Origin of the sequence: Dolichospermum heterosporum TAC447 (assembly GCF_024584745.1) — a bacterium.
Lineage (GTDB): Bacteria > Cyanobacteriota > Cyanobacteriia > Cyanobacteriales > Nostocaceae > Dolichospermum > Dolichospermum heterosporum.
The window spans coordinates 3549112-3664454 of record NZ_CP099464.1 but is presented as its reverse complement, the minus strand read 5'-3'; the positions used below and the strand labels follow the sequence as shown (position 1 = coordinate 3664454).

The following is a 115343-nucleotide window of genomic DNA, read 5'->3' as shown; positions in this document are numbered from 1 at the left end:
ATAGGCAAGAAATAAAATTGAGAATAAAAAATAACATATTATCGAGAAAATACATTGGCAAAAAAGAAAAACACCAAAAATGGCATCAAAACCCATTGTCAATAAGGAGCAACAAGAATGAACACCACCCAGAGGGAGAAAAAGATAAATAAATGAAGATATTCAAGATACAGATTATAAGTTAGACTAATAAATTGAAGTAAAAAACGAAATTATAGACATAGTAAAATAGAGCAATAAATCAAACAGATTAGCTCCTAAATCTGATATTAATTAAATTAATGGAGAGAAGAATTAAGTGGCTAATTGATAGTAATGAAAACAATCATCTGGTAAAAGATTCAGAATAAAATCCCTATCTTGAGTCCAATTAGAGACGTGTTGTTCGTTGTTATATTCAACTAAATGAATACACTGAAAGCATTGAAAAATCCAGCGTAAAGTAGGACGGTCAGTTGCTTTACCTAATTGATTTTTAATTGTTGATTTAGAATCTTTCAGAGCATTTCTAATTTGACGTTGAGCCAAAGTATAAACCAGTAGACATAAACCCATAATCATTCCCAGAGACTCTATTCTCTCAGGACTTTTGAGAAAAATACTGTCTGCAAAAAATAATGGGTCTTTAAGAAAACCGAACCCCCGCTCACAAGACTGTTGAGCTTTATATTCACTCAGCATGGAATCATTGCTAAGTTCATTTGAATCTAAAACATTCGTAGCAATAATAAAACGTCCTGCACTCAGCAATTCTGTATTAATTTTACTTTCATTTTCGGAAACTGTAGCTGATATTTGGTAAGATATTTCTTCTGAAGAATCTTTTGTCTTAAATTTGATTTGAGTAACCAAAATTTCGTTAATTTGATGATATTTGAATTGTTTTGATAATTTTGATAATGCCTTGATAGCATCAGCCTCACAAGCAAATCTCTCTTGTGATAACTTTTTCAAATCTTTCACAGCTTTTGATTCTGCTTTGGTAATTTTTTGTCTGAGCTTACGCAGGTCTGATTCTCTTCTTTCTTGACTTTGCACTACTAACCATCTTTGTTCTATCCCTGCATAATTTTCGGTTTTTGATGCTAATTTATATCCTGGTATTGTACTATCAATAAATTCTGATTCTGGTAATGTTGATATTAATGATTTTGCTGCTTTTATGCTTAATGGTACTCGACATAACCAACGTAATTCTGACATCATTTTCAGGTTTGATTCTGTATATAAAGCAGCGTCAGCAACGATGAGACTATTAACTTCTAATTGTTTTTGATATTCTACTGCTATTTGACCAAAGCATGATGAATCTGTTTGGTTTCCTGATGCTAGTTTTAAAAATATTGGTATGTCTCCATCTCCTGAACATATCATTTCTATGATGAATTGTTTTAAATCTGGTCTATGGTCACGGGAATAACCGTAGGTGATGGTTATCTCTTTTGGTGATTTTACTGCTAATTCTTCTAATTCTTGGTTATTTCCTACTTTTTGATTCTCAAATATTACTTCTGGTAAACTTGTATTATATTGCCCATGCACGTGTATTGATGATGAGTCTAAATGCGAGGTTGACAGTGATACTCCAAATTTTTGTGCTGCTTTTAAGGCTATGATAAAAAATAGTGTATCCAATCCTTTGATAAATAGTTTATCCATAACTCTCCCCAGTTTATCGTCGTTGAGATATTCTGGTTTTACTCCTGCTCCTATTAGATGTTCACAGGCGATTGTTTCAAAATATTGGGGAAACATATATGGTTCTTCGGTTATTTTTATGGAAACCCTGGTTCAAAATCATTGAAAGCCCTATTGTGTAGGCATTTCATTGAAAATATGGAAATAATTGTTTATAACCCTTGTCCCGTAAGGGTTTTGTTATCATCAATCCTCAATCACCATAAAAGAGACGCAAGAGCCACATATATAAGGGTTTCGATACAAATCCTAACCCGTTTATTATCATGGCTTTTACTACTTGACCTGCACTTACTTTCTCGTCTTTTTCAACTCCTATTAATTCATTTATTATTTCTACTATTCCGATTGAATCTATCATCCCTGCTACTATCCCTAGATGATCTATGTTTTGAATTTCTATTTCTTGGGGTTTTAATTTCACAACAGATTCCTCTACTTGTTCTATTGTGATTCTCTCATTTCTTGCTTTTGTGAACAATTAATTTTTTAATCATATCGAATTTTCTCTTTCTTTCAGTCCCGTTACGAAGTTCCACTTTCTCACTCCATGCCCAGCTTAATGCTACTTACTATCATTAAGCCTCTTACCCTTCGAATGATTTTTAGTTATTATGTACTACTCGCTAGGCTTTTTTGATATGTGACAGTTCAGGGTGCGGAATGTGGGCTATAAGCTAGATAGTGAAGACTATGATTTGATTTGGAATTGCGCCCAAAATATGCCCTATCCAGAATTTTATCAAGCTTGGCATCATTCTTGATTTATCAGAAATATTTTCCATTTTTCTGTTTGCTGGGTTATATTTTCACACCCATAATTTTTGCTATCTTGTCTACTTCTACTAAGTCTTGACGTTCTAATTCATAAGCAATAAACGGGGCTATTTTTTTTAAATGTTTAAAGGGATAGTCCTGTGTATAATATTCCTTTAACAGCTTAAATCTCCTTTGAGGACGATTTTCTTCATTGAGTTTAAGCCGTGCAATTGTAGAAATTACCCTTCCTTTTAGTGGCTCTAAAAGATTATTATTAGGTTTAATCAACATAGAAGGAAAATTAATAATAAAACTATCTGCTGGTAATGCAAAAGGATCTATAACATCGAGATATGTATGTTTTTTAGAGTTCATTTTTGAGCAAGCAAGGCGGAAATTATCCCATTCATAAGCAGATTTATGCTCTTTAGATTTGGGAATAAAATGATCAACTGTTGGGCTACCTGTGTCAAACGAAATCCATTGTGCTGAATATGCACAAATATGATTATAAGCATCATATAAATCACTTAATGATTCTCGCCAATAGGTAGCTTTGTTATTTTCGTAATCTTTATTGCTAGGATTAGGAAATCTGCTTAAAAAAGCTAAACCTGGTTGTCTAACTTTTTTGTCGAAATCATCAGGTTCAGGCTGGGGTTTAATAGGAATCACAAGTTTACTCCATGCTGTTCTGCAAAATAAACCCACCTCGGCCAAAATTCATCATCTTCTGATAAATACCTTGCCAAATCATTTGATACTTTTGCCACATCTTCCGAATTTGGATTATCTGATAATTGTAAAACTTTCGCTGCTTCTATAGCCTTTTCTGCTTCCAAAGAACGAGCATGACGCAATTTGAAAACATCAGACATTAACCAAGAGTCTACCACACCTTGACGGATAAAAGGAAGTTCTTCAATTTGGACTTCATTACCTGATAAATCGCTTTTCACCAGTTCTAAACTAAATAGCTTATCAACTCTTTCATCAAATCTAGGTTCTACAGATGCCATAACTAAAGGAGAATGAGTAGCAACCATAATTTGCACTTGTAAATCAGATGCTAAATCATCTCTCACATCTAACAAAGCAGGTAAGATAGCCCTTTGCCATTGGGGGTGAAGATGTGCTTCTAATTCATCCACTAAAATAACCATTCTCTTCTGTGGTTCTCTGCGGATAAGTTTTGATTGTATTTTATGTTCTTCATAAGCCCAAACTATCAAATAAGCCATTGTAATTATCCGCTGTACCCCTGCGGAAGCATGAATAATGGGAACAGTTCCATAAGGATGTTCTATAGTGGGAATTTCTCTAGCATCATAAGGAAGTCTGACAGGTTCTCCCGGTTTCAAAATTCCTAAATCACCTTCAGATGGTGGTGATAAACGTTCTAATACTTTTACTAAGGTGTTAAATGGATATTTATCTGGTCTACTTTGCCATTGAATCCAATCTTGTAATAATCCATTAATAAAAGTATTGCCATTTTCATCTTTTTGACCATTCCATAACTCATCTTTTGTAAACACAAAAGGAAGTGGTTTTTTCTCAATATTTCTAATCCGTGAAGAAGATGACAAATATTGTTTTGCTGTGTCCCATACGGCAAAAGAACCATCTACTCTGGCATAAATTAAAAGACCTGGAATAGTTGAGCGATTTTTAATTTCATTCCATCTTTGAAGCTGCCAATCATAAGAAATACTCTCTGTATCAGATTCAGAATCTCCAGAAATTTGAAATGTAATTACAGGTTCATCATCACTTGCAGTTTGCGTTGGATATGCTGGTAAATTTGCCCACTGTCCAGTTAAAGCCCACCAAGCACATTCTAGTAAAAAAGTTTTACCTAATCCATTATCACCTGTGATTAAACTCAGTCGTTCTGCCGGTTCAAAACAAAGTTTTTTTGCAGCGCCTACACCTTGTATTTCTAAATAAGTTAAAGCACCTTCTTCTGGTAAAATATCTGGAGGTTTACCAATAACAGTTTTTAATTCTTCCCAAGACACTACTTTGTCTTGAAAAAGTTGGTTTATATTGATATTTTTAGGTATAGAAATATCAAATAATTGATTAATTTCTTGTTCATTTAATAAAAATTCATTTTTGAAATTTTGAATAATATCTTTTGGTGTTGTTTCAGATGACCATTCTTTTTCACAATATATCCAGACAGCTAAATGAAAAGCAGGAATTACTTGATTGTTATATAAACAAGATTTCAAAATTTCAATATAGTTATCTTTCCACCCCAAGTCATCATTGCTTTGATAATTTAAGGCTTGTTGAAGGATTCCATATATTCGATGATTTAATTCTTCTTCAAATTTATTTAATGATTCTCTAAATGGTTCTTTATAAAAATCTTGTATAATAGAACCTATATATATATTAACTGTTATCCATCTTTTTTCATTTTTTGGTAAACGGAAACATCTATAAGAATATGCTGATTCCTTACAGGGTTTATAATAATTTTCTAAAAAATCTTTAATTTCTGAATGTAGAGATATTTCAATAGTATTACCTACTGGTAATTGTAATTGTTTAAATTTTAAAAAAGTAATTCCCCAAAAAGAATCTACCTTTTCCAAATATTTAAGAGAATCTCTAATCTGGTCAATACTAATAAACATGAGTTTATCCGGTTCACTTTTTTAAATTAATCCGAAGAAATTATAGGTTAAATTCTTTCACAAAATAGCAAAATACAAAAACCTGGATAATTTTTAAAACTAGCTTACCTAGTTTATGACAAAAAATATCCAACAAACACAATCTACCAGAACTAACGCAAAAACTCTCTAAAACTCTTCTTCCTTCGCTACCTTCGCTCCTTCGTGGTTCGTTCATCTAATATCTTATCATCACGAAGACAACAAAAGCATATATCTACGCCAAGTTGGTCATTCATTACTTCATTATCTTCAACCAACTTAGTTTTGCCCAAACTACTCAAACCAATCTTCACCTCCTGGTAATTGTGATAAATAATTATCAATCATCTTTGTTAACTCTTTAGGTTGATATTCATAAGTTAACAACAAAAGATTTTCAGCAAAATCAATTAATTCTTTTTCTTGTAATCTTTGAGAAACCTGACTCGGTTTTAACGTACCGCCAAAAATCTCCGCACTAGCTGGACGAATTGCCATTTCTACGGCTTCTGCTAAATATTCACCCCATTCATCAGATTTAATATAATAGGATTTTTGATTATCTTTAATATTCAACTTGGCAATTTGAATCACAGAATCAGAAATTGAAGCAATCCAAGAATTAGTTAAACGCTGTTCAATTTGATTTTTAATCAGATGAATAACCAACCTCACTAAAAAAGCTTCTATTTTTCGCAAAGTTCCCTGTTTGCTTATCTCCTCCAAATCATCAAGAATTTCCAAGGCATCATCATAACGCCCTTCTAATATAGTTTGTCTTAACTCCATTAATTCTTGCGTCATAGTTATTTCCTATAATTAGTAATTGGTGATAAAACTCTCATCCTCTGTTCATACTCAAATCCTGATATGACTATACCACGCTACCCTCTCAGACAATTTCCCTCCATCTTGTGTCTATAATTATAACTACTATCCCTCTACCAATTCCCCAACGTGCGTTAAAATTCTAATATATTCATCACAACTCAGACACGCAACAGCCATCTACCATGCTTCAGTACCCAGACCTAGAAAAATCTTTAAAACATCATTTTGGTTATGATCAATTTCGCCCTGGACAACGGCAAATTATCGAAGATGCACTAGAGAATCGTGATTTAATGGTAATCATGCCCACAGGTGGGGGTAAATCTCTGTGCTTTCAATTACCGGCACTTTTAAAACCCGGTTTAACAGTGGTAGTCTCACCCTTGATAGCTTTAATGCAAGATCAAGTAGAAGCACTGCGAACTAATAACATTTCTGCCACATTTCTCAATAGTAGTCTCAACGCCTATAAAGTTCGCTCCCGTGAAGAAGCGATCATGAATGGTAAAATAAAATTGCTTTATGTCGCCCCAGAACGCCTTATTAGTGACCGATTTCTCCCCCTTTTAGACGTAGTTAAGGAAAAAGTGGGGATTTCCACCTTTGCCATTGATGAAGCCCATTGTGTCTCAGAATGGGGACATGATTTCCGCCCAGAATATCGGCAATTAAGATTACTCCGCAAACGTTATCCTGATGTGCCTACAGTTGCCCTCACCGCTACCGCTACAGATAGAGTCAGGGCTGATATTATTGAACAATTAGGATTAAAACAACCAAGTATTCATATTGCTAGTTTTAACCGCCAAAATCTTTATTATGAAGTCCGGGCTAAGAGTAACCGCGCTTACGCCGAATTATTAGAAATAGTTAGAGAAAATGAAGGTTCAGGAATTATTTATTGTTTAACTCGCAAAAAAGTTGATGAAATAACTTTAAAACTCCAAAATGATAAGATTTCTGTTTTGCCTTATCATGCTGGTTTAAGTGATGATGAAAGATCAAAAAATCAAACTCGGTTTATTCGGGATGATGTGCGAGTAATGGTAGCCACCGTTGCCTTTGGTATGGGCATTAATAAACCTGATGTGCGGTTTGTGGTGCATTCCGATTTACCCCGAAATCTAGAGAGTTACTATCAAGAATCAGGGCGAGCCGGTAGAGATGATGAACCTTCTAAATGTACATTATTTTTCAATTATGGTGATATTAAAACTATAGAATGGAGTATTAATCAAAAAACCGATCCTCAAGAACAATTAATAGCTAAACAGCAACTAAGACAGGTAATTGATTATGCGGAAGGGACAGATTGTAGACGCACAATTCAATTAAGTTATTTTGGGGAAAGATTTCCCGGCAATTGCGGAAATTGTGATAATTGTCTTTATCCCAAACCTGTTCAAGATTGGACAATTGAAGCCATGAAATTTTTATCTTGTGTGGCTAGGTGTAAAGAAAGATTTGGAATGCTGCATATTATTGATGTTTTGCGAGGTGGAAAAAATCAGAGAATTATTGTTAATAAACATGATCAACTTTCTACCTATGGAATTGGCAAAGATAAAACAGTAGATGAATGGCGAATGTTATGTAGATCCTTATTACATCAAGGATTAATAGAACAAACGGCTGATGGTTATTCAGTTTTAAAACTAAATGCTTTAAGCTGGGAAGTCATGCGAAAACAACGCACAGTTTCCATTGCTGTTCCTACAGTCAAAAAGATGACTTGGGAAGAGGGAAGTGGCAAATCCGCAGATGTGGAAGTTCTCATGCAAAAATTGCGATCGCTTCGTAAACAACTCGCAGACGAACAAGCCGTGCCACCCTACGTTATCTTCCATGATTCTACCTTAAAATTAATGGCACAAAGCCAACCCAAAACCTTAGATGAATTTGGCAATCTCTCCGGCGTTGGTAGCCATAAATTATCTCAGTATGGCGAAAGGTTCTTAGCAGAAATTCAGACTTATTGCCAACAACAAGGTTTGCCAGAAAAAACTATTAATCGAGTTAGTTCCTCACCTTATTCTCACTCACCATCTGGCACAGAATTAACTACATTAGAGTTATATAACCAAGGATTGAGTATTGAAGAAATCGCCCAAAAACGCAATATTCGCCCCACGACAATTATCCGTCATCTCTCAGATTTAATTGAGAAAAAACAATCTTTAGACTTAAGTAAATTAGTCCCCCTAGAACGCCAAAAGAAAATATGGAATGTCTTAGAAGTTGTTGGTGATATTTCACTCACGCCTATTCGGGAAAATTTAGGTGAAAGCTACAGTTTTGATGAAATTCGTTTAGTTAGAGCAAAATGGCGACGGGAAAAACAGAAATCTCCTAAAGATGATATTGACTTTTAGTTTTTAGCCGATAAAGCCAAAGATAGCAGCTTAGGTAAAACCAAACAAATAGCCGCATTTAATAGTGTTAAAAATATACCATCTATTAAATTCATAAATAACTCCTTTTTATAACTACTGATGATCGAAACATCTTTATTTTGCAACTTTGAATTTTTAAATAGAAATCCAGTAGGGGCGCAGGGCCTGCGCCCAAGTGCAGGAAATACAGGGAATACGCCCAAATGCAGGGAATACAGGGAATACGCGCTAACACTCTCCTTAATTAGGAGAACATTGATTACAAAAACGCGGGCTAAATTTACAAAATTGACTACCAGTTAATGCGTAGGCTGTACAGTAGGGAAAACTAGTTATTCCCATTTTGGCGGGTTGGCAATCAGATACAATAGAAAATGGTTGAGATTCTTGAGGTTTACGAGCCAAAATTATAGACAGCAGCTTGGGTAAAGCTAAACAAGCCCCCGCATTGATGACAGTGAGAAATAATACATCCATCAAATCTATAGGGAATTACTCCCCGACGAAATTACATAGGAACAGTTTGGTTAGTCTTAAAATATATGGAAATGTAGTAAGACCTAACCATAGTATTTAGCTTATATAAAATCAGTTTAGCATAGATTTTTATAATGGAAAGGTAATAATTCAGTAATTGTTATCAATTAATGTGTAAACTAAATATTAAATAGCGTTATTAAGAGAACCCCACAAAAAAGATAATCCAATCTTGTGGGACGGGCATCTTGCACATCCTTGTATTATTAGCAGGTAAGATGCCCGCACCACAAGAAATTTTGGGATATTATTTGAATTGGAAGTCTCTAATTGAATTTAACAGTAGCATTTATGACAAAAAAACAATCTGCAACTTCTTTCTTCAATAACATTTCTGCACAAGAAAGTCTAGCATTACAGAGTTCCGTAGATTACACAAATGTTGAGTTATTACCAGAAATTTGGACTCTAGCGGCAAAGAAATTTGATAATATTATTGCTCTACATAATCCTCACTCTAAACCAGAAGTAAAAATTACCTATGGTCAGTTGTCAGAGCAAATTCAACTATTTGCGGCTGGTTTGCAAGCGCTAGGTATCAATACCCACCATAGCGAAACTCTTCCCTATGGTGAACGGATTTCCCTGATTGCTGATAATAGTCCTCGCTGGTTTATTGCCGATCAAGGTATTATGACTGCTGGAGCGGTAAATGCAGTCCGTAGCGCCCAAGCAGACCCAGAAGAACTACTTTATATTATTTCCCACAGTGGTAGTACAGCCTTGGTAGTTGAGGATATCAAAACTCTCAATAAATTAGGGTCAGGACTCGATGAATTACCGATTAAACTCGTAGTTCTGCTTTCTGATGAAACACCACCCACAGAATTTAATTTCCCAGTGGTGAACTTTACCCGGTTATTAGAAATTGGTAGCAATAACACCATAGTAGCAACTAAGCACACTGGTGAAACATTAGCGACCCTAATTTATACCTCTGGAACTACGGGAAAACCCAAGGGTGTGATGCTATCTCACAAAAATTTACTGCACCAAGTTAAAAGTTTAAGGGCAGTAGTACAACCGGAAAAAGGAGATATTGTCCTGAGTATTTTGCCCACATGGCATAGTTATGAACGCAGTGGTGAGTATTTTCTACTTTCTCAAGGCTGTACCCAAATTTACACTAATTTGCGGTCTGTCAAAAATGATTTGAAGAAATTCAAACCCAATTATATGATTGCTGTTCCTCGTTTATGGGAATCAATTTATGAAGGAGTGCAAAAACAATTCCGCGAACAACCAGCTAAAAAACAAAGTTTGGTCAAATTTTTACTGGATATGAGCCAGAAATATGTTGAAGCGCGGCGTATTTCCCAGGGATTGAGCTTAAATCACATTCACACCTCACTTGTTGAACGTTCCCAAGCTAAAATAGCAGAATTAGTCTTGTTGCCACTCCATATACTAGGCGAAAAATTAGTTTATGCCAAAGTGCGAGAAGCCACAGGTGGAAAAATTAAGCACGTTATTAGTGGTGGTGGGGCGCTACCTGCATATATAGATAACTTTTTTGAAATTGTTGGTGTGGAAATTTTACAAGGTTATGGTTTGACAGAAACCTCACCAGTAACTAATGCTCGTCGTCCTTGGCGAAATTTACGGGGTTCTTCGGGGCAACCAATTCCGGGTACGGAAGTAAAAATTGTCAATCCTGAGACTCGGCAACCTCTACCAGTCGGAGAACGGGGTTTAGTGCTGCTCAAAGGTCCACAAATCATGCAGGGATATTATCAAAATCCCGAAGCTACAAACAAAGCTATAGATGCAGAAGGTTGGTTTGACAGTGGTGATTTAGGGTGGGTGACACCTGAAAATGACCTAGTATTAACAGGTAGAGCAAAAGACACCATTGTTTTAACCAACGGGGAAAATATTGAACCACAGCCTATAGAAGATGCTTGTTTGCGATCGCCCTATATTGACCAAATTATGTTAGTAGGACAAGATCAACGTAGCATTGGCGCTCTGATTGTTCCTAACCTAGAAGCATTAGCCGCATGGAACCAATCTGAAAATCATACCGCAAAGATTGACTTAGAGAGTAGAATAGTCCAGGATTTGTTTCGTCAAGAATTAAATCGGGAAGTCCAAAACCGTCCCAGCTATCGAGCCGATGATCGTATTGGACCATTCAAACTCATTGAGGAACAATTCTCAATTGAAAATGGACTCATGACACAAACTCTGAAAATCCGTCGTCACGTTGTCATGGAACGATATTGCGATATTATTGACAAGATGTTTGCTAAATAATTTCCTAATTTCCCCCTAAATCTTGGGCGGGGAACCCCCTACTGACTCCTCTCCACACTACAAACTATTTAAGAGTGAACGTACAAATTTTATGGATGTCTCCAACCCTCAATTGCTTTTAAAACGCCCAATTAATGTCAAAGCCATAGTTACTAGTCTCTGGAAAGAGGAAGTACAACAGCAACTCCAAGCTCAGATTAATCAAGTTGACCAACAACTACAACAACTAGACGTTGAAGGACAAAGAGCAATTAGTGCCATTCAAAAGCAAAGTGTTCAACCACCAGGACCCCAAACACTCCAACAAATTGACAATATTCAACTGCAAGTCAATCAAAAGAAAAGTGAACTCCTAGAGCAGAAAAACCAAATGCTGCAAAACCTCCAGCAAGTACAATTGTTGGAATTAGATCAAGAAGTCAACCAATTTCAAATGGAAAGCTTTTTCCGCATCGAACCAGGTGATAACTTGATTAGTAAAATGCAGGTAGAAGTTGTCCTGCGTGATGGCATTGTTGAAGAAATTCGCGGAGATATCTAAACAACTTAATCCTCGACTTCTTGGAGAAGTCGGGGATATTTCTTGAAGCAGGGGAAGCGATCGCTTGTTTGATAAATAAATGACTATATTGAATCTCTAAAAGATAAATATTACTAATAATAGCTAAAAACCGAAATTTTTGACACACTACCCAATTTATAATCAATTAGATAGTTTGGCTTTGTTCCTGCTAATTAATCTTATAGGGCTTACGCATTGACAAAGGTTTCTAAATATGTAATGTAGATTTTATCTCTTGTAGGGTGCGTCAGACCCAATAATTTGGTAAAAAACAGATTTCCTCTATCTGACGCACCCTACTCAATAAGTGCGTCAGACCCGATAATTTGGTAAAAAACAGATTTCCTCTATCTGACGCACCCTACTCAATAAGTTATTCCCAAAGCCGAAAACGACGCAATTTCGTTCATTAATATGATCGTAAGTTTGTACAGTGCATAAGTCCTATCTTACTATCAAGTTTTCGACTTTATTCGATTATTGTCGGTATTGTCGAGTCGGGTTTCTGTCACACTTATTTCTGCGAAAATAACCTCTTTTGTTTTATGGTACTTGGGATTTGATTCCGTGAATCAGGGGACTATAGTTTATGTTAATGGTGGCGCGATTGATATATATGATCCATGTACTGGGATATCACTCCTGCTCATGCTATTAAGAGTTTCCATCACGCTAGTCATTCTTTTTCCCTTTTTACTGAAAAATATTTATTTGCCTTTTATCCTTTCATTCCTTATTAGCCCACATTCCGCACCCTGAACTGTCACATATCAAAAAAGCCTAGCGAGTAGTACATAATAACTAAAAATCATTCGAAGGGTAAGAGGCTTAATGATAGTAAGTAGCATTAAGCTGGGCATGGAGTGAGAAAGTGGAACTTCGTAACGGGACTGAAAGAAAGAGAAAATTCGATATGATTAAAAAATTAATTGTTCACAAAAGCAAGAAATGAGAGAATCACAATAGAACAAGTAGAGGAATCTGTTGTGAAATTAAAACCCCAAGAAATAGAAATTCAAAACATAGATCATCTAGGGATAGTAGCAGGGATGATAGATTCAATCGGAATAGTAGAAATAATAAATGAATTAATAGGAGTTGAAAAAGACGAGAAAGTAAGTGCAGGTCAAGTAGTAAAAGCCATGATAATAAACGGGTTAGGATTTGTATCGAAACCCTTATATATGTTTCCCCAATATTTTGAAACAATCGCCTGTGAACATCTAATAGGAGCAGGAGTAAAACCAGAATATCTCAACGACGATAAACTGGGGAGAGTTATGGATAAACTATTTATCAAAGGATTGGATACACTATTTTTTATCATAGCCTTAAAAGCAGCACAAAAATTTGGAGTATCACTGTCAACGTCGCATTTAGACTCATCATCAATACACGTGCATGGGCAATATAATACAAGTTTACCAGAAGTAATATTTGAGAATCAAAAAGTAGGAAATAACCAAGAATTAGAAGAATTAGCAGTAAAATCACCAAAAGAGATAACCATCACCTACGGTTATTCCCGTGACCATAGACCAGATTTAAAACAATTCATCATAGAAATGAAATGTTCAGGAGATGGAGACATACCAATATTTTTAAAACTAGCATCAGGAAACCAAACAGATTCATCATGCTTTGGTCAAATAGCAGTAGAATATCAAAAACAATTAGAAGTTAATAGTCTCATCGTTGCTGACGCTGCTTTATATACAGAATCAAACCTGAAAATGATGTCAGAATTACGTTGGTTATGTCGAGTACCATTAAGCATAAAAGCAGCAAAATCATTAATATCAACATTACCAGAATCAGAATTTATTGATAGTACAATACCAGGATATAAATTAGCATCAAAAACCGAAAATTATGCAGGGATAGAACAAAGATGGTTAGTAGTGCAAAGTCAAGAAAGAAGAGAATCAGACCTGCGTAAGCTCAGACAAAAAATTACCAAAGCAGAATCAAAAGCTGTGAAAGATTTGAAAAAGTTATCACAAGAGAGATTTGCTTGTGAGGCTGATGCTATCAAGGCATTATCAAAATTATCAAAACAATTCAAATATCATCAAATTAACGAAATTTTGGTTACTCAAATCAAATTTAAGACAAAAGATTCTTCAGAAGAAATATCTTACCAAATATCAGCTACAGTTTCCGAAAATGAAAGTAAAATTAATACAGAATTGCTGAGTGCAGGACGTTTTATTATTGCTACGAATGTTTTAGATTCAAATGAACTTAGCAATGATTCCATGCTGAGTGAATATAAAGCTCAACAGTCTTGTGAGCGGGGGTTCGGTTTTCTTAAAGACCCATTATTTTTTGCAGACAGTATTTTTCTCAAAAGTCCTGAGAGAATAGAGTCTCTGGGAATGATTATGGGTTTATGTCTACTGGTTTATACTTTGGCTCAACGTCAAATTAGAAATGCTCTGAAAGATTCTAAATCAACAATTAAAAATCAATTAGGTAAAGCAACTGACCGTCCTACTTTACGCTGGATTTTTCAATGCTTTCAGTGTATTCATTTAGTTGAATATAACAACGAACAACACGTCTCTAATTGGACTCAAGATAGGGATTTTATTCTGAATCTTTTACCAGATGATTGTTTTCATTACTATCAATTAGCCACTTAATTCTTCTCTCCATTAATTTAATTAATATCAGATTTAGGAGCTAATCTGTTTGATTTATTGCTCTATTTTACTATGTCTATAATTTCGTTTTTTACTTCAATTTATTAGTCTAACTTATAATCTGTATCTTGAATATCTTCATTTATTTATCTTTTTCTCCCTCTGGGTGGTGTTCATTCTTGTTGCTCCTTATTGACAATGGGTTTTGATGCCATTTTTGGTGTTTTTCTTTTTTGCCAATGTATTTTCTCGATAATATGTTATTTTTTATTCTCAATTTTATTTCTTGCCTATGTAATTCCACTCCTGTGACAGTTGGGGTGCGGAATGTGGGTTACACAGTTTGGTTTTATTGTGTTCACCTACTTAGACAAAAAGATTTACTCCCATACAAACGCCAAAATAGAGTATTAGGGGGTTGACAAATGATTTTGGATTTGTTATCATGAAAACGATAAGGAAGAACTGTCTTCTTACAAAAATTCATTCAATTCCCCAAAACCGCTGACAATAAAGTAGGCGGTTGTGTTTTGGGCAAAAAAACAGATAGTTCTCATTAATCTGATTTTTCCAAAAAATCACCCACTTGATCACAAAACTGTTAAAATTCGTAGATTGAAGTCCATATATTATTGATTCTGAAACCACCATATCATGAGCATTAACGAAGTATTTATGCCGGCGCTGAGTTCCACCATGACCGAAGGCAAAATTGTCTCCTGGGTCAAGTCGCCGGGAGATAAAGTAGAGAAAGGCGAAACGGTGGTGGTTGTCGAATCAGATAAAGCTGATATGGATGTAGAAACCTTCTATGAAGGATATCTCGCCCATATTATTGTTCCTGCCGGTGAAACCGCACCAGTCGGCGCAGCGATCGCTTACATTGCCGAAACAGAAGCAGAAATAGCCACAGCCAAGTCCCTAGCCAATGCAGATGGCGCTGCTGCCTCCTCGACACCTGCTCCCACACCAGTTGCAGTTGCCGCAGTTGCCTCCCCTGTCACCGCATCTCAAAATGGTTCTAACCATCAACCGGGCAGAGTCGTAGTTTCACCCCGCGCCCGTAAACTAGCCAAAGAACTCAAAGTAGATTTAAATACCCTCACAGGTAGCGGTCCCTACGGTCGCATTGTCGCTGAGGATGTAGAAGTTGCAGTTGGTAAAGTTCAGCCAATTACTACCCCTGTTGTCACTACCGCCCCACTACCAGTACCAGTAGCCGCCCCAGCACCTGTGTCTGTAGCCGCCCCAGTAGCAGCACCAATAGTAGCACCAATAGTAGCACCAGTAGTTAGTAGTGCTGTTCCCGGTCAAATAGTACCATTCACTACCTTACAAAATGCCGTAGTTCGGGGTATGGTAGCCAGTCTATCCGTACCTGTATTCCGTGTTAGTTACACAATTAGCACCGATGGACTTGATAAACTTTACAAACAAATTAAGTCTAAAGGCGTAACAATGACCGCGCTACTAGCCAAAGCTGTAGCCGTGACATTGCAAAAGCACCCCATCCTCAATGCCAGCTACTCAGACCAAGGAATTGTCAATCATCCTAATATTAACGTTTCCGTCGCCGTAGCCATGGATGATGGTGGTTTAATAACACCCGTTTTGCAAAATGCAGATACAGTTGACATCTACTCTTTATCTCGCAACTGGAAATCCTTAGTAGAACGCGCTAGAGCCAAACAGCTACAACCAGCAGAATACAACAGCGGTACTTTCACCCTCTCCAACTTGGGAATGTTTGGTGTAGATACCTTTGATGCCATTTTACCGCCTGGACAAGGTTCTATCTTAGCCATTGGTGCATCACGTCCTCAGGTAGTAGCCACAGCCGACGGCTTATTTGGTGTCCGTCAACAAATGCAAGTAACTGTTACCTGTGATCATCGCATCATTTATGGTGCTGATGCCGCCGGATTCTTGCAAGACTTAGCAAAATTGATTGAAACCAATCCTCAGTCTTTGACAATGTAAGCACTAATACTCAGATCCCCGACTTCTTAAAGAAGTCGGGGATCTCAAAAGGGGATCTATAAAAAATATAAACATATACAAATTCCAGATTCTAAGAACTAACATGAAAACAAACAATTAATTAAAAACTGGTGTGTTATGACCATTAAAAAAGAATTCAACAGCTTTGAAGAAATGCTATCTGGTTCAGATGTACCCGTATTGGTAGACTTTTATGCTGACTGGTGTGGTCCTTGTCAAATGATGGTGCCAATTTTAGAACAAGTCAACAGTCAATTGAAAAACCGTTTGCGGATTGTCAAGATTGATACAGAAAAGTATACAGAATTAGCCAGCCGATACGGGATTGCGGCTTTACCAACCTTGGTACTATTTAAGCAAGGACAGCCTGTAGATAGAATTGAAGGTGTTGTGCAAGCACCACAATTAGTACAACATCTGCAAACAAAGCTTTAACCTTTAAAATAGTTACTGTCTTCAATTAGAGATGCAAAATCCCGCGTCTCTATGACAGCAGTTTTCCGTGTATTTCTTCCTTTGCCCCTTTGTGCCTACACCAGCGGGATCTCTAAGAGAGATGGTGCAAAACAAGTAACCGCTCAATAATCCGGGGTAAATCCTTCCATGACAAGCCTCAAATGGCGTAAAATCGTTCCCGAACAGGTAGTCCGCCCCCATTTATTGAGAGGTTACCGAAACAAAATCCTGAAATTGATTCTGGAAAATCCACAAGGGGATTGCGGGAAGGCTGGGAGCCGCGTCTCTTTAGAGCGCGGGGGAAAGCCTACCCGTGCGGTTTTAACCGCTGCCAATATTCTCAACCATGATGCGGGTCATTAATATATCTTTCTATTGTGTCGGCGGCAACATTCCCCGCAGTTGAAAAGAAATAGCTACTAGTCCAAAGTGACGGTAGCTTTTTTAATTCTGGAAACTCTTTTCTTAGATAATTAGATGAGCGTCCTTTAAATGCTTTAACTACCTGAAATATTGCATCGGTTGGATGAATCTCTACAAATAAATGAATATGATCTGGCGCAACTTCTAACGCACGAATATTCCAGTCTTTTTCAATAGCTAATGCCGAAAATATCTCAAAAATCCTATCTCTGATTTTCCCAACAAGTACCTTCTTTCGGCGTTTAGGTATCCAGACTAGATGAATCACGCTCAACCCGACAGCGTGATTATAATGCCGATATTCATAAGAACTTTTTTTCATAGATTTTAGCTATTGACTTCCTTTTAATTGGAGATTAACATAGTTATATCATCAATTACATCAACAAAATAAGCCTGTGCAAATACGCTGGAGATTCAAGCTACAACCGAATATTGGGCAACAAGCCTTAATGTCTGAGTGGCTTGTTACTTTGCGGAAACACAGAAATTATTGTTTGGCAGAACGTCAGCGCGGTTTTGAGACTAATAACCAGAAATCAGATGAGTCCGTGATGTACTATTATGGTGCATTCTCAGACTTAGATAGTCGAATTGAATATGGTTCTTATTGCCCTTTAACCTGCCCTATTGTTAAACATGGCATCATGTATGCTGAGTTAACAAAAAATAGCAAAAAGCATGGTTTAATCTGGGGTAACGCGACTGATATTCAAAGTAAAAGAACAACTGAATTACGTTCTGAGTCTGAATGGTATAGCCGAATTAATTCAGATGTTTTACAAGGCAATTTAGCTAAATTAGATATTGCTTATAACGGATTTTTTCAACACAAAAGGGGTTTCCCTGCGTTTCGTAAAGCAGCTAACTTTAAAACTTTTCAATTCAAGCCAGGACAAGTAAAATTAACTGTTAATCGTGAATCTAATCAGCCAAGATGCTATTCCCATGCCTACTTTCCTGGACTGGGGACTATGCGCTATTTTGATAGTCGTACTATTCCAGTAGATGCTAACATTAGAACGGTAACAGTAATTCAAGAAGCTGATGGCTGGTACATGAGTGTATTGCTCAACTTGCCTGAATCTTTACCTGAAGTTACAGGAATTGAAACCGTTAAGTCGGCAGTAGGTATTGATGTAGGAATTAATAAATTAATTTCTTTGTCTGATGGTTCGTTTATTGAAAATCCTCATCTGGCAACTAATAAGAAAATTCGCCGTCAATTAAGAATTAGACAGCGCCGAGTTAATCGTAAAGTCAAGGGTTCTAACAATCGCAAAAAAGCTGGGAAAATAGTTGCCAAGCTACATAAAAAAATTGCAGATAAGCGAAATGATCATCAATGGAAAGCAGCTAATAAAGTTGTTAACACCGCTGAGGCAATTGTCCAAGAGCATCTAAATGTTAAGGCTATGAAATCCCGCTGCAAACCCAAAAGACAGCAAGGACGATTTATGGCTAATGGTCAATCTGCAAAACGTGGATTAAATCGCTCTATTTCTGATGCCAGTTGGGGCGAATTATTTTCTAAGATTGCTTGGCTGGCATTGAAGTCTGGTAAACCAGTATTATCCGTTAATCCTCAATTTACTTCTCAAGAATGTTCGGCTTGTCATCATATTAGTAAAGCTAATAGAGATGGCGAAAAGTTCATTTGTGAACATTGTGGTCATATTGACCATGCTGATACTCAGGCTTCTCGGACAATTTTACGAAGAGCTAATTTAAAATTTGTCAGCAAAGACATTAAAAACCTACCGGGGGACTCTCGGAAAGTTACGCTTGTCAGAGATGATTCTGCCAGTAATGGCAAACAGGATCAGGGCAAGAACCGTACATCTAAGGTAATACCTGAAAAGCGGATATTATTCGTGCAGTTGTCCTGACAATTATTCGATTAAGAATCCCCGCGTCTTTAGACCGGGGAGTGTCAAGCTATCTTGAATAAAGAATATCCAAGGAGTGCATCTTTATAATGAAAGGCAAACAAGTTTTACTTACAGGTGGCACAGGCGGACTCGGTTTAGGTGTCACACCCGCAGTTATCGCCCAAGGTGCAGATGTAACTATTCCTTATCGTAATCCTCAAGATGTAGAACGGCTCAAAGGAATTATTTCCCCGGCGGATTTTGCAAGAATTCATTTTATTCCTGCTAATTTGGAAGATGAAGCATCAGTAGAGAAACTGGTCAGCCGCATGACAAAAGTGGATGTGTTAATTCATTTGGTTGGTGGTTTTTCTATGGGAAAAACTCACAAATACAGTTTTGATGATTGGAAACAGCAAATAGATTTAAACTTAAATACAACTTTTTTGACTTGTAAATATAGCCTTGCAAGTATGCTGGAAAATGGCTATGGACGGATTGTGACTGTAGGTTCTCGCGCTGGTGCTGAACCTGCTGCACAGTTAGCAGCTTATTCTGCGGCGAAAGCTGGGGTAATAGCCTTAACAAAAGCGATCGCTCATGAAACCAAAAATACTAATATTACTGCTAATACCATTCTCCCCAGTATCATTGATACTCCCAGTAATAGAGCCGCTATGGGTACAGAAAACGCTGATAAATGGGTAAAACCCGAATCTATCGCCCAAGTTATCTGCTTTTTAGCCTCAGAAGCAGCCAAGGATGTCCGTGGTGCAGTCATTCCCGTTTATGGTAGTTTGTGAAATAAACCACGACTGAGAAAGAGAAAGGTTATGAGAGTGGTAAGCTGTTGTGCATTTAGTTTGTATAATTCTAGCGGGCAAGATGCCCGCACTACAAAGTTCAAGTAAATTATGGTTATCAAATTTAGCTGCGTAACAGCTTATCTGTTTGTTACTCAGCAGGTATCACCTATAATTATTAGACATCTCCAAAAATTAAATATGCGTGACCTCAAGTCACTGTAGAGACGTTCCATGGAACGTCTCTACAATCTTTACGGGAGATGTCTATTAGTTAAAGCGATCGCAATTGACTTTTTTCGAGAATCTGCTGTAATCTTCCATTAAGACTAATAATCGAAATTTTCAAAGCTAAAATACAGGTATTACTTAACTACAACTTAGTATGAAATTCAATGTCACGATTGATCGAGATGAAGATGGTGTCTGGATTATTGAATGTCCTAGTATTCCTGGTTGCATTAGTCAGGGAGCAACAAAAGAAGAGGCTTTAGAGAATATTCAAGATGCAATTTCTGCTTGCTTACAAGTGAGGGCAGAAATGGGGTTGCCATTGACTATTGAAACTAAACAAGTAGAAGTCTTAGTATAGTTATGGCATCAAAATTACCTGTTCTGAGTGGACAAGAAGTAGTTCGTACCTGTTGAAAAGCTGGGCTGGCGATTTGCACGCCAAAGTGCAAGTCATATCATTTTGGTCAAAGAAGGTGAAATGGTAACTTTGTCTGTTCCTGATCATCATGAGGTGGCAAAAGGGACTTTACGTGGACTGATACGAACTGCTGGGTTAACAGTAGAAGAATTTATTGCCGCTGTTTAAATATATGGTATGTATTATTGTCAGTATTGGCGATCGCTACGCTGACCTTCTGAATCGCCTAAGCTCCCATTAGAATCCTTAACACCCAGTTTAAATTTCTAGATTTGTAGAGATTAAAATCATGGCGCGATCGCATATCTCTTGACGGTTGACTAGTTTGGCTAACTCATGGGGTTCATAGCGTCCTTCTTCAACCTCTAAGGAGGCGCGATCAACTGCTTCTGTATAAGCTTCAGAAATTGCTAGGCTTAATTCATCGGTATTGAGGTATGTTCCGCCAGCTTTACGTCGCTGGTTTTTGGTTTGGATACCGCGTATAGAGTTGCGAATTGATAGCTCCCACGATTTCGTAGTGCGATTTTCTGCTTTTTGCTTGATTAGATGCATAAGCAGAATTACTGCATAGCTACGAATGTTGTTGATTTTATCGTCTCTGCTCATTTCTTCTAATTCGTCAACAATTGCCAAAGCTCCAGTCATATCACCTTTAAGTAGTAATTCCCTTAATGTCAAAAGTTCTTCCATATCTTTAGTGATGTGAGAATGGGATATATAGTAGTTATAGCATTAGTTACTATATCCATTAAGATAAGAGCCGATAGCGACGCTGACCTTCGGATAGTATAATCGTAATCTTGAGAAGATGATTGTTAAGGCGATTACTAGGTCGCGCTTCGCAAAAGTTAATAATTGAGAAGCGATCAGGGCATAACAAAACATTGGAGCGGACAATATTGTGATATTTTAGTTTTGAGTTGCAGGTGATTGTTTGCCACTCAATTCAACCGCTAACTGCATTGCTAAGTGATCTCAACTATTACCAGTCGTTATGCAACCAAGAACACCTGGAATACATAATTTGTGTCCTGAAATCTTTCATGAACAGATTGAAGATTTAAGAAAAATTGGGATAGATTTATCTTCAGGCTTAGAGCTTGCTCTGGCTCAATCAGTGATAGTAAACACTCTTGGAGGTGACTTTTGGGCTAAGGAATGCACAACATTTGGTCGTAGACAGGATTTTTTTGCCAACAAAGGTGATGTCCGAATTATTCATCTTGCTCATATGCTTTGGTCTTTAAAAGATCAAGAGGGATTTGCCGAGTTTCTGAAAAACAAAGATAGAAGTAATTTTGAGTCTACTTATTATGAAGTGACATCTGCTCACTGGTTCTTGAAAAGTTCAAAATCAATCCGACTTGTAGTTGAAAGCGGTGTCAAGGGGGCAGACTTTGATATCGAGGTAAAAGGCTTCTTTCCCTATGACTCCCTGAATGTTGAAGTCAAAGCCAAACAAATAGACTTTACAACAGAGCAGCAGATTATAAATAAATTTAAGAAAACAAGATCACAGCTTCCAAAAGATGGGAATGGTGTTATTTTTTGCAAAATTAACTTGTCGGGATTACTAACTCAAGAAGAATTCATCCGGGCAACTCAAACCTTCCTCAAGTCAACTAATAGGATTGCATTCATCGTCTACTGCTGGGACTCATGGGATCTTATACAGGAAGGTATTGCACTAGCTTATATAGCTGTTAACCGAGAGGGAGAGATGCACTCAATTTTCGGAGAAAGTTCGACACCAGTGAGACCAGCGTTTCTTGTAGAAGCTATGGAATGGCATCAGAAAGTGATTAATACCTAACAATCCCAATGCACTGGAACAAAATAAATATTAGTTTTGTGGTTGTGTGAAATAGCGATCGCGAAGCACTCCGTAGGAATCTCTTATTGCCGAACGAAGTTTTAATCCTGTTAATCCTTTAATCCTGGATATCCTGATTCAGACAAGAATATTAATTTAAAACCCCCCTAATTCCCTGTTCCAAACCCTCACATACACCCGTGAGAAAATCTAAATCCAAAGTAGCAATAGTATCACTAGGTTTGTGATAATGGGGATTTCGCATAAACGCCGTATCCGTCACCATGATTGCCGGATAACCTTGATCCCAAAAAGGTGCATGATCACTTAAGCGAGTTTGGGGAACTAATAAACCACGATTTGGTGCTGGTAGCCATTGACTAGGTATACCAACTTTGTGAATACTTTTACTTAAACTAATTAAATCACCCAAAGTCTTTAAATTGCCAATTAAAGCTATAAAATCACCACGATTTGGGTAAAATAACTCTAAAGGAAATGGGTATTTTTGAGAACCAGGAGTAGAATCTCGATATCCCAACATTTCCAACGATATCATCAAGCGAAGAGCTTGCTTTTGTTCGCGTAACAAAGCTGCATAATTAGCACTACCTAATAAACCATATTCTTCCATGTCAAAAGCCACCAACCGCAAAGGATATCTCGCGGGTTTTTGGGCGAAACTTCTGGCAAATTCTAATAAAACTGCCACCCCTGTCGCATTATCATCCGCTGCTACTGTACCAGGTACACCATCATAGTGAGCGCCAATTAAAATAGGTGGTAAATCTGCCTTTTGGTTTTTGGCTGAAGCCGGTAAATTTAAAATCAAGTTTTTGCAGCTTTTACCTCTAACTTCAAAGGTGTGGATTTCCACACTTCCCCATTGTGCCAACTGCCGGCGAATGTATCCTTGAACAAAGAAATGACCCGCAGTTGCCATATAGGGATCACGTTCTCTCGCTACTTCCTGAAGATGGTTTTCTAACCGCTGCTTTAAATTCAACTTATTAATGAGAGATTAGTGATTAGTAAATTTTTCGTCTATTTCCTGTTCCCTGTTCCCTGTTCCCTGTTCCCTCTCTTGAAATGCTATCCTAGTTTAGCAAGTAGCACTGCTGTTGCTAAAATGCCTCTAATTCCTGATTTAATAATGATGACTATTATATTATTGGATTGTTGACCTGATTTAGCGCCAAGCTGAAAGCAGTCTTATCATATCATAATAAATTTATAAAACACGCAACAGGAGACGAGTAACGCATGGGCAAGGTAGTTGGCATCGACTTGGGGACAACCAACTCAGTAGTCGCCGTCATGGAGGGTGGCAAGCCGGTGGTGATTGCCAATGCAGAAGGAATGCGAACAACCCCCTCCGTCGTTGGCTTTAGTAAGGAAGGTGAAAGGGTTGTGGGGCAAATGGCCAGACGGCAAACCGTCCTTAATCCCCAAAATACCTTTTTTGCCGTGAAACGCTTCATTGGGCGCAAGTATGGCGAATTAAACCCAGATTCTAAGCGCGTACCTTACACTATCCGTAAAGATGAAGTTGGCAATATTAAAGTTGCCTGTCCTCGGCTGAATAAGGAATTTTCTCCAGAAGAAATTTCAGCTATGGTGCTGAAAAAATTAGCTGATGATGCTAGTCGTTATTTGGGTGAACCTGTTACCGGGGCTGTCATTACTGTTCCGGCTTATTTTAATGATTCCCAACGCCAAGCTACCCGTGACGCGGGCAGAATTGCCGGTTTGGATGTGTTACGGATTCTCAATGAACCCACAGCAGCATCTTTGGCTTACGGATTAGATCGAGGTTACACAGAAACTATTCTCGTGTTTGATTTAGGTGGGGGAACTTTTGATGTGTCCTTGCTGGAAGTAGGTGACGGCGTATTTGAGGTTAAAGCTACTAGTGGAGATACTCAACTTGGTGGCAATGATTTTGACAGAAAAGTAGTTGATTGGTTGGCGGAACAGTTTTTAGAAGCAGAGGGTGTAGACTTAAGACGCGATCGCCAAGCTTTGCAAAGGTTAATGGAAGCCGCAGAAAAGGCGAAAATCGAACTTTCTGCCGTGAGTGTCACCGATATTAATTTACCCTTCATTACCGCCACAGAAGATGGTCCAAAACACCTGGAAACTCGCCTGACGCGATCGCAATTTGAAGGTTTATGTGTAGACTTATTGAGTAGAATCAGAACACCAGTCAAACGGGCGTTAAAAGATGCCGGGCTTTCTCCTGTAGATATTGAAGAAGTCGTATTAGTTGGTGGTTCTACGAGAATGCCTATGGTGAAACAGCTAGTGCAAGACTTAATTGGCATTGAACCTAATGAAAACGTCAATCCTGATGAAGTCGTCGCTGTAGGTGCAGCTATTCAGGGCAGTATTCTGGCTGGTGAACTTAAAGATGTTCTCCTCTTAGATGTCACACCCCTATCTATGGGCTTAGAAACCATCGGTGGTGTAATGAAAAAACTCATCCCCCGGAATACAACCATCCCAGTCCGTCGTTCTGATATTTTTTCTACTTCTGAAAATAACCAAAACAGTGTAGAAATTAATGTAGTGCAGGGTGAAAGGGACATGGCTACAGATAACAAGTCCTTGGGACGGTTTAAACTCTATGGTATTCCCCCAGCACCAAGAGGTATTCCTCAAGTTCAAGTATCCTTTGATATTGATGCTAATGGGATTTTGCAGGTAACAGCCCTAGATCGTACCACTGGCAGGGAACAAAGCATTACTATTCAAGGTGCTTCTACTTTGAGTGAGTCAGAAGTTAACCGGATGATTCAGGATGCTCAAAAATATGCTAATGTTGACAGAGAACGGAAAGAACGAGTTGAAAAACGTACCCGTGCCGAAGCGTTAATATTACAAGCAGAACGGCAACTGCGAGAAGTGGCTTTGGAAATGGGAATGCAATTTGCCCGTAACCGTCGTCAACGCATTGATAATATTTGCCGAAATTTACGGGAAAGTTTACAAGCTGACGAAGATCGGGGGATTGATCAGGCTTATGCTGATTTACAAGATGCTCTGTATGAACTGAATAGAGAAGTCCGTCAGTATTATGCTGAGGATGAAGATGAGGATTTATTTGGCGCTATCCGGGAAATCTTCGTGGGTGAAAAAGAAAGAGAACCGGAACGGGATGTTTACAGAGATAACTATCGCCAACGAGATTCATCTAACCGAGGTGTTAACAGAGATTATGGCAACCCAGGGCGTTCTCCCAATTATGAAAGTCGTCCCACTCGCAGCAAACGCCCCAGCTACCAGGATAACTGGGATGATGACGATGATTGGCTCTAAGATAATTTTAGATTTTGGATTTTGGATTTTGGATTAACTATCTTCAGTCTAAAATCTAACTTTCAATATTTGCAGTGTCAGTCACAAGTAGAAACACCACTGACCACTGACCACTGACCACTGACCACTGACGTTTAAATATATGCAAAATTTGCAAAATTTTCGGGATTATTACGAGATTTTAGGAGTTTCTAAAGATGCCACAAGCGAAGAAATTAAAAAGGTTTATCGGCGTTTAGCTAGACAATATCACCCTGATCTGAATCCGGGGAATAAGGAAGCTGAGGAGAAATTTAAAACCATTGGGGAGGCTTATGAAATCCTTTCCGATTCTAGCAGGCGATCGCAATATGACCAATTTAGCCGCTATTGGCAACAAAACGGCTTTGCTGGCAATAAACAAACTCCCAAGCCTAAAGGTTGGGATAGCCGCGCTAATGGTCGTTCTAGTCAGGATGTAGACCCCAGCCAATTCAACGATTTTGAAAGTTTTGTCAATCAAGTGATTGGTGTCAGCAACCGTAAAGATCCTAAGAATAGTCCGGGAAGCACCACCACTAGCGACCCCTTTCGCACTCCTAGAACTAAAGTGGCATACACTGTCAATACTCCACCCCGTAGCACTCGCAGGGATATCGAAGCCAGATTAACTTTACCATTGGAAAAAGCTTATCAAGGTGGGAATGAGAGAATAAGGTTAGAGGACGGGCGATCGCTCGAAGTGACTATGCCCCCGGCTATGGTGACAGGACAAACCATCCGCTTACGAAATCAAGGAATTAGTGGTGGTGATTTATACTTAAAAATTACCGTTGATCCTCATCCTTTGTTTAAGCTGGAAGGGGCTAACATTTTCTGTCAAGTCCCCGTAACTCCCAGTGAAGCAACATTGGGCGGACAAGTTGAAGCACCTACCCTTGATGGTCCAGTGAAAATGACCATTCCCCCTGGTGTCAGGTCTGGGCAAAGATTCCGTCTTGGTAATAAAGGCTACCCTGGTGAAAGCGGTCAACGAGGTGATCAACTGGTAGAAATTCAGATAGTAACTCCCAAAAATATTACTCCCCAAGAACGGGAACTTTATGAAAAATTGCGAGAAATAGAAACCTTTAAACCTCGTGCTGATTTAATTTAACAATAAAACAAACTACAGAAGCAACAAAAGAAATTAATTTCTCCACAGATGGCTCAGATGCAGAGTGGGTAGAGAATCTTAGATTCCTGGATCTGTTACCATGAAAATAGATCCTCCACTAACTTGCAGCTATGACCGTCACCCAAAATATTGAACCCGGTTTGGATGTAATATTTCCACCAAGTAATCTAGAAAGTGACGAACCCCCTTTGGAATCATCTTTACATCTACAACAAATGCTACTACTAATCCAATGTCTCAATTGGTGGTGGCGAGATATAAATAAAATTAATGACTATTTTGTTGCTGGGAACATGACTATTTATTACAGTCCTCGGCAAATTAAAACCAAAGATTTTCGTGGTCCAGATTTTTTTCTAGTGCTAGATACAGAAGACCGCGATCGCAATAATTGGGTAGTCTGGGAGGAAGATGGTAAATATCCTAACTTAATTATAGAATTGCTTTCTCCCTCCACTGTTTCCACTGATAAAGGGTTAAAAAAACAAATTTATCAAGATATTTTCCGCACACCTGAATATTTCTGGTTTAATCCGCAAAATTTAGAATTTGCTGGTTTTATCTTGTTTGGTGGAACATATCAACCCATAGAACCTAATCCTCAAGGTTTATTATGGAGTCAGCAGCTAAATTTATATTTGGGTGTCCATGACGGTAAATTGCGTTATTTTCTGCCAGAAGGACAGTTAATGCTAACACCAGAAGAATATGGGGTACAAGCAACCCAACGTGCAGAACAACAAGCCCAACTCACAGAAGAAGCAACCCAACGTGCAGAACAACAAGCCCAACTGACAGAAGAAGCAACCAAACTCGCAGAACAACAGTCCCAACTCGCAGAACAACAAGCTCAACGTGCAGAACAACAAACACAACTCGCAGAACAACAAACACAACTCGCACAAGAAGCAACTAAACTCGCAGAACAACAGGCTCAACGTGCAGAACAACAGGCTCAACGTGCAGAACGTTTAGCTGCCAAACTCAGAGAATTGAATATTGACCCTGACATTTTATGAAATAACACACTTTGCTTTGTGCAGGTTGGGTTGACGCAAGGAAACCCAACATTTAAAATCTTCAATTAATTTGCACAGTTAGCTATCAATTGTCAATTGATAATTTATACTTGGCTAGTTTGGGAAAAGTAGACCTTACTTTTTTGAGTCCATAAAGTCAATTAAATATCCAATAAACCATATCGTTTTTGCAAAGCCAATAACTTCATCCTCGCTTCCCCAGCATTATCAGCTAAATCTGCAAATTCCACAAACCGCCGTAATTCTTTCTTTAATAAATTTCGTTCCACTTCAATAGTTTCTCTATCCAAATCTGGCGGTAACACAATCATATCAAAAATCGTTGCCCGTTCTTTGCCGGGGTGAGGACGCAAAACCCGTCCTCGACGTTGGATAAATTGGCGGGGATTTCCTGAACTTGATAAAATCACTGCGGTTTGAATAGCGGGAATATCCACACCTTCATCTAAACAGCGAATTGCGACTAAACCCTGTAATTCTCCACTTTCAAATTGCCGGCGTAAAGTTTCTCTTTCTTCCAAAGAAGTATTTGCTGTGTAGGTACTGACTTTATAACCTAATTCTCCTCCCAAAAGTTGAGAAACTGCTTTGAGTTGACGCAGAGAATAACGTTGTCCGATTTCTTGAGAACCATCACTACAATAAAATAGTGTGTGAGTAGTTTCTCGACGAGTTGACATTAATTCTTTTAAGGCGATTAATTTATTTTCCGCTGTGCCAATTAATCGCGCCCTTTGCATTAATAATGATTTGATATCTTCGTTGTCTTCAAAATCTCCCGCTTCCCCCATATCTCGATCTCGATAAAGGAGAGAACGCCCAATTTTTTTGGTTAATTTTAAATAAGCGATACTCTCAGTTTCCGTCAATTCTACCAACACCGGATTATAGATATAATGAACTAATGCACCTTGAGAAATTGCATCCTGTAAGCTAAATTCAGGTTGAAGAATATTCCCAAAATAATCTAATAAAGATTCTGTACCATCATCATCAAAATATCTTTCTGGTGTGGCTGATAAACCTAAACGTAACCCCACTTTTCGGGGTAAACTTTCTTCTAACTTTGGTGCGCCTAAATTATGAGCTTCATCACCAATAATTAATGTTTTTGGGGGAAAATATTTAAGTTGGGTTTGAAAACCATCACTAATTAAAGTCGAGTTAGTGGTAATTACCGTGACGAAATCTTGAGAACCAGAACACAGATTATAGATTTGTGTAGAAAGCTGACTTTGCCAACTGCGTAAATTATCAAATGCTAAAATCGGCTGTAAGTTAAATTTCTCACATTCTCTGCCCCATTGGGTAACAAGATGACGATAGGGACACACCACTAACAAGACTTGTAAACCAATTTGCTGGTACAATTCGCAAGCGATCGCTAATGCAGTAATAGTCTTACCACTACCAGTAGCCATTTTTAATGTCCCCCTACCATGATTAGCAAACCAGCTAGTCACCGCCTGGCGTTGATATCCCCGCAATTGCAGAGATAAAGGCATTTTTGGACATCCCGGTAATGATTTATTAATTTGATAACTGCCTTTTTTCTCACCCGCATAAGGTAACTTGAGTTTAAAAGTAGGCAATTTCGGTACTGCATTTCCCGTTAGGTACATAAATTTGCAAATTGGTGATTATCGGTAGGGTTTAGCACTGCTCATTGGTGTCAACTTACAGCGATTTCCAATCATATAAGGTGCATCCTAGCCCCCTCATCGCAAGCGATGAGGGAGTTGGGGGTGGGGTTCTTGTTCCGGGTTTGATGACAATTTGCTGTAAGTTAGAAATGGCTTATCCGTTTGCTATGGGTTTTGAGTTAAGTTGACACCAATGAGCATTGCATTTTACCCCTACAACCTGACAAATGACATCCTCTTAGTTGTAATTACGCCAAATACCCACCAAAGAACCTTGTACCTCTACTTGCATTGCTGATACTTCTATCGGGTGATAATTACGATTTGCAGGTTTAAGGGTGACAAGATCATCATGGCGATAAAATCGTTTTAAAGTTGTTCCATGTCCTTCCACCCTCGCCGCGACGATAGTTCCATTTTTTAATTGATTTGGTTCGGCTACAGGGCGCAAAAATACGACATCACCATCTGCTATTAAATCCTCAATCATACTATCCCCCGCGACTCTTAAGGCATAGCTTTGAGGAGGTAATGATAAATTAGCCAAATCTAAATGTTCCACCGCATCAGTGAACGGTTCAATTAAACCACCAGCGGCAATAGTTCCTAAAATTGGTACACCTTGTTTAACAGGATGAACTATCCGCAAAGTTCTTGCTCTGCCTTCATTCCAGCCAATATAGCCCTTATTGCGTAAATGTTCTAACCGACTTTGAATGGGTGCGGGAGATTTCAAATTCATCCCTTCCATCATTTGGCGAATTGATGGAGAATGTTGATTCAATCTGATATATTCTACCAACCATTCGTATAGTTCTTTTTGGGGTTCTGTGAGACGTTCCATAATTTTTTGGGAAGTAAATAATAAATGTCCCTAGAACATTGGTACTACAAAATTCTTCCCTTAACAAGTTTTTATTAAAACTTTATGGTAGTTAGTAACTAATAGGGAATAGGGAACAGATAATAATTTCACTAATTACCCATTACCCATTACCCATTACCAATACTGTTATTTTGCCCCAAGAATACTTGCAAGTAAAGCTTTTTGAGCGTGGAGGCGATTTTCTGCCTGATCCCAAACCCGTGATTGTGAACCTTCAATTACCTCTTCAGTAATTTCTTCACCGCGATGGGCTGGTAAGCAGTGTAAAACAATTGCTTCTGGATCTGCAAGACTTAATAATTGTTGTGAAATTTGATAGGGTTGAAAAACAGGGAAGCGATTATTGGCTTGTGTTTCTTGCCCCATACTTGCCCAAACGTCAGTATAAAGTACGGATGCACCTTTTGCTGCTGCTTCAGGATCGTGAGTCAAGATAACTTCAGTTTTTTTATTAGCTATTTCCCTAGTTTTTTCTACAATTTCTGCATCTGGAGCATATCCTGACGGAAAAGCGATTCTGACATTCATTCCCACCAAAGCACAACCCAACATCAGGGAATTAGCGACATTATTCCCATCACCGACATAGGTTAATGTTAAACCCGCCAAACTGCCAAATTTTTCTTGAATGGTGAGTAAATCTGCCAATATCTGACAGGGGTGTTCTAAATCCGTGAGGGCATTAATTACAGGAATTTTCGCATATTTGGCAAAAGTTTCCAACTCCTGTTGAGCAAAGGTACGAATTGCTAAAACATCCAAATAACGATCTAACACCCTAGCAGTATCCTGGATAGGTTCTCCTCGACTCACCTGAGTGACATTAGGATGCAGATCAATTACCTGTCCGCCCAGTTGGTACATTGCGACTGTAAAACTGACTCTAGTGCGTGTTGAAGCTTTGGAAAATAACAAACCTAGAACCTTGTTACAATGCAACTTCAGTTTTTCTGACTTGAGTTGAGTAGCCAATTCCAGAAGTTCTTGCAGTTCCTCAGAACTCAGATCCGCTAGACTTAATAAATCTCTGCCTATCAATGCTGCCATGCTTGATTATCTATAAAGAACAAATGTTCCTGCGCTTTGGTATAGCCGTGTCACCAGGAATACTCCAATTGCACTGTACCAAATATTTTTGCATCAATCTACAGCACGTCCGCTAGTTTTACTGATTCTTGGCAACTGGAAAAATATTTTGCTTACCCTCTAGACAAATGATATGCCTATGCTATAATATGAAATCGGTGAGGCAATTAAAAACGTTCTTACCCAAACCGCCAGCATAGCACAGTGGTAGTGCATCCGACTTGTAATCGGAAGGTCGTAGGTTCAAATCCAACTGCTGGCCTTTATTAAATGGACATTCCCTTTTTCTTTTTGACGTGGAGTGTGGTTTGCGATCGCATCCCTGGATGAAGGTAAGCCTGTGATTCCTGTGTGGTTAGATGTTATTTATGAGTAACTACAAAAAAATTAACTTTTTAAATGATGAATAATAAATCATATCTTTATTCCAATTATTCCCAAATTTGAAGAAAATAAAACTGTTCAAACCCGCACAATATATCAATTTTAATAAACTACAATTGATACTGTCTCCCTTTGTTGATCAATATCATCAATAACAAAATCATATACTTGTCTATCAAATTGTTTTAATCTTTCAATCTTCTCTCCGTCAAGTTGGCAATAAAATTTATATTCATAAGTTGTCAGATATAAATTTTCGTCAAAACTAACTATAATTAAATCGTCTTTTTCAACATTTCCATTGGTTATAATAAAATCATTAATTTTGATTAATGAGCAATCGAATATATTTGTATTTTTCTCCAATTTTTGTTGTTTTGTCTGGACATTTTTGAAATGTTCTTCAATCTTGCTAATATTTTCATCTTCTACATGAGCAATATCTTTCCATTGCTCAAAACTCAAAGTAAATAACCATCTCTTAAAGTGTGTATATTCTATTTGAGGAAAAGCTAATTGATAGGTTGTACTTAAAGCAATAGCTATCTGACGATCATGAACACCTAAACTAATTGCGTATACTGCTGCGGTATTTGATACTCCATGAGTTATAAATGAGGTAAGACTTTTGAAAATATTAGGAATTTTCTTACCATTTAAATTTAAGTAAAAGTTGATATGACTAATGAGTGAGTTAAAACCCCAAGCAAAAGCATGAATAACTTTTTCTAACTTTTTAACAACAATTTCGCTGTTTCCATCAAAGTATAAATCTGCTAGTTCTTTATAATCTTTTCCATCAAGCCAACCGATTAAAGGATCAATGCCATTATCCAAATGTAAATCTTGTTTGAGTTCTGTAATTTCCTTAAATATATTATAAGTTTCTTGCCAAAATTCTCTAGGTAAGTCACTTAAGTTATTGAATTTATCAATTTCTTTAACAAGTTTGTGAGCATACTCTGTTATTAATTGATTACTATCTACGCCTAATCCAGTAATATTAAATAATTGACGTTTTTGGATATCTGGTAAACTTTCTTTAAGTGAGATAGCTCTCGCTTTTAAAGCTTCTTTAAATTCAGCTAAAATACTTTGTATCTCTAAAGATTGAACATTACATAATAATCTTTTAAAGATAACTTCAATTTTTTCTTCATCAACTTCATCAATACAGGTTTCTAGAATCCATGCTAAAATCTGGGAATCCAAATAAGATAAAATTTCTGCTTGACTTTTCCTTGCTTTTGTTTGCATTTGTTTTGTCCAGGTTTCATAGTTATCACTATTTTTTCTAAATTGACTTGTTGAAGATGTTGCCCACAAAGATAGAAAATCTTCGGTTGAATCAACTGATAGTAATCTTAATTTTACTAAATTCTTTATCCCTGACATGAGAAAACTTTCCGATTTTTCAGTAGTTTCTTCTTGCTGAACTCGTTCCAAATCCTTTTCAGCACAGAAAATAATATGTCCTTCTGTTTCAGCACCTGCTCTTCCAGCACGTCCGACTGCATTTTTATACTGAGTCATGCTAATTATTCCGTGCATTGATAATGAATGAACAATTACATTTTTAATGGGTAGATTAACGCCTTGTGATAATGTAGTTGTAGAAATAATTAGTGGGATAATATTGGCTCGTACTGCATTTTCTACTTTTCGCCGAACTGTGCTAGGAAGTTCACTATGATGATAGCAAAATCCATGATTAATGGACTTTACAAGCAAATGATTATCACCTAAGATTTCAGCTAGTTCATTTGCAATATTTTGCATTTGTAGTGAAATAACCAATTGTTCATTTTCTTGGATTTGAATAAGACATTTAGCAATAGATTCAACAAGAGGTTTTGTAGTTGTAAAAACTAAGGTAGAACCCGTTTTTGAATAATAAATAGCAAGTCTTGCTGCAACAAAATTGCTATCTATGTAAGACCCACCCTTTTGACCTTTTTTCTTACATTGAGATTGAACAAAAGGTAATTGTATGAAAAAATCATCAGTTGGATAGTCATCAGTTTGAACTAAATACTGTACTCTAGCTCTACCTGATACCCATTTAATATATCCTAATCTTTGTTTTGTAGGTCGCCAATCTATCTCTATAACATTATTTTCATCATTACAAAGCCATTTAGCAAAATCTCCAGCATTATTGATAACTGCTGAAATTCCAATTACTCTAATTTTATTTCTTTCCGCAATCGCCAGTAATCTTGAGTAGGTTAATTCCTGCCTCATACTTCTAAGATTTGCTGCTGCTGAATCATGTACTTCATCAATAATAATGAGAGCCAGTTTATTTTTAAATAAATCATTACTACGAGTTAGTAAATCTAGCTTTTCAGGGGTTAAAACAAAAACTTGATTGTCTTGAAGAACATCTTCCTCAAGTTGACTAAAATCATACCCACCATAAAGAATGGAAACGTTTATATTAACACGGGATAAGCTCACAGATAAGCTACTTTCAACCTCATAAGCTAAAGCTCTAGTAGGAACAACATAAGCACATATTTTATCTGGATTATTTTTCAGTGCTTTATAGATTGCTATTTCAACCGTTTTTGTTTTTCCTGCACTGGTAGGCATAGCAATAATAAGATATTTATCTTCTAACAATCCTTCTTGCAAAGCCTTTCGTTGTGATTTCCACATTGACATCATCGGAAATTTACCAAGTGTAGATAAAAATCGTAGGTAAAGTTTCCATTCCTCTTGAATGTCAACAAGATTACTTCTAACCAAATTTTGCGTTGAATTTTCGATTAAATTTTCCAAATATCTACGAATAGAGCTAAGAAGAACATAGGAACGATAATTACCAATAGTTGCATATTGCTTGCCAGCAGCTATTGTCAGCTTAATAATTTCACTTTTGTATAACTTGTTTCCTGTACGCAGATAATGAATAAAATATGCAAATACTTTAGCAGTTAAATAATCTCCAATACTACTAATTTTTTCAGATACCCAGTACATCCATTCTTCCTCTTCTTTTGGAAACTCTTCTACTTCTTCTAATTTATTTTGAGGGAACTGATAGAAGAATTGAGCTAACCTATCTTGTATTTTAATAATTTCACCGTTTAAAAGATAGGCAAGTAAAATTCTTGGAGTGTCGGAAGATAGGCTATCTTGAATATCTTGATGACATAAAATTTTGGATACGAGAACTTTAGCATTAGCGTTATAACCAGCTAAACTATAAAGTAAAGCACTCGTAATAATATTATCAACAGCAGGAAATTTTTGGCCATCCTCAAGTCTCACAATTGCTAATCTTTCATGAATAACAGCCGCTTCCTTGAGTACCTTCTCTGCTTCTTCAGAAGAATCATCTAAGAGATTATATCCTGTTGATGCCAGAAAATTAGCAGATTTTTCTAATTTGATAGGATTGTATTTGTAAGGAGTAGATTTTCTTTGCTGATTTTTTAAATCAATACTTAATGCTTCAGAAGCCAACTGATTATGCTCATTTTTAAAAGTGCGGTTATCCAGTAGTTTTCGTAAATCTTCTAATTCATTAATTTCAACGTCAGGAAGTGTTATTTTGGTTGGTGTTTTATTATCCTCTGGTAATACTAATTGTTTTTGATCCTCTATCCAGTTTGGGATTAAAAAGGCGTTGATAATTAGAGGTGGTTTTATCCCATCAACAACAGCATCAAAATATTCATCTTTCCATTTACTTTCTTGTGTTACGATAAAGGCTAAATATTCAGTGTGATATGAATAATTATAAGGATCATTAAATCTTTTAACTTGTTTTGCTTCATTAAGTCTATCTTTTGTTTTAAGAATATTAATAATAAAACCTAAAAGCGTTATCGAACCTTGTTGAACTTTGAGCAAACCATCACTAGCTTTTTCAACAGCTTGCTTGGGATTAGCACCATAATTTTTAACTTCTACAACTAATAATTTTTGTGGTGTTCCATCTGCATTGAACTTCATTCCAAGTACGTCATCTCCGTGCATTGCCATTGTTCTATTAGTTGCAAAACGAAGTTTGAAAACAGGAATTTTATAGTCTGTAGAACTTAGTATATAACAAGTTGCTATTGCTTCCCCAATAGTTCCATTCCAAACTCTAGTATTATTTTTAGTTGCTTTATGAAGATACTTAACAATAGACTCTAGCCCATCTTCTCTTAACTTCTCTATCTCTTCAAGAATGCTGTGTGGATGTTCACAAAAAAAAGGAATAACTAGCTTTAGATGATTTAAAAATGTTTCTAAATTTTTTGGAGAAACCTTTTGTATTTCATAGTTATGATTAGTAGATTTTAAACAAGGTTTTGACTCTATATTTTCGGCAAATGTTTTTAAAAAATCCATATTGTATTACTAAATTCATTCTCACGAGAAATCTAAAAGTATTATATATTACATTTTGCAATTTAAACTGTCAGACAACGAAAATTGTTCGTTTGGAGATTTAGAATTAGCTCTCTCAATATCCTAAATTTCCTTCTGATGTTCTACCCTAAATGAAGCTAAAGCTGTTATTTCCGTGTGGTTAGATTATTTCTATCTTTGTCATGTGCGGACACTTTTGACAAAACCTGTAATGATTAGAACACAGGCGAAAGCACCCCAAAAAAAAAGAAGCCCAGAAACGAATTTCCGGCTTCTGATTTCCTATATTTAGGGTGCAAGGGCGTTACCACGAATTAAACTACCAAGGGTTTTGGCAGTAATTTTTAACTGGGTGAAGGGGTTAGCGGGAACTACAGTTTTATAGAGATAACTATCAAAAGTTAGCTTTTGTACATCCATGTCATCACACATTTCTACAAATGCTTCACGGGTAGCATCGGAACGATAGAAGACGTTTTGAAGAATGTCTAACACTTTGTAGGTGAGTCCGTATTTCTTATCCCAACGCTTGATGTACACTTTGAGGTCGCGTTCTGTGGGAATCCGCGCCCCACCGTTAGCGGCTTCCACAATGGCTTCAGCGCACATTCTGCCAGATTTAGCAGCGAAGTAGATACCTTCCCCGGAGGACTTGGTAACATAACCAGCAGCATCTCCTACCAAGGCTATGCGACCGACAACGCGACGGGGGCGGGGATGTTCAGGGATGGGATGTGCCTCGATTTTGATGATTTCACCACCAGCGAGTTTTTCCGCAGCACGGGCGCGAATACCAGTTTGAAATTGTTTGATTCTGGCTTTGTTGATGTGCATTGTGCCAGTACCGACGGCTACGTGATCGTGTTTGGGGAATACCCAAGCGTAGAAGTCGGTGGAAACATCATCGCCAACGTACATTTCGGCGAGGTCGTTGTAATAGTCCATTTTGTCTTGGGGAAGACGAATGCGTTCTTGGAAGGCGATCGCATAATTGTAATCTCCAGCGCCCATATCCTTGGCAACGCGGGAATTTGCCCCGTCAGCACCCACGATTAAATCCACCTTTAGGGTTTTGGTAACGCCTTGCGCCCCGTCTCCTGTATGGTCAACATAGTGAATGGTATAGGGGTCGGTATTGTTCCCAGGAATATCAACTTTATGAACAGTGGCGTTAATTAAATTTGCCCCTAATTTTGCCGCCCGGTCCCGCAAGAAACCATCCAGCACTTCTCGGCGGCACATTCCTATATATTCTTCTTCATTTATCAGATTGATATCAACTTCACGATTAGAAGGAGAAATCATTTTCATCTTCCGTACCCGACGGTCAATAATTGCCGGAGGTAAGTCAAACTCACTCACCATGCACAGAGGAATAGCGCCCCCACAAGGTTTGGCGTTATCTAACTTGCGCTCAAACAAATAGGTTTCAATCCCAGCTTTAGCTAGGGTTTCGGCAGCGCATGAACCCGCAGGTCCCGAACCCACAACAGCAACCCGTAGTGTCAAAGGTTTTCTCCTAATTATGAATATTTTCCCAAAGTATCCTATCACGGACTTTTGGCTGAATTTCCTTTGTAGCTCCAGGTTTTGATATAAATACAATATTCCTTAATATTTCGACATGAAACCCGTGTTTTTTATATCTTATGAGTAAATATTAGTCAATGATAACTAGAATAACAACTAATCATTAAATATGGACATTGCTGAACTGAGGTATAAAAATCAAACATTCTATTTCTCAAACTCTTACTCTCTACGACTCTGCGCCTCTTCGTGTTAGCGAAGCGGGGCGAAGCCTGAAAAATCATACCTTCACCCACCAAAGCCCAAAATTCGGCGTTGCTGATTAAGGGTATGAATTTTAGTCTCACGGCAAATCAGTATAACAGCAAATACAGGATATCAAAGATACATTATGATTATTCTTGATTTTCATTGCTTTGGGTAAAATTTACCTGTTCATATATTTCACTTAAAGCAATCTGAAAATCTATAGTTTGTAATGTTAAAATGTCTGATTCCGATTCTAACTCTGTGAATATCCATTTACCATCATTTGTTTTCACATATTGCATGACATGATATTGATATTGATTGATTAAAATATATTCTTTAAATTCAGGTATAGAACGATAATACATGAATTTATCACTTTGGTCATAATTACTAGTTGATTTAGATGAAACTTCAGCAATTAATAAAGGATTCATCACAGTGGTAGTATTTTCAGTAGCATAAATAGGTTCTCCTTGAATTATCATCACATCAGGGTATGTATGTTGACGATAACGCGGTATCCACAAGCGGACATCACCAATATAAACGGCATAGTTTTTCTTTCTTAATCCGTATTTTAAGGAAGCTGCGAAATTAAGAGCTATTTTATTATGATTTGTTGTTCCTCCAGTCATAGCTATAATTTCTCCATCCCGATATTCGCTTTTATACTCTGCTTGTTCTTCGAGTTCTAGGTATTCTTCTGGTGTGTAGTATCTTGTTTGTGTTCGCATAATATCAACACAGAGTTAATAATTGTGATATTAATAAGATTCTATCATGATCTAATTTTGTGACGGTTCAGCAGTTCTAAACCCCTACTTGTCTTCTTGCATACTTCTGACAATTTTTGTGACAAGTTTTCTAGGAATAAACCTCACACATTTTGACATCATTTTATTCATAAACCCAGGAATAACAATTGTCTTTCCTCTCATTAACGCATCATAGCCCATCTGAGCCACAGTTTCCGCATCCATCATATTTTTCCCCTTCAGCATTTTAGAATCTGCCATGCCGGTTCTTTCATGAAAAGCAGATGCAGTTGAACCTGGACAAAGAACTGTGACGGTGACACCTGTACCTTCTAATTCATTAGCGATCGCTTCTGAAAATGATAGAATATAGGCTTTAGTGGCAAAATACACTGCCATTAACGGACCTGGTTGAAATGCAGCCGCAGAAGCAACATTTAATATCTTGCCATGACCTTGTTTAACCATTTCTTTGAGAAACAACTTAGTTAAATGGGTCAGACAAACTAAATTTACTTGCAACATTTCTAATTCAGTCTTGAGATTAGTTTCATTAAATAACCCATAAGTCCCAAACCCAGCATTATTTACCAGAATATCAACTTTAATACCAGATTCTTGTAATTCTGTGAAAATTTCTTCAGGAGATATAGATATAGATAAATCTTTAATAATAGGTTTAACAGAAATTCTAAACTCTTCTGCAAAATCCACAGCTATTTTTGTGATTTTTTCTTCTAGTCTATCTACCAAGACTAGATTATAATTATTATGAGCAAAAATACGAGCTAATTGATAACCGATACCATTAGCTGCACCCGTAATCAAAACTGTTCCCTGACACTTTATGTTCATTTTAAGAAAGTTGAGTTAGCTGAAATTGGCACTGACGAATTCTGCCAATATCCCTATATTATAACAAATTCAAATAAAGCTGCATATAATTAATATTTCCAGAATAATTGACCGCAGATGAACGCGGATAAACTCTGGATTTAATAATTATGTGCAGCTTCACCTAAAATTGATATTAAGCAAGACTTAGGAAACCAGTTTGTACTAAGTAAGATGTATAAATCATCAACAATTGAGAATCAATGGGAGGACAAAGAATGGAACTGCCTTTTAGTGCTGCTAGAGTTTCTTCGCAACTGATAATTGGTCTTCTTGCTTGTAAATATAAATCAGGAATGGTGATTTGTTCATCAGACCAACGTTCTAGTAAAAATGGACGCAAAGTATATAAAGGATTGTCTTGAGATGTGACATTATTAATTAACTCTGCTTGCCACTCTTCATAAGGAATCATCTTCAGTGAAAATCCAAAAGAACGCACCCAATCAACTAAAGATTTTAAAGAAGCAGGTTGAGGATGTTGTAAATGGAAAGCTTTACCTACAGATGTTTCTTGTCGAGAAAGATAAACAACAGATTTGCTCACATAATCAACTGGAGACATATCTAACATATAATCTACATCAGGGAAAGAACCCATTTGCAGACAACCTTTAATCATCAAATTGATGAAATCATGGGTATTGCAAATTCCGGTTTGGCTATCTCCAGAAATTAAAGGAGGTCTATGAATAGTGATAGGTAATCCTCGACTACCAGCAATTTTCACTAATTTTTCTGCCACCCATTTAGTTTGGGAATAACCGAGGAAAATACCTTCCCAATCATGAAAATCATCATCTTCTTTAACTAACTTACCAGCATAAGCACTGGATTCAAAAACAGCCACACTAGAAACATAATGCAATGGCTTAACCTTAGTTTGACAAGCCAAACGCAAAACTTCTTGTGTACCCAAAACATTCGCTGTTTTTAATGCTGAGTAAGGATAAACATAATTCAGTAAAGCTGCACTATGATAAATAGCATCAATATTAGCAGCTAGATTTTGAAATTGTTCTGCATTAATTCCTAAATGTGGCTGTGCTAAATCCCCAATAATGGGAATAATTCTGCCACTATAATGATCTTGCCAAATGCCATATTGTTGCAAATTATTTTCTAATTTGCTTTTACCTGCTTCTACATTATCAGCACGGACTAAACAATAAAGATTTGCGTCCGATACTTCTAGTAATTCCTTGATAATAAAAGCACCTAAATAACCCGTTCCCCCGGTTAAAAAGATGTTTTTAGGGTTAGTAACAGAAACAGCAGTGCCTATGGGTTGAATAGTGGGGTCTAGAACAGCTTCCGCAGCCAAATCTAGAAGAGGAGGAGCAAAACTAACAGGGGAATTTGTGCTTGAACCTGCATCTTGTAGCTGAGAACCATCACTAGATTCTTCTGACAATCGTTGGGAAAGTGCCGCAATATTAGGATAATGCCAAAGTAAAATAGGAGAAGGTTTAAAACCTAGTAATTCCTCTAATTTACTAATGATCATCATGGCTTGAGCAGAATCCAAACCATAATTTTCTAAGTTTTCATCAACATCAATTTCTGCGGTTTCAACTCCGACAACTTCCGCGAGATGGGAAACTAGAAATGATTGAATACTTTCAGAAGTACAAGACTGTTTTAAACTCATTTTTACTTCTCCAATGTAGAAGGAATTGGTTGATATTGACTGTAATAAGTAGGCATTTGTAAACCCTGCATTTTTAAACTGTGACTACGATATAAAAATGCTGTCCCCCTCATAATTTGGTCAGCAACATCAACAACATGACGCTGATTATATTCTGACAAATATGAACCACGCACCCAGTCATTGAAACCACCCATAGCTGGACCACACCATATTTGATAATCAACTTCCCGACCTTTTTCACCAGTGCTAGACCACCGAGAAGATAATCCCAAATACCAACGAAAGATTACAGCCATTTTCAATTTAGGATTATTAACAGCTTTACCCAATTTTTCAGGATTTTTTTGGGATAAATATGCCGCTGCACCTTCCCAAACTTCCGCAAGACTTTTACGGAAAATTTGTTTTTCTAGCTTCTCTTTTTCTGCTGAGGGAATCTGTTCAATAGAGTCGTAAGTGCGATACAATTCATATAGTTTTTGCGCTCGCATGGGAAACATTGTCCCCCGTTTGAGAACTTGTAATTTGACTCCCATTTCAAACATATCGGCTGCGGGAGCCATTGTCATATCTGCCATTTCTGCTTGTGCTAACAACTTTTTAGTATGTTCACAAGCGCCAGATTCCACACAAGATTGATTAATTGAACCAGTCACTATATAAGCAGCACCCATCATAAAACCAGCTAAAGCTGCTTCTGGTGTACCAATGCCTCCAGCCACGCCAATTCTAATAGGAACTGAGTAATTATATTGCCCTTGAATTTCATCTCTGAGGGCAATAATTGAAGGTAATAAACATACTAAAGGACGATTATCTGTATGACCACCAGAATCAGCCTCAACGGTAATATCATCAGCCATTGGCACTTGTCTAGCCAAATTAGCTTGCAATTCGGTAATTAGTCCTTGCTGAAGTAACTCTTTGAGAATTCGTTCCGGTGCTGGTTGTAAAAATTTAGTGGCAACTTCTCGACGGGAAACTTTAGCTATTACCTTATTTCGGATATCAATTTGATTAGCTGCATTTAATCTTAACCCAGCAACTCGATAATAAACGATATTAGGAGTTAAGTCTAAAAATGCTGATGCTTCTACAGTTCTGACACCATATTTCAGATATAAATCTACAGCGCGGCGTTCAATAGCTGGTTCGTTAGGACTGTGAATTAAATTGAAAGCATAAGGACCACTAGGTAACGCTTCTTGAATAGTATTAATCGCAGTTTCTAAGCGTTCTGGAAGTAAACCACCTGCACCAAAAGAACTTAAAATTTTCTCTTTTCCGAGTGCAATTACCATTTCTTCAGAAGCAATACCCCCAGCCATTGCTCCTGTCATATAGGCATATTTTACACCATAAGCGGCGAGAAAACTAGGGTCGCCAAGTTGTTGTAAACGTAGGGGAGGGAGTGATATTAAAAGTTCTGCTTGTCCAGATAAAGCATTATCAGCAGATGATAAATAACCATCATTAGTAGCACCGATTTTCCCAGCTATTTTAATAATATAACAAGGTTTATCTGATGTTAATAGTTTATCTTTGATAGCACTTTTTTCAAAGCTAACACAATCTAATGAACCCTTCCAAATTTGGTTTTGGTGATTACAGGTGAAAAAACCCAGTCCATTATCATGTTTACTTAGTACCGTCTCGATTGTTGTCACGGTAATTATTCCTCAATTTATAAGCAAAGGATGTGAAATGAAGAATCTAGCTCACGCAGAGGCGCAGAGGCGCAGAGAAAGAACATTACATCTCAGTGTAATTTTCAGTCCATTTCTGAACACAGTTCAGTTAAGCATTTTTTCTTCCCTCTGTGTCCTCTGTGCCTCTGTGGTTAGTTAAAAAAGAGTTTTACACTTAACACTAAGTGAATTATTTCTCTTCCTTGAGTAAGTTTTGAGCGCAAGCTAGTTGCAATTGAATAATTTCGCTCATTTGCTGACTAAAATCCTGTCTAGCTGCTAAGAAGTTTGTGTGAGTTTTAGTTAATTTGGCAGTATTGTTACTCAAGTTTTGATACTGAGCTTTTTTTAAATCATTCATGCTAATTTTTTCACCAGATTCTTGATTTATGTTTGGCTTTAAGATTTTTGTTGACTCAAAGAATTTTAGTTTCTTTGACAATTCCAAACCGTTCTCCATGATCGTTTTTATGGTATTTTTTTGTAGCTTTGGTTGGGGTTTGGGGTAAATCTCTGTGGGTGCTATTTTCTCGGATGTCTGTAGAGAATTAATGATTTTATACTCTGGCTGAGTAGAAATTGTTTGCTTTTGGTTATTAGCAAAAATTTGGCGATTTTCTGCATTTAAAATTGCAGCAGTCATGGAACTACCACCTAATGTAACTTTCCTCAGTGCAGCTTTTTTTTGTTGAGTGTTTTCTGAGAATAGGTTATATAAAGGAGCTAGATTCAACTTGACTTGATGACTTAATAGTTTTGCTAATGCTTTAATTAGGGAACTATGGTCATCTGTACCGCGTCGGTTTAGGGATACGGTAAGATGTTCTTGATTAGCTAAATTTTTATCTATCCAGCGTGAACAAATACCACCAGCGCCGGCTTCAATAAATATTTTTGCCCCGTCACCATAAACGCGATTAACCAAGCGGGGGAAGTCGAGTTGTTGACATAACCCTGTAGCAATATTGTGAGCAATTTCTTGGCTATCAAGTTCAATTGATTGATATTCAGCCGCAGAATAAAACTTAATTCCGGGTATTTTTTGCGCTGGTATAGTGTATAATTTTTCCAATTCTTGAGATTCTGATTGCATTGCTTGACAATGAATTACATGATCAAAAGGAGCAGGAAAGGAATTACAACCCAGGGTTTTAATTACTCGTTCACACGCGGCTGGTTCTCCGGCAATTAATACTTCTTCTGCTGTATTAATCTGTGTCAAATAAACGTGAGGTTCATTTTTTAAACATTCTCTAACTTGGGCTGAACTAGCCATGAGAACGTAGTTAGCCCATAACTTATTTTCTGGAACTATGTCAGTTTTTGGTAGTCCCCAATACTCACGGACAGCATTTTTAGGACCAGATAATCTATCTCCAAATAAAGCTGATGAATTAAATGTGTGACTGACTTCATAAAAATTGCTCCATACTCCTTGAGCAACCATCATGCTAGTTTCACCTAAGCTATATCCGAAAATATATTTAGGTTTAATTTGGAAATCCTCAGTAATAATTGTGGAGATTAATCTGGTAAAAAGCACTTCTGCTTCAAACATTGCCAGAGAATCATCTAACAATTTTTTTTCTAGAATTTCTAATTGTCGAGTTGACAATTTACTCAAACTTCTCGGAAATACCAATTTTTCAACATCCGCAGCCCGTTCGTCAAGACTTTTGATAATCACATCATCTAAGACTTTAGGAAATAAACGGAAAAGACTCCGACCAATACCCAGGTAAGTATTAACAGCAGCGGGATAAACAAAGGCAATTTCTCCATCTTTACCCAGGGGTTTGGGTGTGAAATAACTACCTATGGGAGTTTGCCAATCTTTACCATTTGCAAAGGCATTAGTTACACCTTTTTTCGCAGAATTAATTTCTTTAATTAATTCTTTTTTGTTGCGTCCAGTTAGGGAAAGTGTATATTTGCTGTCAGAATTTTGTTGAAATTTAACAAAGGTTTGACTCGCAATATTTTTGAGAGAATCAGCATTTTCAATTGTTGCTTGCAAATGATCCAATGCTGCTAATAAGCTAGATTGATCATCTGCGGCAATGGGTAATAAATGCAAAGGTCTGGATTCTAAATATTTGCTAGTGCGTTCTGGTTGTTGGGTTTCTTCTGATAAGATGATATGGGCAAAAGAACCGTCGCAACCAATACTATTAATCGCAGAAATTCGAGATTTGACTTCTTTTTGCAAAAACCAGGGTCTCGATTCTGTGGCAACATAGAAAGGACTACCTTCCCATACTTGCGGTGTTTTCACACCAGACCAATTAGGAGTTCCGGGAATATATCTGTGATAAATACTCAGTGCAGTTTTAATTAAACTGGCAATTCCAGAGGCAACGAAGGTATGACCAATATTAGATTTAACGCTACCTATAGCGCAGTGTAAACCATCTCCTACTGAGGGATAAGCTTGAAGGATACCGTTAATTTCGGCTTCGTCTTCTGCGGGGATACCACTAGCGCAGACTTCTAAGTAATTAACTTTTGTGGGTTCAATGCCGGCTTGTTGAAAAGCTTGTTGACATACTTGAGTAATGGTATGGCTATCTACAGCCATTGAGGAAGATTGACCAATGCTAATACCATCAATTACTGCATAGATACGTTGATTATTTGCTAACGCTGTATCATGACGTTTAAGAACAACTGCACCTGCACCTTCTCCCACATTCCAACCATTAGCTTTTTCGTCAAAACTTAAGGTATTGACTCCTGTATTAATTTTGCCAAATTGACTTCGCAATAAGACATTTTCTACACCCCCTGCTAAGTCAACAGCACCCACAACTACAGCATCTACTTCATGGGTATCTAGCAGCATTTGCGCTAATTCTAAGGCTTTGAAAGCGGCTGTTTCGACGGCGCTAATCGTAAAGGATGGACCAGAGAAATTCCATAAGGAGGAAATCCGACTAGCCATAATATTAGTAACGTGACTGAGATATTCACTAAGTTCAACTTGATTGTGAATACTATCTTGAACTATGCCTTCTAATTGATTGATCTTTTCTGGTGATAAAACAATTTCTGCACCATTTAAACCATCTTTAATTTGCCAAGGTAAATTCCATCTTTGCTGGAGTTGGTGTACAGATAATTCTGTATCTGCGGCAATAATTACCGCTACGTTGCTATTAGGTAAAATTCCCGCATCTTTGAGGGCGTGGTCAGCAACTCTTAATAATAAAAGTTGTTGAGAGTTGATTTTTTCAACTTCATTAGGAGGAATTTTGTACGCTAAAGTATCAACTTCAAAATTATCAATATACGCTCCTTGGGGGACTTTTCCAGCTTCTAACCCATACTCTCGCAGTAAAGTTTCTTGTTCATTAATACCATGCCATCTTGATTCTGGCAGAGGAATAAAATGCTGTTTTCCATCGTAAATGCTGCTCTCAAAGGCATCTAATTCTTGACATTCTCCAAAAAAGGCATCCATGCCCACAATTGCCATTTTTGCAGTCTTATGTTGCTGAATATTCATTTGCTTACTTCCCCTGTTCTAGAATAATATGAGAGTTTGTTCCACCAAAACCAAATGCACTTAAAGCTACTATTTTAGTTCCTTGACTTGGCCATTTAGTCGGAGTTCTGACAATGTTTTGTGGAGAGATAACATTATTTTCAGAACCTATGGGTTGAGTCACATGAATAGTTGGAGGAATAACGCCATGAGACATACTTAAAATTGTCTTGGTTATACCTACCATGCCGGCAGCAACTAGTAAATGACCAACATTTGTTTTTGTTGAGCCTACTAATGGTGCTGCTTTATATGGACTAAAAAAGCCTTCAATTGAGTTACATTCGGTGGTATCTCCCAATAGAGTACCGGTGGCATGGCACTCTAAATAATCAATAGTTTGGGGGTTAAGTTTAGCTTCTGAATAAGCTCTTTGATATGCCAGAGTTTGCCCTTGAGGATTAGGACTGAGGAGATGTTTTCCTTTACCATCATTAGATAGTCCATTACCACAAATTGTTGCCAGAATCTTGTCACCATCTCTAACAGCATCACTATATCTTTTGAGCATTACCATTCCTGTGCCTTCGGAGGTAATTAACCCGCGTGATAACTTATCTAGTGGACGACTAATGCCATTATCTGGATATCCTTGAATACCGGAAAATAACATTCTCACAAATAATGGATCTGCACAACTAATTGCACCAGCTAACATCAAATCAGTTTTGCCAGATTGCAAATAATGAGATGCTAATTTAATGGCATAAAATGATGATGAACAAGCAGCATCTATACAGAAATGAGTTGCAGATAAAGAAAAGGCTTGGGAAACTATAGCAGCGGGTAAACCAGAAACCATAGCATTGTATGGAGAGACTTTTTTAGAGATTGATAAACCGCCTAAACGAAAGTCTTTTTCCTGTAATAGTTCACTAATTGCAGGTTGAATATTTTGCTGATAAATAGGAGCAAATAGACTATTGGAAGCTTTGGTAGGAAATCCTAAAGTTCCTAAGACTACGCCACATTTTGCAAGTGCAGTTTGATTTCCCAGATAGCCACTTTGAACAATAGCTTGTTTAGCGGCGTATAATGACCATTTAAAGGTATTATCTAAGCTTTCCAGAAATGCCGGAGGTAAGTTATACTCATTAACATCAAATTTAAAGTCGCGGATAAATCCACCCTTTTGAAAGTAGAACTTTTCCGGTTTACCTTTATTTGGATCGTAGAATATAGCGGGATCTATTCCCAAATCCGCTACACTTATAGATGATGTGGAATCCTTTTCTGCTGTGAGATTCTGCCAAAATTCTTCAGGATTATTAGCATCGGGAAATAGGCAAGATAACCCGATAATAGCGATTTTTTCCACTTTTGAAATCCTCATTGGGGGATGAGGGAAAGAGATATTGTTTACTCTGTTCCCTATGTTATTTAGGATTTACGCGATTCCCCAATGTTTATGGATTTATGGACGCAGGAAGATAATTAAGAGAAATGAACCACAAAGGTACGAAGAACACGAAGAAGGAAGAGAAGAAGAAGGAAGAAAGAAGACAATAGAAAATTATATTTCTCTAGGACTTACTCTCTGCGACTCTGCGACTCTGCGTGAAATAAATTCATATTCACCAAAAACAAAAGTCGTATGTTTCTATTGTTTATTTAACATTTTCATTGGCCAAATTACTGCTTTTGCTTCTAGGATTCGTGAATAGATTTTGCCTTGATGATCATGAATAATGAAGTTGACTGTTGCACCTGTATCGGTTTTGGCGATGATTTCACAGGAGACGTAAAAGGGGACGTTAAATGGTACTGCTAAAAATTGTTCACAGTATGTTAATTGTCCGGGTAAACAAACTTCTTTATGGATGTAATTTAACCATAACCATAATGTTTGGGTACTCAAATCAATTATGTAAGGGTTGTGCCAATTGACGGGAAATTGTCCTTGTTCTTTGGCTGTGATTTCTTGCCAACAACATTCGGCTGTGAGTTTTTTGGGACTAATATTTAAAACTTTGGTAATTTTCTGGAATGCTGGTCCATGAAATAGGGATAAGTCACCATTTTGATAAAACTCTCTGGCTGTATTAGTGACTATATTATCTTCTCTGAGATCCATTTCTTGATAAATGGGTGCTTCTGGCATATTTTTTACCAGTCTTATCAAAGAACTAAAGTGATAATGAGTTTTACCTTCGGGGGTTTTGCTCAATATTTTGGTTTGAAATTCAACAAAATCGCCATCAACTTTAGCAACTTCTTTGAGTTCTAGAATATGTTCGTTTGCTAGGGTAGAATTAAAGGTGATTCCTTTGAGAACTTTAAAATCTTGGCAACTCAAATATCTATAACCTGGATAGATTTCTTCACAGCCATTAACCATCCATGATTTAGCACAGGTTGCTGGTAAAACGGGTGAATCTGCAATTGTATGATCGTGCAGAAAGGGGTTTTCTGCTAATATCATTTTTCTGCGAATCCGATAGCTGCGAAGTTCTGAAATTAAAGGAGCAGGTGATAGTTTCATGGGACTGCCAATCACTACTTGAGAATCATTAGTATAGGCAGGATGTAGTTCATTAACTAACATTTGTGTACCAACTTCTACGGGAATAATACTAATTCCTCGTTCTGTAAATGCCTTTTTTAATTGTGGTGTCACCATGCCACTATCCCAACCACCCCAGTTAATTGCGACTACATGACAATTGGGGTTATATTGTTTCATTAAGTGGGCTGATTTACTGAGAATTTCGTTAGCGATCGCATAATCACTTTGACCAATATTACCATAAAATCCAGTCACGGACGAAAACAATACTAAATGTTGTAATTGCTGAGGATTAACACAATTGAGGAGATTTTCTAAACCCTGAACTTTAGCAGTATAAACTTTCTCAAAATCATCTTCTGTCTTTTTTTCAATTAACTTATCGGCTAAGTTACCAGCACCGTGAATAATGCCAGTAATTTGACCAACTTTATCAGAAACTTCTTGTAACTTAGCTTGCAGATTTACAGTATCGGTGACATCAACACTGATATATTCAGCCGTTCCTCCTGTCGCTTCAATAGCTGCTAAAGTCCTCTTAATTTCCCGACTAGAATTAATTTGATTAAATATCTTTTGTACCATCATGGGTGTTGGTTTCTCACCTTGAGAAATCAAATTTTCCATAATGCGCTTTTTCAAAGCAGAATCTTCCAAACAATCACGAACATATTCGGGTTCTGTGATAATTTCCGAACGACCTAAAAGAATAAACTTACAACGTTGTTGTTGAGCTAACTTAATAGTACATTGAGCAGTGATTCCCTTCGCGCCACCACTGACAACAAAAACAGAAGATGGACTAACTTGAACAGTTGCAATCATAACTATGATTTATGAGATTTATTTGATTAATATGTCGGAACTATGGTTTGTGGGATTTGTTTGATGAAAATGTCGGAACTATGATTTGTGGGATCTGTTTGATAAAGATGATTAATTGATTGATAAATAAACAAGTAACTCAATCAAAAAAATCAAAAAAATCAAAAAAATCATAGTTTAGACATTGACTAATCAAACAAATCACAGTTTAGACATTACTCACTCTTTGCCACCAACGTTACTCGTCCTTGATCACCATAACCAACCTCGGCAATATAGCAATTAGAATCGTGCAATTCAGCCACAATATATTGGGCAGATTCATGAGGATCTAAAGTCGGATTGAGGTCAATTGCGCGGAAGAATACCTGTGGCCATTCCCAGCGCAAACTTTTTGTTAAACCAAACAAACCGGCACTAATTGCACTAAAATTACCTTGATGTCCTAAGCCAAATTCACCGTCAAGATGGGCAACTGTGCAAAAACTGGTTCTTCCTGCTAAAGATGCGGCATTATTCAAAGTTGCTTTCAGATGTTTAGCCATTAAAAACACTTGTTTAAGAATTGCCTTTTCTGCTTCTGGATAGGAAATATGTCCAGGTTTTTCCGGTGTAAATTGAGGATGTAGGTGAACAAATGCCCCAATCGCTCCGTGTTTAGTAGTCACACTTTGCAATAATAATTGCAGATGTTGTTCACTCATATTTGCCAATGTGACGCGGGTAACACCTGCTGGTAATGGCAATTGTTCGGGAACTAAGGATTGGGGGAAACTCAAAACTACTACTTTCCAACCTTGTTCTATCAGTGCGTGGACTACTTTGCTAGTAGTTAAAGAACCATCATCAGTAATTAAACCAATGTGTCCTTCGGGTAACTGCGCTTCTAAAAAATCTGGTCTGGGTAAGGTTTTAAGTTGAGCGGGACGACGGGGAAGATTAGGGTCTACGATGGGGGGTGGGGTGAGAGAATCCAGGAGAGGGCGCAGTCCCTGCGCCCCTACGCTGGTGGTTGTTACCGGGTTAACATCAATGTGCGGCTTTTTTTTTTCACCTCCCACCAGTGATTGGAGGTAGTTAACGATTTGCCCGATTGTCCGGAGGTCGCCTAATTCTTCTATATTGGGTTTGGGTAAGTCAGGATACGCTTCCTGCATTGCTCCGAGTATTTCTACCCGTTTGATGGAATCTATCCCTAAGTCGGCTTCCATGTCCATGTCCAGTTCTAGCATTTCGACTGGATAACCTGTTTTTTCACTGGTGATGTTTAACAGGGTTTGTCCTAAATCTGCGTATTCGTTGCTGGGGACTGGGGACTGGGGAATGGAAACTGGTTCTGGTATTACTTCTTCTGTAACCTGTTTTGCTTCTACTTCCTCTATTACCTCTAAACTGTCACCTGTCACCTTTAACCTGTCACCTGTTCCCTGTCCTTGCAGATATTCGACAACTTGACCAATGGTACGTTTTTCTGCCAGTTCTTCCAGGTTGGGTTTAGGCAAGTTGGGATATAATTCCTGCAATCCTCCCAGAATTTCTACTCGTTTAATGGAGTCAATTCCTAAGTCCGCTTCCATATCCATATCGAGTTCTAGCATTTCAATAGGATAACCAGTTTTCTCGCTGGTAATGCTTAAGAGGTTGTTAGCTAGATCATCCAGATTTAAGTTGCTGGTTACAGGTGTGGGTTCTGGGATAAATGCAACTGGGGACTGGGGAATAATAATTGGTTCAGGTTCAATGACCGGTGCTGCAATTACAGGTTCTGCAATTTGAACTTTTGGCTCAATTACTGGTAATGGTTGAGGGGGAATAATGGTGGCTGTGGGAGGGACAGGTGCTATTTCTTGGGTGTCAGAAATAAGTTGAGAATATTCTTCTTGAATGAGTTGGAAAAAGTGTTTGGTATATTCTATCTGTTCCCGCAGATATTGTTCATGAATACGGAGGGTTTCACCTTGTTGGGAATGAAACTGAATCATACTCCGCTCTAAGCTTTCCATGATTACTTGCTTAATTTGAGCGGCTTCGGCGGAGGATTTAGCATTAGCAAATAAGGTGTTTTGCTGCTGCATTAGTTGGAAGAAGGTTTTGGCGTATTCTATTTGATGGTTGAGATAGGTGCTGTGAACTTCTAAATTCTCGCTTTGGTTGTGCTGGAACTGGCTCAGAAGTTGTTCTAAGCTGGTGAGAATTTGTTGGCAATTTATAAGTTTATCTGGTGTTTGCATCTTCTCGCTGGATTGGGGCGCGAACAGTTCTGGACTGGATTGTTTTTGAATGGTTGCAGTGGTAGTCATCTGATGCTGTAGCTGGAACTGGGTTTCAATGAGGGGTTGTTTTTTGTGTCCGTTACCGTTACCGTTATGTTCGTTGGTTGGAGCAATTTTGGTAATTACAGGGGTTTCTATTTCGGAAATATTGGGTGTGATTTCGGAAATATTGGGCGCGGGACCCGCGCCCCTACTGATTTTGTGTCCGTCCTGTAAGGCTTCTTTGAAGGCGTTTTTGGTTTTGTCGGAAATGTAGTTGATGCCAGTTAATTTGACGCTGAGGGTCTTTTTGGTGGCAATGGGGGGAAGTATGGCAGGGAGTTTGTAGGGGTCAAGATTGCCCAAATTCATGCCAATGACGCGCAATTGGACGGCTGCTTCTCGGAGGGAGCGATCGCTGTTTTTGGAGGCACTGGGATTGAGAGATATGGTAAGATGGGGGCGATCGCCTAATGTATCTTTTACCAAGTTACTTAAAACCCGTTTAGGTCCAAATTCTACAAAGCAATAACCACCAGCCCCATAGATATTTTCAATCTCTTGTTTAAACAACACAGAACTAGCCAAATGGCTTTCTAAGTTCTTTTGAATCGCCGCTGCATTTTGCGGATAATGTTTACCAGTGACATTACTAAAAACCGGAATTTGCGGACTTTGGAAAGTTACCGACTTAGTCGCAATAGCAAAAGACTTTTGTGCGAAAGCAATCAACGGAGTATGGAAAGCCGCAGACACAGGCAATAAAACCGCACTGTATCCTAATTTTTGGCAAGCAGCTTGGATTTTCTCAATTTCCAGCTTTGGACCTGCTAAAACAATTTGGGTAGGAGAATTAAAATTAGCAATACTTACTTTCGGAAACTGCTTCAGCAGCGGTTCAATCTTGCTGATATCTTCCTTCACCGCTAACATACTACCAGCATCATGATCTGGGTCTTTGGGTGCAGCCATAGCCTGTCCTCTAGCCTTCACTAAGAACAAATAATCAGCCTCACTCAACACTCCAGCCGCCCACAAAGCCGTTAATTCCCCAAAACTATGTCCAGCGGTGAAATCTGCCTTAAAACCAGCCTGTTGCAAAATTCCATACAAACCAGCACTAAACACCCCAATTGCCGGCTGGGCATATTCCGTTCTTTGCAAAGTCGCAACTTGGGCTTTTTTCTCAACTTCATCAAAAGTAGAACGAGGGAAAACCACCTCAGAAACCGGTTGCAAATTACCCTGCTTGAACAGATGATCCATCTTCCCATACAACTGTCGCAAGCTAGGGAAATTCATCACCGCTTCTCGTCCCATTTCCAAGTATTGAGAACCTTGTCCAGAGAATAAAGCGACAACCTTTCCAGCCAAATCCATACCAGCAGAACGGTAATAAATACCTTGAGGATGTTCCCAAGAAATTGCATCAGGCTTACTTTTTAATAAACCAATACCAACTTCTAGCAACTTACAAGCCTCTTGTAAATTCTCAGATACAAACCCAATTCTGAGTGCAGTTTTGGGAATAGCTAAAGATTGACAATCTAACAATAATTGAGAATAATATCTTTCCCCATCATTAGCTTGCAAATTATTTAAAGTCGCTTCTAACTTGCTAATTAATTCCGCGTGAGTAGCACCAAACAACAGCACCTCACCCGCAGCACCATGTAAACGATAAGAAATTTGTTGTTCCGGTTCGTATTCTTCTAAAACAACATGGTAATTTGTACCACCAAAACCAAAGGCACTCACACCCGCACGTCGAGGAGTTTCACCTTCTGCCTTAATCCAAGGTCTAGTTTGAGTATTCAGATAAAAGGAAGAATTTTCAATATCTAATTTAGGATTTGGTTCAGTAATATTGATCGTTGCTGGTAATACTTTATGATGCAATGCTAGGGCAGTTTTAATTAAACTAGCAGTACCAGCAGCGGCTTTTGTATGCCCAATTTGCGACTTCACACTCCCCAAAGCAATATGTTGTTTTTGGGTGTCATATTTACCAAAGAAATCCTGTAAAGAACTAAATTCTATCGGATCTCCAGCCATTGTTCCTGTACCATGTGCCTCCATTAAACCCACAGTAGCCGGAGAAAAACCAGCATCATCATAAGCCCGTTCTAAAGCTTTAACTTGTCCTTCTTTTCTAGGGGCATAAATACTCTTGTAACGACCATCGCTAGAAGTACCAATTCCCTTAATCACTGCATAGACTTTATCCCCATCTTTTTGGGCATCTTCTAGGCGTTTGAGGAGAATCATCCCAATACCTTCACCTAACATCATGCCATCGGATTTAGCATCAAATGGTTTCACGTTATCGCTAGGAGTAACCGCCGGAGTTTTGCTGAAGGAAATGTAAGCCATGATCGTGTTATCGGTGTCTACCCCACCGGTTAACATCATATTGCTACGATGTTCAACTAATTCACTAATGGCCATTTTTAATGCCCCAAAGGAACTAGCACAGGCAGCATCAACTACACAGTTTGTACCACCAAAGTTGAGACGGTTAGCAATTCTGCCAGCAACCACATTTGCTAACATTCCAGGGAAAGCATTTTCATCCCATTTCACATAAGCAGATTTGATTTTATCAACGATTTTTTTGGTATCTTCGTCAGATAAACCACTGCTTTTCAGCACTTTCTCCCAAATCGGATATTCTAATCTGGCAGCTAATGGCATTCCCAATTGTTTGCCCATAGCCACACCCAAAATCACGCCAATATTTTCGCGGCTAAATTCACGGGAGTCGCCATAACCAGCATCTTCCATTGTTTCTTTAGCAACTACCAAACTTAATAGTTGCGAAACATCTGTAACTTCTAAAATACTGGGGGGAATCCCAAATTCCATCGGATTAAAATCAACTTCAGGAATAAAACCACCACGTTTACAATAAGTTTTATCTTCTGCTGTTCTCGGATTAGGATCATAGTAATCTTCTACACTCCAATGGCTAGAAGGAACATCCGTAATACAGTCAATTTTATTAACAATATTTTGCCAGTAATCCCTTAATGTTCTCGACTGAGGCATTAAAGAAGCCATGCCAATAATAGCTATAGGAGTTGTGTGCAGTTTTCTATTAATTTCGTTCGTTGACATGGAATTTATCGAATTTTCTAAGTTTCCTGAATTCATTTTTCCTTCCTCTATAAACTTCAGCACAGCCTGTTCAAAACTATTAATTTGGGCTTCTAATTCCGTCAAAGAACTTTTTATTGTGTCTATCTTTTGAGGGGGGCAAGACATAGGACATAGACTAATTTTGAGTACCGTGAATTGTGCAGCAGACTATTAACAGATAGTTATCCAATCTGCATTCGTTCGCGCCGCAGGTAAGTTTAAATGCTTGACTTGACAAAATTTTGAGTATTTTTTGGATATTTTTCCACAATTTTAGAACCTTGTATTCGTGAATAAATACTAAAAAATACTCAACTTGTGAAAATGAGATCCAGTCAGCAAATTGTAAAGTCTGTAGGGGCGCAGGGACTGTGCCCTCGATTATATTGCACCAAGCGTGATTACCGCTATAAAAAGTGTCAATTACATTGTGTTAATAACTGGCAAAAGGACATACTTAAACTGAAGTGGTTTTATCTCGTATTCATTCAATGTTTTACCTATTGGATAACAACGTTGTGTATGTTGATATAGAAATTGCCAATTTTGAAAGTCCAGGATAACCTATTTTAGATGATTAGACTGATCAAAGCTGCCAAAATCGTTACAAAAATAATAAACACTCTGTGGAGAATTTTGTGAATAGTGAAAAAATACTTAAACAGGTTTTCAATCATCTAGCAGTTGCTAACTTAGTGAGATCCAAAACCCCGGTTTATTAAGGGATAGGTTTTGTTTCTTTAGGCAATCCTACTGTAAAAAACTGCATGGATTTTAGTATTTTTTCCGTTAATGGAAATCAAATCAACAATTTATCTTTCATCTATAAATGTTGAATTAATAAAAAGACTAGCACAATTTATAAAAACGAAATAGTTCATTTTTGCTAATTTTTGGGAGAAAATATTTGTCAAATTACCTCATGGTCAATAAAAAATAACTAGCCAAGTATAATTCAGAACTATATTTATCCATAACATATCCTGAGTAATTACGGGTTAAACATCAATCTTGGCTTGATAATTCAAGAGTTAGAGTTAAATTGTCTTATAAGTAACTTATAAATAAATACACACAGCCAACATTTGAACATAATTGGGTCTTTTTTGAGCAAACTATCATAATCAAGTCTTTGTTTTTGATGAATTTATAAGATAACTTACCTTTTATAGATAATTGGTTATTTATAAACCAAACATTAATTTATGGGATGTTGAACATTAACCTGTAAACATATCAATTGTGATGAAATATGGACAATTAGCATCTATTTACGATAATTTGCTAAAAAAAGTACAGATTTTTAAATTAATTCATGAGTAATTAAATATAGTATCTAGTCAAAGATTTTCTTGATAAAAACGGCTAAATTTAGTTGACAATATCCAAGTTATTTGGGATAATCACAGGTAAGTTTATTGATTTACCTAAGTTATTAGCATCATCACAACTTGGGCAGTGCAGATTTTTATTTCTCCTTAAAGCTATCGTATTTTAGGCTACTTAATCAAATGGCAACTCAACATAAAATTGATAGCATAGCGTGGCATTAGCCATAGATAATTGTAAGTAAAAAACCGCTAATTTGGGTATTTATAACAGCTAAAATGCTGATAACAATTCATACATAAATAATTAGACATATCTCTGATCTAACAGCAACAGAGAATAAGTCTATAAACATGACCAGGAATTTTAGATTTTAGGTTAAAAAAATTTGGTACAAGTCCCCAATCGTCAATCCCAAATCTAAAATTTTTGAGCTTCTACACTTTAGGTTGGAGTCAATCCAAAATTGAGTGACAAGTATTTTTCCGAAATAATACCATTGGAATAAAAATATGGCAGTAAATAAAGAACGCCAACTATTCAACCTGACTCCATTAAAATGGAGAATAATTCTGGCAACTTCTCTAACTTTCTCTACAGGTTTAGTATCTTTATACATTTTCCATCAATTAAAGACCAATTCTCAAACTCAAACTCCTGCTGTTAGTTCCGTTATTAAATCTCAACCCACGCCTGTTAAAGTTGCCGTAACTGCTTTAGGAAGATTACAACCACAAGATAAAATTACTTATTTATCTGCTCCTAATTCTGTCAATGGTGTTCGCGTAGAAAAATTATTGGTAAAGGAAGGAGATAATGTTAAAAAAGGACAAGTATTAGCCTATCTAGAAAACTATGCTCGTTCTCAAGCAGCTATCCAACAAGCATTTGATAAATTATTAATTGCCAGAACCAAACTTGCACAGGTACAAGCTGGAGCAAAAACTGGAGATATCAATGCTCAAAAAACTGCAATTACTAGATTAAATTCCCAATTAAAAGGAGACGTTGCGGCTCAAACAGCGACAATCAACCGCATTCGGGCTGAAGTTGAGAATGCACAAAAAGAGAGCGACAGATATCAACAATTATCAAAAGCTGGTGCTGTTTCTGCTTCTGTTGCTGATAGTAAAAAGTTAGTTCTCAAAACCACACAACAGCAGTTAAAAGAAGCCGAAGCTACTCTCAAACGCACAAAAGACACATTACAAGATCAACTTAAAGAAGGAAAATTCAAACTTAATAGTATTAAAGAAGTCAGGACTGTAGATGTAGAGTTAGCAAAAACTGAAGTTAAAAGTGCAGAAACTGCAATTAAACAAGCAAAAGCTGACCATGATTTAACTTATATTACTTCTACTATAGACGGCACAATTTTAAGAATTCACACCAAAAATGGCGAAGTGATTGGTACTTCTGGTTTTGCAGAAATCGGTAATACGTCAAAAATGCAGGTTCTAGCAGAAGTATATCAAACCGATATTCAAAATGTTCGACTTGGACAAAAAGCTATCATTACCAGCACTACATTTCCTGGAAAATTACAAGGAACTGTTAGAGAAGTTGGTTGGCAAGTTGATAAACAAGGCATCTTTAGTATTAATCCCAATTCTGACGCAGACCGGAGAGTAATTGAAGTCAAAATATCTATTGATGATTCCACCGATAGTCAAAAAATATCTCGCTTAACTAACTTACAAGTTGATGTTGCTATCCAGATTTAGTCATTGGTCATTGGTCATTGGTTATTGGTTATTGGTTATTGGTTATTGGTCATTGGTCATTGGTTATTGGTTATTAGTTATTGGTTATTAGTTATTAGTTATTTTCTAAAACTGACAACTGACAACTGACAACTAACAACTGACAACTGACAACTGACAACTGACAACTGACAAATAACAACTGACAAATAACAACTAACAACTAACAAATAATATGAATATCAAAATTCCTTTAGGGTGGCTACAACTTGCCCAACAGAAACTTCGTTTTGTCATAGCTGTAGCCGGAATTGGCTTCATTGTCCTGTTAATGTTCATCCAGCTTGGTTTCCAAGATGCACTATATTCTAGCGCCACAGCACTACATCAACGATTGCACGGTGATTTATTTTTAGTTAGTTCTCAATATAAATCTTTGACAGCAATTCAAAGTTTTTCTCGGACTCGATTATACCAAACTTTAGGTTTTGATGGCGTGGATTCCGTTAGTTCAATTTATTTGCAATTTGCAAAATTAAAGAATCCTATCAGCGGGGAGAAATATTCAATTTATGTCATCGGTTTTGACCCTGGAAAATCCGTGCTAGATATTCCAGAAGTCCAGCAAAATTTGGATAAACTCAAAATTCCTGATGTTATGCTCTTTGATAGAGATGCCCGTCCAGAATTTGGACCAATAGCAGAATTATTTAATCAAGGAAATATTAAACAAGCAATTGAAATCTTTCCCTTTGATGCTGTCAAAGGTTATCGAGTGAGAGTAGGTGGTTTATTTAGTTTAGGACCGTCCTTTGGTGTTGATGGTAATTTAATTGTGAGTGATTCAACCTTTTTAAGAATCAACCCTAATAGCCGCCCAGTTGAAAAAATAGATATGGGAGTGATTAAACTCAAAGATGGTGCAGATATAAACCGGGTTTTAGCAAATTTAAAAGCCAATTTACCAAAGGATGTTCAAATATTTACTCGCCAAGAATTTGTCGCTTTTGAAAGACAATATTGGTCAGTTAGAACCCCCATTGGTTTTATTCTTAACCTGATGCTCATCATGGCTTCTGTTGTGGGTGTGGTAATTGTTTATCAAATTCTGTATAGCAATATTGCTACTCAATTTATTGCCTATGCAACTTTAAAAGCTATTGGTTATGCTAATGGATATTTATTGAATGTGGTTTTTCAACAAGCAATAATCTTGGCCTTATTAGGTTACATTCCTGGTTTTATTGTTTCTATTGGTTTATATGATTTTGCCATGAAGGTAACTAAATTACCCATCATGATGACAAGTAATAATGCCTTACTTGTTCTAGTATCTACAGTCTTAATTTGCATTACCTCTGGAGCGTTAGCTATTAATAAACTTCGTTCTGCTGATCCGGCTGATAGTTTCTAAGAATTTGTTGCATCTTAAATTAATCAACTTCTGCTAAATATTTAGCAAATTAACACCAACTAAAGATAGAAGTTTAATGTTATTCACAACGGTAAAATTCTTTTGCAAATACAATAGTTCGTAGTTGCATTTAATCGCAATTTTTCAACTTAGATTGTATAACTTTTTCATTACCGAACACTTATCTACATTCCCATGAACTTACAAAATAAAACTCTGCTAATTACTGGAATTGATGAATTTATTGGCTTACGTGCAGCCGAATTAGCTGTAGCGCAAGGTATAAAGGTTAAAGGTATTCAAAGTTCTCCAGTTAAAGATCAAACATTCCAAAAATTAGGCGTAGAAATTTTTGTCGGTAATATCACTGACCCAGCAATTTGCTCGAAAGCTTGTCAGGGAGTAGATATAGTTTTACATAACGCTCAATTTGCCGAAGAAGCGGGGGATATTAAGCATTTTAGAGAAATAAATGTCAGCGGTACTGTAACCATTGCTAAGGCTGCTAAACAAGCTGGTGTGAAGACATTTGTTCATCTTTCGACTGCCTTAGTATATGGATTTGATTACTCAGATAAAATCACAGAATCAGGTGTGCTGTCTGGGGAAAATAATGCTTATTGTCAAACAAAAATTGAGGCGGAAATCGAAGTTTTAAAACTCAATAATGCTCCAGAATTTGGAGTAATTGTGATTCGGGCTGGTGATGTTTATGGTCCAGGAAGTCTGCCTTGGATTGTCCGCCCGATTCAGATGATGAGACAAAAATTATTTGCCTATGCTAATGAAGGCAAGGGTGTAATGAATCATCTATATGTAGATAACTTAATTGATGCCATCTTTTTAGCTATAGAAAAATCGGCTTATGGAGAGGTTTTTAATATTACTGATGGTAAAGAAACTTCTTGGAAGGAGTATTTTATTCATTTAGCCTCATTGGAAAATTTACCAGCACCAATGTCTTTACCTAAAGAGGAAATGAAATTATTTCTAAAAGTGCGTCTTCAGGGGCAAAAACTATTTCGGAAAAAGGCGGATATTCTCCCAGAATCAGTTGATTTTATGAGTCGTCCCTATGCCTATTCTATTGCTAAAGCAGAAAGTGTTTTGAATTACCAAGCTAAGGTTGATTTAACGGAAGGAATGCGCCGCACTCATGAATGGTTGCAAAAAACTGACCTTCAAAAATTAATTAAATAATACCTAGATTTTAGGAATTTGTGCATGAATAACTCTCAACCAAAGTTAAGTATTGGATTACCTGTATATAATGGGGAGAAATTTCTTGAAAAATGCCTAGATTCGCTATTAGCACAGACATTTTCTGATTTTGAGTTAATTATCTCGGATAACGCATCTACAGATAATACTGAGGCTATTTGTAGGACTTATGCAGCCCAAGATCAACGGATTCGTTACTATCGTAATGAAACTAATATTGGTTGTGCTTGTAATTTCAATCGTGTTTTTGAATTATCTCACAGTGAGTATTTTAAATGGGCTGCTTATGATGATTTGCACGCCCCCGATTTTATTGAGAAATGTATGGATGTATTGGAAAAAGATCCAACATACATTTTATGTCACTCCCACACATATTTTATTGATGAGCAGGGAGAATTTATCCAAAATTATGACATTAAACTCAATACTAATTCTCTAAAAGCTCATCAAAGATTTCATGAATTACTAACTAAACATTTGTGTTATCAAATTTACGGAGTTATTCGCAGTAGTGCATTAAGACAAATACCTCCTATGGGTGGTTATGGGAATGCAGATGGAATTTTATTATTAAGGCTAGGGATGCTGGGAAAATTTTATGAAATTCCCGAATATCTATTCTTTGCCAGAATCCATCCTCAACAATCCCTGAGTATGTTCTTTCCTGATTATTTGTCATTTAATCAAAATAATCCCCAGTATTCATTGAATATGTTGCCTAATTTTTATGATTATGCAGTCTGGTTTGATTCAACGAATAAGGGAAAAATATTGTTACCTCATTGGCGAATTCTACAGGAATATTGGGTTTCTATTCATCATAGTCAACTTAGTTGGTATGAGCAAATTTTGTGCCATATCAGCATCGCTAAAAAGCTATCAGGTACAGAATGGTTATTGGTGAAAGATTTCTTAATGGCTGCCAAAATGTTGTTTCTGCGTAAGTTTAGTTATCAAACCTGAACTATAGCAATATTAGCAATTCATCGGAGAACACAACCCTAGTACCACAAGGCGGAAGTCAAAAGTCAAAAGTCAAAATGAAGACAGTATAGGCTTTTGGAGGATTTAGAATGGTTCATTCACTTACGCCGCAGTGTACTAGTCATTGCGAGCGAAGGGAAGCAATCACAACCCTGGCAATTGCTTCATTTCACTTCCTTCCATAGGCTAACGCAATAACACTGTGTAATTAATTCTGTCTCACTACTTAGTAGAAAGCTACTATTAAATTACTCCAAACTTATTACGGGTGAAATATTGATCTATGTTGAAAATATTCCAAGTTAGTAATTTCTTTCTTGCTACTTTACTAACTGTTAGCTTCACAGATGTGGCCTATGCTGAATCAACAGCATCTTTAACTGTGGTTGTTAATGGTATTACCAACAAAACTGGGGAAATTTGTATGAGAGTTTATAACTCTGAAAAAGGATTTCCTAATAATGCTAAAAGTGAAGTTAAAAGTGGTTGTACTAAAATTACAGGTAGTTCTATAAAGCGGGTATTTTCTGGATTAAAACCTGGAACTTATGCTGTAGCTGTAGTTGATGATCAAAATGGCGATCGCAAACTCAATAAAGACTTTTTCGGAATTCCTCAAGAAGGCTTTGGCATTTCTAAAAATCCTACTGTTTCTATCAGCACTGGCTCACCTACGTTCAATAATTCCAGCTTCAAAGTTGACAAGAATACTACCATTAATATCTTTCTCAAGTATTCTCTTGATCCCTAACTGGGAATTAGACATAATTCCTCATTTCTGACTATTGGGCGGGGAAATCCCGCCCCTAATAACTCCCTTCTAAGACTATAGAAATAATGCCAGACTTTATGATATTTCTATCTAAGTCTTTGTTCGGCTGGCTGGTAATTCAAACTTGTTTAACGTTAGTATTTTTATGGTATTTACGTTCACACAAACCCAAGTCATTACCAGATGAACAATTACCAAAAACGGCAGTAATCCTCTGTTTAAGGGGTGCTGATCCTTTTTTACCTAATTGTTTGCGATCGCTCTTACAACAAAACTACCCAGAATACGATTTAAAGCTGATCATTGACAGTAAAGAAGATCCAGCTTTGAAAATTGCCACCGAAACAATCAATCAACTAGGTGCAACCAACGTTGAAATTAGCACATTAAGAGCAGTTCGTCATAATTGTAGCCTTAAATGCAGTTCCTTAGTTCAAGCTGTTTCTGATTTGGATAATGCCTATCCAATTATAGCTTTTATAGATGCTGATACCGTAGCTCATCCTAATTGGTTACGAGAATTAGTTACCCCCCTTATTGATGATCAGGTTGGACTCACCACAGGAAATCGTTGGTATCTTCCCACAGGTAATTATTGGGGTTCATTAGTTCGCTACTCTGGTAACGTTTCCACCGTAGTGCAAATGTTTCTCTTTCAAGTTCCCTGGGGTGGAACATTAGCAATCAAAACAGAAGTATTAAACCGCATCAACCTTTTAGATAAGTGGGGAGAAGTATTAACAGATGATATGCTTCTCCATAAACTTATCAAGCAAGAAAAGTTACAAATCAAATTTATTCCTTCTTTATTGATGCTAAATCGGGAAGAAAGTAGTCTACGTAACTTACTAGAATCATTAAAAAGGTTAATAATTGGTTCTAAACTTTATCATCCCCGGTGGTTAGCCATAATCAGTGAAGCATATTCTAGTATCATCGTCCCCAATGCAGTCATCATCGTTATTTTTCAGCTATTGATTGAGGCTCAATGGGACGCAGCCGCCTTGCTATTTTCCGCCTATATTTCCTATACCATTGGCTTAGTCTTACTAATACTCTTGATGGAATTTGGCATACATAAAGTGCTGCACAATCAAGGTGAAAAAATACCCAAATTATCGCCTTTAATTATCCTAAAAATGTTGATAGTTATTCCCCTAACACAATGGGTTTACGGGTTAACAATATTATCTTCTTTGTGGGTATCAACAATTACTTGGCGTGGACTTACTTATCGCATTAAAGGGCGTGAAAATATTCGGTTAATTGAATATCGTCCTTACCAATGGCTAGATCAACCAATTGATCCCAAAGCATCTCTTTAAGTAATATTGCTCGGCTAAGTAGGTTAACACAATAAAACCAAACTGTGTAAAGAAACGTAAAATCGCCCAAACCCTCTTCACTCTTGCCTTGCTAAGTAATTGGACAAAAATATTTACAGTCATTGCGAGGGAAGGGAAGCAATCACAACCCTGGCGAACTGCTTCATTTCACTTCGTTCCCTATGGCTAACGCCACGCAACGCTAACGCAATGACATTGTGTAATTAATTCTGTCTCACTACTTATAACGACAATTTTCAACGCCAACCTACTTATTTATGCAAGAGAATAGGGAAATTTTAGATTTTTTATTTCACTTCAATATCTAAAATTCCCAATTCAACAATTATTATAAACCAGCGCATCAGTAATCTATTTTTGCAAAAAATATTTCCTCAAAGTCATGAAAAATAAACCTCTTCGTATCGCCTTATTTACAGGATTATATGCCCCATTTTTAACCGGAGTTTCTGTCGCCGTTCATCAACGAGTTCACTGGCTATTAAAACAAGGACATGAAGTTTTTCTAGTTCACCCAGAAATCAATAATAAATATCCTAACCAAGTGGGAAATCGTCCCATGTCGGGAATAGAAGAACTAGAAACATTTATTAATTTTTCCTCCTATTCATTTCCGACAGAACCACTGATATTTTATAAATCTTTACCCCAACCATTAAACCATCGTCATTGGAGTGATACAAAACTACTTAATCACTTTCAACCCGATATTATTGTTGTTGAAGAAGCCCCACAAATGAGAGGTTTATATTCTGGCTTCCTACAAGGTTATGGGCGTTCCGTGGGAGTACAATATGCCAAAAAAACCAAAACACCCATTATTTCAATTTTCCATACAGATATCATTGCCTATATCCAATATTATTTTGGAAATACATTCTTTAACCTAGTTCGTCCCCTCCTCCCACTTTTAGTTAAACAATTTAGTGAAACTTATGATTTAAGTTTATTCTCTTCCCGCGAACAATTAACTAAATACCAAAAACTAAAAGCGCAACGCAGCGAATACTTACCCTATCAAGGAATTGATTGCGAAAAATTTCACCCTCGCAATATTTGTTATGATCCAATTCCTGATGATAAACGTCCAACTATTTTATTTGTGGGACGTATTACCCCAGAAAAAAATGTCAATCAACTTTTAGATATTTATCCCCTCATTGCTGCCAAAATTCCCGATGTCCATTTAGTAATTGTTGGTAGCGGTCCCCTAGATGCAGAAATTCGCCGTCGTGCCGAAAAATTCCCCAATGGTGTCACAATTTGGGGTGAATCTCATGGTAAAGAACTTTTAGGTTGGTTTGCAAAAGCAGATATATTTGTCAACCCTTCTGTCACCGAAAATTTCTGTACCACAACCAACGAAGCCTTAGCTTCTGGAACTCCTGTAGTGGCTGTTGTTGCCCCTTCAACCGCTGAACAGGTTATTTCTGGAGTAAATGGTTTTTTAGCCGCACCTAATAGCCCTGAAGACTTTGCTCAAAAGGTAATTACCATACTCGAAGATCCTGATCTTAAAAATCAATTGACTGCACAAGCACGTCCCTCGATTCTAGAATTTGATTGGTCAGCTTGTACCCAAAAGTTTGAAAATAAGCTTTACGAATTGGTTAATATCCGTCGCCAGGTAGATATCTAGAGTCTGTCAACCCGAAAATGACGGGAGAAGGGGGTAGGGGAGGTGGGGGAGGTGGGGGAGGTGGGGGAGGTGGGGGAGGTGGGGGAGGTGGGGGAGGTGGGGGAGGTAGGGGAGGTGGGGGAGGTGGGGGAGGTGGGGGAGGTAGGGGGTAGCCTATTGCCTATTGCCTATTGCCTATTGCCTCTTGCCATAACGACAATTTTCAACGCCAACCTACTTAGTTGAGAATTTAAAAATGCCAACTTGGCTACTGAGATAAAAAGACCTCTGCTAGAGTATTTAAGTAGTTGACCTGTGGGCTTTTAGGTTCTTAGTTTGAGATGCTGACAAGGCTATTTTGTGATCAGTTTAAAGATTGCCTACTCCAACTGATCACAACATTGCTATTGTTCTCAATCGTTCCTAAAACTCTTTATACCTCAGAAGTTTTACTTCTGGGGTTTTTGTTATCAGCCGCTTAGTAATGCTTCTACAAATTCGTAACTAGAAAATGGACGCAAATCTTCAATTCCTTCACCAGCGCCTATAAAACGGATAGGTAAGCCTAGTTGCTGGACGACAGCGATCGCTACACCTCCTTTACCTGTTCCGTCTAATTTAGTTAAAACAACGCCACTGAGTTGTGCTGCTTGGGAAAATACTTCAGCTTGTCGCAGTCCATTTTGTCCCAAGGTGGAATCGAGAACTAACAGGGATTCAACGCGGGCATTAGGGGCTTTTTTATCTATGATTTTGCGGATTTTGCTGAGTTCGTCCATGAGGTTTTTCTTGTTTTGCAGTCTCCCAGCGGTATCTATTAATAGTAGTTCGGTTTCTCTTGATTGGGCAGCGGCGATCGCATCAAATACCACTGCTGCTGGATCTGTGTTTTTCCCAGGATTGGCGATAACTTCTACACCGCTTCTATTTCCCCAAACTTTGACTTGTTCCACAGCCGCCGCCCGAAATGTATCTGCCGCCCCAATCAGGCATTTATAACCAGATTTTTGGGCTAGGTGAGAAATTTTACCGATGGTGGTAGTTTTTCCCGCGCCATTGACTCCGGTAATTAACCAAATGGTAAGTTGGTCTTTTTCCGGTGCAAAGCTGGGTTTATCTTGGTTTTGCAGGGGTGCATCTAGCATACCTCTGAGAATTTCTTTAAGATAAGCGATCGCCTGTTCCGGTGGAGTAACTTCCGCAAGTATTTTTTTCTGGAGCGCGGCAATAATATAATCCGTTGCCTCTACACCCACATCTGCCTGTAGAAGTAGTGATTCAATTTCATTTACAGCCGCTTGATTAAGAGGTCCTTGACCAACAATTGCTTTGAGTTGGTTGAGAATATTCCGTCGGGTTTTATCTAAACCTTGGCGCAGTTTTTTCAACCAAGTAATTTCTTCTAGAGAAATATCTTCGGCTTTTCTCCCTTGGGCGGCTAAAACCTTGGCTGACCACTTAAACCCATCATCAAACACCAGTTCTGGAATCTCGACTTCTGTTTCTGTTCGGTTTGTCAGTGTTTCTGGAATCTCTGTTTCTATCGCACTAGCAATTAATTTCTCCTGTTTAGCTTCTCTTTCAGCCGCAGCCCGTTCTAAAAAAGATAAATTAGCTGTTTCTATTTCACTGACAACATCATCAGTAATTTCTGCTGTATTTGTGGCGATTTCTACCGATGCAGTTTCTGCTTCTGCTTCAGTTTCCACTATTTCTTCAGTAATAGTATTTTCTTCAACAGCCACAGATGACTCTGGTTCTATTTGTTGTTTTTCTTGAATATTTTTATAAGCAGCTTTAGCAAAAGCCAACAAATCCGCCGTATCTAGTTCGGTTGTTTCTGTTTCAGTTGCTTCTACTGCGGGTGTTTCCTCCTGATTTTGAGTTTCAGGAGTATCAGCAGATTCATTATTCGGACGACGAAACCAATTAAAAGCCATTGTAGTTTAATTAGAGGAGTTTAGGAGTATGGCTAACGCCACGCTATGCCTTCGGCACACTACGTGAACGCTATCAGGAGGTAGGGGCGCAAGCCCTGCGCCCATTCAGGAGTACGGCTAACGCCACGCCGCGCCATCAGGAGTTCAGGTGTTAAGAAAGAAGAATAAGGAATAAAGGTCTTACTAATGACTAATGACCAATTCAAACAGGTTGTTTTTGTTCGCTAACTCGGCGGAGAACACCATTAATAAAACGATGTCCGTCTTCTCCACTGTACCGTTTGGCTAGTTCTACAGCTTCATTAATAGCAATGCTGTCGGGGACTTTCATAAACTTTATTTCTGCGGTGGCTATTTGCAGGATATCTCTATCAATTTGGGCTAGACGGGTAACTTGCCAATCTACTAAAGCATGAGAAATATATTCTTCGATAGCTTGATGATTTTCACTAACGGTAATAATAATAGCTTTAGCGTAATTACGAACTTCCTTATCTTGATTAGCTAACTGAATTAATTCAGGAAAATCAACGGATGTACCTAATTGATTGATAGCTATTTGGGTATAGGAAATTGCCTCTTTCAACATAGTTCTAGCCGTATTTAAGTCAGCGGCTCTCGTTTCGCTAGTTAATAGGCGATCATTACTCCGTTGTAGTTCGCCTGCGGCATTGTTCAATGTGTCCTGTACCTCTAATGTGAGGGTACGGACTGCCCCTAAAACTAACTTAGAGACTAATTGCTCGTCTGATAGGGTTTCCAGTTTCTTGGGGTTAATTGGTAATTGGCTAAGGCTTAACAGAGCCAATTCGCGGGCTATTTGTTGGGGTTTACGACGTTGCATACAGTTGGGATGATGAAAAATATATGAGTTCTAGCACAGATGAACAATTAGCTTATCTATTTTTTGTTCACTTTGCTAGGTTGGTATCGAGTTGAGTTTCTATTTCGGGAATTTCCCGCTGTTGTATTTCTAAAGATGATCCTGCTGACAGTGGAGAAAGCTCTAGTGATTGAATATTAGGGGCGACTATACCACCTGACACAACTATCTTAAAAGCATCCTCTACAGATATAGAGAGATTAAGTACATCCTCCTCTGGTACTACTGCATACCATCCTGTGGTCGGATTAGGGGTAGTAGGAATAAATAGACTGATGACGGGACGGGATATTTGACTTTGGATTTCATTGCTAATTGCGCCGGTGACAAATGCGATCGCCCAAATGCCCGGACGAGGGTATTCTACTAAAACTACCCGCCGAAATTTACCATTAGAATCTTTTAGGAGAGTTTCCAAGAGTTGCTTAAGAGTTTTATATACCTGTCCTGCCAGAGGAATCGCTTGTAATAACCGTTCACCAAAATCTAATAACCATCGCCCAGCAATATTTCTAGCCATTAAACCGATAGCCAGAATACTTAATAATGGCACGGCTAATCCTACCAGTAAATTAAGTATATTCACTAATATCGGATTTAAGCCATCAAAGGGATTAAGTTGTTTAGGAACTTGGGTGAGAAAGTTAATTACCCAGGTAGCTATGGTAATTGTTAACCAGATTGTAGTTGCCAGGGGAATTACCACCAGCAAACCAGCAATCAGGTCATTTTTGAAGTCTTGTTTCCACCGTTCCATTCCCAAACCCCGATTCTCCTTCTTTAGCTTCGTCAAACTGTTGTGATTATTTTCCATTTCAGCAAATTAGTCACATTGGGAATATCAGCAACTGATGACAACAGGCTTTTATCATGGTGAGAAAATGCCCTTTGTCCTCTTCTCTCATCATAAAAGTCAAACTATCGCTACAAAAGTTCGCAATTTTCCTAGTTCAATGTAAATATAGCCATTAATCCACCGTTATGGCGGCTGGTAAATCTTTTAGAGTGTTACTTACAGATTAATGAGGTACAGAATCTAAATTCAAAGCCAGACAGCAAACCAGTTTTACTCCTGACTCCTGACTCGGTGACTCCTGACTCCTGCTGTATCTTTGTAATACTTGTAAACGATTGTTGCAAATCTGAGAGATATTATCTATCCTACCGCGCCATATCACCAAATGCTCACAATTTAGCCATGACTATTTTAAGTTAATGATAATTAATTTTCGATCGCCTCTCTCACCAAAGTCGCCAATTTATCTGCACTATTAGGAACAGCGATCGATGCAGCTTTCTCTCCCATTTTCCCTAATTCCGTCGGAGACTGCAACAAATTCAATACCTGAGTTGTAAATATTTCTGGAGTTAAATCCGACTGTTTAAAGGACAAAGCCGCACCAGCTTGAGTAAATACTGCCGCATTATAAGATTGATGATCTTCCGCCGCAAAGGGATAGGGAATCAAAATTGCTGGAGTACCGCAAACTGCCAATTCTGTCAAGCTACCCGCACCAGAACGACTAATAGCTAAATTAGCTCTTCGCAACAAAGCCGCCATATTATCATAAAAAGCCAAGGCGATATATTGAGGATGTTGAAGACTATTAATATCGGGATCATTATCACCCGTTAAATGGACAATATAAGCACCGGCTTGAAACAAAGCGTCCGCAGACTGTCGGACTAATTTATTGACAGCTACAGCCCCCTGACTACCACCAAACACCACAATTAGAGGCACACCATCAGGAATAGGTAAATCTAAAGTGTTATTAACAGACTCATCTAAAAACTGAGAACGAACAGGAGTACCCACATAGACAGTTTTTGTCCCAGGTAAATATTGAGTAGTTACATCAAATCCTATTGCCACTGCCTTACACCAAGGACCAAAAAATCGGGTAACTTTGCCCGGTAAAGCATTGGATTCATGAAAAACCACAGGTAAACCCAAAGAACGCGCTGCAATCACCGCGGGACCGGCAATATAACCCCCTGTGGTGAAAACTCCTTGGAACTTTCCTTGTTGCAAAATCCGTCTAACTTTAAGAATCGAACTGATTAATTTCCACAAGGTGCGGACAGAACCAAGACTCAAACCTTGCTGAAACCCTTCAACAGCAACCGTATTTAAAGGATATATCTTGGGAACTAACTGAGTTTCTAGCCGATTTGGCACACCCAGCCATTCAATATTGTATTCTGGCAGTTTTTCAGCCAATGCGATCGCCGGAAACAAGTGTCCACCTGTCCCACTAGCTGCTATGAGTAATCTAATTGATGGATTTACCATTCCCGACTATACCATTTATCTCCCAGTTTCATTAAGATAAAACAAATTCCTGATCTTGTATCATCAAATCAGTAAAATCTTCCCTATGACTAAAATTATCCCCTTATTAATGAAACGTAACAAAACATTAAGCCTTAGTATTTCCCTAATTTCCAGTGTACTAGCAATTGGTTTATCCAGCACTTGGCAATTGGCGCAAGCCGGTCAACCCGCAAATGCTCCTGCTACACTAACTAACCTATTAACACAAATTGATAATGCTGCTAATCAAGGTAATGTGAACGGTGTCATGGAATTTTATAGCCCTAAATTTACTCATGGTGACGGCTTAAATCGCAAAGCAATGGAACAAGCCTTAACAGGACTTTGGAAACGATATCCCAAATTACGTTACACAACCAAGCTAGAATCTTGGAAATCGGAAGGCAATACAATTATTGCGGATACTGTCACCACAATTAGCGGGTTACCAGCATCAGGTAATAATAATTTAACTCTGCAATCTACAATTAAATCGCGGCAAAAAGTCGCAGGTGCAAAAATCGTTCAGCAAGATATTCTATCAGAACGGACTCAACTAACCGCTGGCAGTAAACCACCCCAAGTAGAAATTAAATTACCACAACAGGTAAAAGTTGGGGAAAAATATAGTTTTGATGCCATTGTCCAAGAACCATTAGGTGAAGATTTTCTCTTGGGAACAGCCATAGAAGAACCCATTCAAAGCAGCAAACTCCTCAACCCCACAATTGCAAATTTAGAATTTCTCAATTCTGGTGGACTCTTCAAAATAGGACGCGCACCCTCTACCCCCGGACCTCAATGGATTTCCGCTGTAATTCGCCGAGGTGAAGATATGACTATTATTACTCAACGGTTACAGGTGGTTAAGAAGTAGGGGATTGGGGACTGGGTAATAACTATTTTAACTGTTGGGTGCATTTAACTTTTGGGCGCAGGGCCTGCGCCCCTACTGGACTTTTCTATGCAAAACCAAATTGTTTTGATTACTGGTGCAAGTAGTGGTATTGGTGCTGCTTGTGCCAAGATTTTTGCTAATGCTGGTGCAAAACTGATTTTAGCCGCACGACGGTGGGAACGGTTACAGCAATTAGCCAATTCGTTAGATATTCCATCTGAGAAAATCCATTTATTAAAACTTGATGTGTGCGATCGCTTGGCGGTAGAATCTGCTATTGCTAACTTACCTTCATCTTGGAAAAATATTGATATTCTCATTAACAATGCTGGTTTAAGTCGCGGTTTAAGTAAATTACAGGAAGGCGACTTTCAAGACTGGGAAGAAATGATTGATACTAATATCAAAGGTTTGCTTTACCTTACCCGTTATGTTGTCCCAGGAATGGTGGAACGGAATCATGGTCATGTTATCAATATCGGTTCTATCGCCGGACATCAAACCTATCCTGGTGGTAATGTATACTGTGGGACAAAAGCAGCCGTTAAAGCCATTTCTGAAGGCTTAAAACAAGACCTCTTAGGAACTCCTGTGCGGGTGACATCTGTTGACCCTGGTATGGTAGAAACAGAATTTAGTGAAGTGCGTTTTCATGGTGATACAGAACGGGCTAAAAAGGTGTATCAAGGCGTTAAACCCCTAACTGCTGATGATGTAGCTGATGTGATATTTTTCTGCGCCACTAGAGCCAGTCACGTTAACATTAACGAAGTCATACTTATGCCAGTTGACCAAGCCAGCGCCACCCTAGTAAATCGTCAAGCGTAACTCTTCCAGACTCCGGCTGGGAATGCCCCCCAGAGGCTCTGCCTCACCTCAATACCAAGATAAATCAAAAAAATACAATGGGACGCAGCCGCTATCATGTATTAGGAACTCAACCCCACTTTCTTACCTGCACATTGGTAAATTGGATGCCATTATTTGGCAATATGGAAATTGCCCAAATTATTATAGATTCCGTCAATTTTCTCCAATGCCAGCAGCGGTTGACATTGTATCGTTATGTGATTATGGAAAACCATCTTCATCTTATTGCTGCTGCTGCCAACTTATCTAAAGAAATCGCAAATTTTAAATCATTTACCGCTTGTTCGATTATTAATTTACTTGAGAAAAATAACGTCAGTTATGTACTTCAGCAACTGGAAGTTCATAAATTAAAACATAAAACAAAACAAGATTATCAACTTTGGCAAGAAGGTTTTCACCCCCAAACAATTTCTAATGAGGAAATGTTTAGACAAAAATTAGATTACATTCATCATAATCCAGTGCAACGTGGTTATGTTGATGAGCCATCTCATTGGCGCTATTCTAGTTATCGGAATTATCTGGAATTACCAAGTTTATTGGCTGTTGAGTTGGTTGATTTTTGAGGTGTGAGGCAGAGCCTATGGGGGGCATTCCCAGCCGGAGTCTGGGAACGAGGGTAATGGAGTTGATTGATTCTCGCTACTTTTTGGGTAAATCTTAATTTATGCTTAATAAAGATAACTCTGTTGAGTTTCAATTTTGGTTTAACACAACTTTTAATTGTTTGTAATGTCTTATTCCTCTGAAGTTTCTAGCAACCCAAACATTTGGGCAACTACCACTGATTTAACTACTCTCCGTCAAAAGTTACTAGATTTATTTTGCCGACTTGCGTATCAAGAAGGTGATTTTGTTCTTTCCTCTGGACAACATAGTTCTTACTATATTAATGGTAAACAAGTCACACTTGACCCCCAAGGTGCTTTGGCTATGGCTAGATTATTATTACCAATGTTACCTAAAGATACTCAATCTGTGGCAGGTTTGACCTTGGGTGCTGATCCTATTGTATCAGCAGTTAGTGTAGTTTCTGTGTACGAAAATAGACCGATACCAGCTTTAATTATTCGCAAGGAAGCCAAGGGACACGGAACAATGGCTTATATTGAAGGTCCCAGTTTACCCCAGGGGGCAAAAGTCGTGGTTTTGGAAGATGTGGTAACAACTGGACAATCTGCCCTCAAGGCTGTGGAGAGGCTACAGGCGGCTGGTTATACGGTAGATAGGGTAATTTCCCTCATAGATAGATTGCAGGGCGGTGGGGAGCTATATGAGTCGGCTGGGTTGCAGTTTGAGGCTTTATTTACGATTGAGGATCTTCAAAAACACTATCGAGAAATTAAGTAGGGGCGGGGTTTCCCCCTCCAGGAGTCAAGAGTATGGCTAACGCCACGCTGCGCTATCAGAAGGTAGGGGCGCAGGGCCTGCGCCCATTCAGGAGTTCAGGAGAAAGAAGAAAGAAGAAAGAAATTTCTCCCCTACTCCCCTACTCCCCTACTCCCCCTACTCCCCCTACTCCCCCTACTCCCCTACCCCCCCCACTCCCCTACTCCCCTACCCCCTATTCAAGACTGAGACATTCTGGAAATCAGATTGGTAATTTCCTGATAATACCGCGTATTTCCTGACTGAGAATAGAGATCAGCAGATTTACGAAAATCGGCGATCGCATCTAACTGATTACCTAAATGTTTATGGATATCTGCTCTGACTAAATAGGCTAAAGAATAACGGGGCTGTAATTGTATCGCTTGGTTTAAATCTGCTAATGCGTTATTTAAGTCTCCAACCAGAAAGCGACTCCGACCTCGATTAAACCAATCTTCAGCTAAACTAGGGTTAATGCTGATGGCTTGAGTATAATCTGATATAGCTTTTTGATATTCTTTCAGGGCATAACGAGCATTGGCGCGATCGCTATAAAATACAGCAGACTGGGGATTTAAGCGTAAAGCCTCTGTGAAATCACTAACTGCACCAGCAAAATCCTTAACTGCATAACGACTATTACCTCGATGATAATAAGCAGCTAAAAAATTTGTATCTATTAGCAAGGCTTGATTATAGTCTTGAATAGCCATTTGTATATTACCTAACAACTTATAAGCATCACCTCGCTTACAATAAGCCGGGGCAAATTCTGGAGATACTTCTATAGCTTGAGTATAATCTGTAACTGCATTAACAAAGTCTTGCATAGCCTCTCGTACCATTCCCCGTCCATAATAGGCTGTAGCTAAATGGGGATTGATTTGTAATGCTTGGTTATAATCTTTAACTGCATTTTCATAATTTCCTAATTGATGATGTGCATTAGCTCGAAACCCATATACTAAAGCTAAGGTGGGATTGATTTGTAATGCTTGGTTATAATCTTGAATAGCACTTTCATAATCTCCCAAGTTGCTATAGACTAAACCTCGTTCATAGTATGCTTGAATATCATCAGGAACTATTTTTAATGCTTGATTAAAATTAGCGATCGCTTGGTGATAATCTTGAATACGAGCATAAACTAAACCGCGATTGTAGTAAGCTGCACCAAATTTAGGATTAATTTCTAGAGAAAAATTATAATTAGAAAGCGCATTTTCATATTCTTGTAAAGCATAATAGCTATTACCAAGATTATGATAGGCTTCCGCAAAATTAGGATTTATTTTTATACATTGATGATAATCAGCAATAGCTTTTTCATAATTCCCTAAAACATGAAAAATATTACCTCGATTAATGTAAGCCATCGAAAAATTAGCATATAATTCTAAAGCTGCATCAAAATTAGCAATTGCTTGTTGATAATTACCATCATGATAATGATCTAAACCCTGTTGGTGCAAAGCATTAACAACATCAAAATTGATATTTTTATTCATTTTGTAACTTGTAAGCGCACAAAATATATCTTACCACAAATACAGTTATATCCCTGACTTCTTTGAGAAGTCGGGGATCTGTTTTTTGTTTAACTTGTCAGTACAGTTTCATACTGAGATTTTCCAGACAAATCCACCATTTCTCGTTCCATATTATGTAAAGAAGTTAACATCAAATCATCACGGTGTTGCCAAACTGTAAATATTTTATTTCTACCATCATTGAGAGTTTCTAAATCAATTTTATAACCATCATTAACTTGTTGCAACTTCAAACCCAACAAACTTAAAAGCCTGTTTAATAACTTAATTCCCGCAACAGATTCCTTACCTCTAACTAAATCAATTCCTAAAGCCCGTTTAATATGTCTACTACTTTGTATAGCCACATTTTTCAACCAAATTAAGTCAGCATCACTTTCAGTAAATACCCTTTCTATTTCCAAAAATTGCATTATTCCCAAAGCCCGCATAGCTTCCACCTTGAGAGTATAAGTTCTTAAATCTGGCAGAAAAACCTTACCCTCACCCCACAATAATTGCTGACTCCATTCTTGTTGATCTTTGACATGAAAATATTCACTTTCATGAGTTAAATAATAATGAATTAACAATTGCCCATAATATCCTTTTTCGTCTTGTAATTTCAGTTGAGGAGTAACTACAATTCCATACCTTTGTCTGAGAATATATTTATTAACTTGATGACGTTCGGCATTACTGAGAGAATGTTTAGTCAATAGTTGTTCATATTCTACATAGTTAATATCTTTGGCTGTAGCTACAGAATTGGCTGCTGCTAATTGATTCTGCTGCTTAATGTCCTTGATTTTGCGTTTAATTTCTTTAGCTTTTTGACGACTTTGCGCCCAATCTTTTTGCACTTTTACAATTTCGACAATTAACCGTTTACGATTTTCTAAATCACTAGGTTCAGTGGCAAAAAAGGCTAAACGTAAATCACGGAGAATGTTGTTTTGTACTTCATTACTTCGCATTTGAATATAATGACCATCAGCTATCAATCCATCTTGCATAGATTGCCGATAAAGACGAATAGAGGCATTTACCCTAGCAGATAATTTTGCCCAAGTGCGTAAATGAATGGGATCATAAACTAAAGGTAAATCTACATCTATTTTGTGTAAAGGACTTAATAAAGCCAAATTTTCTTTTTGATTTTCTTGATACCAATGAGATAGTAACCGATAATTTGTACTACCACTACCAATTAAGCCAATACCGCGTTTAGCACACCAAATCACACGGGGGACATTATCTCTAACTCTTGCTAAAGCTTGACGGGCTTCTGAGTCAGGAATTACCCCTTGAAAAATACCATAAACTCGGTCAAAATGTTGGACATCAATACTAATTCCTGTTCCCAAACTAGGGGTAACAAAAACAGTATCATAATCAGTAATTTTTTGATTAATTGCTGCTATCAAATCAACGGCTGCATGGCCAGGTGTATTAGTAGTATGACTGCTAACTACCAGGGTTTCAGGAAATTCTCTTCTGAGTTTTTGTAACCGTTCCCTTAAATAACGTTCAATGGTTTCACAACTGTAACGTCCAGAACGACTATCGGTAGTTACATAGCATCTTCGTCCAGCAATTAGGTCTAATTCCAGTTGATGAATTAGGGGTGTAGGATTGGGTGAATCATAAAAAGTTGTATCCCAACCTTTTGCTGGTTTCCATTCATTGACAACTACCCAAGGGGTTAATTTAATTCCTGATAAAGTCTGTAAATATTCTAAAGATACATCTGATAAATCGGCATCTTGGGCAATGATTAATCCTCCAGTTGTGAGAATTGTAGAAATTAGTTGTTGAAAAATGCGGAGAATTTTAACTCGTTTTTGTTTACAGGTATTGCTATTGAGTAAATGCCATAAAGATTGTTCAACTTCATCTAAAATTAAGATTGCACCACGCCAATCTTCGGGTTTTAATTTCCAAATTGAATCTACACATAATCCTAAAGATGGGGTAATTGCTAAAGGATAAGTAACAGGTACTTCATCAGCTTCTATACTCCATTCTTGATGTTCAAGACCCCATTTAATGCCGATTTTATCACATAAAAACCGTCCTAAGATGATTCTATGGGTAATTAATAAAACTGGTTGATTATGGTTTTTTGCTTGTTGGACAATGCTTTCTAGGGCTGTGGTTTTACCTGTACCTTTTGCTGATTTAACTCCCACTAAACCAGAGGTAGGAAAGGTAATGTTTCCCAAATAAGGACGGTTAATAGTAAGTGCTGCCGGAATTGTTAACTCTGTGTGAGGTTTGGTTTGGGCAATATAAATATCTAGATCTAGACTTTGACGATAAATTTTATCAAATGCTGTTGCACCTTTAGCAATGATAAATTCATCAACTCCTTTTTCTTTTCCTGGAAGTTCGACAACTTTAACAGGGCAGTTTTGTTGTTGAAATAAATAACCGAGTTGGGAAATAGCATTATTTACAGCGGCAATTTTTTTGCCTTGAGTTTCAAAATCGAAACAAATATAAAAATCGCGTTTTGTATGTGTAAATGCGGCTAAATCAGGGATTAATTGCCGACGGGTAACTTTGCCAAATTCATCTTTAATGACCCGATAACCGCTATTAATACCGGGAATCGCAATCGCAACATATCCCTGACTTAAAAGGGCTGCGGCTTTTTTCACACCTTCACAAATAACAATAGCTATTTTATTTTTAATTACCCATGACCAAAAACCTTCGGCTTCACCATCATGATTAATGGTGATATTTTCCGGTAAACTTAAGTTGTAACGTTGTCCAACTTCTTGCCAAATTTGTAAGGATATGCGTAAACAAAATATGCGTGTGGGTGTGCTGGGAGGATGTTCATATTTGATGGATTTACCTTTTTGATTTTGTCGCGGTTGGTTGGGCTTAAAACATCCCCATTCCATATTATGCCAATTGTTGAGGGGGTCTAGTCCTGAACACCACCAACCACCTGCGGTAACATGATAATAACGCTGTAACCAAGCATTTCTAATCATCCCTGTATTGGTGCGAGGGAGTTGGTCAGAAATTAGCAAATATTCATAAGCACTGATGCCCTGAAGCGATTTAAAGTTTAAAAGAATTAAGTCTAAGTTTATACCACTGCTCTTGACTAATTCTTCAAGGTGTTGTGGATGTAAAGAAGGCAGATACATAAGCTGAAGCAGCTAAGGAAGATAACAAGATCAAAACTTTAGCACGGCTCGGCTGATTTTTTATAAAAGAAATTCCTGTTTTTAAGTGTTACTTTTTTTACTTTGTTTTGATAAATACTTCTGTGAATATATCAATGCGTGGTTAGGGTTGTGCAACCGTAAATATAATAAATTTGTATTGTGATATTTATACATATATAATTTTTGGTTATAGGTATTAGCTATTCTTAGGAATGTGGATTAAATAAATTGCAAAAGTAGGGTGTGTAAAGCCCTTGCGGGCATGGCTTCGCTTAAAGCGACAGCGTAACGGGTAGTCGAAAATCCCATCTCTCAAACTCTTACTCTCTGCGCCTGGAGCGTCTCTGCGTGTTCGCGCAGCGTGCCGTAGGCATAATAAAATCATACTTTTACTCAGCAACACCGATAATTTCTATGCTTAAACTCAAAGAACGTCAGCAGTAAATTAGCTAATAGAATCAAGTATTAGTTAAAATTAAACGCAGATAAACGCAGATAAACGCAGATAAAGACGGATGAATTTAAGGATTTGATGATTCTGTTCAGCTTGATCTTAGTTTGGTATAACTATATTTTTAAGCTAAAATCAAGCATTACAGCACTTTTGACACAGATACAATTTACATAATGAATGCTACACAAGAACAACTAAAACTCAAATTAACACAGGCTTTAGTCGCTGCTTTTGGTACAGATTATACCAATACAGATCCAATTTTGGTGGCTGCAAGTAATCCTAAATTTGGTGACTATCAAGCTAATGTGGCTTTATCCCTGAGTAAAAAGTTAGGAAAGCAACCCAGAATTATCGCTGCGGAAATCGTCAGTAAACTAGATGTATCTGATATTTGTGAAACCCCAGAAATCGCTGGACCTGGTTTTATTAATCTTAAATTACAAACATCTTACTTGGAAGCACAACTTAACGCCATTCAGGTAGATGATAGATTGGGAATACCCACAGCGAAAAATCCCCAAAAGCAAATTGTTGATTTTTCCAGTCCGAATATTGCTAAAGAAATGCACGTTGGACATTTACGTTCTACCATTATTGGTGATTCTATTGCCCGGATTTTAGAATTTTGTGGCCATAATGTTTTGCGGTTAAATCATGTTGGTGATTGGGGTACACAGTTTGGGATGTTAATTACCTATTTGCGGGAAGTTTATCCAGAAGCACTGACTACTGCAAATGCTTTAGATATTGGGGATTTAGTTAATTTTTATCGCAAAGCCAAACAGCGATTTGATGAAGATCCGATTTTTCAAGAAACTTCTCGTCAAGAAGTTGTGAGATTACAAGCTGGTGCGGAAGATACACTTCATGCTTGGAAATTGCTATGTGAACAATCTCGACAAGAATTTCAAATCATTTATGATTTACTGAATATAAAATTAACAGAAAGAGGTGAATCTTTTTATAATCCTTTATTACCAAAAGTTGTTAAAGATTTAGCAGCAACAGGATTATTAGAATCAAGTCAAGGGGCAAAATGTGTTTTCTTGGATGGTTTTACAAATAGGGAAGGTGGTCCTTTACCTTTAATTGTCCAAAAAACTGACGGTGGTTATAACTACGCAACCACAGATTTAGCAGCATTAGGTTATCGGATTCAAGAAGATAAAGCCAAACGCATTGTTTATGTGACAGATGAAGGACAATCTAACCACTTTGCCCAATTTTTCCAAGTCGCAAGAAAGGCAAATTGGATTCCTGATGATGTGGAATTAGTTCATGTTCCTTTTGGTTTAGTATTAGGTGAAGATGGGAAAAAATTTAAAACTCGTTCTGGGGATACTGTGCGCTTACGAGATTTATTAGATGAAGCTATTAACCGCGCCCGTGCAGACATAGAAAAGAGATTACAAGAAGATGAACGCACAGAAACAGAAGAGTTTATGCAAAATGTCGCTGAAGTAGTGGGGATTAGTGCGGTTAAATATGCTGATTTAAGCCAAAATCGCACCAGTAGTTATGTCTTTAGTTATGACAAAATGTTATCTCTCAAAGGCAATACAGCCCCTTATCTTCTCTATGCTTATGTGAGGATTCAAGGTATTAGTCGTCAAGGGAATATTGATTTTACCAACTTGGGAATAAATCGCCAAATCTTACTAAGAGAAGATGCAGAATTAACTTTAGCTAAACATCTGCTGCAACTTGATGAGGTGATTAAGGAAGTAGAACAGGATTTATTACCAAATCGTTTGTGTGATTATTTGTATCAACTCAGTGATAAGTTTAACAAGTTCTATGAAAATTGCCCTGTTCTCAAATCTGAAGAACCTGCTAGAACTTCGCGGTTAATGTTATGTGATTTAACTGCAAAAACGCTGAAGTTGGGATTATCTTTGTTGGGAATTAAGGTTTTAGAAAGGATGTAGATATAGCGGTTATTGGTTGGGTGAAATACAAGAACCCCACCCCCAACCCCCTCCCCGCAAGCGAGGAGGGGGGTTATGACTGTATCTCATTTAAGTGCATACTGCTATAAAATAAAAGAATTCGGAAGTAGGTAGGGGTTTAGCTTTTGCTCATTGGTGTCAAATTAAGTTAAAAATGGCTTAAGGGATCACCAAAAAATAAATTACCCAATTTTGTGGGATGGGCATCCTGCCTGTCCTTGGTAATTAGCGGGCAAGATGCCCGCACCACAAGAAACTTTTGGGGATTTTTTTAATTGGAAGTCCCTAAGTAATTAGACAAAAATATTTATTTACAGTCATTGCGAGCGAAGGGAAGCAATCACAACCCTTGGAATTGCTTCATTTCACTTCGTTCCATATGGCTAACGCCACGCTGCGCTAACGCAATAAAATTGTGTAATTAATTCTGTCTCACTACTTATCTGTTGGCTTCCACACCCGCCCGGAAATGATAGCCTAGCGTGGCGTAAGCCATATTTCCGGGCTAATAGCGAAAGTAAACTCAAGTTTACTCAAAAATTTCCGGGTTATTTAGTCATCTTCAGATGACTTCTGCTAAGTAGTGAGACAGAATTAATTACACAATTTCATTGGGAATGGAACGAATTGAAATGAAGCAATCGCAAGGGTTGTGATCCCTTCGCTCGCAATGACTGTAAATATTTTTGTCCAATTACTTATTAGACTGGGAATTCATTCCCAGGCGGGCTTTACCCTGACATAATATCAAACATATTCAGTATTTTTTTGATAATATTCCGGTATTATTCTCATTTATCAATGGCTGAATTTTCTCTTTATATTGACAACTCCTGATGTAATCTAATAAAATAGAGAGGGTTAAGGTTTATCAACAATAAATTATGGGAATTGAAGAATTATTACTACCATTTCGAGAACAAATATTAAAAATTGCCACTAAATATGGTGCTTATAATATGAGGGTTTTTGGTTCTGTTGCCAGAGGTGAAGCAACACCAGATAGTGATATAGATTTTTTAGTAGAATTAAAACCACAAAGTAGTTTATTTGATTATATTGGTTTAATGCAAGATTTAGCAGCATTGCTAGGACGAAAAGTGGATATTGCTGAACCTAATAATTTACATGAATTAATTAGAGATAAAGTATTAAGTGAATCTGTGCCATTATGAAAGATGAGCGTTTATATTTAAGTAATATTCAAGAATGTATTGAACGGATAGAGGAATATACAAAAGGTAGTAAGGAAGAATTTATGCAAACCAAGATGATTCAAGATGCTGTAATTCGCAATTTTGAAATCATTGGGGAAGCTGCAAAAAGATTATCACCTGAGTTGAGAAGTAAATATTCTGATGTTCCTTGGCAGCAAATAGCAGGTTTACGAGATGTTTTAATTCATGATTATTTAAAGGTAAATCTTAATTCAGTTTGGCAAATTATTGAACAGAATTTATCTGATTTAAAAAGACAAGTTACAGCGATTCTGGAAAATTTATGATGGTAAGGGTTTAGCAATGATAAACCCTGCTAATATATTTTAATTTTATTGAATATTAAGCCACCTTCATTAATTGTTCCAAAGATTTAACTACAGGTAAAGGTTTACCATCTTCTTGATATTCGGCAATTAGCATTTCTATAACTTCCTGAGCATTTTTAATAGCTTCTTCATAAGTATTACCATGAGTATGATATTTTTGAGTAGGAAATTCTGGTAAATGAACTAAATAACATTTATCTTCACTACTCCATTGAATAATAATTGTGTAATGTAAATTCATTCTTCTGACTCCTCTTCTTGAATTGATTTTAATTTTACTAATTTTTCGGTAACTTCTTTTTCTATATATAGTTTAGCATCATCTCCATCTTTACCAGATATGGTAATCGGATCACTAGGTAATAAAGGATGATACCACCGGGTATGACTTCCTTTTGCTGAACGGTAAATAAAGCCAGCTTTTTTGAGTAAACTTTTTAATTCTCTGATTTTTTTAGGCATTTTTCATGGGTTTTATGAGGTTTATATCTATGTTGGTTTTAACATTAAATTTAGGGGTTTAGAAATGATATAAGAAACCCACCCCCAACCTCCTTCTCGCTTGCGAGGAGGAGGCTATGATTTACCTTGTTTAAGTGCATATCGCTATAATTAGGGGTTTAGCCAGTGTTTCCTGAAAGAGGGTGATATGATATCTTGAATATGTTAGTTATCTTGTGTTTGATTAACCTTTAGCAATTTCCAAGAGCCAAGTTTTCAAATCACCTTTATCAACATCATTCGCATCTTTGAAATTAAACATTATTTCTATCAGTTCCAACTTGCGATCAAAGTTCCTCTCAATATGCGGAAAACTTACCATCCTAGTCTTACAAGGTAGATAAACTTTTCCTAGCAATAAAATTTCATTAACAATTCCACCATGTAATAAATGTTCATTAATATGCCACAAAAGACATTGACTCAAACAACCTAAAGCATCTACCGCAATTTGCGGCTCACTGATGCGATTTTTTAGCTGATCTAAAACAAAAGATGCTACATTTTCCACATCTATAAGTTTAGCTCGCCATTCCGCAGGTTGACCAAGACTGATAATTCTCGCTAAAGCCCAAAAAGCTTTTTGACGTAAAGCTAAAGGTGAATTAGCTTGAATAATAGATTGCAATCTAGTGATATTTTTAGTAGAAGGTTCTGCACAAATTCCAAAGGAGTTAAGTAAAGAAACAGCACGGGGTTGGTTTGATATTTCTGAGAATTGTTGGTAAATTAACTCGCCAAAATCTGACCACAAAAGTTTACCGGGAGTATGGGCGATCGCTGAATATAGTTGTTCATTGTTAGATTGAAAGCGAGATAACCCAGATTCAAATTGTCGCAGAATCCAACTATGATATCTTTGTTCCAATTCTCTAGTTTGAAAGTCAGCAGCATCAGAAGGTAGAGATTGGATTATATTAGATAAAGCCCTCACTGCTACTATTTGTCTTGTTTTTTGCAAGTCAGCGTTAGTATTACTTCCTTGTTCCAACCATTGCAACAAACTTTGAACAATTGATAGCCGATTTGTAGCTTTACGAGTTTGCCTTTCCAGGTCATTTATTTGATCATAAATATTCCCATGTGGATTTTGAGAAAGACTTAATGACACTCTACCCCATTGGGTAAATTGTACCAGAACACTAGGATCTGGTTCGCTGCCTATCCGTGCGCGGGGAATATTGGGAATGGGAATGGGAGTAACAGGTGCTGGTATTGGGTCATCAATAGTATCTCCGTCTGTGTCCGGTTCTTCCTCAGAAACTAATAACGGAAAACGACAATCTGGACGATCTCGATGTACAAGTGTCAACCATAATCGGGACAACAAAGGTATCACGACGATCTGTAAATGGAGATTCATCAAAAGCCGTTTTTGGGTCTAATTTATCAATTAATTCAGGTTGAATGTCTAGACATAACAGGTCTTTTAGTGCTTCCTGCATCTGACGATAGTTGATACTATAGAATATAGAAAAATTACCATCTAAAGCAACATATTCAAATGGCAATTTGAACTCTTCTTTATCTTGACTAAAAATATATTCTGCTCCCCACACTTGCTTAAATTTTTCGGCATAAATTCTCAATTCATGGCGGAGTTTTTTCTGATCAGGTGCAGATAATTTTTGGATTCTGCTATATTTATCAATTCTTGACGTGCTTGGTTACGAGTTTTTTCTAACTGCTGTTCTTCAGTTGAGTTTTTCTATTAATTCTCTCAGTTCTTGCTGGGGACGCGGGGTAAAATATTTATAGGAGTCTTCTATAAATAATAAAAATTGTCCCCAAGGATTTTTTTCTAGCATTTCTAAAGCAAATGCTTCCTTTAAAGAGATATCTTTTTTTTTGTAGACGAGGACGAGCTAGTACAGAATCTTTCTGAGGCTTGATGATTGGTTTGAGAGTGTGGTTATCCATCAAATTTACTATCAATTTAACTGCTTGATGTAATAAATAATATGTCATTTAACATAATAATTGCATCCAAGCGTAGTTGTAAAGGTGTTACCTGTTTATTTTTCCTAAATTTTGTTGCTACAGGACTTTTTAGCACGGGAAAGCGATACTTTTCGCCATTATAGATATCATTAGGTAGTTCAAAGATGGGCGTTGCTGATTCAGAATATGATTTTACCTCACGTAGAGGCGCAGAGTCACAGAGAGTAAGAGTTTGAAATCATTGATTTTTCAATTTTATACTTCAGTTCAGCAACGCCAATATTCTTATTTGATATCCAGTATTAAGATTTATTGATTTCTACAATCATTTCTCCTTGGCGTAATTTTTCCAACGCATCATGTAAAGTGAAATTCAGAAGTTGACGCAAATTACGATTAGTAACATTTCCACAAGTTAACCAAATAATTTGCGGAGGTGTACCCAAGCGACAAACCAAGTCAACAAAATCACTATCTTTTGTCATAATTATTACATTAGCTATTTTGGCAGCTTCAAAAATATCAATATCTTTAGCATCACGTAAACCAATTTCTTTTAATGAAAATGCTTCGATAGCAAAAGTGTTTGTGATCCAATCTGCTAATGTTGGAGGTAACTGTGCATCAATCCAAATTTTCATGCTGTTAATCTAACAAAATCAGTACGTCTTGCAGCGAATATTAAACAAGCCTGAATATCTTCTAGTTCTAAATCAGGAAAGTCTTCTAAAATTTCATTTACACTGACATTTTCTGCTAACATTTCTAAAATGTCGCTAACTCTAATTCTCATTCCCCGAATGCAAGGACGACCTCCACATTGACCAGGTATTTGTGTGATTCGAGTTAATAGTTCATTCATTGATTTAATTAAAGGTGATAATAAACGATATTTTAGCATAATTCCTGACGCAAACCCAGATAATGACGGTAATCATTTGCCCATTCTATAAATAGGGTATCATCTGATAATATCCCTAGTTTGCGTGCGAATAGGGAAGAACTACAACCAGTGATAATAATCGGAGAAGCGGGAAATAAGAGAACAAAGAATAATAATAAATGGGATAATTTGTGTAATTTCATAGATGATACTCCTGTTATTTGATAATTTGGTAATTGGTTAATTTTTGGTTTGTTTCATAAACCGTCTGGGAATAAATTCCCAGTCTAATAGCCCAAGTCCGTTAAAAGGGACTAAAAAATTCGGCGTTGCTGAATTGAGGTATGAAATTCCCAAATTGAACCTTTAAAACTCAAACCTCAGTGCGTCTTTGCGCCTTTGCGTGAGACTAGAATTCATACCCTTAGGAACGCAAATTTAATAACCTGCAATTCTTATGTAACCTGGAATGCTGCGTTACGCTGTCGCTAACACACCCTACTTTTGCACCTTATTTAATTCACATTCCTTAATCAGCAACGCCAAAAATTCTTCCATTCAGTCGGTTTCAACCGACTTTAGCTTTCAGACAGGGAATTTATTCCCTGGCTTTAAATACCTTGAAAATATCAACAGTACAAGTTAAATTACTACCATAGTGCTTAAATTTCCTCCTGCTTTTACCATTTTTCCGCCCAGTAGATAATTTCTGAAGATGAAACATCAATTGCGACTCCATGACTATTACCATGATTCCACTTTGTACCGGGTTGGCTTTTATCTTCAGCTTTTAATACCAATATTTCATAACTGCTAGGAAAAGTTTCTGTTTCTGAATCGCTAGTATAAAAGAATGTTGTCGGTACGCCGTTGGGTTGGTTACTATGATTATTTGTATTCCCACCCTGGTATTGATGCTGGGAGATTTTTTTGTATTGTTTCAGCAGGTTTTTGATTTTTGTTTGTGGTTCTTTGAGACGAATTTGTAAAGAACTACTTTCGGGTGTGATTCCGGGAGAATAAGCCATTTGTAAAACTTGAGCATCACTAGGAATTTGTCCGGGAAAATGTTGAATTTGTTGAAGATCAGCCCATTTGTGATGACGAATTTCTTGATATTGTGATGTATCAGTAATTGGCTGTAGTTGTTTAGTTTTACTAGTAGCTTTATTAATCAGGAAACCGCCAATAACTAGACCAAAACTACCCAGGGACAGGAGAATTATTGTAGCGAGTTTAACTAAAATAGATTGATTCATTTGGTTGGGTTGCATCTAGCTGGTAGATTAATATCCCAACCTTTAAAACAGTAGTCCTGATAGTTTTAATCTAGCCTGAGTTAGATTGACAGGAAAATTTTGATTTGGTTAAATTGATTACAAATTTAAAAAGAACCAATGATCATTCCTGCCAAAATTAAAAAACCAATCCAGACGTTTTGACGAAACATTTCCCCATAGGCAGGGTGAGGTATTTTTGGCTGTTGTAAGCGCCTAATTTGCCAAATCCAACCGACGGTGGCGAAGATTAAACTGATCCAAAATGCTGTCTTTAAGTGAACTAATACACCTACTCCAGCTAGGAGAATAACTGTCCCCATGAGGAAAATAGCGATCGCTGTAGGGGTATATTTACCAAAGAATATAGCACTAGAATTAATACCTATACGTTTATCGTCTATGCGATCGCTCATCGCATAGATTGTATCAAATCCTAATGTCCATAATACCGTTGCCCCCCAAAGTAACCACGTCGGTGCTGTAATATTGGCTGTAACTGCACTCCAACTAATTAAAACCGCAAAACCCCAAGCTATGGAAAGCACCAATTGGGGAACAGGAAATACCCGCTTTGCACCGGGATACAGGACAATCACCGGAACGGCGGCTACGGACAACCAGAAGCTTAATGGGTTAAGATAGAAGGCCATAACTGCGGCACAGGCGAGGGAGACTAGCCCCACCACAATCCCAATTTTAACGGAAAGGGTGCGAGATGCCAGGGGGCGATCGCGTGTTCTTTGAACTTGAGGATCAATATCTCTATCCCATAAATCATTAACCACACAACCAGCCGCACTGGTGGCGATACTACCGATAATAATCACTCCTACTAGGGGTAAAGGTGGTTTACCGGCAGCGGCTAAGAATACAGCCCATAATGCGGGTATCATCAGAATTAACCTACCTTCCGGTTTATTCCACCTTAACAGCCGGATAATTACAAGCCATAATGGTTCTTGGTTGGTTTTTGGTGTCTTCAACATATTTGGTCATTTAACATATCTTTACATTTATAGAATATCGTTATTTGCTATTTCTCTTTCAGTCCCTATTCATCTATTCACAAGCACGAAAATGGTAAATTCCGTCTCGGCTAACTGGGAGAATACACCCAGTCAATCAGTTCCAGAAAATCAGATGATTGCAGCCATTGATATTGGTACAAATTCTTTGCACATGGTAGTGGTAAAAATTGAAGCAACTTTACCATCTTTTACCATTATTGCCAGAGAAAAGGAAACGGTAAGATTAGGCGATCGCAATTTAATGACTGGCGACTTAAAACCAGAAGTTATGAGTAAAGCGATCGCCTGTTTAGGCAGATTCAAAACCCTTGCTGAAAGCTTAGGAACAAGTAGCATTGTAGCTGTAGCGACAAGTGCAGTCCGTGAATCTCCCAATGGCAAAGAATTTCTTCATCAAATCGAAACTGAAGTTGGCTTAATCGTTGACTTGATTTCTGGACCAGAAGAAGCCCGTCGCATCTACTTAGGTGTCTTGTCGGGGATGGAATTTAACAACAAACCCCACATCATCATTGATATTGGTGGTGGTTCAACAGAATTGATTTTAGGAGACAGCGAAGAACCCCGTAGTCTCACCAGTACCAAAATTGGTGCAGTGCGCCTAACCGGAGAATTAATCGCCTCAGATCCCATTAGCGAAACCGAATTTAAATACCTCCAGGCTTACGCTAGAGGAATGCTAGAACGTTCTGTAGAAGAAGTCCAAGGAAAACTCAAAATTGGCGATTCTCCCCAGTTAATCGGTACATCTGGGACAATAGAAACCATTGCCACCATCCATGCGCGGGAAAAATTAGGTCTTGTTCCCTCCACCCTCAACGGCTATCAATTCAGTCTTCAAGACTTGCGAACCTGGGTAAATCGCCTCCGCAAAATGACCAATGTGGAACGGGCGGCCATTCCGGGAATGCCAGAAAAGAGGTCAGAAGTAATACTTTCAGGAGCAGTAATTTTACAGGAAGCGATGACCTTGTTAGGAGTCGAATCCTTAACAGTATGTGAGCGATCGCTTCGAGAAGGCGTAATTGTAGACTGGATGCTGACTCATGGCTTCATTGACAACAGACTACGGTTTCAAAGTTCCATTCGAGAACGCAGTGTATTAAAAACTGCCAAAAAATACCAAACTAACTTAGAACATAGCGAACGTGTTACCGCTTTTGCGTTAGATATATTTGACCAAACCAAAGGACAACTACATTATTGGAATGCAGATCAACGCCAATTACTATGGGCTGCTGCCATTTTACACAATTGTGGTCACTATATCAGCCATTCATCACACCACAAACATTCATACTACTTAATTAGAAATAGTGAATTACTCGGTTATAACGAAACCGAAATCGAAATCATCGCCAATATAGCCCGTTATCACCGCAAATCTCCACCCAAGAAAAAGCACGACAGCTATCGAAATCTACTCCACAAAGAACATCGGATAATGGTTAATCAACTCAGCGCAATCTTAAGATTAGCTGTGGCTTTAGACAGAAGACAAATAGGAGCTATTGCTTATATTAAATGTGACTATATTCCCAACTTCAAAGAATTTAAGATCTCCATATTTCCATCTACCATTGATGATGAATGTTCCTTAGAAATGTGGAGTTTAGATTACAAAAAAGGAGTTTTTGAAGAAGAATTTGGTTTAAGATTCGTAGCAACATTAATGAATACAGCACATTTTATCTGAATTGGTAGCGGGCATTTTTCCCGCACCACAAATCTTTTAGCATTCATGTCTGTATCTGCAAATCGTAAAGTAGGGGCGCAGGTCCTGCGCCCTCAATTATATTGCACCAAGTGTGATTACCGCTAAGTAGGTGAACACAATAAAACCAATCTGTGTAAAGAAAAGTAAAATCGCCCAAACCCTCTTCACTCTTGCCTTGCTATAACGACAATTTTCAACGCCAACCTACTTATAGGAGATATTCTATCAGCTTTATAGCATTTAAATATTGTTAATATCATGATTAAAACTGCTGCATTTCTGCCAATTTTCCAAGACGTTATTTTGCCATCACGAGAGATTTTAGCAATAAATGGAGCAGGATGCTTACGAACAAATTTTTGCATTTGCTCAGTTGCTTTGATAAATATTTCTGCCATTTCTTCCCCTTTTAAATCTTGGGAAGTTAAAATAAACATTTTTATTTGAGCGCGAGCAACAGCAATTCTTTCTAATTTGTTTCTGCTGATTCTATCATCTTTAGTCAAAACAACCCAGCCTCTTTGACCTATTTCTGGTAGCCAGTCTACATCTTGAGTGCCTTGACCAAAATGTTGATCATAAATTTCAACTTGAATACCTGCATGGCGCAGTTTTTCTGGAACAGTTCCTGTACCTAAGCACCTATCAATAAAAAATATGATTGATTCAGGTTTACTCATGCAGCAGATAATTCACAGCGGATAGCTTCCTCAATTTTTAGGCGATCGCAATTATAATCACAAGCCAGATCCTGAATTGATTCACCAGCCTTTAATCTTTGAGCCAAAACAATCGTAGGAATTCCTGTCTCAGCAATCACAAGACGACCAAAAGCAATTCTAGGATCAGTTTCTCCATAAAGGTTTTTCATAAATGTACCTACCAGAGATTTTCATGTTTATTTATATCATACGCCTTATGTGAGTTAGGAACGCAAATTTAATAACCTGCAATTCTGATTTAACCTGGAATGGTGCGTTGCACCGCCAACGCCCATCGCAGCACCACCAACTGCTTCTGCTGTTCCGGCGATCGCACCAAAAAAGGAATTAAAAAAAGATGGTTGTTCTGTAGATAATTGACTTTCTGTTTTCTGTTCATAAATTTATAAGTGAAAACACTTTACGTACAGTGATTGTATTTTACTTATAAATACCTGTCAATAAGCTTTAACTAAAATAGCACTTTATAGCGGTATGCACTTGAATGAGATACAAAATTGACCTAAAAGCCTTACACTAAAATCTTTTCAACTCTGTCACCTGTCAACTGTCACCAGCAATATAACAATTGTGTTTATTTATTCTCCCGTTGTGCTTGCAGTTTTAGCATGATTTCTGCGTGCATTTCGCGGGTAATGGGATAGAAATAGACTAAAACCAACCCGGCAATTAAACAAACAGTTGGTATCGGTCCAACAGCGATACGAATAGCTAAAAGTGCCGATTCAGGTTGTATGGGTAAAGAACTTTGTCCAGCCACAGCTTCTTTAAAACCATAGGCTTGTAAAGTATTACCGACCAAAAATAGCCCAAAAGCTAAACCAAATTTTTGCAATAAAACCATGAAACCATAGAAAATACCTTCCCGTCGTTGTCCGGTTTGCAATTCATCTAATTCAATCACATCAGGTATCATTGACCAGGGAATTAGATAAGCTGTGGAAACTCCCACACCTGCCATTACAGCCATAACATACATTAATCCAATTTGTTCAGGCTGTAAGAAAAATAATCCAGCAGCAGCAATAATCCAGGAACTCATTCCTAAGAAATAAACCAGTTTTTTGCCAATCTTTTTACTTAAATAACTCCAAATAAATAACATAAACAAAGCCGTTCCCTGAACTGCAATCATGACTGTGGGGACATCTCCCTCTTTAAGTTTCATACAGTTAACGACAAAATAGGGAATAATGCTGGCTGTGATTTGCACACCTAACCAAGAAAAAAGATAAATAGCAATAACAAACAGAAAAGGTTTATTACTAAAGACAATTTTTAGCTGTTCCAAAAAGGGAATTTCGGCTTCTTGTGGTAATTCCATCCGTTTCGCTTCAAAAGCCAAAATGCGATCGCGCACCCCATAAACGCACCAATACAAGGATAAAACCGAAATCACCGTACACACAGCCGCTAAAATTAGATACTGTTGTTGGCGATCGCCAATTTGTGAGAAAATAATTTTTGATAAAATCAACGATAAAATACTGCCACCAATGGAAAACGTAAACCGAAAACTATTTAAACTAGTCCGTTCGTCGTAATCCTGAGTTAATTCAGGAGTCATGGCTGTATAGGGCAAATTCACAACAGTAAAAAATGCCTGAGAGACAATCCCAATAATTACATAATACCAAAACAAACACCACATATTAACACTTTTATCGGCAGTAAATTGAGGAACAATCCACTGCAAGAAAAAGAAAAAACCAAAAGGAATTGCCCCATATAAAAGCCAAGGTAAACGACGACCCCAGCGGCGGGATTGGGTTTTATCGGTCAACATTCCCACCATAGGATCATTGATACCATCCCAAATTTTGCCAATCATCAAAATACTACCTGCCAAACCCGCTGGAATTCCTGCCACATTGGTAAAGAAAACCATCATGTAAAATACAGCAATATTTGCAGTAATAGCTGGTCCTAAATCTCCAGCCCCATAAGCTAGTTTAGTTTTAAAATCTAATTTTTCACTTGTAAGAGATTTGTGAAAATCGTTATTATCAGAATTATCTTTAACCATAAATTACACCCTTATGAATTGACAATTGACAACAGATAATTAACAATTATTAACACACTTATTTTAGTCTTATGTCAGACCTTTACATTTCTTGGTCAGATTATCACCACAAAATTGAACAACTGGCTGTAAAGATTTATCAATCAGGTTGGGAATTTAACCAAATCGTCTGTTTAGCCAGAGGAGGACTGCGAGTAGGAGATATTCTCTCCCGCATATACAATCAACCATTAGCAATTTTATCTACCTCATCTTACAATGGCGCGGGTACATATAAAAGAAGTAATTTAATTATTTCTCGTCAATTAACCATGACTAGCGAAAATTTAGGTTCACGGATTTTGCTAGTAGATGATTTAGTAGACTCTGGTATCACTATTCAACAAACAGTTCCCTGGCTACAGAAACATGATGATTTTCCCATTCAAGAAATTCGCACCGCTGTAATTTGGTATAAAGCTTGTTCAGTTGTTGTTCCTGACTACCACGTTGATTATCTGGCTGATAATCCTTGGATTCATCAACCTTTTGAACATTACGAATCTATTAGTCCTTCCGAACTGGCAAGAAAGCAGAATTTAGGACTAAGAGAACAACTAAAACAACCATAACCAAACAGGAAGAGTAAACAACAAAACTATCATCCCTATAGCTAACGCAGTAACAGCCAAATCTCTATCTAAATCAAAGGTTTCTGCTAGTACCAAGGTAGCCAAAGCTGGAGGCATACCCATTTGTAAAACTATCACCTGTGCTGCGTTACCTGTCACCCCAAACAGCGACAGCATACTGCCAAAAATCATCGGCACTAATAGCATTTTAATAAAGACACTACTCCCTGCTTCTGGTAATTTCCGCCAAGATTTTAGTTGGGAAAGTCGCATACCAATTAACATCAAAGATAACGCAACTGCACCCCAAGCCAATTTCTCCAGACAAAATACCACCGGGGAGGGAAGGGTAACTTGATGTAATAATAAGCCACATCCAAAACTCCATAAAGCCGGATTAATCAAAATTACCTTCGCTATTTGCATCTGATTTTGGATATTATTACCAAACTTAGCAGCAAGAAACACACCTAAACCATAAGCTCCAAACAGCGAACCCAACATATCATAAAATAAAGCCCAGGCAAAATATTCTTTACCTACCATTGCTAAAGTAATGGGAAAACCCAGATAACCTGTATTACCTACCATTGCTGCTAAAATCAAACTACCTTGAGTTGTAGCGGGGGGAACTAAATGAGTAAAATGGGTTTGGGCTTTGATTCTTAACCAAGCTAATAATGCTCCCAGAAAGATTGCCAAATGAGCTATTATCGGTGCAATCCAAATCTGTCCTGATAAATCTGTTTGTATTAAAAAACCAATAATACTGATAGGTACTCCCACCCAATAGAGAAACTGACCTACGTAAGTAGAAGTATTTTTAGGCAATTTACGTCCCAGTATAAATCCCACTAGGATTAATCCCACCAACTTGATATATAGTTCTAAAAGATTTATCAAAATTACACCATAATTCAAAATTAAGAATTAAAAAAACTCGTTTTTTCTTTAACTAACTATTAAACACAAACAGGAGCAAAAACTTGAATAAAGCTGGGTTTCCTAAAAAACCGCACAATTCCTACCCTCTCTCTGGTGATGATATCCCAGTGGCTTTACGTGATACAGATGATGCCGGAAGTAAGATCAAAGTCCAACCTGTGATTTTAATTACAGGTGGATTAACAGGATTTTTGTTGCTGGCTGTGATTAGTGGTTTTTTGTTCTCGTTGACGGCACCTAAGCCAACTGCTAATTCTGTAGCTACACCAATTAGTTCTACACCTGTAGCTACCAATACCCCAGTTAGTAATAATGATACAGTGTTGGGACATTTCCTATACTCAGAAGCACCAGCATCAGAATTAGCCTCAATTACGGGTGACGGCAGAATCAGAATGCGAAAAGCTGCCGCTGTTCAATTTCAAGCAATGGTACAAGCAGCGAGAAGTGCAGGTGTAATTTTAGTACCAATTTCTGGGTTTCGTTCTGTACAAGAGCAAAAGCAGTTATTTTTCGGTGTAGGCGCACAGCGTAATCAAACCCCGGCGGAAAGAGCCGCCCTTAGCGCACCACCAAATCATAGTGAACATCATACAGGTTATGCGGTAGATGTTGGCGATGGCACAGTCCCAGCAACTAATCTCCAGGCTAATTTTGATAATACCAAAGCTTATCAGTGGTTACAAGCCAATGCTGCGAAGTTTAGTTTTGAAATTTCCTTTCCTAAAAATAATCTTCAAGGTGTCAGTTATGAACCTTGGCATTGGCGTTTTGTCGGTGATACTGATAGTTTAGAAACATTTTATAAAGCCAAAAACATCAAACCTGTAAAAACACAATAAGTAGGTTGGCGTTGAAAATTGTCGTTATAGCAAGGCAAGAGGCAATAGGCAAGAAGTTTTCAGCGATTTTACGTTTCTTTACACAGTTCGGTTTTATTGTGTTCACCTACTTAATAATAGTCAGAGAATATCAAATATCTAACACTGAAGCAATAAGTAATTGGACAAAAACATTTACAGTCATTGCGAGGGAAGGGAAGCAATCACAACCCTTGGAATTGCTTCATTTCACTGCGTTATATATGGTTAACGCCACGCTGCGCTAACGCAATGACATTGTGTAATTAATTCTGTCTCACTACTTAATGAAACTGTTTTATGATGTTTATGGAATGAAAAGCCGACCTACTCCCAAATAATTATCAATATCTATGATAATCTCAACTATACGATCAACACATTGTTCTCGATAATCATATTCATGAAGTTGGTGTATTTTCTTCACGCATTACTTTTTCTAATGAATCCTCACCTTTCATATTCCGATTAGCGGTGAGGATCATCATTTGATTTGCTTGAGCATAACACCAAACTGTGCGATGGATACTGAGCCTTGATCAAATCTATTACATCATAAAGGGTGATGCGCGTTCCCGCAATTGTTAGTCCTCGCTCAGTCCGAATAATAAATGCTTTTTCACTTGATAAGATGGTCTTCATATCTAAATTTATTTAGCAACGAGTATTCGTATTCTAATATTAATTAGATAACAATACCTTGTTTGAGATTGATCAGCCAAATACAAGCATTCAGCTTAATCAACAAAATCGGTGCAGTTTCCCGCACCGATTTACATAATTTAACTTTAATTTTCCGTAACATAATTCCTTAGGCTAAGGCAGAAGCTTGGGGTTTGGCGAAAATCATTCTGCCGGCGGAGGTTTGTAAGGCACTGGTAACTACTACTCGTAATTCACCACCGACATAACCTCTACCTTCTTCAACTACTACCATTGTGCCATCATCTAAATAGCCAATGCCTTGAGTTGGTTCTTTTCCTTCTTTAAGAATTTTCAAATCCAGATTATCACCGGGTAAATAAGTTGGACGGACGGCATTTACTAAATCGTGAACATTCAAAACTGGGACTTTTTGTACACTGGCAACTTTAGATAAATTGTAATCATTGGTAAGTAATGTGCCATTGATTTCTTGAGCAAAACGGACTAATTTAGCATCAACAGTAGGAGTGTCTTCATAGTCTACAGGGTTAATTAAAATCCGTTCTGGGTAAGTTTCTCGAATGCGGTTGAGAATTTCTAGTCCTCTTCTTCCTCTCACCCGTTTTTGGTCTTTACTAGCATCAGCTACTTGTTGTAATTCTTGTAAAACAAATTGGGGGACAAGAATTAACCCTTCTAGAAATCCTGTTTCTAGTAATGTTTCAATCCGTCCGTCTATAATACAGCTAGTATCTAAAACTTTGGTGTTGGCAGGTTTGAGAGTTCCTTCCACAACCATGCTTTCGACAGTATTGGGGTTAATTAATCTTAACAAACCTCGTCCGTGAGTATCTGCCAAATTCATCCCTGTAACAGAGAGGATAATACTACCAACAACGGCGACAAGAGGTTTGATAAAACCAAAATCTGGGGGAATGGGTAATAAAAATAGCGGGGCTAACATCAGATTGGCGAGTAGTAGCCCAATTACTAAGCCAATAGCACGGGTTAAGATGACTTCTAGGGGCATTTCCCGGACTTGTGATTCTAGACGGCGGTATGTAGTCTGGAAACTCAGCCCGACTGCACCACCAATAATGGCAGCAAAGACGGCTAGAATTAAGCGTAAGGCATCTAAATTGGTAACTCCACTGAGAGTACCTGGTGGGAGTAGGTCGGTGCTGAAATAACCTATCCCCGCCGCTGCCAAGATAAATGAGAGAATAATAATGACATCCAGCATGGTTGTGTTGTGTTCCTACAACTATATTTATTCGATAGAGTGAAGTATGCTTGTTTGAGTCCTTTTTAGTGATGGAATGATCTTAGCTGTTTAGGCAGACAGAATATGCCAACATTATAACTAAAGGGTTTTTACTGCATATTATTTTTATTTTTAGGGAAAAAGGATAAAAAGTTGTAAACCAACTCCTCATTTTCATTATTTTTAACAGTCAAATCAAATTAACTTCACTATTGATCAGAATGAGTCAAAAAGATGTTGGTTGGGGATTCCCAGTTCTGCTTATGTGCATATTCCCTTTTGTCGGCGACGATGTTTTTATTGCGATTTTCCGGTATTTGTAGTGGGCGATCGCTTACGGGGTGAAAATTCTGGGACAATTGCCGAATATGTTGAAGTTTTATGTCAAGAAATCAGAATTGCGCCAGTTTATGGTCAACCTTTAGAAACAATTTTTTTTGGTGGTGGTACTCCTTCTTTATTATCTACAGCACAGTTGCAATCTATATTGACAACCTTAGAACAGCGATTTAGCATTGCCTCTAAGGTAGAGATCTCTATGGAAATTGACCCAGGGACGTTCGATTTCGCACATATCGCTGGTTATCGCAGTTTAGGAGTAAATCGTGTGAGTTTGGGTGTCCAAGCTTTCCAAGAAGAATTGTTAAAAACTGCTGGGCGATCGCATTCCCTTGTAGATATATTTACAGCTATAGAGTTAATTCACAAGGTCGAGATTCCCGAATTTAGCTTAGACTTGATTTCTGGCTTACCGCATCAGTCCTTAGCACAATGGCAAGATTCCCTCACCCAAGCAGTAGCAGCCGCACCAACTCACATTTCCATCTATGACCTTACCATTGAACCGGGAACAGCCTTCAATCGTTATTACAAACCGGGAGATCATCCCTTACCCACAGATGAAACCACAGTCAAAATGTATCAATTGGGGCAAAAAACCTTAACTGATGCCGGTTACGAACATTACGAAATTTCCAATTATGCCCAAGCAGGACATCAATGCCAGCATAATCGAGTTTATTGGCAAAATCGCCCCTATTATGGCTTTGGTATGGGTGCAGCCAGCTATATTCATGGTAAACGCTTCACCCGTCCCCGCAAAACCCAGGAATATTACCAATGGTTAAAAACCGGTGCTGTGATTGATTGTGAAGTCACACCAAAGGCAGATGTTTTGTTAGAAACTCTCATGTTAGGGTTACGGTTAGCCGAAGGAATCAGTTTAAATTCCTTAGCAACAAACTTTGGCAACCATCAAGTTGAGAGAATTCAAAGCTGTTTGCAACCATACTTTGCTCAGGGTTGGGTGAAGATTGTTGGGGATAGGTTGCGTTTTAGCGATCCCGATGGTTTTATATTTTCTAATGTGATGTTAGCGAAGTTGTTTGAAAAGTTGGGAGAATGAATATGTCTCACGCAAAGGCGCAAAGGCGCAAAGAATTAAGGTTGCAAAGGTTAAATTTTCCAATTTCATACTTTATTCAGCAACGCTCGACTCCGTTTTAATGATTGATATTCCCACTTGAGTAAATGTCCAATTAAAACACTCAGACGATTTCTCAATTCTTGGCGTTCCTTTCTCCCCAAAGATTCAACTTCGTCAATTAAATTATCTAAATCAACTTGATGCCATTGCTGATAAAGTAATAAATTAGCCTGTTGTTGAGTCCAGGCGTAAAAATCAGTTTCATAAAGATGATCATTCAGGTTTACAGCGGATTCTTTCGCCTTTTGTGTCTGCATAATTAAAACCTAGTAACCTTGGATTAATTATAACTCCTTTCTTCCTTTGCGCCTTTGCGCCTTTGCGTGAGCCATAAAACCTAAAAAGTCACCACACTCCGAATAGACTCCCCCCTGTGCATCAAATCAAAAGCATCATTAATCCTTTCAATCGGCATCACATGAGTAATTAAATCATCAATATTAATCTTTCCATCCATATACCAATCTACTATTTTCGGTACATCTGTCCGCCCTCTTGCACCACCAAAAGCCGAACCTTTCCAAACTCTTCCAGTTACTAATTGAAAGGGACGAGTGCTGATTTCTTTACCCGCACCAGCCACACCAATAATCACACTCACACCCCAACCTTTATGACAACATTCCAAAGCTTGACGCATGATATTGACATTACCAATACATTCAAATGAATAGTCAGCGCCACCGTTTGTTAAATCTACCAAATAAGGAACTAAATCACCTGCAACTTCTTGGGGATTCACAAAATGCGTCATTCCAAATTTTTCCGCCAATTCGCGTTTATTGGGATTAATATCTACACCAATAATTTTATTTGCGCCTACCATTCGCGCCCCTTGAATCACATTTAAACCAATTCCACCCAAACCAAAAACTACTACATTTGCGCCCGGTTCTACTTTAGCTGTGTAGATAACCGCACCAATTCCTGTTGTCATACCACAACCGATATAACAAACTTTATCGAAAGGTGCATCTTCCCGAATTTTGGCTACGGCAATTTCTGGCAATACCGTATAATTAGCGAAAGTGGATGTACCCATATAATGATGAATCCTGTCGCCACCAATACTAAAACGGCTAGTACCATCAGGCATTAAACCCCGTCCTTGTGTGCCGCGAATTGCTTGACAGAGATTGGTTTTGAAGCTGAGGCAATAATCACATTGCCGACATTCGGGTGTGTATAAAGGAATTACATGATCTCCTGGTTTAAGACTTTTGACATCAACCCCTACTTCGACAACTATACCAGCGCCTTCATGTCCTAAAATTGCCGGAAATAAGCCTTCAGGATCATTACCAGAAAGGGTGAAAGCATCAGTATGACAAATCCCACTGGCTTTAATCTCAATTAATACTTCCCCTGCTTGTGGTCTTTGTAGTTGTACGGTTTCGATTGTCAGGGGTTTTCCTGCGGTGTATGCTATTGCTGCTTTGACTTCCATTTGGTTCTCCTTTGGGAATTTAAGTAATTTTATCTCACGCAGAGGCGCTCCAGGCGCAAAGAGGAGATGAGTTTGGGAAGGTTTTGGGGAAATTTCTGGTATATTGTAGGTAAAATTAAGAAATATGCTAAGTAAATTGGCGTTGAAAATTGTCGTTTCTGCTTCTGATGACGACACCCTGAAGGTGTGGGATTTGCACACAGGAAAGGAACTCTCTACTTTTACAGGTGAAAGTTCTATATTTTGTTGTGCAGTTAACCCAGATGGGTTAACTGTTGTTGCTGAAGAATCATCAGGTCGTGTTCATTTTCTGCGATTGGAGGGAGGGGATATATAATGAGCAAATCTTATTTTATTTATCTTGATGTTTGTTGTTTAAATCGCCCTTTTGATGATTGGAGTTATGATAGAAATCGTTTAGAAGGTGAAGCACTTATTAAAATTTTCAAGCTGGTTAAATCAGGAAAATATAAATTAGTCACTAGCGAAGCTATCCAAGCAGAGTTAAGAAAAATGACTAATATTGATAAATTAAAAGAAATTAGAGAACTATTAAAGCTAGTTGATTATCAAATAATCTTAAATGAGGAAATAGATCAACGTTCCCAAGAATTAGAAAAACTAGGATTTAGTCTTTATGATTCTTTTCATGTCGCTTGTGCTGAATATGCTAAAATAGATGTATTATTAACAACAGATAATAGATTACTTAAAAAAGCAATTAAATATCGTAATGTATTACAAGTTCAATTAGAAAATCCTGTAACTTGGTTAATGAATAGTTTCCTATTAACTGGAGATGATGAAAATGACACTGATTGAATTACGTACAAAAGGTTATCAAGCCTTAGTTAAAGAGTTAGGACAAATTGACACAATACGCTTTTTACAAGAAATGGGTTGGGGTTCTGGTGATTATACAAAAGAACGCCAAGAGGCTCTAAAAAATGTAACAAGAGCAGAATTTTGGCAAGATATTGAAGAAATTAGAAAGGAGAAAATTTGAACTTTTCATAATCAGGAAGTTGGGCAATAATACCCTTGCTGGGGGCTGTTTCCTTGAAGCCTTTAATAATTACTCGCTGTAGCATGATCAACAATTATTTTCTATACAAAATAATTATCTAAGTATGTGAACACAATAAAACCAAACTGTGTAAAGAAACGTAAAATTGCTGAAAACTTCGGCGTTGCTGAATTGAGGTATGAAATTCCCAAATTTAATCTTTAAAACTCAAACCTCAGTGCGTCTTTGCGCCTTTGCGTGAGGCTAAAATTCATACCCTTAATCAGCAACGCCAAAACTTCTTTACTCTTGCATGATTGCCTTCCTATGACGACAATTTTCAACGCCAACCTACTTATATTCGTGAGTTCGACACATATTGTTAGATCCCTCTTCAAACCTCTCATCTCAAAGGAGAAAGGTTTAAAAATAAGTTAGAATGCCCCTGTGTCGGCTAAGATATATATGGCATAATGAACTTTGTCTTAGCTGCAAAGACCCAATCAACTATCCACTTTGGCGATTAATTCAGTCTGTAACAAACATGATAAAACCTGCCCTTACTAAAATTGGCGCTCAAATGTCCAACTTAACTGGCGTAAGAGCGATTATGAAAGATATTAATGAAACCCTCAGAGCTAGTAAGGGACAGGAATTATATAATTTAAGCGCTGGCAATCCGTTGATTTTACCAGAGGTAGAACGGTTATGGCGGGATTGTACGGCAGATTTATTAGCTAGTTCTGAATATGGTGAAGTTGTTTGTCGTTATGGTTCTAGTCAAGGTTATGCACCACTAATTGGGGCAATTGTCAAGGACTTTAACCAGCGTTATGGGTTAAGTTTAACTGAGCGGAATATTTTAATCACTGCGGGTAGTCAAACTATCTATTTTTATGCCGCTAACGCTTTTGGTGGCTATACTGAAAATGGCGGTTTGAAGGAAATTGTCCTGCCTTTAAGTCCAGATTATACTGGTTATGGTGGCGTTTGTTTATTTCCAGAGGCTTTGGTTGCTTATAAGCCTACTCTAGATATTGATGCAGATGCACATAGATTTAAATATCGCCCTGATTTTAACCAACTCTCGATTACAGAGAATACTGGTTGTGTGATCTTTTCCCGTCCCTGTAATCCAACAGGTAATGTTTTAACTAATGATGAGGTGAATAAAATCACCGCTTTAGCTGCACCTTATGATGTGCCTGTGCTTATTGATTCGGCTTATGCACCACCTTTCCCGGCTTTGAATTTTACGGAAATGACTCCGGTATTTGGGGAAAATATTCTCCACTGTATGAGTTTATCAAAGGCGGGTTTGCCTGGAGAACGCATTGGGGTAGCGATTGGAGATGAAAATCTGATTCAGGTTTTGGAATGTTTCCAAACTAATGTGGGGATTCATTCTTCTCGATATGGTCAAGCGATCGCCGCCCGCGCGATAGAATCAGGTACATTAGCCCATATCGCGGAAAATGTGATTCGTCCTTTCTATCAACAAAAGTTTGATGTATTGGAAAGTACATTAGAAGCAGCTATGCCGAAAAATATACCTTGGCTCTTACATCGCGGTGAAGGGGCAATTTTTGGCTGGTTGTGGTTGCAAGATTTACCCATGACTGATTGGGAATTTTACCAGGAATTAAAGAAGGTGGGTGTGATTGTTGTTCCTGGTAGTAGTTTCTTCCCTGGTTTAAAGGAGGAATGGGAACACAAACACCAATGTCTGCGAATTAGTCTAACTGGTAGTGATGAGGAAATTACTATCGGTATGCAGCGTTTAGCGAAAGTTGCTGAACGGGTTTATCAAGTTGCGGCTGTGAGTGTGTAAAAGAAATGAACCACGAAGACGCAAAGAACACGAAGAAGAAGCAAGGGAGCAGGGCGCAGGGTGCAGGGGGAAAAAGTCAAAAATCACCTGTCCCCAGTCCCCAGTCCCCAGTCCCCAAGCTTGATGATTGGTTGGAAATTGGCAAAATTGTTTCAGCACAAGGTTTAACCGGGGAGTTGCGGGTTTATCCTCATACGGACTTTCCTGAACGCTTTGAAGAACCAGGAAAACGCTGGTTGTTACGTCCTGGGGAAACTGAACTGGAATCTGTGGAATTATTACATGGGCGGTATATTGAGAATAAGAATCTCTATGTGATTAAATTGAAGGGAGTCAGCGATCGCCATCAAGCTGAAAATATGCGTGATTGTCGGTTTTTCGTGCCTGTGAGCGATCGCCCAGAATTGGCAGAAGGTGAATTTCATGTGTTAGATTTGCTAGGGTTGCAAGTCTTTATGCAATCCTCTGGGGAATTTGTAGGAACGGTGGTGGATATATTACCTTCAGGTCATGATTTATTAGAAGTTAAATTTGATCCTGATTTTGTCACTAACCATGAAGAATTTAAACCTGATCAAGCAGAAAAAACAGTTTTAATTCCTTTTGTGATGGCAATTGTCCCTATTGTTGATTTAGCAACCCGCCGAGTTGAAATTACTCCTCCCCCCGGGTTATTGTCAGTTAATAATTAGGGCTTGCTGATAGCGTAGCGTGGCGTTAGCCATATAAACCTAAAACCATTTATTAACAAAGGTTTTCGCGGATTTTTACCCCAAAAAAGTGCCAGGTTTTGGCTAATGGTGTCTCAAAATAGGTGCATTTTTCTTTGTCGGATTTGGAAAATTCAGGATATCCAGACAGTTAAAAATGTTCCCTGTTAAGAGTTAAGAGTTTCCTGCCCTCACAGACAAGAATTATCAATTATTTGGTCAATATCTTGTAATCTTATCTCTAATGGTGAAGCTGTCATGCTGCCAAAATACGATATTTTGTAATTACTACGGTGTGAGCTTGTGCAATAGCTTCGCTCGCCGTAGGCATCGCACCAGAGGCAAAAACTTCTAAATTTAGAACTATGAAAGCAGTCGGTATTGATTTAGGGACAACAAATTCCGAAGTAGCAATTGTCGAAAACGGACAGGTGCGAGTATTGCCAGGAGAAGATGGCGATCTGATTTTACCTTCCTGTGTAGGATTTAGCGATACGGGTAAAGTGCTAGTGGGACGAGAAGCACTGCGTCAATATGCTGCGGCTCCCGAACGCACCGTGAAATCAATTAAGCGCTGGATGGGAACAGACCACAAAACCACTTTAGGGGATAAAGAATACTTACCTCATGAAGTTTCCGCTATTATTCTCCGCGCCCTCAAACAACGGGCTGAAAATGCTTTAGGAGAAACAATTACCCAAGCAGTAATTACAGTTCCCGCTTACTTTACGGATGCTCAACGACAAGCAACCAAAACTGCTGGAGAGATTGCTGGTTTCGAGGTACTGCAAATTATCAACGAACCAACAGCAGCCGCTTTAGCTTATGATTTGCGTTCCGAAGAGACAGAACGGGTTTTGGTTTATGATTTGGGAGGTGGTACTTTTGATGTGTCGGTAGTGGAAATTACAGGCGAAGTCACAGAAGTATTAGCAACTCATGGTAACAATCGCTTGGGTGGAGACGATTTTGACAGGCTGTTGCAACTTTATCTAGTGGATCTATTTCGTAAACAGCATGGTGTGGATGTTCCAGATGATGCTGTCACCCAAGCGCGTCTCTTACGAGCAGCCGAGCAGTTAAAAATTGATTTGAGTTCCCATGCTTTCGCCACAGTTCGAGAAGCCTTTTTAGGTAGTAAGGGCAAGACTGCACTCCATCTAGAAACAGAAGTAGCGCGAGCAGATTTGGAAAAGTTGATTCGCCCCCTATTAACAGAAACCTTAGAGGCTATTGACCGCGCTCTCACCGATGCAGACCTATTACCCGGTGATATTGACCGAATTATCTTAGTTGGTGGTTCAACACGCATTCCCCTAGCCCAACAAATGATATCAGAACATCTGGGACAGAATCCCAGTGATGGTATTCAACCCGACCTTTGTGTGGCCTTGGGAGCAGCCTTACAAGCTGGGGTGTTGGTAGGTGAATCTGTAGATGCCATTCTTGTAGATGTAATTCCCCATTCCTTGGGTATTGCTGCGGCGGTGTCTACACCAATGGGGATTATGCCCGGTTTCTTCAGTGTGATTATTCCCCGTAACAGCGTTGTTCCCGTTTCTCGCTCTCAGGTTTATTACACCGTGTCTGATGAACAAGAAGCCGTAGAAATTGAAGTTTTTCAGGGAGAAAATACCATCGCTGAAGAAAATGTGCCTTTAGGTGATTTTAGAGTCGAGAACTTACCACCCAAACCAGCAGGGGGTATTCAAGTTGAGGTTCACTTTGACTTTGACGTGAATGGCATTCTCACTGTCACTACTACTGAAAAAGGCAAAGGGCAACAGGGAACGCTAGTAGTCAATAATGCAGGGATTGAGAAGCTTTCTAGCCATGAATTGAAGCAAGCAAGGGCAGATTTAGATGCCTTGTTTGAAGTTGATGAAACTATCGAAATCTCCACAGAAGAGACAATCTCAGTAGTAGAAATTGCTCCAGAATTAGCAGCACTTTTAGACCGCGCTCAACAAACACTGCCCACACTAGATTCTGAACAAGCAGAGGAATTACAAGACTTATTAGCCCAGATTGAAAATGCCAGTGCTAACAAGAGTGCAGAATTATCCCAGTTACAAGAAGAACTCTCAGATTTTCTTTACTACGCTAGTACGAATGATGAATAGGAAATAGAGAGTAGTAATTATGAAATGTCCTGTTTGTGGAGCAATTTATCGTCCGACAAGGGCAGTAGGGACGCAAGGGGGAAAAACTGACAGCCAGACTTCTCCATTGCCTCCCCACTCTCCAACTTGTAGACGCTGCAAAGCCGATTTATCCGACTTGATCACTTTGCATGATCAAGCTATTTGGTATCACAGACAAGCCCTGGATTTGTTGTCAAAAGAGCGTTATTCAGAAGCAGCAACGCACAACAATCAAGCTTTAGCTTTGTATTATAGTCATGCAGACTTTCATGCCTTAGCGGGGAAATTATCGGCATTGCAGGGAGAATGGAGAGAAGCGATCGCATCTTGGCAACAAGCACTCAAATTTGACCCAAAAAATGCGATAGCGAAGCGCGACCTAGGAATCGCTTATGATTGTCTAGAAATGATCAAGCTAAATTTAATTATCTGATTCAAACACTTCAACTTTTTAGTGTCTACTGTTAAAATTAAACCAATATGATTAGGTCAACAGAAAAAATTAAGCGTATGTGAAGAAAGGTAAAATCGCTCAAAACTTCTTCACTCTTGCCTCTTGCCATAACGACAATTTTTAACGCCAACCTACTTACATCCTGGAGTTACTATGGAAACCACTCAAGCAGTGATTAATCCCACTACTCCCCCAAGTCAAGACATTCACACCAATAAATTCACATTACCAGATCATACGCAACTACCAGATTCAGACGGAACTTTCGTGTTAGCGAAGCGTACCGTAGGTCAAAATTTCCAGGAGCATCCACAAAGTATAGTCTTAACCAGTTCCATTGAGCCAGTATTACAGAAACTACATCCAGATGGAAACTACTGTATTGGTCAAGATAGCGGTATTTATTGGCGTTTAACTGAACCACCTGAAAAAGGTGCAGAAGCTCCTGATTGGTTTTATGTGCCTAATGTACCACCATTTCTCAATGGAGAATATCGTCGTTCCTATGTATTATGGAAAGAGTTTGTCGCACCATTAATTGCCATTGAGTTTGTTTCGGGAAATGGTTCAGAAGAAAGAGACGCAACTCCTCCGAGTGAAACAGAAAAAGCTGGTAAATTCTGGGTTTATGAACAAGCAATTCATATTCCTTTTTATGCAGTTTTTGAAGCGAGAAAAGCATTACTGGAAGTTTATCGCTTAGTTGATGGGCGTTATGAAAAGATGTAACCAAACGAGCGTAATCATTTTCCAATTTATCCTATGGGTGTGGAATTAGGTTTAATAGAAAATGATGGTTTACCGTGGGTTCGTTGGTGGGATGATGTGGGAAATTTGCTATTAACTGGTGATGAAAGGGCTATTGTTGAAAGACAAGCTCGTTTACAAGCAGAAGACGCAAGACAACAAGCAACTTTAGCCCAACAACAAGCAGAGGAAATTGCCCAACAAGCAACTTTAGCCCAACAACAAGCAGAGGAAATGGCTGAACAAGAACGACAACAAAAGGAGAAATTAGCAACTTACTTAAGATCATTAGGTATCAATCCTGATGATATTTGAACTGTAGGTGTGTGATTTCTGCACTTATTGTGGACATCACATCCCACATTCAAAAAACCCAGGTGTGTAGGAGTCTTAAAGAATGGTACAAACTGCGGCTAGAACGGCGATCGCCCTTGGTAGCAACATAGGTAACTCCCTAGCCATTTTCACAGGAGCTTTAGAAACCTTAGCCCAAACATCAGGCATAAGCATACAAGCCCAATCTCATTGGTATCGTACCAAAGCCATAGGACCAACTCAACCAGACTACTTAAATGGTTGCGCGATATTATCAGTACAGATTTCACCACAAGCCTTATTAGCACAATTACTCACCATTGAACAAAAGTTTGGGCGTGTGCGTCAGGAACACTGGGGTCCACGTACCTTAGATTTAGACTTATTATTATACGATGACTTAATTTTACAGCAACCAAATCTACAAATTCCCCATCCTCGCATGGCTGAACGAGCCTTTGTTTTAGTCCCACTGGCAGAAATTGCTCCAGATTGGATAGACCCCATATCTCAACGAGTAATTCAAGATTTACTACTAGAGATCAACACAAATGATGTACATTTATTCTAGTGGGTAAAAAAATTACTATTTTTATAACCCAAAAAGAACTGATAACAACAGAAAACCCCCGTATAAGTTCTCTGTATTCACAGACGGTAGAATTTACTATGCCATTAGGTAGAGAATTACCACAGTTGCTCAAGCAACGCTTGTTTTATAAAGGACGCAAGTTTAACTTTGAAGTTAACCGCTTGCGTTTACCCAACAAAGCCGAAGGGGAATGGGAATGTATTCGTCATCCCGGTGGCGCTCTGGTTATACCCATAACCGCAGACGGCAAACTTGTACTTGTGCGTCAATATCGGTTTGCAGTGCAGGGAAGATTATTAGAATTTCCGGCGGGAACTGTAGAACCCAATGAAGATCCTTTAGAAACAGTCAAACGGGAAATTGCAGAAGAAACTGGCTATCATGCTCGTCAGTGGGATAAATTAGGAGAATTTTTCCTTGCTCCTGGCTATTCTGATGAAATTATCTATGCTTTTATTGCCAGAGATTTAGAAAAGCTAGAAACACCACCAGCACAAGACGAAGACGAAGATATTGAGACAGTATTACTAACTCCTGAAGAATTGGAAAAAGCCATTTTGGTAGGAGAACCTGTAGATGCTAAATCCATTGCTAGTTTTTTCTTGCTGCGTTCATTTTTAAAATAGGTCATTGGTCATTGGTCATTGGTCATTGGTCATTGGTCATTGGTCATTGGTAAATAATTGGCTGACTCCTGACTCCTGACTTCTTGATTCCTGCTATAACTAGCGGGAATAACTGGTTGCATAATCGCGGGTACGATAATCTATAGCTTGAGCTAAGACTTTTTTTGTTGATGCAAACTCTCGTAATCGTCCCACATGATTCTGATTGTATTGAAATAAAGCCGTGAAATCAGCCAGACGAGAGACTTGTTGGATGTTTTGAGAGATAAAGATAATTGTCAATTCAGAACGCAAACACTCAATGAGTTCTTCAATTTTTGTGGTAGTGATGGGATCAAGTCCACTGCAAAGCTCATCCATGAGAATAACTTGGGGTTTTACAGCTAAAGCGCGGGCAATACACAGTCGTTGTTGTTGACCACAAGATAGTTCTAAAGCCGGCTTATAGAGCTTGTTTTTGACCTCTTCCCAAATATCCGCAGATTTAAGAGCTAACTCCACAACTTCATCTAATTCTGGTTTTGGTCGCCAACCAACTAATTTAATCCCGTAAGCAACGTTATCATAGATACTCATGGGAAAAAGATTAGGTTTGGAATAAATTGTACTAACTTGACGACGGAGACGATTGAGATTAATCCGTCTATCATAAATATTTTGCCCAAAAAACTCTACTTTCCCTTCTGTGTGGACTTCTCCCTCCAAATCGCTCATGCGGTTAAGAGACTTTAAAAAAGTAGATTTTCCACAGCCACTAGGTCCCATAATAGCAATAATTTTATTTTGGGGAATATCCATTGAAAGACTTTCCAGGATTTTTTGCTTGCTGTAGTAAAAACTAAAGTTTTTCACACTAATTGCCGGAATTATTTTACTCATATTAATTAAGAAAGGAGTCAGTAAGTAGGTTGGCGTTGAAAATTGTCGTTATAGCAAGGCAAAAGGCAAGAGTGAAGAGGGTTTGGGCGATTTTACGTTTCTTTACACAGTTTGGTTTTATTGTGTTCACCTACTTAGGAATGAGGATTAAATAAAGTGCAAATCTTGATGGATGTAATTTAACATTAGGTTAGACGGTCGTTATCAAGAATTGTAAGTTAATAAATCCACATTCCTTAGTCAGGAGGAATAAGGCAGAATAACAGGAAGAAGAAGAAGAAGAAGAAGAAGAAATAAATAAAAAGTTAGTAAATCAGAATGCTTGAAAAGCTTGATATTTGCTTATAACCTAAATTAAGTCATCTTATGACCTGCAATGCTGCGTTTAATTAGTGTAATAAAGGTAAACTCACCATGCTACAGCGTTTTATTTTCATCATTACCACTATTATTGTGTGGCATTTGTGTATTTTTAGCACCCTTGCCCAGGAAAAAAAAATTGAAAATATGGATAAGTTTCCTCCCAATCCCCTAGAAATGATTTTACCTGATCCACTGTTACCAAATTTACCAGATAAACGCCAATTAACATTAACAGAATTGCAAAAATTAAGGACAGATTTAGATGGGTTAAATCAAGAGGCACAGGTGACACTACAAGGAGGAGACAGAAAGAAAGCCTTTGAGGTTTGGAATCGTGAACTACGATTAAGACGTTATTTAGGTACATTGGCTGAGATAGAAGCGTTATCACGGGTGGGAGAAATCGCCTGGAATCAAAATGAACGGGACGAGGTGCGATATATTAGTCAGCGATTACAATTAATTCAAAAGGAGATAGGACAACAAAAAAGCGCGGATTTACAATTATGGCAACTCCTGGGTAAAGCTTATCAAAAAATCCGTCTTCCTAAATTGGGAATATCGGCTTATGAACAGGTTTTAACATTAGTTAAACAACAACAGGATTCATCTGGAGAAATAGAGACTTTAAAGAATATTGGAGAATTATATTTAAGTTGGTTTGATTATAACCAAGCTGCCAATACTTACCAAAAACTATTAAATTTGGCAGTTAATCAGGGTGATAAAACTAATGAATTGGGATATTTACAACAATTAGCTTATATCTATGGGCGAGGAAAACAACCCCAAGCAGCAATAGACATATTAAATAAATTAGTCCTTCTTTATACTCGTGACCAAAACCTCGGTGAAATTCCCGCTTTAAAATTAGCCATAGCAGCAAATTATGAATATCTAGCCCAAAAAAATCCCACATTAAAACAACAGGCTTTCGATAATTATCAAGCAGCTTATACTACAGCATGGCAATTAGAGCAATACGCTAAGGCTGGAGAAGCACTAGAGAAATTAGTTGCTTTTTATCGTTCACAAAAACAAGTAGATGCAGCCTTGCAAACTGGCGCAATTCTTTTGGAAACACAAACATTAGCTAACAATTTTTATGGCTTAATGTCAGCCTATGACCAAATTGGCAACTTATATATAGAACGGCGAGAATATAACCAAGCATTAACAGCATTTCAGAAGGGATTAGTAATAGCACAACAACTTAAACATCAAGAATCATACTTTAATCAACAAATTGAAAAGTTAAAAACTGAGATAAAAATGTAAAAAATATCCAGATAAATAAAAAAGTCCGCGCAAGCGGACTCTAGATATTGGATAAGGTTAAGTTGTCACCAAGAGAGCCTACAAGATGTTAGACTTATTTGTATTTTTACGAATTCATTTAAGAAAATCAAGTGGTTTGATCTAAAAGTTAGGACATAATTTCTATATTTATGTCTGAGAAAAAGGGGATTTATTGATGATGATTGCTACAGGTGAATGTCTCCCGTTGCTTGAAGAGGTGGTAAATCTGGGAAATTGCGGACATAACTCAGATTGTTTTGTCTAGGATTTTCTCATAAATAGGGCAGGCTGAGTAAAGCTAAAACCATTTAGAGAACTCCACAAAAAAATGATCCAATTTTGTGGGATGGGCATCCTTGCCCGTCCTTGATGATTAGCGGGCAAGACTTGTACTGAGCTTGTCGATAGCGTAGCGTGGCGTTAGCCATAGTATGCCCGCACCACAAGAAATTTTGGGATATTTTTTTGATTGGAAGTCTCTAATAAACCTGTGCTGCATGAGTTGTCATTGCGAGTGAAAGGAAGCAATCTCTTGACAACTGATAAACCACCTAACGCAAAAATCCCTCAAACCCTTATTCCTCTGTGTCCTCTGCGCCTCCGTGGTTCGTTAATCAGGATAATTTATTTCTTGGAAGTCCCTTATTACAGCGATTTCCAATCTTATGAGGTACATCTTAGCCCCCTCCCCGCAAGCGATGAGGGGGTTGGGGGTGGGGTTCTTGTTCCGGGTTTGATGACAATTTGCTGTAATAAAGGTTTCGCGGATTTTTATCACAAAAAAGTGCAAGGCTTTGGAATATCCGACTCAAAGCACTCAGAACCAACAATAAAGGAGTTAACCAATCACCCCAACGCACATATAAAGTCCGAGTTTGACGGGGATAAATAGTTTCTGCGTGGATTTGATAGGTATTATAAGCCGATTTCCAGAGAGTTTGCCCATGCGGATTAATAAATGCCGAATAGCCTGTATTTGTTGCCCTCACCGCCCATCTATCGGTTTCAATTGCTCTCATGATATCCTGGGCATGATGTTGATCTGCCATTGCTGCCGTATAATGGGCATCATTCGACGAACTGAGGATAAATTTCCCACCCATAGAAGCTTGATAACGAAAATTTTCCGCAAAAGCAGATTCGTAACAAATACCAATAATTACCTTACCAAAAGGAGTATCAAAAATTTGCTGGGCTTTACCCGCAACTTGATGTGCTTCTAGGGGTGATAACCGTTGAATCAGTCCACCTAAAATATTTTCAAAAGGAATATATTCTCCTAAAGGTACAAGTTTAGATTTATCATAACGGCTGGTAACTTCCCCATTACCAATAACCGTAAATAAACTATTTGTATAACTATTTCCCCTTTCACCAAATGAACCTATCCAAGCTATTACACCCTTTTCTCGAATAGCAGCTAACAAAGGAGTTTGAAGTAAATCACGAGAAAAAATAGGTATAGAAGCCTCCGGGGTAAGAACAGCTTGCACACCTTGATTAGTTAAATTTAAATATCCTTCAGTATAACCAGTAATCGCCCGACGTAAACCTTGAGGAAGAACCTTAATTTTATTAGGAATATTACCTTGAATAACACCAATTTTTAAAGCCGTACTTGAGGTTAGATTTAGGGGTGCAGTGTAGAGAATAAAGCCGATAAAATGAGAAATAATTAATAAGGAAACAGCCAAAATTAAATAACCATTAACAAAACCTTTCCCTAAACTCCCCTCTTCCTTTGCGCCTTTGCGCCTTTGCGTGAGATATTCCGCAATTAACCCATTAAACGCCACAATTACCGCTGTTATAGTATTTGGTCCAGAAAGCTGTCCTAAATGGAGAATTACCAGATTTTGCGGTGATTGAGTGTAAGCCAAAGAACTCCACCACAGAGGACTAGCGCTCCAGAGACTTTCTAACCCACACCATAAGGCTGTACCAAATAGAACACGCAACCAAGGATTTCCCCTATCTAGATGCACCATTAAAGCCGCCCAAACAGTAACTAAAATTCCCCCCCACAGGCTAATAAATGCCCAACAAAGGAGGGTAATAGTTAAACTAGGCAACCAAGGAACACCTAACCAATCCATAGGATGAATCCCTGTAATCCATGACAGAGCAACTCCGTGATAACCGATACCCCAGAGCAGGGCAAGGGGCAGGGGGCAGGGGGTAGGGGGATCTGTTTTGGATGTATATTTAATAACTAATAGCCACAAGGGAACAAGGGCAATCCAGGCTAGAAACCATGCACCAATGGGGGCTACGGTTACTCCCATGAGTATGCCACTGAGAAAAAATAAAGTATAATATATAATGAGTCTGGATATCTTTTGCTGTCCGAGTTTGATCATCTCCTAGTGTCCTAAAGTACCTAAAGGAATTCAGATCCCCGACTTCTTAGAGAAGTCGGGGATCTTGTGAATTGTTAATTGTCTATTCTGCTTCTTCTAGCTCCCCATTATCTCCTGTGTCGGGGGGAACAATTGCAACTCCAGTAATGGCATCATCTTCGTCTAGACGCTGCACTTTAACTCCAGTAGCTGATCTTGATTGAATAGAAATGGCATTGACGGCTTGACGAATAATGATACCACGATTGGTGGCCATCATGATTTCGTCGTCGCTGTTAACAATTCTTAAGGTGGCGAGTTTGTCTTTGGTTTTGCGGTTTTTGAATTTGGTAGCCATTAAACCTTGTCCAGCACGGTTTTGCAGTCGGAATTGGGAAACGGGAACGCGCTTACCATAACCGCCCATGGTAATGACTAATACCCAAGGTCCAATACTGTTGGTGTTGGTGACTTCTACGATTTCTTCACTATTTTCGATCTCGGCAATTTCTGCGGTTTCTACAATTTCTAGAATTTCTGCGGTTTCTTCGCTATTTTCGATTTCTACAGTTTCTTCGATTTCTGCTTCTGTACCTGTGTCCAAGGTGTCGAGAATAGCTGCTGGCAGGATATCCATACCGATGAGTTCGTCTTTGTTTTTGAGTTTCATGGATTTTACACCACGAGTGGCTCTCCCCAGGGGACGCAGTTGATCATGGGTGCAGCGGAAGTGAATAGCCATACCTTGACGTGAGCCGATAATTATGCTGTCTTCAACTCTGGCTCTTCTGACCCAGCGCAGTTGGTCGCCTTCTTCTAAGGATATGGCAATTAATCCGTTGGCGCGAATGTGGCTAAATGCTTCTAGGACAGTTTTTTTGATGTTACCGCCTTTGGTGAGCATGACGAGATATTCTTCGCTGCTAAATTCGTCTACGGGGACAATGGAGGTAATTTTTTCTTCTTTGGGAATGGGCAACATTTGCACAATGGGTGTGCCGCGACTGGTGCGCGAACTCACGGGAATTTGATATGCTCTCAGGCAGTAGACGACTCCGCGATCGCTAAAGAATAAAATACTATCATGGTCGCAGCAGGTGAGGAAATGCTCGATGGTATCATCATCTTTGACTTTTGCCCCGGCTTTGCCTCTGGTGGCGCGGCTTTGAGATTCAAAGGTGTTAACCGGCATCCGTTTGATGTAACCTTGTTCGGTGACAAGAATAATTGCCTTTTCATTAGCAATTAAGTCAATATCATCTATGTCTCCTTCCCCATGAGTAATTACTGTTCTCCGGGGTGTGGCAAAGCTGGTTTTAATTTGACTGATTTCCGTTTGAATGATTTCTAGCACCCGTTCCCGTCTGGCTAAAATATCCTCTAAATCGCTAATTTTAAGTTGTAAATCGTCGTGTTCGAGGCGAATTTTATCAGCTTCTAGGGCTGTTAATCGGCGTAGTTGCATTTGCAAAATTGCGTCTGCTTGCACTTCCGACAGTCCGTAAGTGGTGATTAATTCCCCTTTGGCTGTGGGTGCGTCCGGTGCATGACGAATTAAAACAATAATTGCATCTAATCGTGATAGGGCAATTAATAAACCTTGCAATAGGTGATCTCGTTCCTGTGCCTTCCTTAGTTCATAGCGAGTCCGGCGTTCAATGGAGAGAATGCGGAAATCTAGGAAGACGCTGAGGAAACGTTTGAGGTTCAGGGTTTGGGGTTCACTGTTGACTAGTGCCAACATATTTGCCCCAAAATTGGCTTGAAGGGGGGTTTGTTTATAAAGGTTATTTAAAACGACGCGGGGATAGGCATCTCGTTTTAATTCTATAACGATTCTCATGCCGTCGCGATCGCTCTCGTCCCGGATATCGGAGATACCATCAATGCGTTTATCATTCACCAATTCGGCAATTTTTTCAATTAATGCCGCTTTATTGGTTTGGTAAGGCAATTCGGTAATGATGATTGCTTCCCGTTCTGGACGGTTGCGTTGGGTAAGGGTTTCAATATTGGCAACACCCCGCATGGTAATTGAACCGCGTCCAGT

The 115343-nt window shown here is 38.1% G+C and carries 90 protein-coding genes, 1 tRNA gene and 6 pseudogenes (2 of these 97 only partly in view); 47 read left to right on the top strand and 50 right to left on the bottom strand.

From position 1 onward, the window contains the following. Positions 1-15, top strand: partial view of a HEAT repeat domain-containing protein gene (locus NG743_RS16355; RefSeq protein WP_257120452.1) — the final stretch only. The gene continues 1443 nt to the left of window position 1, outside the view; the window shows 15 of its 1458 coding nt (coding positions 1444-1458); its start codon lies beyond the left edge, outside the window; it ends in the stop codon at positions 13-15. Between the two features lie 279 nt (positions 16-294). On the opposite strand, the pseudogene NG743_RS16350 reads toward NG743_RS16355, so the two are convergent. After that, a pseudogene (locus NG743_RS16350) lies at positions 295-1761 on the bottom strand (IS1634 family transposase); the annotation flags it as partial. Between the two features lie 157 nt (positions 1762-1918). Then, positions 1919-2059, bottom strand: a pseudogene (locus NG743_RS27055) (DUF4277 domain-containing protein); the annotation flags it as partial. 304 nt (positions 2060-2363) lie between these two features. Here NG743_RS27055 and NG743_RS26930 point away from each other — a divergent pair. Further along, a complete protein-coding gene (locus tag NG743_RS26930; RefSeq protein WP_371316425.1) occupies positions 2364-2462 on the top strand; it encodes a hypothetical protein in 99 nt (32 codons plus the stop codon). 37 nt (positions 2463-2499) lie between these two features. Here NG743_RS26930 and NG743_RS16340 read toward each other — a convergent pair whose 3' ends face one another. From NG743_RS16340 to NG743_RS16330, 3 genes are all read right to left on the bottom strand, one after another. Next, positions 2500-3132 carry an HNH endonuclease gene (locus NG743_RS16340; protein WP_257120450.1) on the bottom strand — a complete coding sequence of 211 codons (633 nt, stop codon included), beginning with the start codon at positions 3130-3132 and terminating at the stop codon, positions 2500-2502. Continuing rightward, the gene (locus NG743_RS16335; protein ID WP_257120449.1) at positions 3129-5105 is read right to left on the bottom strand and encodes an AAA family ATPase; all 1977 of its coding nucleotides are present in this window, start codon (positions 5103-5105) and stop codon (positions 3129-3131) included. Before NG743_RS16335 ends, NG743_RS16340 begins: the two co-directional genes overlap by 4 nt. 315 nt (positions 5106-5420) lie before the next feature. Continuing rightward, the gene (locus tag NG743_RS16330) at positions 5421-5930 is read right to left on the bottom strand and encodes a hypothetical protein (RefSeq protein ID WP_257120448.1); all 510 of its coding nucleotides are present in this window, start codon (positions 5928-5930) and stop codon (positions 5421-5423) included. A gap of 209 nt (positions 5931-6139) precedes the next feature. Between NG743_RS16330 and recQ the strand changes: the two genes are divergently transcribed. Next, positions 6140-8329 carry a DNA helicase RecQ gene (gene recQ / locus NG743_RS16325; RefSeq protein WP_027403761.1) on the top strand — a complete coding sequence of 730 codons (2190 nt, stop codon included), beginning with the start codon at positions 6140-6142 and terminating at the stop codon, positions 8327-8329. A gap of 261 nt (positions 8330-8590) precedes the next feature. Here the strand turns inward: recQ and NG743_RS16320 are convergent, their stop codons facing one another. Next, positions 8591-8827, bottom strand: coding sequence for a hypothetical protein (locus NG743_RS16320; protein ID WP_193962007.1), 237 nt, complete (start codon positions 8825-8827; stop codon positions 8591-8593). A gap of 351 nt (positions 8828-9178) precedes the next feature. Here NG743_RS16320 and NG743_RS16315 point away from each other — a divergent pair, with 351 nt between their 5' ends. The 6 genes from NG743_RS16315 (at position 9179) to trxA (ending at position 16786) form a co-directional block, all read left to right on the top strand. Next, the gene (locus NG743_RS16315; protein WP_257120447.1) at positions 9179-11143 is read left to right on the top strand and encodes an AMP-dependent synthetase/ligase; all 1965 of its coding nucleotides are present in this window, start codon (positions 9179-9181) and stop codon (positions 11141-11143) included. A 91-nt stretch (positions 11144-11234) separates the two neighbouring features. Next, entirely contained in the window at positions 11235-11684 is a 450-nt protein-coding gene (locus tag NG743_RS16310) for a YlqD family protein (protein ID WP_027403758.1), read from the top strand. Between the two features lie 501 nt (positions 11685-12185). Continuing rightward, positions 12186-12464 carry an archaeosortase/exosortase family protein gene (locus tag NG743_RS26925; RefSeq protein WP_371316424.1) on the top strand — a complete coding sequence of 93 codons (279 nt, stop codon included), beginning with the start codon at positions 12186-12188 and terminating at the stop codon, positions 12462-12464. 290 nt (positions 12465-12754) lie between these two features. Continuing rightward, positions 12755-14350, top strand: a complete 1596-nt coding sequence (locus tag NG743_RS16305; protein ID WP_257122144.1) for an IS1634 family transposase — start codon at positions 12755-12757, stop codon at positions 14348-14350. A gap of 654 nt (positions 14351-15004) precedes the next feature. Next, the gene (locus NG743_RS16300; RefSeq protein ID WP_257120445.1) at positions 15005-16330 is read left to right on the top strand and encodes a dihydrolipoamide acetyltransferase family protein; all 1326 of its coding nucleotides are present in this window, start codon (positions 15005-15007) and stop codon (positions 16328-16330) included. Between the two features lie 138 nt (positions 16331-16468). Further along, positions 16469-16786 carry a thioredoxin gene (trxA, locus tag NG743_RS16295; RefSeq protein WP_168696993.1) on the top strand — a complete coding sequence of 106 codons (318 nt, stop codon included), beginning with the start codon at positions 16469-16471 and terminating at the stop codon, positions 16784-16786. A 361-nt stretch (positions 16787-17147) separates the two neighbouring features. Here trxA and tnpA read toward each other — a convergent pair whose 3' ends face one another. Next, positions 17148-17552: an IS200/IS605 family transposase gene (gene tnpA / locus NG743_RS16290; protein WP_039202577.1), complete on the bottom strand. Its 405-nt coding sequence runs from the start codon at positions 17550-17552 to the stop codon at positions 17148-17150. Between the two features lie 130 nt (positions 17553-17682). Here tnpA and NG743_RS16285 point away from each other — a divergent pair, with 130 nt between their 5' ends. From NG743_RS16285 to NG743_RS16270, 4 genes are all read left to right on the top strand, one after another. Then, the gene (locus tag NG743_RS16285) at positions 17683-19119 is read left to right on the top strand and encodes an RNA-guided endonuclease InsQ/TnpB family protein (protein ID WP_257120444.1); all 1437 of its coding nucleotides are present in this window, start codon (positions 17683-17685) and stop codon (positions 19117-19119) included. Between the two features lie 89 nt (positions 19120-19208). Beyond that, positions 19209-19904, top strand: coding sequence for a 3-oxoacyl-ACP reductase FabG (gene fabG / locus NG743_RS16280; protein WP_257120443.1), 696 nt, complete (start codon positions 19209-19211; stop codon positions 19902-19904). A gap of 385 nt (positions 19905-20289) precedes the next feature. Then, positions 20290-20496 (top strand): type II toxin-antitoxin system HicB family antitoxin, encoded by a 207-nt coding sequence (locus NG743_RS16275; RefSeq protein ID WP_027403752.1) that lies wholly within the window; start codon positions 20290-20292, stop codon positions 20494-20496. A 102-nt stretch (positions 20497-20598) separates the two neighbouring features. Further along, positions 20599-20724, top strand: coding sequence for a type II toxin-antitoxin system HicA family toxin (locus NG743_RS16270; RefSeq protein ID WP_236630619.1), 126 nt, complete (start codon positions 20599-20601; stop codon positions 20722-20724). A gap of 90 nt (positions 20725-20814) precedes the next feature. Here NG743_RS16270 and NG743_RS16265 read toward each other — a convergent pair whose 3' ends face one another. Then, positions 20815-21249 carry a DUF29 family protein gene (locus NG743_RS16265; protein WP_027403751.1) on the bottom strand — a complete coding sequence of 145 codons (435 nt, stop codon included), beginning with the start codon at positions 21247-21249 and terminating at the stop codon, positions 20815-20817. A gap of 304 nt (positions 21250-21553) precedes the next feature. Here NG743_RS16265 and NG743_RS16260 point away from each other — a divergent pair, with 304 nt between their 5' ends. Beyond that, entirely contained in the window at positions 21554-22372 is an 819-nt protein-coding gene (locus NG743_RS16260) for a hypothetical protein (RefSeq protein ID WP_257120442.1), read from the top strand. Between the two features lie 151 nt (positions 22373-22523). On the opposite strand, the gene NG743_RS16255 is transcribed toward NG743_RS16260, so the two are convergent. Continuing rightward, positions 22524-23378: a M28 family peptidase gene (locus NG743_RS16255; RefSeq protein WP_193962013.1), complete on the bottom strand. Its 855-nt coding sequence runs from the start codon at positions 23376-23378 to the stop codon at positions 22524-22526. A 257-nt stretch (positions 23379-23635) separates the two neighbouring features. Here NG743_RS16255 and dnaK point away from each other — a divergent pair, with 257 nt between their 5' ends. The 3 genes from dnaK to NG743_RS16240 all read left to right on the top strand — a co-directional run bounded on the left by dnaK (position 23636) and on the right by NG743_RS16240 (position 27865). Continuing rightward, a complete protein-coding gene (dnaK, locus tag NG743_RS16250) occupies positions 23636-25690 on the top strand; it encodes a molecular chaperone DnaK (RefSeq protein WP_027403749.1) in 2055 nt (684 codons plus the stop codon). Positions 25691-25832: 142 nt separating this feature from the next. Beyond that, complete coding sequence (locus tag NG743_RS16245) at positions 25833-26825, top strand: DnaJ C-terminal domain-containing protein (protein ID WP_027403748.1); 993 nt, start codon at positions 25833-25835, stop codon at positions 26823-26825. Between the two features lie 131 nt (positions 26826-26956). Next, entirely contained in the window at positions 26957-27865 is a 909-nt protein-coding gene (locus NG743_RS16240; protein WP_193962014.1) for a Uma2 family endonuclease, read from the top strand. A 161-nt stretch (positions 27866-28026) separates the two neighbouring features. On the opposite strand, the gene NG743_RS16235 is transcribed toward NG743_RS16240, so the two are convergent. From NG743_RS16235 to argF, 3 genes are all read right to left on the bottom strand, one after another. Further along, positions 28027-29508 carry a DNA phosphorothioation system restriction enzyme gene (locus NG743_RS16235; RefSeq protein WP_027403746.1) on the bottom strand — a complete coding sequence of 494 codons (1482 nt, stop codon included), beginning with the start codon at positions 29506-29508 and terminating at the stop codon, positions 28027-28029. A 259-nt stretch (positions 29509-29767) separates the two neighbouring features. Next, on the bottom strand, positions 29768-30373 hold the full coding sequence (gene lexA, locus NG743_RS16230) for a transcriptional repressor LexA (protein ID WP_039201448.1): 606 nt from the start codon (positions 30371-30373) through the stop codon (positions 29768-29770). A 168-nt stretch (positions 30374-30541) separates the two neighbouring features. Beyond that, entirely contained in the window at positions 30542-31462 is a 921-nt protein-coding gene (gene argF, locus NG743_RS16225; protein WP_027403744.1) for an ornithine carbamoyltransferase, read from the bottom strand. 229 nt (positions 31463-31691) lie between these two features. Here argF and NG743_RS16220 point away from each other — a divergent pair. Beyond that, positions 31692-31763, top strand: a tRNA-Thr gene (locus tag NG743_RS16220). Between the two features lie 224 nt (positions 31764-31987). Here NG743_RS16220 and NG743_RS16215 read toward each other — a convergent pair. The 10 genes from NG743_RS16215 to NG743_RS16170 form a co-directional block, all read right to left on the bottom strand. Next, entirely contained in the window at positions 31988-36232 is a 4245-nt protein-coding gene (locus NG743_RS16215) for a Hachiman antiphage defense system protein HamA (protein WP_257120441.1), read from the bottom strand. A 309-nt stretch (positions 36233-36541) separates the two neighbouring features. After that, on the bottom strand, positions 36542-37762 hold the full coding sequence (gene chlP / locus NG743_RS16210) for a geranylgeranyl reductase (RefSeq protein WP_257120440.1): 1221 nt from the start codon (positions 37760-37762) through the stop codon (positions 36542-36544). Between the two features lie 416 nt (positions 37763-38178). Further along, positions 38179-38769 carry a Uma2 family endonuclease gene (locus tag NG743_RS16205; protein WP_027403736.1) on the bottom strand — a complete coding sequence of 197 codons (591 nt, stop codon included), beginning with the start codon at positions 38767-38769 and terminating at the stop codon, positions 38179-38181. Between the two features lie 84 nt (positions 38770-38853). Next, positions 38854-39645, bottom strand: a complete 792-nt coding sequence (locus tag NG743_RS16200) for an SDR family NAD(P)-dependent oxidoreductase (protein WP_027403735.1) — start codon at positions 39643-39645, stop codon at positions 38854-38856. A 175-nt stretch (positions 39646-39820) separates the two neighbouring features. Next, a complete protein-coding gene (locus NG743_RS16195) occupies positions 39821-41335 on the bottom strand; it encodes a thioester reductase domain-containing protein (RefSeq protein ID WP_027403734.1) in 1515 nt (504 codons plus the stop codon). Between the two features lie 2 nt (positions 41336-41337). Continuing rightward, on the bottom strand, positions 41338-43005 hold the full coding sequence (locus tag NG743_RS16190; protein WP_027403733.1) for a PfaD family polyunsaturated fatty acid/polyketide biosynthesis protein: 1668 nt from the start codon (positions 43003-43005) through the stop codon (positions 41338-41340). Positions 43006-43216: 211 nt separating this feature from the next. After that, entirely contained in the window at positions 43217-46531 is a 3315-nt protein-coding gene (locus NG743_RS16185; RefSeq protein ID WP_257120439.1) for a PfaB family protein, read from the bottom strand. A gap of 4 nt (positions 46532-46535) precedes the next feature. Then, positions 46536-47888, bottom strand: a complete 1353-nt coding sequence (locus tag NG743_RS16180) for a beta-ketoacyl [acyl carrier protein] synthase domain-containing protein (protein ID WP_257120437.1) — start codon at positions 47886-47888, stop codon at positions 46536-46538. Positions 47889-48170: 282 nt separating this feature from the next. Continuing rightward, positions 48171-49901: an SDR family NAD(P)-dependent oxidoreductase gene (locus NG743_RS16175; RefSeq protein WP_257120436.1), complete on the bottom strand. Its 1731-nt coding sequence runs from the start codon at positions 49899-49901 to the stop codon at positions 48171-48173. Positions 49902-50116: 215 nt separating this feature from the next. Beyond that, complete coding sequence (locus NG743_RS16170; RefSeq protein ID WP_193962500.1) at positions 50117-55417, bottom strand: type I polyketide synthase; 5301 nt, start codon at positions 55415-55417, stop codon at positions 50117-50119. Between the two features lie 1715 nt (positions 55418-57132). Here NG743_RS16170 and NG743_RS16165 point away from each other — a divergent pair. From NG743_RS16165 to NG743_RS16135, 7 genes are all read left to right on the top strand, one after another. After that, positions 57133-58344: an ABC exporter membrane fusion protein gene (locus NG743_RS16165; protein ID WP_027403729.1), complete on the top strand. Its 1212-nt coding sequence runs from the start codon at positions 57133-57135 to the stop codon at positions 58342-58344. Between the two features lie 214 nt (positions 58345-58558). After that, positions 58559-59737, top strand: a complete 1179-nt coding sequence (gene devC / locus NG743_RS16160) for an ABC transporter permease DevC (RefSeq protein ID WP_027403728.1) — start codon at positions 58559-58561, stop codon at positions 59735-59737. 195 nt (positions 59738-59932) lie between these two features. Then, entirely contained in the window at positions 59933-60937 is a 1005-nt protein-coding gene (locus NG743_RS16155) for an NAD-dependent epimerase/dehydratase family protein (protein ID WP_257120435.1), read from the top strand. 24 nt (positions 60938-60961) lie between these two features. Then, positions 60962-61924 carry a glycosyltransferase family 2 protein gene (locus tag NG743_RS16150; RefSeq protein WP_027403726.1) on the top strand — a complete coding sequence of 321 codons (963 nt, stop codon included), beginning with the start codon at positions 60962-60964 and terminating at the stop codon, positions 61922-61924. A gap of 304 nt (positions 61925-62228) precedes the next feature. Further along, positions 62229-62696 carry a DUF2141 domain-containing protein gene (locus tag NG743_RS16145; RefSeq protein WP_027403725.1) on the top strand — a complete coding sequence of 156 codons (468 nt, stop codon included), beginning with the start codon at positions 62229-62231 and terminating at the stop codon, positions 62694-62696. Between the two features lie 86 nt (positions 62697-62782). Beyond that, positions 62783-64042: a glycosyltransferase family 2 protein gene (locus NG743_RS16140; protein WP_257120434.1), complete on the top strand. Its 1260-nt coding sequence runs from the start codon at positions 62783-62785 to the stop codon at positions 64040-64042. 403 nt (positions 64043-64445) lie between these two features. Next, positions 64446-65702, top strand: a complete 1257-nt coding sequence (locus NG743_RS16135) for a glycosyltransferase (protein ID WP_027403723.1) — start codon at positions 64446-64448, stop codon at positions 65700-65702. 449 nt (positions 65703-66151) lie between these two features. On the opposite strand, the gene ftsY is transcribed toward NG743_RS16135, so the two are convergent. The 4 genes from ftsY to murG all read right to left on the bottom strand — a co-directional run bounded on the left by ftsY (position 66152) and on the right by murG (position 70800). Continuing rightward, positions 66152-67621 carry a signal recognition particle-docking protein FtsY gene (gene ftsY, locus NG743_RS16130; RefSeq protein WP_027403722.1) on the bottom strand — a complete coding sequence of 490 codons (1470 nt, stop codon included), beginning with the start codon at positions 67619-67621 and terminating at the stop codon, positions 66152-66154. Positions 67622-67823: 202 nt separating this feature from the next. After that, on the bottom strand, positions 67824-68465 hold the full coding sequence (gene nusB / locus NG743_RS16125) for a transcription antitermination factor NusB (protein WP_027403721.1): 642 nt from the start codon (positions 68463-68465) through the stop codon (positions 67824-67826). Positions 68466-68532: 67 nt separating this feature from the next. Then, entirely contained in the window at positions 68533-69318 is a 786-nt protein-coding gene (locus tag NG743_RS16120) for a DUF502 domain-containing protein (RefSeq protein WP_027403720.1), read from the bottom strand. 408 nt (positions 69319-69726) lie between these two features. Next, entirely contained in the window at positions 69727-70800 is a 1074-nt protein-coding gene (gene murG, locus NG743_RS16115) for an undecaprenyldiphospho-muramoylpentapeptide beta-N-acetylglucosaminyltransferase (protein WP_027403719.1), read from the bottom strand. 85 nt (positions 70801-70885) lie between these two features. On the opposite strand from murG, the gene NG743_RS16110 reads away from it, so the two are divergent. From NG743_RS16110 to pyrE, 4 genes are all read left to right on the top strand, one after another. Further along, positions 70886-71698, top strand: a complete 813-nt coding sequence (locus NG743_RS16110) for a DUF8623 domain-containing protein (protein ID WP_027403718.1) — start codon at positions 70886-70888, stop codon at positions 71696-71698. A gap of 87 nt (positions 71699-71785) precedes the next feature. After that, positions 71786-72547 carry an SDR family oxidoreductase gene (locus NG743_RS16105; protein WP_035082661.1) on the top strand — a complete coding sequence of 254 codons (762 nt, stop codon included), beginning with the start codon at positions 71786-71788 and terminating at the stop codon, positions 72545-72547. A gap of 77 nt (positions 72548-72624) precedes the next feature. Further along, positions 72625-73158, top strand: coding sequence for an REP-associated tyrosine transposase (locus NG743_RS16100; protein ID WP_257120430.1), 534 nt, complete (start codon positions 72625-72627; stop codon positions 73156-73158). Between the two features lie 166 nt (positions 73159-73324). Further along, entirely contained in the window at positions 73325-73942 is a 618-nt protein-coding gene (gene pyrE / locus NG743_RS16095; RefSeq protein WP_027403715.1) for an orotate phosphoribosyltransferase, read from the top strand. A gap of 218 nt (positions 73943-74160) precedes the next feature. Here the strand turns inward: pyrE and NG743_RS16090 are convergent, their stop codons facing one another. Together NG743_RS16090 and NG743_RS16085 are read right to left on the bottom strand one after the other, a co-directional pair. Further along, positions 74161-75471, bottom strand: a complete 1311-nt coding sequence (locus NG743_RS16090; RefSeq protein ID WP_257120429.1) for a tetratricopeptide repeat protein — start codon at positions 75469-75471, stop codon at positions 74161-74163. Positions 75472-75560: 89 nt separating this feature from the next. Then, positions 75561-78659 (bottom strand): plasmid replication protein, CyRepA1 family, encoded by a 3099-nt coding sequence (locus NG743_RS16085; protein ID WP_257120428.1) that lies wholly within the window; start codon positions 78657-78659, stop codon positions 75561-75563. Between the two features lie 648 nt (positions 78660-79307). On the opposite strand from NG743_RS16085, the gene argS reads away from it, so the two are divergent. From argS to NG743_RS16070, 3 genes are all read left to right on the top strand, one after another. Beyond that, positions 79308-81065: an arginine--tRNA ligase gene (argS, locus tag NG743_RS16080; RefSeq protein ID WP_027403713.1), complete on the top strand. Its 1758-nt coding sequence runs from the start codon at positions 79308-79310 to the stop codon at positions 81063-81065. 905 nt (positions 81066-81970) lie between these two features. After that, a complete protein-coding gene (locus tag NG743_RS16075) occupies positions 81971-82261 on the top strand; it encodes a nucleotidyltransferase family protein (RefSeq protein WP_027403712.1) in 291 nt (96 codons plus the stop codon). Next, positions 82258-82590, top strand: a complete 333-nt coding sequence (locus NG743_RS16070) for a HepT-like ribonuclease domain-containing protein (protein ID WP_027403711.1) — start codon at positions 82258-82260, stop codon at positions 82588-82590. Before NG743_RS16075 ends, NG743_RS16070 begins: the two co-directional genes overlap by 4 nt. A 55-nt stretch (positions 82591-82645) precedes the next feature. On the opposite strand, the gene NG743_RS16065 is transcribed toward NG743_RS16070, so the two are convergent. The 9 genes from NG743_RS16065 to NG743_RS16025 form a co-directional block, all read right to left on the bottom strand. After that, complete coding sequence (locus NG743_RS16065) at positions 82646-82873, bottom strand: type II toxin-antitoxin system HicB family antitoxin (protein WP_027403710.1); 228 nt, start codon at positions 82871-82873, stop codon at positions 82646-82648. Then, entirely contained in the window at positions 82870-83094 is a 225-nt protein-coding gene (locus NG743_RS16060) for a type II toxin-antitoxin system HicA family toxin (RefSeq protein ID WP_027403709.1), read from the bottom strand. Before NG743_RS16060 ends, NG743_RS16065 begins: the two co-directional genes overlap by 4 nt. Before the next feature lie 223 nt (positions 83095-83317). After that, a complete protein-coding gene (locus NG743_RS16055; RefSeq protein WP_257120426.1) occupies positions 83318-84445 on the bottom strand; it encodes a hypothetical protein in 1128 nt (375 codons plus the stop codon). Next, the gene (locus NG743_RS16050; protein WP_152540481.1) at positions 84390-84692 is read right to left on the bottom strand and encodes a hypothetical protein; all 303 of its coding nucleotides are present in this window, start codon (positions 84690-84692) and stop codon (positions 84390-84392) included. Before NG743_RS16050 ends, NG743_RS16055 begins: the two co-directional genes overlap by 56 nt. A 684-nt stretch (positions 84693-85376) precedes the next feature. Next, positions 85377-85715 (bottom strand): DUF5615 family PIN-like protein, encoded by a 339-nt coding sequence (locus NG743_RS16045; RefSeq protein ID WP_027403706.1) that lies wholly within the window; start codon positions 85713-85715, stop codon positions 85377-85379. Beyond that, entirely contained in the window at positions 85712-85936 is a 225-nt protein-coding gene (locus tag NG743_RS16040; RefSeq protein WP_027403705.1) for a DUF433 domain-containing protein, read from the bottom strand. The genes NG743_RS16045 and NG743_RS16040 overlap by 4 nt, the downstream gene beginning before the upstream one ends. Before the next feature lie 32 nt (positions 85937-85968). Then, on the bottom strand, positions 85969-86160 hold the full coding sequence (locus NG743_RS16035; RefSeq protein ID WP_027403704.1) for a hypothetical protein: 192 nt from the start codon (positions 86158-86160) through the stop codon (positions 85969-85971). Positions 86161-86637: 477 nt separating this feature from the next. Then, a complete protein-coding gene (locus NG743_RS16030; RefSeq protein ID WP_027403703.1) occupies positions 86638-87216 on the bottom strand; it encodes a hypothetical protein in 579 nt (192 codons plus the stop codon). Positions 87217-87341: 125 nt separating this feature from the next. Further along, positions 87342-88223 carry a 4-hydroxybenzoate solanesyltransferase gene (locus NG743_RS16025; RefSeq protein WP_027403702.1) on the bottom strand — a complete coding sequence of 294 codons (882 nt, stop codon included), beginning with the start codon at positions 88221-88223 and terminating at the stop codon, positions 87342-87344. 91 nt (positions 88224-88314) lie between these two features. On the opposite strand from NG743_RS16025, the gene NG743_RS16020 reads away from it, so the two are divergent. Then, positions 88315-89961: a Ppx/GppA phosphatase family protein gene (locus tag NG743_RS16020; protein ID WP_027403701.1), complete on the top strand. Its 1647-nt coding sequence runs from the start codon at positions 88315-88317 to the stop codon at positions 89959-89961. 185 nt (positions 89962-90146) lie between these two features. Here NG743_RS16020 and NG743_RS16015 read toward each other — a convergent pair whose 3' ends face one another. The 4 genes from NG743_RS16015 to NG743_RS16000 all read right to left on the bottom strand — a co-directional run bounded on the left by NG743_RS16015 (position 90147) and on the right by NG743_RS16000 (position 92730). Beyond that, positions 90147-90662, bottom strand: a complete 516-nt coding sequence (locus tag NG743_RS16015) for a PIN-like domain-containing protein (protein ID WP_257120425.1) — start codon at positions 90660-90662, stop codon at positions 90147-90149. After that, positions 90659-90853 (bottom strand): DUF433 domain-containing protein, encoded by a 195-nt coding sequence (locus NG743_RS16010; RefSeq protein ID WP_257120424.1) that lies wholly within the window; start codon positions 90851-90853, stop codon positions 90659-90661. The genes NG743_RS16015 and NG743_RS16010 overlap by 4 nt, the downstream gene beginning before the upstream one ends. Before the next feature lie 89 nt (positions 90854-90942). After that, positions 90943-91083, bottom strand: coding sequence for a hypothetical protein (locus NG743_RS16005; RefSeq protein WP_160170642.1), 141 nt, complete (start codon positions 91081-91083; stop codon positions 90943-90945). A 195-nt stretch (positions 91084-91278) separates the two neighbouring features. Continuing rightward, positions 91279-92730, bottom strand: a complete 1452-nt coding sequence (locus NG743_RS16000; RefSeq protein WP_027403698.1) for an MFS transporter — start codon at positions 92728-92730, stop codon at positions 91279-91281. Between the two features lie 71 nt (positions 92731-92801). Between NG743_RS16000 and NG743_RS15995 the strand changes: the two genes are divergently transcribed. Continuing rightward, positions 92802-93341, top strand: coding sequence for a phosphoribosyltransferase (locus NG743_RS15995; RefSeq protein ID WP_257120422.1), 540 nt, complete (start codon positions 92802-92804; stop codon positions 93339-93341). Here the strand turns inward: NG743_RS15995 and NG743_RS15990 are convergent. Beyond that, a complete protein-coding gene (locus NG743_RS15990; RefSeq protein ID WP_027403696.1) occupies positions 93327-94244 on the bottom strand; it encodes an AEC family transporter in 918 nt (305 codons plus the stop codon). The two genes, NG743_RS15995 and NG743_RS15990, sit on opposite strands and share 15 nt — an antisense overlap. Before the next feature lie 83 nt (positions 94245-94327). Here NG743_RS15990 and NG743_RS15985 point away from each other — a divergent pair, with 83 nt between their 5' ends. Further along, positions 94328-95128, top strand: coding sequence for a M15 family metallopeptidase (locus tag NG743_RS15985; RefSeq protein ID WP_027403695.1), 801 nt, complete (start codon positions 94328-94330; stop codon positions 95126-95128). Positions 95129-95453: 325 nt separating this feature from the next. On the opposite strand, the pseudogene NG743_RS15980 reads toward NG743_RS15985, so the two are convergent. The 3 genes and pseudogenes from NG743_RS15980 to NG743_RS15970 form a co-directional block, all read right to left on the bottom strand. Next, positions 95454-95667: pseudogene (locus NG743_RS15980) on the bottom strand (ACP S-malonyltransferase); the annotation flags it as partial. A 1-nt stretch (position 95668) separates the two neighbouring features. After that, positions 95669-95788, bottom strand: a pseudogene (locus tag NG743_RS15975) (DUF433 domain-containing protein); the annotation flags it as partial. A 169-nt stretch (positions 95789-95957) separates the two neighbouring features. After that, the gene (locus tag NG743_RS15970) at positions 95958-97034 is read right to left on the bottom strand and encodes a PIN/TRAM domain-containing protein (RefSeq protein ID WP_027403694.1); all 1077 of its coding nucleotides are present in this window, start codon (positions 97032-97034) and stop codon (positions 95958-95960) included. Positions 97035-97296: 262 nt separating this feature from the next. Here NG743_RS15970 and hemW point away from each other — a divergent pair, with 262 nt between their 5' ends. Further along, positions 97297-98460, top strand: coding sequence for a radical SAM family heme chaperone HemW (gene hemW, locus NG743_RS15965; RefSeq protein ID WP_257120421.1), 1164 nt, complete (start codon positions 97297-97299; stop codon positions 98458-98460). A gap of 77 nt (positions 98461-98537) precedes the next feature. On the opposite strand, the pseudogene NG743_RS15960 reads toward hemW, so the two are convergent. Further along, positions 98538-98798, bottom strand: a pseudogene (locus NG743_RS15960) (DUF29 domain-containing protein); the annotation flags it as partial. A gap of 80 nt (positions 98799-98878) precedes the next feature. Beyond that, on the bottom strand, positions 98879-99988 hold the full coding sequence (locus NG743_RS15955; RefSeq protein WP_257120420.1) for an S-(hydroxymethyl)glutathione dehydrogenase/class III alcohol dehydrogenase: 1110 nt from the start codon (positions 99986-99988) through the stop codon (positions 98879-98881). Positions 99989-100112: 124 nt separating this feature from the next. Here NG743_RS15955 and NG743_RS15950 point away from each other — a divergent pair, with 124 nt between their 5' ends. From NG743_RS15950 to NG743_RS15905, 10 genes and pseudogenes are all read left to right on the top strand, one after another. Beyond that, positions 100113-100325, top strand: a complete 213-nt coding sequence (locus NG743_RS15950; RefSeq protein ID WP_027403691.1) for a WD40 repeat domain-containing protein — start codon at positions 100113-100115, stop codon at positions 100323-100325. Further along, complete coding sequence (locus tag NG743_RS15945; protein ID WP_027403690.1) at positions 100325-100810, top strand: type II toxin-antitoxin system VapC family toxin; 486 nt, start codon at positions 100325-100327, stop codon at positions 100808-100810. Before NG743_RS15950 ends, NG743_RS15945 begins: the two co-directional genes overlap by 1 nt. Continuing rightward, entirely contained in the window at positions 100797-100994 is a 198-nt protein-coding gene (locus tag NG743_RS15940) for a hypothetical protein (protein WP_027403689.1), read from the top strand. The genes NG743_RS15945 and NG743_RS15940 overlap by 14 nt, the downstream gene beginning before the upstream one ends. 547 nt (positions 100995-101541) lie before the next feature. Continuing rightward, complete coding sequence (locus NG743_RS15935) at positions 101542-102825, top strand: valine--pyruvate transaminase (RefSeq protein WP_027403688.1); 1284 nt, start codon at positions 101542-101544, stop codon at positions 102823-102825. 5 nt (positions 102826-102830) lie between these two features. Next, on the top strand, positions 102831-103517 hold the full coding sequence (gene rimM / locus NG743_RS15930) for a ribosome maturation factor RimM (RefSeq protein ID WP_027403687.1): 687 nt from the start codon (positions 102831-102833) through the stop codon (positions 103515-103517). A 383-nt stretch (positions 103518-103900) separates the two neighbouring features. Further along, a complete protein-coding gene (locus tag NG743_RS15925) occupies positions 103901-105658 on the top strand; it encodes an Hsp70 family protein (protein WP_027403686.1) in 1758 nt (585 codons plus the stop codon). Positions 105659-105677: 19 nt separating this feature from the next. Then, positions 105678-106112 (top strand): tetratricopeptide repeat protein, encoded by a 435-nt coding sequence (locus NG743_RS15920; protein ID WP_193962833.1) that lies wholly within the window; start codon positions 105678-105680, stop codon positions 106110-106112. A 174-nt stretch (positions 106113-106286) separates the two neighbouring features. Continuing rightward, positions 106287-107195, top strand: a pseudogene (locus NG743_RS15915) (Uma2 family endonuclease). Positions 107196-107277: 82 nt separating this feature from the next. Next, a complete protein-coding gene (gene folK / locus NG743_RS15910) occupies positions 107278-107766 on the top strand; it encodes a 2-amino-4-hydroxy-6-hydroxymethyldihydropteridine diphosphokinase (RefSeq protein WP_027403683.1) in 489 nt (162 codons plus the stop codon). Between the two features lie 98 nt (positions 107767-107864). Continuing rightward, positions 107865-108413: an NUDIX hydrolase gene (locus tag NG743_RS15905; protein WP_027403682.1), complete on the top strand. Its 549-nt coding sequence runs from the start codon at positions 107865-107867 to the stop codon at positions 108411-108413. A 99-nt stretch (positions 108414-108512) separates the two neighbouring features. On the opposite strand, the gene NG743_RS15900 is transcribed toward NG743_RS15905, so the two are convergent. Beyond that, positions 108513-109292, bottom strand: a complete 780-nt coding sequence (locus NG743_RS15900; RefSeq protein ID WP_027403681.1) for a phosphate ABC transporter ATP-binding protein — start codon at positions 109290-109292, stop codon at positions 108513-108515. A gap of 414 nt (positions 109293-109706) precedes the next feature. Between NG743_RS15900 and NG743_RS15895 the strand changes: the two genes are divergently transcribed. Further along, positions 109707-110933 carry a tetratricopeptide repeat protein gene (locus tag NG743_RS15895; RefSeq protein ID WP_257120419.1) on the top strand — a complete coding sequence of 409 codons (1227 nt, stop codon included), beginning with the start codon at positions 109707-109709 and terminating at the stop codon, positions 110931-110933. A gap of 698 nt (positions 110934-111631) precedes the next feature. On the opposite strand, the gene lnt is transcribed toward NG743_RS15895, so the two are convergent. Both lnt and gyrA read right to left on the bottom strand, forming a co-directional pair. After that, positions 111632-113314, bottom strand: coding sequence for an apolipoprotein N-acyltransferase (lnt, locus tag NG743_RS15890; RefSeq protein ID WP_257120418.1), 1683 nt, complete (start codon positions 113312-113314; stop codon positions 111632-111634). Between the two features lie 82 nt (positions 113315-113396). Continuing rightward, positions 113397-115343 carry the 3' portion of a DNA topoisomerase (ATP-hydrolyzing) subunit A gene (gene gyrA / locus NG743_RS15885; RefSeq protein ID WP_027403679.1) on the bottom strand. It continues 705 nt past the right edge of the window, so the window shows 1947 of its 2652 coding nt (coding positions 706-2652); its start codon lies beyond the right edge, outside the window; the stop codon is at positions 113397-113399.

What these genes read in the sequence shown, in the direction of transcription:
- NG743_RS16335 (WP_257120449.1), bottom strand. Translation starts at nt 5,105, where the DNA reads ATGTTTATTAGTATTGACCAGATTAGAGATTCTCTTAAATATTTGGAA.
- NG743_RS16330 (WP_257120448.1), bottom strand. Translation starts at nt 5,930, where the DNA reads ATGACGCAAGAATTAATGGAGTTAAGACAAACTATATTAGAAGGGCGT.
- recQ (WP_027403761.1), top strand. Translation starts at nt 6,140, where the DNA reads ATGCTTCAGTACCCAGACCTAGAAAAATCTTTAAAACATCATTTTGGT.
- NG743_RS16320 (WP_193962007.1), bottom strand. Translation starts at nt 8,827, where the DNA reads ATGGATGTATTATTTCTCACTGTCATCAATGCGGGGGCTTGTTTAGCT.
- NG743_RS16315 (WP_257120447.1), top strand. Translation starts at nt 9,179, where the DNA reads ATGACAAAAAAACAATCTGCAACTTCTTTCTTCAATAACATTTCTGCA.
- NG743_RS16310 (WP_027403758.1), top strand. Translation starts at nt 11,235, where the DNA reads ATGGATGTCTCCAACCCTCAATTGCTTTTAAAACGCCCAATTAATGTC.
- NG743_RS16305 (WP_257122144.1), top strand. Translation starts at nt 12,755, where the DNA reads ATGATAGATTCAATCGGAATAGTAGAAATAATAAATGAATTAATAGGA.
- NG743_RS16300 (WP_257120445.1), top strand. Translation starts at nt 15,005, where the DNA reads ATGAGCATTAACGAAGTATTTATGCCGGCGCTGAGTTCCACCATGACC.
- trxA (WP_168696993.1), top strand. Translation starts at nt 16,469, where the DNA reads ATGACCATTAAAAAAGAATTCAACAGCTTTGAAGAAATGCTATCTGGT.
- tnpA (WP_039202577.1), bottom strand. Translation starts at nt 17,552, where the DNA reads ATGAAAAAAAGTTCTTATGAATATCGGCATTATAATCACGCTGTCGGG.
- NG743_RS16285 (WP_257120444.1), top strand. Translation starts at nt 17,683, where the DNA reads ATGTCTGAGTGGCTTGTTACTTTGCGGAAACACAGAAATTATTGTTTG.
- fabG (WP_257120443.1), top strand. Translation starts at nt 19,209, where the DNA reads ATGAAAGGCAAACAAGTTTTACTTACAGGTGGCACAGGCGGACTCGGT.
- NG743_RS16275 (WP_027403752.1), top strand. Translation starts at nt 20,290, where the DNA reads ATGAAATTCAATGTCACGATTGATCGAGATGAAGATGGTGTCTGGATT.
- NG743_RS16265 (WP_027403751.1), bottom strand. Translation starts at nt 21,249, where the DNA reads ATGGAAGAACTTTTGACATTAAGGGAATTACTACTTAAAGGTGATATG.
- NG743_RS16260 (WP_257120442.1), top strand. Translation starts at nt 21,554, where the DNA reads ATGCAACCAAGAACACCTGGAATACATAATTTGTGTCCTGAAATCTTT.
- dnaK (WP_027403749.1), top strand. Translation starts at nt 23,636, where the DNA reads ATGGGCAAGGTAGTTGGCATCGACTTGGGGACAACCAACTCAGTAGTC.
- NG743_RS16245 (WP_027403748.1), top strand. Translation starts at nt 25,833, where the DNA reads ATGCAAAATTTGCAAAATTTTCGGGATTATTACGAGATTTTAGGAGTT.
- NG743_RS16240 (WP_193962014.1), top strand. Translation starts at nt 26,957, where the DNA reads ATGACCGTCACCCAAAATATTGAACCCGGTTTGGATGTAATATTTCCA.
- NG743_RS16235 (WP_027403746.1), bottom strand. Translation starts at nt 29,508, where the DNA reads ATGTACCTAACGGGAAATGCAGTACCGAAATTGCCTACTTTTAAACTC.
- lexA (WP_039201448.1), bottom strand. Translation starts at nt 30,373, where the DNA reads ATGGAACGTCTCACAGAACCCCAAAAAGAACTATACGAATGGTTGGTA.
- argF (WP_027403744.1), bottom strand. Translation starts at nt 31,462, where the DNA reads ATGGCAGCATTGATAGGCAGAGATTTATTAAGTCTAGCGGATCTGAGT.
- NG743_RS16215 (WP_257120441.1), bottom strand. Translation starts at nt 36,232, where the DNA reads ATGGATTTTTTAAAAACATTTGCCGAAAATATAGAGTCAAAACCTTGT.
- NG743_RS16205 (WP_027403736.1), bottom strand. Translation starts at nt 38,769, where the DNA reads ATGCGAACACAAACAAGATACTACACACCAGAAGAATACCTAGAACTC.
- NG743_RS16200 (WP_027403735.1), bottom strand. Translation starts at nt 39,645, where the DNA reads ATGAACATAAAGTGTCAGGGAACAGTTTTGATTACGGGTGCAGCTAAT.
- NG743_RS16195 (WP_027403734.1), bottom strand. Translation starts at nt 41,335, where the DNA reads ATGAGTTTAAAACAGTCTTGTACTTCTGAAAGTATTCAATCATTTCTA.
- NG743_RS16185 (WP_257120439.1), bottom strand. Translation starts at nt 46,531, where the DNA reads ATGAATATTCAGCAACATAAGACTGCAAAAATGGCAATTGTGGGCATG.
- NG743_RS16175 (WP_257120436.1), bottom strand. Translation starts at nt 49,901, where the DNA reads ATGATTGCAACTGTTCAAGTTAGTCCATCTTCTGTTTTTGTTGTCAGT.
- NG743_RS16170 (WP_193962500.1), bottom strand. Translation starts at nt 55,417, where the DNA reads ATGTCTTGCCCCCCTCAAAAGATAGACACAATAAAAAGTTCTTTGACG.
- NG743_RS16165 (WP_027403729.1), top strand. Translation starts at nt 57,133, where the DNA reads ATGGCAGTAAATAAAGAACGCCAACTATTCAACCTGACTCCATTAAAA.
- devC (WP_027403728.1), top strand. Translation starts at nt 58,559, where the DNA reads ATGAATATCAAAATTCCTTTAGGGTGGCTACAACTTGCCCAACAGAAA.
- NG743_RS16155 (WP_257120435.1), top strand. Translation starts at nt 59,933, where the DNA reads ATGAACTTACAAAATAAAACTCTGCTAATTACTGGAATTGATGAATTT.
- NG743_RS16150 (WP_027403726.1), top strand. Translation starts at nt 60,962, where the DNA reads ATGAATAACTCTCAACCAAAGTTAAGTATTGGATTACCTGTATATAAT.
- NG743_RS16145 (WP_027403725.1), top strand. Translation starts at nt 62,229, where the DNA reads ATGTTGAAAATATTCCAAGTTAGTAATTTCTTTCTTGCTACTTTACTA.
- NG743_RS16140 (WP_257120434.1), top strand. Translation starts at nt 62,783, where the DNA reads ATGCCAGACTTTATGATATTTCTATCTAAGTCTTTGTTCGGCTGGCTG.
- NG743_RS16135 (WP_027403723.1), top strand. Translation starts at nt 64,446, where the DNA reads ATGAAAAATAAACCTCTTCGTATCGCCTTATTTACAGGATTATATGCC.
- ftsY (WP_027403722.1), bottom strand. Translation starts at nt 67,621, where the DNA reads ATGGCTTTTAATTGGTTTCGTCGTCCGAATAATGAATCTGCTGATACT.
- nusB (WP_027403721.1), bottom strand. Translation starts at nt 68,465, where the DNA reads ATGCAACGTCGTAAACCCCAACAAATAGCCCGCGAATTGGCTCTGTTA.
- NG743_RS16120 (WP_027403720.1), bottom strand. Translation starts at nt 69,318, where the DNA reads ATGGAAAATAATCACAACAGTTTGACGAAGCTAAAGAAGGAGAATCGG.
- murG (WP_027403719.1), bottom strand. Translation starts at nt 70,800, where the DNA reads ATGGTAAATCCATCAATTAGATTACTCATAGCAGCTAGTGGGACAGGT.
- NG743_RS16110 (WP_027403718.1), top strand. Translation starts at nt 70,886, where the DNA reads ATGACTAAAATTATCCCCTTATTAATGAAACGTAACAAAACATTAAGC.
- NG743_RS16105 (WP_035082661.1), top strand. Translation starts at nt 71,786, where the DNA reads ATGCAAAACCAAATTGTTTTGATTACTGGTGCAAGTAGTGGTATTGGT.
- NG743_RS16100 (WP_257120430.1), top strand. Translation starts at nt 72,625, where the DNA reads ATGGGACGCAGCCGCTATCATGTATTAGGAACTCAACCCCACTTTCTT.
- pyrE (WP_027403715.1), top strand. Translation starts at nt 73,325, where the DNA reads ATGTCTTATTCCTCTGAAGTTTCTAGCAACCCAAACATTTGGGCAACT.
- NG743_RS16090 (WP_257120429.1), bottom strand. Translation starts at nt 75,471, where the DNA reads ATGAATAAAAATATCAATTTTGATGTTGTTAATGCTTTGCACCAACAG.
- NG743_RS16085 (WP_257120428.1), bottom strand. Translation starts at nt 78,659, where the DNA reads ATGTATCTGCCTTCTTTACATCCACAACACCTTGAAGAATTAGTCAAG.
- argS (WP_027403713.1), top strand. Translation starts at nt 79,308, where the DNA reads ATGAATGCTACACAAGAACAACTAAAACTCAAATTAACACAGGCTTTA.
- NG743_RS16075 (WP_027403712.1), top strand. Translation starts at nt 81,971, where the DNA reads ATGGGAATTGAAGAATTATTACTACCATTTCGAGAACAAATATTAAAA.
- NG743_RS16070 (WP_027403711.1), top strand. Translation starts at nt 82,258, where the DNA reads ATGAAAGATGAGCGTTTATATTTAAGTAATATTCAAGAATGTATTGAA.
- NG743_RS16065 (WP_027403710.1), bottom strand. Translation starts at nt 82,873, where the DNA reads ATGAATTTACATTACACAATTATTATTCAATGGAGTAGTGAAGATAAA.
- NG743_RS16060 (WP_027403709.1), bottom strand. Translation starts at nt 83,094, where the DNA reads ATGCCTAAAAAAATCAGAGAATTAAAAAGTTTACTCAAAAAAGCTGGC.
- NG743_RS16045 (WP_027403706.1), bottom strand. Translation starts at nt 85,715, where the DNA reads ATGAAAATTTGGATTGATGCACAGTTACCTCCAACATTAGCAGATTGG.
- NG743_RS16040 (WP_027403705.1), bottom strand. Translation starts at nt 85,936, where the DNA reads ATGAATGAACTATTAACTCGAATCACACAAATACCTGGTCAATGTGGA.
- NG743_RS16035 (WP_027403704.1), bottom strand. Translation starts at nt 86,160, where the DNA reads ATGAAATTACACAAATTATCCCATTTATTATTATTCTTTGTTCTCTTA.
- NG743_RS16030 (WP_027403703.1), bottom strand. Translation starts at nt 87,216, where the DNA reads ATGAATCAATCTATTTTAGTTAAACTCGCTACAATAATTCTCCTGTCC.
- NG743_RS16025 (WP_027403702.1), bottom strand. Translation starts at nt 88,223, where the DNA reads ATGTTGAAGACACCAAAAACCAACCAAGAACCATTATGGCTTGTAATT.
- NG743_RS16020 (WP_027403701.1), top strand. Translation starts at nt 88,315, where the DNA reads ATGGTAAATTCCGTCTCGGCTAACTGGGAGAATACACCCAGTCAATCA.
- NG743_RS16015 (WP_257120425.1), bottom strand. Translation starts at nt 90,662, where the DNA reads ATGAGTAAACCTGAATCAATCATATTTTTTATTGATAGGTGCTTAGGT.
- NG743_RS16010 (WP_257120424.1), bottom strand. Translation starts at nt 90,853, where the DNA reads ATGAAAAACCTTTATGGAGAAACTGATCCTAGAATTGCTTTTGGTCGT.
- NG743_RS16005 (WP_160170642.1), bottom strand. Translation starts at nt 91,083, where the DNA reads ATGAACAGAAAACAGAAAGTCAATTATCTACAGAACAACCATCTTTTT.
- NG743_RS16000 (WP_027403698.1), bottom strand. Translation starts at nt 92,730, where the DNA reads ATGGTTAAAGATAATTCTGATAATAACGATTTTCACAAATCTCTTACA.
- NG743_RS15995 (WP_257120422.1), top strand. Translation starts at nt 92,802, where the DNA reads ATGTCAGACCTTTACATTTCTTGGTCAGATTATCACCACAAAATTGAA.
- NG743_RS15970 (WP_027403694.1), bottom strand. Translation starts at nt 97,034, where the DNA reads ATGCTGGATGTCATTATTATTCTCTCATTTATCTTGGCAGCGGCGGGG.
- NG743_RS15955 (WP_257120420.1), bottom strand. Translation starts at nt 99,988, where the DNA reads ATGGAAGTCAAAGCAGCAATAGCATACACCGCAGGAAAACCCCTGACA.
- NG743_RS15950 (WP_027403691.1), top strand. Translation starts at nt 100,113, where the DNA reads ATGCTAAGTAAATTGGCGTTGAAAATTGTCGTTTCTGCTTCTGATGAC.
- NG743_RS15945 (WP_027403690.1), top strand. Translation starts at nt 100,325, where the DNA reads ATGAGCAAATCTTATTTTATTTATCTTGATGTTTGTTGTTTAAATCGC.
- NG743_RS15940 (WP_027403689.1), top strand. Translation starts at nt 100,797, where the DNA reads ATGACACTGATTGAATTACGTACAAAAGGTTATCAAGCCTTAGTTAAA.
- rimM (WP_027403687.1), top strand. Translation starts at nt 102,831, where the DNA reads ATGAACCACGAAGACGCAAAGAACACGAAGAAGAAGCAAGGGAGCAGG.
- NG743_RS15925 (WP_027403686.1), top strand. Translation starts at nt 103,901, where the DNA reads ATGAAAGCAGTCGGTATTGATTTAGGGACAACAAATTCCGAAGTAGCA.
- NG743_RS15920 (WP_193962833.1), top strand. Translation starts at nt 105,678, where the DNA reads ATGAAATGTCCTGTTTGTGGAGCAATTTATCGTCCGACAAGGGCAGTA.
- folK (WP_027403683.1), top strand. Translation starts at nt 107,278, where the DNA reads ATGGTACAAACTGCGGCTAGAACGGCGATCGCCCTTGGTAGCAACATA.
- NG743_RS15905 (WP_027403682.1), top strand. Translation starts at nt 107,865, where the DNA reads ATGCCATTAGGTAGAGAATTACCACAGTTGCTCAAGCAACGCTTGTTT.
- NG743_RS15900 (WP_027403681.1), bottom strand. Translation starts at nt 109,292, where the DNA reads ATGAGTAAAATAATTCCGGCAATTAGTGTGAAAAACTTTAGTTTTTAC.
- NG743_RS15895 (WP_257120419.1), top strand. Translation starts at nt 109,707, where the DNA reads ATGCTACAGCGTTTTATTTTCATCATTACCACTATTATTGTGTGGCAT.
- lnt (WP_257120418.1), bottom strand. Translation starts at nt 113,314, where the DNA reads ATGATCAAACTCGGACAGCAAAAGATATCCAGACTCATTATATATTAT.